100 protein-coding genes and 2 tRNA genes (2 of these 102 only partly in view) are annotated in these 115,343 nt (G+C 71.8%); 51 read left to right on the top strand and 51 right to left on the bottom strand.

Annotation, left to right across the window (positions count from 1 at the left end; genetic code table 11):
- Positions 1-519, bottom strand: the 5' portion of a protein-coding gene (gene hisD / locus M9914_01620; GenBank protein MCO5172869.1) for a histidinol dehydrogenase. The gene continues 768 nt to the left of window position 1, outside the view; only the first 519 of its 1,287 coding nucleotides appear in the window; its start codon is at positions 517-519; its stop codon lies beyond the left edge, outside the window.
- A 40-nt stretch (positions 520-559) separates the two neighbouring features.
- Between hisD and M9914_01615 the strand changes: the two genes are divergently transcribed.
- The gene (locus tag M9914_01615; protein ID MCO5172868.1) at positions 560-1,537 is read left to right on the top strand and encodes a 2-hydroxyacid dehydrogenase; all 978 of its coding nucleotides are present in this window, start codon (positions 560-562) and stop codon (positions 1,535-1,537) included.
- A gap of 72 nt (positions 1,538-1,609) precedes the next feature.
- On the opposite strand, the gene M9914_01610 is transcribed toward M9914_01615, so the two are convergent.
- From M9914_01610 to infC, 4 genes are all read right to left on the bottom strand, one after another.
- Positions 1,610-2,284: a TetR/AcrR family transcriptional regulator gene (locus M9914_01610; GenBank protein ID MCO5172867.1), complete on the bottom strand. Its 675-nt coding sequence runs from the start codon at positions 2,282-2,284 to the stop codon at positions 1,610-1,612.
- Positions 2,285-2,389: 105 nt separating this feature from the next.
- Positions 2,390-2,740, bottom strand: a complete 351-nt coding sequence (gene rplT, locus M9914_01605) for a 50S ribosomal protein L20 (protein ID MCO5172866.1) — start codon at positions 2,738-2,740, stop codon at positions 2,390-2,392.
- A gap of 11 nt (positions 2,741-2,751) precedes the next feature.
- On the bottom strand, positions 2,752-2,949 hold the full coding sequence (gene rpmI / locus M9914_01600) for a 50S ribosomal protein L35 (GenBank protein ID MCO5172865.1): 198 nt from the start codon (positions 2,947-2,949) through the stop codon (positions 2,752-2,754).
- Between the two features lie 279 nt (positions 2,950-3,228).
- Complete coding sequence (gene infC / locus M9914_01595) at positions 3,229-3,735, bottom strand: translation initiation factor IF-3 (GenBank protein MCO5172864.1); 507 nt, start codon at positions 3,733-3,735, stop codon at positions 3,229-3,231.
- A gap of 152 nt (positions 3,736-3,887) precedes the next feature.
- Between infC and M9914_01590 the strand changes: the two genes are divergently transcribed.
- The gene (locus M9914_01590) at positions 3,888-4,544 is read left to right on the top strand and encodes a GNAT family N-acetyltransferase (protein MCO5172863.1); all 657 of its coding nucleotides are present in this window, start codon (positions 3,888-3,890) and stop codon (positions 4,542-4,544) included.
- Between the two features lie 82 nt (positions 4,545-4,626).
- On the opposite strand, the gene M9914_01585 is transcribed toward M9914_01590, so the two are convergent.
- Positions 4,627-5,586: a PIG-L family deacetylase gene (locus M9914_01585; protein MCO5172862.1), complete on the bottom strand. Its 960-nt coding sequence runs from the start codon at positions 5,584-5,586 to the stop codon at positions 4,627-4,629.
- Between the two features lie 205 nt (positions 5,587-5,791).
- Between M9914_01585 and M9914_01580 the strand changes: the two genes are divergently transcribed.
- From M9914_01580 to M9914_01570, 3 genes are all read left to right on the top strand, one after another.
- A complete protein-coding gene (locus M9914_01580) occupies positions 5,792-6,226 on the top strand; it encodes a CoA-binding protein (GenBank protein ID MCO5172861.1) in 435 nt (144 codons plus the stop codon).
- On the top strand, positions 6,223-7,059 hold the full coding sequence (locus M9914_01575) for a 1,4-dihydroxy-6-naphthoate synthase (GenBank protein ID MCO5172860.1): 837 nt from the start codon (positions 6,223-6,225) through the stop codon (positions 7,057-7,059). Before M9914_01580 ends, M9914_01575 begins: the two co-directional genes overlap by 4 nt.
- A gap of 67 nt (positions 7,060-7,126) precedes the next feature.
- The gene (locus M9914_01570) at positions 7,127-7,360 is read left to right on the top strand and encodes a hypothetical protein (protein MCO5172859.1); all 234 of its coding nucleotides are present in this window, start codon (positions 7,127-7,129) and stop codon (positions 7,358-7,360) included.
- Here the strand turns inward: M9914_01570 and M9914_01565 are convergent.
- The 5 genes from M9914_01565 to gnd form a co-directional block, all read right to left on the bottom strand.
- Positions 7,323-8,060, bottom strand: a complete 738-nt coding sequence (locus M9914_01565; GenBank protein ID MCO5172858.1) for an FAD-dependent oxidoreductase — start codon at positions 8,058-8,060, stop codon at positions 7,323-7,325. The two genes, M9914_01570 and M9914_01565, sit on opposite strands and share 38 nt — an antisense overlap.
- A 14-nt stretch (positions 8,061-8,074) precedes the next feature.
- Positions 8,075-8,752 (bottom strand): hypothetical protein, encoded by a 678-nt coding sequence (locus tag M9914_01560; protein MCO5172857.1) that lies wholly within the window; start codon positions 8,750-8,752, stop codon positions 8,075-8,077.
- Positions 8,749-9,522, bottom strand: coding sequence for a bifunctional demethylmenaquinone methyltransferase/2-methoxy-6-polyprenyl-1,4-benzoquinol methylase UbiE (ubiE, locus tag M9914_01555; protein ID MCO5172856.1), 774 nt, complete (start codon positions 9,520-9,522; stop codon positions 8,749-8,751). The genes M9914_01560 and ubiE overlap by 4 nt, the downstream gene beginning before the upstream one ends.
- Positions 9,523-9,626: 104 nt before the next feature.
- Positions 9,627-9,830, bottom strand: a complete 204-nt coding sequence (locus tag M9914_01550; GenBank protein ID MCO5172855.1) for a glutaredoxin family protein — start codon at positions 9,828-9,830, stop codon at positions 9,627-9,629.
- A gap of 292 nt (positions 9,831-10,122) precedes the next feature.
- Positions 10,123-11,580, bottom strand: coding sequence for a decarboxylating NADP(+)-dependent phosphogluconate dehydrogenase (gene gnd / locus M9914_01545; GenBank protein ID MCO5172854.1), 1,458 nt, complete (start codon positions 11,578-11,580; stop codon positions 10,123-10,125).
- 305 nt (positions 11,581-11,885) lie between these two features.
- Between gnd and typA the strand changes: the two genes are divergently transcribed.
- A complete protein-coding gene (gene typA, locus M9914_01540; protein MCO5172853.1) occupies positions 11,886-13,691 on the top strand; it encodes a translational GTPase TypA in 1,806 nt (601 codons plus the stop codon).
- 5 nt (positions 13,692-13,696) lie between these two features.
- Here the strand turns inward: typA and M9914_01535 are convergent, their stop codons facing one another.
- A complete protein-coding gene (locus M9914_01535) occupies positions 13,697-14,524 on the bottom strand; it encodes a hypothetical protein (GenBank protein ID MCO5172852.1) in 828 nt (275 codons plus the stop codon).
- Positions 14,525-14,575: 51 nt separating this feature from the next.
- Here M9914_01535 and M9914_01530 point away from each other — a divergent pair, with 51 nt between their 5' ends.
- Together M9914_01530 and M9914_01525 are read left to right on the top strand one after the other, a co-directional pair.
- Positions 14,576-15,661 (top strand): quinone-dependent dihydroorotate dehydrogenase, encoded by a 1,086-nt coding sequence (locus M9914_01530; GenBank protein MCO5172851.1) that lies wholly within the window; start codon positions 14,576-14,578, stop codon positions 15,659-15,661.
- Between the two features lie 65 nt (positions 15,662-15,726).
- Complete coding sequence (locus tag M9914_01525) at positions 15,727-16,416, top strand: hypothetical protein (protein MCO5172850.1); 690 nt, start codon at positions 15,727-15,729, stop codon at positions 16,414-16,416.
- Positions 16,417-16,436: 20 nt separating this feature from the next.
- Here M9914_01525 and M9914_01520 read toward each other — a convergent pair whose 3' ends face one another.
- From M9914_01520 to M9914_01510, 3 genes are all read right to left on the bottom strand, one after another.
- Positions 16,437-17,078, bottom strand: coding sequence for a cob(I)yrinic acid a,c-diamide adenosyltransferase (locus M9914_01520; GenBank protein MCO5172849.1), 642 nt, complete (start codon positions 17,076-17,078; stop codon positions 16,437-16,439).
- A gap of 102 nt (positions 17,079-17,180) precedes the next feature.
- Complete coding sequence (gene ispG / locus M9914_01515) at positions 17,181-18,422, bottom strand: flavodoxin-dependent (E)-4-hydroxy-3-methylbut-2-enyl-diphosphate synthase (GenBank protein MCO5172848.1); 1,242 nt, start codon at positions 18,420-18,422, stop codon at positions 17,181-17,183.
- A gap of 79 nt (positions 18,423-18,501) precedes the next feature.
- Positions 18,502-19,281, bottom strand: a complete 780-nt coding sequence (locus tag M9914_01510; protein MCO5172847.1) for a histidinol phosphate phosphatase — start codon at positions 19,279-19,281, stop codon at positions 18,502-18,504.
- Here M9914_01510 and M9914_01505 point away from each other — a divergent pair.
- On the top strand, positions 19,280-20,452 hold the full coding sequence (locus tag M9914_01505) for a deoxyguanosinetriphosphate triphosphohydrolase (protein ID MCO5172846.1): 1,173 nt from the start codon (positions 19,280-19,282) through the stop codon (positions 20,450-20,452). The genes M9914_01510 and M9914_01505 overlap by 2 nt on opposite strands.
- A 91-nt stretch (positions 20,453-20,543) precedes the next feature.
- Here M9914_01505 and M9914_01500 read toward each other — a convergent pair whose 3' ends face one another.
- On the bottom strand, positions 20,544-21,620 hold the full coding sequence (locus M9914_01500) for a protease complex subunit PrcB family protein (protein MCO5172845.1): 1,077 nt from the start codon (positions 21,618-21,620) through the stop codon (positions 20,544-20,546).
- A 146-nt stretch (positions 21,621-21,766) separates the two neighbouring features.
- Here M9914_01500 and M9914_01495 point away from each other — a divergent pair, with 146 nt between their 5' ends.
- Together M9914_01495 and M9914_01490 are read left to right on the top strand one after the other, a co-directional pair.
- The gene (locus tag M9914_01495; protein MCO5172844.1) at positions 21,767-22,921 is read left to right on the top strand and encodes a glycosyltransferase; all 1,155 of its coding nucleotides are present in this window, start codon (positions 21,767-21,769) and stop codon (positions 22,919-22,921) included.
- Positions 22,922-22,944: 23 nt separating this feature from the next.
- Positions 22,945-24,723 (top strand): FAD-dependent oxidoreductase, encoded by a 1,779-nt coding sequence (locus M9914_01490; GenBank protein ID MCO5172843.1) that lies wholly within the window; start codon positions 22,945-22,947, stop codon positions 24,721-24,723.
- 44 nt (positions 24,724-24,767) lie between these two features.
- Here the strand turns inward: M9914_01490 and M9914_01485 are convergent, their stop codons facing one another.
- From M9914_01485 to M9914_01475, 3 genes are all read right to left on the bottom strand, one after another.
- On the bottom strand, positions 24,768-27,545 hold the full coding sequence (locus tag M9914_01485) for a cation-transporting P-type ATPase (GenBank protein MCO5172842.1): 2,778 nt from the start codon (positions 27,543-27,545) through the stop codon (positions 24,768-24,770).
- A 200-nt stretch (positions 27,546-27,745) separates the two neighbouring features.
- Positions 27,746-28,981, bottom strand: a complete 1,236-nt coding sequence (locus tag M9914_01480; protein MCO5172841.1) for an ATP-binding protein — start codon at positions 28,979-28,981, stop codon at positions 27,746-27,748.
- On the bottom strand, positions 28,981-29,892 hold the full coding sequence (locus M9914_01475; GenBank protein MCO5172840.1) for a patatin-like phospholipase family protein: 912 nt from the start codon (positions 29,890-29,892) through the stop codon (positions 28,981-28,983). Before M9914_01475 ends, M9914_01480 begins: the two co-directional genes overlap by 1 nt.
- Before the next feature lie 87 nt (positions 29,893-29,979).
- Between M9914_01475 and dnaX the strand changes: the two genes are divergently transcribed.
- The 8 genes from dnaX to M9914_01435 all read left to right on the top strand — a co-directional run bounded on the left by dnaX (position 29,980) and on the right by M9914_01435 (position 38,051).
- Positions 29,980-31,614, top strand: a complete 1,635-nt coding sequence (gene dnaX / locus M9914_01470) for a DNA polymerase III subunit gamma/tau (protein MCO5172839.1) — start codon at positions 29,980-29,982, stop codon at positions 31,612-31,614.
- 143 nt (positions 31,615-31,757) lie between these two features.
- Positions 31,758-32,252, top strand: a complete 495-nt coding sequence (locus M9914_01465) for a hypothetical protein (protein ID MCO5172838.1) — start codon at positions 31,758-31,760, stop codon at positions 32,250-32,252.
- Between the two features lie 58 nt (positions 32,253-32,310).
- Positions 32,311-32,622, top strand: coding sequence for a YbaB/EbfC family nucleoid-associated protein (locus M9914_01460; protein ID MCO5172837.1), 312 nt, complete (start codon positions 32,311-32,313; stop codon positions 32,620-32,622).
- A gap of 58 nt (positions 32,623-32,680) precedes the next feature.
- Positions 32,681-33,283, top strand: a complete 603-nt coding sequence (gene recR, locus M9914_01455) for a recombination mediator RecR (protein ID MCO5172836.1) — start codon at positions 32,681-32,683, stop codon at positions 33,281-33,283.
- Between the two features lie 68 nt (positions 33,284-33,351).
- Positions 33,352-36,333 (top strand): type I DNA topoisomerase, encoded by a 2,982-nt coding sequence (gene topA / locus M9914_01450; GenBank protein MCO5172835.1) that lies wholly within the window; start codon positions 33,352-33,354, stop codon positions 36,331-36,333.
- Between the two features lie 9 nt (positions 36,334-36,342).
- On the top strand, positions 36,343-36,651 hold the full coding sequence (locus M9914_01445; GenBank protein MCO5172834.1) for a hypothetical protein: 309 nt from the start codon (positions 36,343-36,345) through the stop codon (positions 36,649-36,651).
- A 9-nt stretch (positions 36,652-36,660) separates the two neighbouring features.
- Positions 36,661-37,383, top strand: coding sequence for a DNA repair protein RecO (recO, locus tag M9914_01440; protein MCO5172833.1), 723 nt, complete (start codon positions 36,661-36,663; stop codon positions 37,381-37,383).
- Entirely contained in the window at positions 37,380-38,051 is a 672-nt protein-coding gene (locus tag M9914_01435; protein MCO5172832.1) for a glycerol-3-phosphate acyltransferase, read from the top strand. The genes recO and M9914_01435 overlap by 4 nt, the downstream gene beginning before the upstream one ends.
- A gap of 63 nt (positions 38,052-38,114) precedes the next feature.
- On the opposite strand, the gene M9914_01430 is transcribed toward M9914_01435, so the two are convergent.
- Together M9914_01430 and M9914_01425 are read right to left on the bottom strand one after the other, a co-directional pair.
- Entirely contained in the window at positions 38,115-39,428 is a 1,314-nt protein-coding gene (locus tag M9914_01430; GenBank protein MCO5172831.1) for a Mur ligase family protein, read from the bottom strand.
- A complete protein-coding gene (locus M9914_01425; GenBank protein MCO5172830.1) occupies positions 39,415-40,002 on the bottom strand; it encodes an HDIG domain-containing protein in 588 nt (195 codons plus the stop codon). The genes M9914_01430 and M9914_01425 overlap by 14 nt, the downstream gene beginning before the upstream one ends.
- 88 nt (positions 40,003-40,090) lie before the next feature.
- Between M9914_01425 and M9914_01420 the strand changes: the two genes are divergently transcribed.
- Positions 40,091-41,401, top strand: coding sequence for a hypothetical protein (locus tag M9914_01420; protein MCO5172829.1), 1,311 nt, complete (start codon positions 40,091-40,093; stop codon positions 41,399-41,401).
- Positions 41,402-41,436: 35 nt separating this feature from the next.
- On the opposite strand, the gene M9914_01415 is transcribed toward M9914_01420, so the two are convergent.
- The 6 genes from M9914_01415 to M9914_01390 all read right to left on the bottom strand — a co-directional run bounded on the left by M9914_01415 (position 41,437) and on the right by M9914_01390 (position 47,685).
- On the bottom strand, positions 41,437-42,354 hold the full coding sequence (locus M9914_01415) for a hypothetical protein (protein ID MCO5172828.1): 918 nt from the start codon (positions 42,352-42,354) through the stop codon (positions 41,437-41,439).
- A gap of 31 nt (positions 42,355-42,385) precedes the next feature.
- Positions 42,386-43,399: a tryptophan--tRNA ligase gene (gene trpS / locus M9914_01410; protein ID MCO5172827.1), complete on the bottom strand. Its 1,014-nt coding sequence runs from the start codon at positions 43,397-43,399 to the stop codon at positions 42,386-42,388.
- A 122-nt stretch (positions 43,400-43,521) separates the two neighbouring features.
- Positions 43,522-45,090: an alpha-amylase family glycosyl hydrolase gene (locus tag M9914_01405; protein MCO5172826.1), complete on the bottom strand. Its 1,569-nt coding sequence runs from the start codon at positions 45,088-45,090 to the stop codon at positions 43,522-43,524.
- Complete coding sequence (locus M9914_01400; GenBank protein ID MCO5172825.1) at positions 45,087-46,265, bottom strand: M23 family metallopeptidase; 1,179 nt, start codon at positions 46,263-46,265, stop codon at positions 45,087-45,089. The genes M9914_01405 and M9914_01400 overlap by 4 nt, the downstream gene beginning before the upstream one ends.
- Positions 46,265-46,804, bottom strand: a complete 540-nt coding sequence (gene hpt / locus M9914_01395) for a hypoxanthine phosphoribosyltransferase (GenBank protein ID MCO5172824.1) — start codon at positions 46,802-46,804, stop codon at positions 46,265-46,267. Before hpt ends, M9914_01400 begins: the two co-directional genes overlap by 1 nt.
- A 182-nt stretch (positions 46,805-46,986) precedes the next feature.
- Positions 46,987-47,685 (bottom strand): pseudouridine synthase, encoded by a 699-nt coding sequence (locus M9914_01390; protein ID MCO5172823.1) that lies wholly within the window; start codon positions 47,683-47,685, stop codon positions 46,987-46,989.
- A gap of 275 nt (positions 47,686-47,960) precedes the next feature.
- On the opposite strand from M9914_01390, the gene M9914_01385 reads away from it, so the two are divergent.
- Together M9914_01385 and M9914_01380 are read left to right on the top strand one after the other, a co-directional pair.
- The gene (locus M9914_01385; protein ID MCO5172822.1) at positions 47,961-49,049 is read left to right on the top strand and encodes an aminopeptidase; all 1,089 of its coding nucleotides are present in this window, start codon (positions 47,961-47,963) and stop codon (positions 49,047-49,049) included.
- Between the two features lie 108 nt (positions 49,050-49,157).
- Positions 49,158-49,244, top strand: a tRNA-Leu gene (locus tag M9914_01380).
- A gap of 86 nt (positions 49,245-49,330) precedes the next feature.
- On the opposite strand, the gene glyS is transcribed toward M9914_01380, so the two are convergent.
- Together glyS and M9914_01370 are read right to left on the bottom strand one after the other, a co-directional pair.
- Positions 49,331-51,496, bottom strand: a complete 2,166-nt coding sequence (gene glyS, locus M9914_01375) for a glycine--tRNA ligase subunit beta (protein MCO5172821.1) — start codon at positions 51,494-51,496, stop codon at positions 49,331-49,333.
- A 3-nt stretch (positions 51,497-51,499) separates the two neighbouring features.
- A complete protein-coding gene (locus M9914_01370) occupies positions 51,500-52,384 on the bottom strand; it encodes a glycine--tRNA ligase subunit alpha (protein MCO5172820.1) in 885 nt (294 codons plus the stop codon).
- A 306-nt stretch (positions 52,385-52,690) separates the two neighbouring features.
- Here M9914_01370 and M9914_01365 point away from each other — a divergent pair, with 306 nt between their 5' ends.
- The 6 genes from M9914_01365 (at position 52,691) to M9914_01340 (ending at position 59,810) form a co-directional block, all read left to right on the top strand.
- Positions 52,691-54,895, top strand: coding sequence for an ATP-dependent Clp protease ATP-binding subunit (locus M9914_01365; protein ID MCO5172819.1), 2,205 nt, complete (start codon positions 52,691-52,693; stop codon positions 54,893-54,895).
- A 40-nt stretch (positions 54,896-54,935) separates the two neighbouring features.
- A complete protein-coding gene (gene radA / locus M9914_01360) occupies positions 54,936-56,264 on the top strand; it encodes a DNA repair protein RadA (protein ID MCO5172818.1) in 1,329 nt (442 codons plus the stop codon).
- Positions 56,261-57,385, top strand: a complete 1,125-nt coding sequence (locus M9914_01355; protein ID MCO5172817.1) for a hypothetical protein — start codon at positions 56,261-56,263, stop codon at positions 57,383-57,385. Before radA ends, M9914_01355 begins: the two co-directional genes overlap by 4 nt.
- A 64-nt stretch (positions 57,386-57,449) precedes the next feature.
- Positions 57,450-57,525, top strand: a tRNA-Ala gene (locus M9914_01350).
- A gap of 480 nt (positions 57,526-58,005) precedes the next feature.
- On the top strand, positions 58,006-59,187 hold the full coding sequence (locus tag M9914_01345) for an FAD-binding domain (protein ID MCO5172816.1): 1,182 nt from the start codon (positions 58,006-58,008) through the stop codon (positions 59,185-59,187).
- Between the two features lie 5 nt (positions 59,188-59,192).
- A complete protein-coding gene (locus M9914_01340) occupies positions 59,193-59,810 on the top strand; it encodes a TetR/AcrR family transcriptional regulator (GenBank protein MCO5172815.1) in 618 nt (205 codons plus the stop codon).
- A gap of 727 nt (positions 59,811-60,537) precedes the next feature.
- Here the strand turns inward: M9914_01340 and M9914_01335 are convergent.
- Positions 60,538-60,795, bottom strand: coding sequence for a hypothetical protein (locus tag M9914_01335; GenBank protein MCO5172814.1), 258 nt, complete (start codon positions 60,793-60,795; stop codon positions 60,538-60,540).
- Between the two features lie 57 nt (positions 60,796-60,852).
- The gene (locus tag M9914_01330; GenBank protein ID MCO5172813.1) at positions 60,853-61,713 is read right to left on the bottom strand and encodes an NAD(P)H-binding protein; all 861 of its coding nucleotides are present in this window, start codon (positions 61,711-61,713) and stop codon (positions 60,853-60,855) included.
- Positions 61,714-61,768: 55 nt separating this feature from the next.
- Between M9914_01330 and M9914_01325 the strand changes: the two genes are divergently transcribed.
- From M9914_01325 to M9914_01290, 8 genes are all read left to right on the top strand, one after another.
- The gene (locus M9914_01325) at positions 61,769-62,392 is read left to right on the top strand and encodes a TetR/AcrR family transcriptional regulator (GenBank protein MCO5172812.1); all 624 of its coding nucleotides are present in this window, start codon (positions 61,769-61,771) and stop codon (positions 62,390-62,392) included.
- A gap of 395 nt (positions 62,393-62,787) precedes the next feature.
- The gene (locus tag M9914_01320; GenBank protein ID MCO5172811.1) at positions 62,788-63,450 is read left to right on the top strand and encodes a cytochrome C; all 663 of its coding nucleotides are present in this window, start codon (positions 62,788-62,790) and stop codon (positions 63,448-63,450) included.
- A complete protein-coding gene (locus M9914_01315) occupies positions 63,447-66,431 on the top strand; it encodes a TAT-variant-translocated molybdopterin oxidoreductase (protein ID MCO5172810.1) in 2,985 nt (994 codons plus the stop codon). Before M9914_01320 ends, M9914_01315 begins: the two co-directional genes overlap by 4 nt.
- Positions 66,431-67,870 carry a polysulfide reductase NrfD gene (gene nrfD / locus M9914_01310; protein ID MCO5172809.1) on the top strand — a complete coding sequence of 480 codons (1,440 nt, stop codon included), beginning with the start codon at positions 66,431-66,433 and terminating at the stop codon, positions 67,868-67,870. Before M9914_01315 ends, nrfD begins: the two co-directional genes overlap by 1 nt.
- On the top strand, positions 67,867-68,430 hold the full coding sequence (locus M9914_01305) for a DUF3341 domain-containing protein (GenBank protein MCO5172808.1): 564 nt from the start codon (positions 67,867-67,869) through the stop codon (positions 68,428-68,430). The genes nrfD and M9914_01305 overlap by 4 nt, the downstream gene beginning before the upstream one ends.
- Positions 68,427-69,065, top strand: coding sequence for a cytochrome c (locus tag M9914_01300; GenBank protein MCO5172807.1), 639 nt, complete (start codon positions 68,427-68,429; stop codon positions 69,063-69,065). The genes M9914_01305 and M9914_01300 overlap by 4 nt, the downstream gene beginning before the upstream one ends.
- Complete coding sequence (locus tag M9914_01295) at positions 69,062-70,249, top strand: hypothetical protein (GenBank protein ID MCO5172806.1); 1,188 nt, start codon at positions 69,062-69,064, stop codon at positions 70,247-70,249. The genes M9914_01300 and M9914_01295 overlap by 4 nt, the downstream gene beginning before the upstream one ends.
- Positions 70,242-71,048, top strand: a complete 807-nt coding sequence (locus M9914_01290) for a cytochrome c (protein ID MCO5172805.1) — start codon at positions 70,242-70,244, stop codon at positions 71,046-71,048. Before M9914_01295 ends, M9914_01290 begins: the two co-directional genes overlap by 8 nt.
- Positions 71,049-71,135: 87 nt before the next feature.
- Here M9914_01290 and M9914_01285 read toward each other — a convergent pair whose 3' ends face one another.
- Both M9914_01285 and M9914_01280 read right to left on the bottom strand, forming a co-directional pair.
- Positions 71,136-73,118 carry a type IIA DNA topoisomerase subunit B gene (locus M9914_01285; protein ID MCO5172804.1) on the bottom strand — a complete coding sequence of 661 codons (1,983 nt, stop codon included), beginning with the start codon at positions 73,116-73,118 and terminating at the stop codon, positions 71,136-71,138.
- Positions 73,119-73,267: 149 nt separating this feature from the next.
- Positions 73,268-74,548, bottom strand: coding sequence for a glutamate-5-semialdehyde dehydrogenase (locus tag M9914_01280; protein MCO5172803.1), 1,281 nt, complete (start codon positions 74,546-74,548; stop codon positions 73,268-73,270).
- Positions 74,549-74,601: 53 nt separating this feature from the next.
- On the opposite strand from M9914_01280, the gene M9914_01275 reads away from it, so the two are divergent.
- On the top strand, positions 74,602-75,330 hold the full coding sequence (locus M9914_01275) for an SDR family NAD(P)-dependent oxidoreductase (protein ID MCO5172802.1): 729 nt from the start codon (positions 74,602-74,604) through the stop codon (positions 75,328-75,330).
- A 65-nt stretch (positions 75,331-75,395) separates the two neighbouring features.
- Here M9914_01275 and M9914_01270 read toward each other — a convergent pair whose 3' ends face one another.
- From M9914_01270 to M9914_01260, 3 genes are read right to left on the bottom strand one after another with little or no spacing between them, the layout of a single operon-like run.
- Entirely contained in the window at positions 75,396-76,970 is a 1,575-nt protein-coding gene (locus tag M9914_01270) for an amidohydrolase (protein MCO5172801.1), read from the bottom strand.
- Positions 76,971-77,747 (bottom strand): enoyl-CoA hydratase-related protein, encoded by a 777-nt coding sequence (locus tag M9914_01265; GenBank protein ID MCO5172800.1) that lies wholly within the window; start codon positions 77,745-77,747, stop codon positions 76,971-76,973. It abuts the gene before it with no gap.
- Between the two features lie 50 nt (positions 77,748-77,797).
- Positions 77,798-78,136: an RNHCP domain-containing protein gene (locus M9914_01260; protein ID MCO5172799.1), complete on the bottom strand. Its 339-nt coding sequence runs from the start codon at positions 78,134-78,136 to the stop codon at positions 77,798-77,800.
- Positions 78,137-78,245: 109 nt separating this feature from the next.
- On the opposite strand from M9914_01260, the gene M9914_01255 reads away from it, so the two are divergent.
- Positions 78,246-80,780, top strand: a complete 2,535-nt coding sequence (locus M9914_01255) for an ATP-binding cassette domain-containing protein (GenBank protein MCO5172798.1) — start codon at positions 78,246-78,248, stop codon at positions 80,778-80,780.
- A complete protein-coding gene (locus M9914_01250) occupies positions 80,777-82,042 on the top strand; it encodes a DUF3810 family protein (protein MCO5172797.1) in 1,266 nt (421 codons plus the stop codon). Before M9914_01255 ends, M9914_01250 begins: the two co-directional genes overlap by 4 nt.
- Positions 82,043-82,089: 47 nt before the next feature.
- On the opposite strand, the gene M9914_01245 is transcribed toward M9914_01250, so the two are convergent.
- Positions 82,090-84,126, bottom strand: a complete 2,037-nt coding sequence (locus M9914_01245; protein MCO5172796.1) for a M3 family metallopeptidase — start codon at positions 84,124-84,126, stop codon at positions 82,090-82,092.
- A 115-nt stretch (positions 84,127-84,241) separates the two neighbouring features.
- Complete coding sequence (locus M9914_01240) at positions 84,242-86,383, bottom strand: EAL domain-containing protein (protein ID MCO5172795.1); 2,142 nt, start codon at positions 86,381-86,383, stop codon at positions 84,242-84,244.
- Between the two features lie 297 nt (positions 86,384-86,680).
- Between M9914_01240 and trxB the strand changes: the two genes are divergently transcribed.
- Complete coding sequence (trxB, locus tag M9914_01235; protein ID MCO5172794.1) at positions 86,681-87,691, top strand: thioredoxin-disulfide reductase; 1,011 nt, start codon at positions 86,681-86,683, stop codon at positions 87,689-87,691.
- A gap of 37 nt (positions 87,692-87,728) precedes the next feature.
- Here trxB and M9914_01230 read toward each other — a convergent pair whose 3' ends face one another.
- From M9914_01230 to M9914_01190, 9 genes are read right to left on the bottom strand one after another with little or no spacing between them, the layout of a single operon-like run.
- Positions 87,729-89,012 carry an SPOR domain-containing protein gene (locus M9914_01230; protein ID MCO5172793.1) on the bottom strand — a complete coding sequence of 428 codons (1,284 nt, stop codon included), beginning with the start codon at positions 89,010-89,012 and terminating at the stop codon, positions 87,729-87,731.
- A gap of 26 nt (positions 89,013-89,038) precedes the next feature.
- Complete coding sequence (locus M9914_01225) at positions 89,039-89,812, bottom strand: ABC transporter permease (protein MCO5172792.1); 774 nt, start codon at positions 89,810-89,812, stop codon at positions 89,039-89,041.
- Entirely contained in the window at positions 89,812-90,774 is a 963-nt protein-coding gene (locus M9914_01220; protein ID MCO5172791.1) for an ABC transporter ATP-binding protein, read from the bottom strand. Before M9914_01220 ends, M9914_01225 begins: the two co-directional genes overlap by 1 nt.
- A gap of 58 nt (positions 90,775-90,832) precedes the next feature.
- A complete protein-coding gene (locus tag M9914_01215; protein ID MCO5172790.1) occupies positions 90,833-92,416 on the bottom strand; it encodes a hypothetical protein in 1,584 nt (527 codons plus the stop codon).
- Positions 92,413-93,051: a CoA pyrophosphatase gene (locus tag M9914_01210; protein MCO5172789.1), complete on the bottom strand. Its 639-nt coding sequence runs from the start codon at positions 93,049-93,051 to the stop codon at positions 92,413-92,415. The genes M9914_01215 and M9914_01210 overlap by 4 nt, the downstream gene beginning before the upstream one ends.
- A gap of 1 nt (position 93,052) precedes the next feature.
- Positions 93,053-93,925 carry a peptidoglycan editing factor PgeF gene (gene pgeF, locus M9914_01205; protein MCO5172788.1) on the bottom strand — a complete coding sequence of 291 codons (873 nt, stop codon included), beginning with the start codon at positions 93,923-93,925 and terminating at the stop codon, positions 93,053-93,055.
- Complete coding sequence (locus M9914_01200; GenBank protein MCO5172787.1) at positions 93,922-94,470, bottom strand: DUF1684 domain-containing protein; 549 nt, start codon at positions 94,468-94,470, stop codon at positions 93,922-93,924. Before M9914_01200 ends, pgeF begins: the two co-directional genes overlap by 4 nt.
- Position 94,471: 1 nt before the next feature.
- Complete coding sequence (locus tag M9914_01195) at positions 94,472-95,500, bottom strand: hypothetical protein (protein ID MCO5172786.1); 1,029 nt, start codon at positions 95,498-95,500, stop codon at positions 94,472-94,474.
- On the bottom strand, positions 95,500-96,327 hold the full coding sequence (locus M9914_01190; protein MCO5172785.1) for a DUF4388 domain-containing protein: 828 nt from the start codon (positions 96,325-96,327) through the stop codon (positions 95,500-95,502). The genes M9914_01195 and M9914_01190 overlap by 1 nt, the downstream gene beginning before the upstream one ends.
- A gap of 123 nt (positions 96,328-96,450) precedes the next feature.
- Here M9914_01190 and M9914_01185 point away from each other — a divergent pair, with 123 nt between their 5' ends.
- Genes M9914_01185 through M9914_01170 form a run of 4 tightly spaced genes read left to right on the top strand, consistent with a single transcriptional unit; the run spans position 96,451 to position 102,805 of the window.
- Positions 96,451-97,512 (top strand): LptF/LptG family permease, encoded by a 1,062-nt coding sequence (locus tag M9914_01185; GenBank protein ID MCO5172784.1) that lies wholly within the window; start codon positions 96,451-96,453, stop codon positions 97,510-97,512.
- Positions 97,509-98,576 (top strand): LptF/LptG family permease, encoded by a 1,068-nt coding sequence (locus M9914_01180; protein MCO5172783.1) that lies wholly within the window; start codon positions 97,509-97,511, stop codon positions 98,574-98,576. The genes M9914_01185 and M9914_01180 overlap by 4 nt, the downstream gene beginning before the upstream one ends.
- A gap of 30 nt (positions 98,577-98,606) precedes the next feature.
- Positions 98,607-101,561 carry a hypothetical protein gene (locus M9914_01175; protein MCO5172782.1) on the top strand — a complete coding sequence of 985 codons (2,955 nt, stop codon included), beginning with the start codon at positions 98,607-98,609 and terminating at the stop codon, positions 101,559-101,561.
- Complete coding sequence (locus tag M9914_01170) at positions 101,558-102,805, top strand: hypothetical protein (GenBank protein ID MCO5172781.1); 1,248 nt, start codon at positions 101,558-101,560, stop codon at positions 102,803-102,805. Before M9914_01175 ends, M9914_01170 begins: the two co-directional genes overlap by 4 nt.
- A gap of 53 nt (positions 102,806-102,858) precedes the next feature.
- Here the strand turns inward: M9914_01170 and plsX are convergent, their stop codons facing one another.
- The gene (gene plsX / locus M9914_01165) at positions 102,859-103,941 is read right to left on the bottom strand and encodes a phosphate acyltransferase PlsX (GenBank protein ID MCO5172780.1); all 1,083 of its coding nucleotides are present in this window, start codon (positions 103,939-103,941) and stop codon (positions 102,859-102,861) included.
- A 93-nt stretch (positions 103,942-104,034) separates the two neighbouring features.
- Here plsX and M9914_01160 point away from each other — a divergent pair, with 93 nt between their 5' ends.
- The 7 genes from M9914_01160 (at position 104,035) to M9914_01130 (ending at position 111,481) form a co-directional block, all read left to right on the top strand.
- The gene (locus M9914_01160; protein MCO5172779.1) at positions 104,035-104,970 is read left to right on the top strand and encodes an RluA family pseudouridine synthase; all 936 of its coding nucleotides are present in this window, start codon (positions 104,035-104,037) and stop codon (positions 104,968-104,970) included.
- A 190-nt stretch (positions 104,971-105,160) separates the two neighbouring features.
- Positions 105,161-105,940, top strand: a complete 780-nt coding sequence (locus M9914_01155; GenBank protein ID MCO5172778.1) for an SDR family oxidoreductase — start codon at positions 105,161-105,163, stop codon at positions 105,938-105,940.
- Positions 105,941-105,986: 46 nt separating this feature from the next.
- Positions 105,987-107,246, top strand: a complete 1,260-nt coding sequence (locus tag M9914_01150) for a M20 family metallopeptidase (GenBank protein MCO5172777.1) — start codon at positions 105,987-105,989, stop codon at positions 107,244-107,246.
- Positions 107,247-107,314: 68 nt separating this feature from the next.
- Positions 107,315-108,841 carry an ABC transporter substrate-binding protein gene (locus M9914_01145; protein MCO5172776.1) on the top strand — a complete coding sequence of 509 codons (1,527 nt, stop codon included), beginning with the start codon at positions 107,315-107,317 and terminating at the stop codon, positions 108,839-108,841.
- 148 nt (positions 108,842-108,989) lie between these two features.
- Positions 108,990-109,934, top strand: coding sequence for an ABC transporter permease (locus M9914_01140; GenBank protein MCO5172775.1), 945 nt, complete (start codon positions 108,990-108,992; stop codon positions 109,932-109,934).
- Positions 109,934-110,758, top strand: a complete 825-nt coding sequence (locus M9914_01135) for an ABC transporter permease (GenBank protein ID MCO5172774.1) — start codon at positions 109,934-109,936, stop codon at positions 110,756-110,758. Before M9914_01140 ends, M9914_01135 begins: the two co-directional genes overlap by 1 nt.
- 180 nt (positions 110,759-110,938) lie before the next feature.
- Positions 110,939-111,481 carry a helix-turn-helix transcriptional regulator gene (locus M9914_01130; protein MCO5172773.1) on the top strand — a complete coding sequence of 181 codons (543 nt, stop codon included), beginning with the start codon at positions 110,939-110,941 and terminating at the stop codon, positions 111,479-111,481.
- Between the two features lie 141 nt (positions 111,482-111,622).
- Here the strand turns inward: M9914_01130 and M9914_01125 are convergent, their stop codons facing one another.
- The 3 genes in view from M9914_01125 to M9914_01115 are tightly spaced (each overlapping or abutting the next) and all read right to left on the bottom strand, a layout consistent with a single transcriptional unit that may run on beyond the window.
- Positions 111,623-112,633, bottom strand: coding sequence for an arginase family protein (locus M9914_01125; GenBank protein ID MCO5172772.1), 1,011 nt, complete (start codon positions 112,631-112,633; stop codon positions 111,623-111,625).
- Positions 112,630-114,165 carry a histidine ammonia-lyase gene (hutH, locus tag M9914_01120; protein ID MCO5172771.1) on the bottom strand — a complete coding sequence of 512 codons (1,536 nt, stop codon included), beginning with the start codon at positions 114,163-114,165 and terminating at the stop codon, positions 112,630-112,632. The genes M9914_01125 and hutH overlap by 4 nt, the downstream gene beginning before the upstream one ends.
- Positions 114,162-115,343 carry the 3' end of a valine--tRNA ligase gene (locus M9914_01115; protein ID MCO5172770.1) on the bottom strand. It continues 1,488 nt past the right edge of the window, so the window shows 1,182 of its 2,670 coding nt (coding positions 1,489-2,670); its start codon lies off the right edge, out of view; it ends in the stop codon at positions 114,162-114,164. The genes hutH and M9914_01115 overlap by 4 nt, the downstream gene beginning before the upstream one ends.

Raw genomic sequence — 115,343 nt, 5'->3', positions numbered from 1 at the left:
GAGCGTCGCGGCGTACCTGACCTCGGCCGGCACGCGGCCGTCCCTTCCCGGTGGGGTCGCCACGACGATCCGCCTGACGCCGGCCACGCGGGCCGGGACGGCCGTCATGAGGACCGTCGAGAACAGGGGCGCCGTGCCGCCAGGCACGTAACAGCCGACGCTGTCGAGCGGCACGATCAGCTGCCCGAGGACGGCGCCCGCGTCGGCGTGCACGAAGCCGCCCTCCGTCTGGAGGCGGTAGTAGGCCGCCACGCGAGCCGCGGCCAGTCGGATGGCGTCGGCCAGGTCGGGCGCCAGCTCCCCCTCGGCCGCCGCCAGCTCCTCCGGCGCCACGAGCACGCTGCCGAGCTCCACGCCGTCGAAGCGGGCGGTGAGCTCCTTGAGAGCGGCGTCGCCGCGCCGCCTCACCTCGGTCACTATGTCGCTGACGGCCGCGGCGAGCGCTTCGTCGGCCGTCTCCCTGGCGAACCGCGCCTCGCACCAGGCCAGGGCGGCGGCTTTCGAGTCGATGACACGCATGGGTTCAAGGATATAAGCGCAGGCACGGTAGCATCCGGTCATGACAGGCAAGAGACTCCAGGTCCTGTGGTGCAGCCCCAAGACGGCCGGCACCGTCCGCGAGCTACCGCTGCCGGAAACCATCGAGCTGCGCTTCGCCACCGCCGACGCGAGCGAGGAGGACCGCGACTGGGCCGAGGCGCTCGTCGCCGGCTCGCCGCCCGCCCGGCTGCTCGACGGCGCCCGGCTCCGCCACGTGGTGGTGCCGTTCGCGGGGGTGGCCGCGGAGTTGCGGGCCCGCACGCTGGAACGACCGCACCTGAGCGTCCACAACTCCCACTACAACGCCGAGATGGTGGCCCAGCACGCACTGGCGCTCACCATGGCGTGCGCCGGCCGCATCGTGGCCTCGGACCGCGCCATGCGCCGCGGCGACTGGGGCGACGACACGGCGAGCACGCACTCCAGCATGTTCCTGCCCGGCAAGGTCGCCCTGCTCCTCGGCTTCGGGCACATAGGCAAGGCGCTCGTGGCGCCGCTCACCGCCTTGGGGATGGACGTGCGGGCGTGGCGGCGGCGGCCGGTGGAAGGCGGCGTGCCGACCTACGGGCCCGAGCGGCTGCGCGAGGCCCTCGCGGAGGCCGACGTGGTGATCGTCAGCCTGCCGGGCACCGCCGAGACCGACGGGCTCATCGGGGCCGACGAGCTCGCCTGCATGAAGGGCGGCGCCGTCCTCGTCAACGTCGGGCGCGGCAGCGTCATCGACGAGGAAGGGCTATACCGCACTTTGGCGGAGCGCAGGATCCGCGCCGCCGGCCTGGACGTCTGGTACCACTACCCCGAGCGCCGCGACGAGCTCGTGCGCGTGTTCCCCAGCCGCTTCCCGTTCCAGGAGTTGGACAACGTGGTGCTGAGCCCCCACCGGGGCAACGACGTCGACGAGTGGCGCGAGGTCTCCGCACGCGACGCGTTGATCACGCTCGCGGCCCTCGCGCGCGGGGAAGATCGGAACCGCGTGGACCTCGGCAACGGCTACTGACAAGGGTCCGGCGGTCGCTTGGGTCGCGGCCTCCTCGTAGATCCCGTCGGTGCCGGTGACGCCCTGAGCAGCTCAGGCGCCGGCCGCGGCCGAGCCGCCGACCAGCCCCTCCAACGCGAGCCGCAGGGCCACTGCGAACTCCTCGCGGGCGTCGCGACCATACCGGTAGGCCGCCCACTGCAACGCCGTGATGAAGTAGACGTTGGCGAGGGTGCGGGCGAGGCGCTCGGCCGAGTAGTCGGCGCGGACGCTGCCCGCGGCCTGGGCGCGCTTCAGCGCGGAGCGCAGCAGCTCGACGAGCGGGATGGCGAGGTAGGCGGCGCGCGAGCGCTCCGCGTTGGGGTCGAGGAGCTCGAAGGAGATGGGCAGGATCAGTTCTCTGTGCCCTTCGACGAAGCCGGCCAGCTCCGAGAAGAGGTAGCGGATCTCCGCCAGACCGTCGAACGGGGGCTCCCCGGGTAGCGCGTGCCGCTCACGCCGCTCGGCCACCCGCCTGGCCAGCTCGCCGAGCTGCGTGGCGAAGTAGGCGACCAGGATCGCCTCCTTGTTCGGGAAGTAGTTGAAGACGGTCCCGCGCGCCACCCCGGCGCGCTGCGCGATGAGCTCGAACGTTGCGCCCTTGAGCCCGCGCTCCTCTATCAGCGCCAGGGCGGCCTCGAGGATGGCCCGGCGACGGTCCGCCTTCTTGCGCTCACGGGCGCTCGGTTCGGCCATCTTGGCGTCCCAGACGGCATCGGTAGGGGTCACCGCGGCATCATACCGTCGGGAACGCCGCGCGAAAGAACCGGGCGCCGCGGAGACCGAGGTCTCGGCGGCGCCCAGGGGTCCGCTAGCTGATCGGCGCTTGGGCCCTCAAGCCTTGGCGGCCACCTCGACGAGCGCCTTGAAGGCAGCCGGCTCGCGCACGGCGAGGTCGGCCATGACCTTGCGGTCGAGCTGGACGCCCGCCTTGCGCAGGCCGGCGACGAAGCGCGAGTAGCTCATGCCTTCCTGACGCGCGGCGGCGTTGATGCGCGCGATCCAGAGACGGCGGAACTGGGGCTTCTTGTCGCGGCGGTCGCGGTACGAGTAGTCGGCCGCGTTGAGGAGCGTCTGCTGCGCGACACGGAAGCTCTTGGAGCGCAGGCCCCAGTAGCCCTTGGCGCGCTTGAGCACCTTCTGGTGGCGGCGGCGGCGAACGATGCCGGTCTTGGCGCGTGGCATTCCTCAACCCCTCAATCGTAGGGCAGCAGCGCCTTGATGCGCTCTGCCTCTGGCTTGGCTACGACGAGGTCGTTGCGTCCCTGGCGGATCTTGCGGCCCGACTTCTTGTAGTTCAGGTGCCGCTTGCCGGAGCGCATCGCCTTGACCTTACCTCGCCCTGTGATCTTGACACGGGCTTTGGTGCCCTTATGGGTCTTGAGTTTCGGCATGCTATCTCTCTCCTGTACTTACGCTTCGAAGCGCTTGACGCTTCGGAAGCGACCTTCGCCCCTTGGGCGAGAGCCCATAGAGGGTACACCATTCACCACGGTTCTCACCACCATGTCGGCGACCGTCGTCGGCATGGCGGTCACTGGCCAGGTTCACGGGCGGCTCACCGGCCGGGCCATCCCGTTCGAGCCTACTAGTGAGCGTGCAAGAGCCTCAGCACAGTGCGTGTCGGCGTGCGTTCGCGCGTGGAGCGTCGACGCGGCCTTCGCACGTCAGCGTCAGCTCTCCACCGCGACTCCTGCCGGGCGCAGGATCATGTTCATGTCCATCCCGGCGATCACCGGGGCGGCGTCCACCACGGCGAGCTCCGTGACGTCTGCGGCGACGCGGTTGAGGATGCCCTGGCCCAACTCCGGGTGGGTCCGCTCGCGGCCGCGGAACATGATGGTCACCTTCACCTTGTGACCGCCCTTGAGGAAACGGCGGATGTGGTTGACCTTGGTCTCGTAGTCGTGATCGTCGATCTTGACGCGGAACTTGATCGACTTCATCTCCTGCTGACGGGAGCGGCGGCGCGCTTCCTTCGTCTGCTGCTGGAGCTCGAAACGGTACTTGCCGTAGTCCATCAGCTTGGCGACGGGTGGCTGCGCGGCCTCGCCCACCATGACGAGGTCAAGGTCTTCCTCGCGGGCCATCCGGAGCGCGTCACGGGTCTCGACGATGCCGACCTGCTGGCCGTCCGAACCGATGAGGCGCACCTGGCGCACGCGGATCTGCTCGTTCACTTTCAACTCTTTCGAAATGGACTCCACCTCCTGGGTGAGTTGTGCCGGTGACGTGGCCCAGACGCATGGCGCCCACTTCCGTGAGACCACTCGCCAGCGTCACACACAGCGCTCGAGTCTAGCAGAGCATGACGGCGCGGTACAACGTAACCGTGCCGACTCGCGAACACCAGGGGGCGACCGTGCGCGTCGCGACGCGGGCGGACGAGGCGGCGGTGGCCGACGTGGCGTACCGGACCGCCTACTTCGGCGGTCCCGCTGCCGCATTCTTCCCCTGTCGCGACGCGTTCGCCGTGTTCTGGGTCCTCCCCTACCTCCGGGCCGGGCACGCCATGGTGGTCGAGACCGACGACGGGGTGGTCGGCTACTGCGTCGGCGTCGACCGGGGCGCGGACTACGTTCGGGGGCTCCTGCCCCTCCTTCCCGGGCTCCTCGGCGAGTTGCTGACGGGGCGCTGCCGCGGTTGGCGCGGGGCGCTCCGCTACGGACTCCGGGCGCTGCGCTACCCGACGCGCGGGGCGCCCGCGAACGCCTACCCGGCGCACCTGCACGTCGCGCTCACCAGCGCGGCGCGCGGGCGGGGCTCGGGGCGCGCGCTCCTCACCGCCTACCTGGCAGCCGCGGCGGAGCGCGGCGTGAGCGGCCTGCAACTCTCGACGACCGAGCGCAACGCGCAGGCCGTGAGCCTCTACTCGTCGCTCGGCTTCGAGGTGTGGACGACCCGTGTCAGCCCGCTCTGGCGTCCGTGGACTGGCCGCGACGAGACGCACCTCGTGCTCGTCAAGCGCCTGACCGGCGCCAAGGGCTGAGCGAACGGGCAACGGCTCCTGGCGGGCGGCTCCAGGCGAGCTTGGGCCCCGAAGGCCGAGCGACGGGGAGCGGCGAGCGCCTTCAAGGAGCTAGCGGAGCGTTGCTGACGAGCTCGTTGCGCCGCGCGAACGATACGAGGAACCGCCGCATCATCTCGACCTGGCTGCGGTAGGTGTCGATGGCGAGGAGCTTCGTGGCCACCCAGCGCGGCTCGAGGTCGAAACGCTCCCACGGCAGCGTCCTCGCTCGCAGCGGCGGGAAGAGGGGTTGGCTCGGGTGCACGCCCTTGGGCAGCGGCCACTCGGAGTCGCCGTGCACGATCCACCACCTGCCGATCTCCGGCTGCCCGCGTTCCTCCAGGAGCTCCATGACGAGCTGGCCGACGGCGCGGTGGTCGGAGTGCGCGTCGCGCGGCGTGGGCGCCAGGACGACCGTCGGCTCCACCTCGTCGAGGACGGCGCGCAACTCGGCCATCAGGTTCGAGCCCGTGTAGGCGAGGCCGGGCGAGCGCGCCTCCGCGTACGGCACGCTCGTGCGCAACGTGAAGCGCGAGCGGTAGAGCGCGTGCTGGTCACCGAGCACGAGCGTCCTGAGGCCGCGGTCGGGGAAGCCGAGGAAGATGAGGTGGTCCTCCGGCACGCCGAGCACCGCGGCGGCGGCATGGGCCTCCGCCATGCGCCGCTCGCCGAGCTTCACCATCGGGTCGCCGACGGCCCGAAGGCGCCGCTCCTGCACGATGGCCGCTAGCTCGAACGCGTCGCCGACCGTGACGTGGACGATCCAGACCTCCGCGCCGGCCTCGATGGCCTGCAGGAGCATGCCGGCGCAACAGAGGACCTCGTCGTCCGGGTGGGGGGAGAAGACGAGGACGCGCGCGGAGCCGCCGAGCGGCTCGGCCTCCGGCAGGCTCGCGGCGCTCAGGCCGTACTGCCGGGCGTACCACCATGCGGCGAGCACGGGGGCGTTGACGTAGAGGAACGCCCCGACCAGGATCGCGGCCAGGGTTCCGAGGGCCACGGCGCGCGCGACGCGAGTGCGCACGGAAGGGGGCGGAACCGGCCTGCGAGGGTGCACGGGCCTCCGCGCCCGCTTCGGCGCCGGCGAGCCCGGTCCTGGCGCGGCCTTGCGCTCCTCGCCCACCGTTCAAGCATGGCACGGCGAGGCGGCGGCCTGACGCGGCGCACCCGACTCCGGACCCCTCCCCTCGCTACCTCGTGCGCCACCGAACGGGGGATAGATTGGGCGCATGGACACGACAGACGAGCGCTTGCGCGAGATCCTCTACGCCACCCACACCGTCGCCGTGATCGGGGCGAGCACGAGCCCCGACAAGCCGGCCCACTTCGTGCCGCGTTACTTGGCCGAGCACGGCTACGCCGTCCTGCCGGTCAACCCCGTGGCGGCGGGCGCGGAGCTCTTCGGCGAGACGGTGAGCGCCACCCTCGTCGAGCTCGGCCGGCAGGTAGACATGGTGGACGTGTTCAGGCGCGCCACGGACATCCCGCCTCACCTGCCCGACATCCTGGCCATGCGCCCGCTGCCGAGGGTCGTCTGGTTCCAGCTCGGCATCCGCAACGACGAGGCCGCCGCGGAGCTCGAGGCGGCCGGCATCACCGTTGTGCAGGACAAGTGCCTCATGGAGGAGCACGAACGGCTCGTCGGCGGGGGCGGCCACCGTTGAGCACCCGCCTCAGCCTCGGTTACTCCCCGTGCCCGAACGACACGTTCATCTTCCACGCGCTCACCCACGGCCTGCTGCCCGAGGCGGGGACCTTCGAGTTCGACGTGGTGCTCGACGACGTGGAGGCCATGAACCGCGCGGTCGCGGCCGGCATGCTCGACGTCGCGAAGATCAGCTACCACGCGTACGGCTACGTCGCGAACGACTACGTGCTGCTGAGGAGCGGCGGCGCGCTCGGGCGCGGCGTGGGGCCGCTGGTGGTCGCCGCTGTTCCCGGCCTCGACCTGGCGGGGAGACGCGTGGCCGTCCCAGGCGGTAGCACCACCGCCAAGCTGCTGCTCGAGCTCTGGCGCCCCGCGGGTCTCGAGCTAACCGAGCTGCGCTACGACGCCATCATGCCGGCCGTGGCGCGCGGCGAGGTCGACGCCGGGCTGATCATCCACGAGAGCCGCTTCACGTACGCGTCGCACGGGCTGCACGCGCTGGTCGACCTCGGCGCTTGGTGGGAGTCGGAGGTGGGCGGCCTCGTGCCCCTCGGGGCCATCGTGGCGCGGCGCTCGCTCGGGGCCGACGCCCACGCGCACCTCACCAGGCTCATCCGGGCGAGCCTGGAACGCGCTTGGCGCGAGCCGGGTGCGTCGGCCGACTACGTCGCCGCCAACGCCCAGGAGATGGCGCCCGACGTGCGCGCCAAGCACATCGGGCTGTACGTCAACGAGTACTCGCGCGACGTCGGCGAGGAGGGCGAGCGCGCCGTGCGTAGGCTGCTGGGGCTCGCACACGCCAATGGGCTCTTCCCCGCCCCGCCCGAGCCGCTGTTCGCGGCGGGGTAGGTGGAGCGGACGGTCGCAGGGTCCAAAGCCCCTGCCTGCGCGGCCATCCCAGGGTTAGGCTTGGCGCATGGTCAGCTTCTCTGTCGGCGAGGAAGTCCTGTACAAGGGCGAACGTTACGTCATCAGCACGGCTTCGCCCCGGCCCCCGTATCAGTACCGCCTGCTGGCGACCACCCCGGAAGGCGCCAAGGTCCGGTGGGCGCTCGCGGCGGACCTTACGAAGATGGAGCGCTACACGAGGGCGCTCGACGATACCCGCTCCATCAAGAGCAGCGCGGCTGGCGCCCCGCGGAGGCGCTGAAGGCCCCGACCAACACGGAACCGAGCGCCATGCCGTCCGTGACGGCCGTCGCGTAGCCGAAGCGCCCGACGCAGGCGCCGGCCGCGTACAGGCCCTCCGACCGCCCCAGGCGGTAGGTCGCCTCGGCCCACTCGCGTCTTGCCAGGACCCGGAAGCGCACGACGTACGGCAGCGCCCCGGCGAGCCCATCGAGCGCCAGCTCCTCGTCTTGGAACTCGAACCCGCGCCCCACGAGGTCGTGGAGCAGGTCGTCGTAGGCCATCTCGCTCAGGCGCCCGGCATGCTCCTCGCTGGCGCCGACGGTGAGGCGCGCGCCGAGGAAGCTCCCCACGCACAAAGCCACGAGCGCGCCGTGCCTGGCGATCCCCTCCCAGGTGTCTACGCCCGCCACGACCCCGTTCTCGACCATCAGCCGGGAGGCCGTCGACTGCAGGAGGTGAACGCGGGGCTCGGCCTCGAGCAGGCGCTTGGCCGCCCGACGCACCTCGGGGGCGCGAACCCGGACCGCGCCGCTCCGCCCCACGCAGGCCGCCAGCAGGCTGCCGCCTGGCACCTCGAGCTCGTAAACGTCGTGGGCAAGCGCGTAGAGCGTGTCGAGGCTGGTCGTCACCAGGAGCGTGCTCAGGCCGGCGCGCGCCGTGGCGTACGCCGCCTCACAGCCCGTGATGCCGCCCCCGACGATCACGAGGTCGTGCCGCACGTAGCTACCCGCCCTCAGTGGTGGCCGGCGCCGACCATCAGGGGCCTGCGGCGCCCCGGCGCCTTGACGACCACGTGCTTGCCGGTGCTGGTGCGCTGGTAGACGACCGCGCCGCTCGTCGCGCCGACGAGGGGGACCGTCTCGGCCGCCGAGAACAGCACCCGCATGTGGAGCGGCACGACCCGGGCGAGGCGTCCGATCTCGTAGCGCTGGTCGTCGCTGACCCGGTAGCCGAGGAAGAAGTCGGGCGCCTCGTCGCTCGAGTACACGCATAGGAGCGAGCGCGCCTCCTCGGAGCGGTAGTGCGCGACCGCCTCCCAGACGATGGCAGCGGCCTCGGCCTCGCTCACGAACGACACCGTCGCCTTGCCGGTGTCGCCGTAGAAGGCCGCCTCGAAGCGCCGCGACTGGGCGTAGAAGCCGCCCGGACCGACGCGCAGGCGCATGACGTCGTTGTCGAACGTCCGGCCCCTGACGCTCCCCTTCACGTGCTCGATGGCGAGACCGAAGCGCCTGGCGTGCGCGTCCTCGCCGTCGTGAAAGCTCGAATCGAAGAGCGCCGCGTCCGTGTTGACCTCGAAGCCGGCGTCCGTGCCCAGCGGTTCCATGCCGCGAGTCGGAACGACAAGGGCCCCGGCCGGCGGGGGCGTCCTCAGGTCCGAGTCGTGACCCAGTTCGAGATCGTCCGTCATGCCGGCCTCTCCGGTGCGGCGCCCTGAACGTGCGCGACGTGCAGGGCGGAGACGCCGAGCGTCTGCAGTCGGTACTCTACCGCCCCGAAGCCCGCGGCACGCATGTGGGCCGCGAGCGTATCCGGCGTGAAGAACGCGAGCACGGACTCGGGCAGGTAGGAGTAGGCGGCGGACTCGCCGGAGACGAGCGCCCCGAGGCGCGGCAGTACCTGCGTGAAGTACCACCTGAAGAGCGTCCCGAACGCTCCCCTGGGCGGGGGCGGGAACTCGAGGACGACCAGGCGACCGGCGGGTTTGAGGACGCGGCGGAACTCGCGGAGGCCGGCGTCCGGGTCCGCGAAGTTGCGCAGCCCGTAGGCGATGGTCACGGCGTCGAAGGAGCCGGCCTCGAAAGGCAGGGCCGTGCCGTCGGCTTGGACGAGCTCCAGTTCCACCCCGCGCGCGGCGGCCTTACGGCCCGCCAGCTCGAGCATGGGGGCGGCGAAGTCCGCCCCGACGACCCGCGCGTCCGGCCGCGCGCGCTTCAGGGCCAGGGCGAGATCGCCCGTGCCCGTGGCTACGTCCAGCACGGCACCGCCGACCGGCACCCCGGCGAGGGCAGCGCGTGCTGCCTGAGCGCGCCAGCGCCTATCGGTACCGAGAGAAAGGACGCCGTTGAGGAGGTCGTAGGTCGGGGCGATGTCGGAGAACATGTCCCGGACGCGCTCGGCCTTCCGCGCGTCGCTCTGCGAGCCGTCGTGCGGATCCGGGCCGGCAGCGGTGACCATCATGGCCGGGAGGCTACCATGTGCGCCGAAGCGCAAGCGGAGCCCTTCCCGGCTCCCGGTACTGGTCCGAAGCGCGGCTTCCGAGCGCCGCTTCGGAGCGCGCCCCTTCAGAGCGTGGCCAGGCCCGCGCAAGCGAGGAACTCGTGCGCCTTGATGGGCGAGAAGCCCGAGAGGCTCGCGGCCACGCCCCCGGCCACCACGGTGGGCACGCTGCGCTTGCCAGCGTTGACCCGCATGACGAACTCGACGGCCTCCGGGTCCTCCTCGATGTTCACTTCCGTGAACGGGATGCCCTTGGCGCTCAGAAACACCTTGAGAGCTTGGCAGTCGGGGCACCAGGAGGTCGTGTAGACCGTAACTTGGGGTGGGGTGGAGTCGGATAGCGTCGCTTCCGACGGAGTCGGTTCTGGTTGAGTCGGTCCGGACACCTAGGCTCCTCGCGATGCGTAATGGGTTCGGGCAAGCATCCCGAGCCGCACCATCCGGCTAGACTACCGTCTCGTCCGCGTCAAGGCGGTAGTCGCGTTGCATATGGAGCATCGACGGTGACTACCTATGCCGAGTCGGACTCAAGCGCCTGTTCATCCGGTTCGACCGACCCTCTCAAGCGTCGTAAGTCCCCGACGTGGTCTTCCCACCGTGCCCCGTCCAGTCCGTATGGAAGTGCTCGCCGCGCGGCCGGTCCAAGCGCTCGTAGGTGTGCGCGCCGAAGAAGTCGCGCTGCGCCTGGATGAGGTTGGCGGGCAGCCGGGCCTGCCGGTAGCCGTCGAAGAACGCCAGCGCCGCCCCCATGGCCGGCATGGGCACGCCCGCCGCCACGGCGCGCGCGACGCTGCGGCGCCAACCGCCCTGCGCCCCTTCCAGCGCCCGCACGAAGAACGGCGCGACGAGCAGGTTGCTCAGGTCCGGCGCGGTCTCGTAGGCGGCCGCGATGTCGTTCAGGAAGCGTGAGCGGATGATGCAGCCGCCGCGCCAGATGCGCGCGACGGCGCGGTAGTCGAGGTGCCAACCGAACTCCGCGGCCGCCGAGCGCAGGAGCATGAAGCCTTGCGCGTACGACGCGATCTTCGCGGCGTACAGGGCCTGCTCCAGGTCGGCCTCGAGCCCACCAAGGTCGGCGGCCGGCGGCCGGCCCGACGGCCCCGCGAGCACCGCGGCGGCGGCCACCCGCTCGTCCTTGAGCGCCGAGAGGTAGCGGGCGAACACCGCCTCGCTGATGAGCGTGAGCGGCACGCCAAGGCTCAGGGCGTCCGTCGCCGTCCACTTGCCCGTGCCCTTCTGGCCGGCGGAGTCGAGGATCTTCTCGACCAGCGGCCGCCCGTCGTCGTCGACGTGCTTGAAGATCTGGGCGGTGATGTCTATCAGGTAGCTGTCGAGCACGCCCTCGTTCCAGCGGCCGAACAGGTCGCCGATGGCGCGCGCTTCCAGGCCGCCGACGTCGGACAGGAGGTGGTACGCCTCCGCGATCAGCTGCATGTCGCCGTACTCGATGCCGTTATGCACCATCTTGACGAAGTGCCCGGCGCCGTCCTCGCCCATCCACTCGCAGCAGGGCGCGCCGTCGACCTTGGCCGAGATCGCCTGCAGGATGCCTTTCACGAGCGGCCAGGCTTCCGCGTGACCGCCCGGCATGATGGACGGCCCGAAACGCGCGCCCTCCTCGCCGCCCGACACGCCAGTGCCGACGTACAGGAAGCCGGCCTCGCGCAACGCGCGCGCGCGCCTCGTGGAGTCCGTGTGGTTCGAGTTGCCGCCGTCGATGATGACGTCGCCCGGCTCGAGCAGTGGCAGCAGCTCGGCGATGACGGCGTCCACCGCCGCGCCGGCCTTGACCATGAGCATCACCTTGCGCGGGCGCTTCAGGGCCGCCACGAACGAGGCGAGGTCGGTGTGACCCGAGATGCGCGTGCCGGCGGCTGGACCGGTCATGAACTCCTGGGTGACGGAGGCGGTGCGGTTGTACACGGCCACGGTGTAGCCGTGGTCGTTCATGTTCAGCACGAGGTTCTGGCCCATGACGGCGAGGCCTACGAGCCCGATGTCGGCTTGGCGGTCGGTCATCCGCACAGCTTACCCGTAGGCCCTCGATGGGGTCCTCTCGCCCATCTTCGGTGACTGCCGTGCGAGCCACGGCCAGGTCTCGAGGCTAGGCGTGAGATACGGACGCGCTGGACCGGGCGGTACCTAGCGACGACGTGATGTCGCCTCGATCCGAGCGCCAGGAGTCGCCAACGGCATCATGCCCTGAGTCGCGTATGTCTAGGCGGCCTGGTTCCTCTCAGCAACCCTCGGGCTAGCCCTTCGTCCGCTATACTCTCCCGTTCCGCCCACGTCAACCGTCGGGCTTAGTCGGACACGGAGAGCCAATGAACCATAGGAACGTCGCCATCATCGCCCACGTCGACCACGGTAAGACCACGTTGGTCGACGGGCTTCTGCGCCAATCGAACGTCTTCCGCGCCAACCAGCAGGTCGCGGAACGCGTCATGGATTCCGGCGACATCGAACGCGAGCGCGGTATCACCATCCTCGCCAAGAACACGGCCGTCGAGTGGAAGGGCGAGAAGATCAACATCGTCGACACTCCCGGGCACGCCGACTTCGGGGGCGAGGTGGAGCGCGCCCTGACGATGGTCGACGGGGTGCTCCTCCTGGTGGACGCCGCCGAGGGTCCCATGCCGCAGACGCGCTTCGTGCTCCGCAAGGCCCTCGCGCGCGGTCTCAAGCCCATCGTCGTCATCAACAAGGTGGACAGGCGCGACGCCCGGCCGGGCGAGGTCGCCTCGCTCACTTTCGACCTGATGGTCGACCTGGGCGCCGACGACGATCAACTCGATTTCCCCATCGTCCACGCCATCGCCCGCGAGGGGCGCGCGTGGCTCGAGGGCGCGGAGCCGGGCACCGACCTGGCGCCGCTCTTCCAGGTCATCCACGACTTCGTGCCGCCCGCCAAGGCGGACGAGAACGCGCCGTTCCGCTTCCAGGTTGCCAACCTCGACTACTCCGACTACCTCGGCCGGCTGGCGCTTGGGCGCGTGCTGGAAGGCACGATCAAGCCCGGCGAGACGGTAGTGCGCGTGGCGCCCGGCAAGGAGCCGGAGAAAGCGCGCATCACGAAGGTTTACACGCACCTTGGGCTCAACCGGATCGAGACTGAGGTCGGCCTGCCAGGCGACATCGTCGTGCTCTCGGGCCTGGACGACGTGACGATCGGCGATACGCTGTGCAGCCCCGACAACGTCGTGGCCCTACCCGCCGTGCAGGTGGACGAGCCCACCGTGAGCGTCACGTTCAGCCCCAACACGTCGCCGTTCGCCGGCCGCGAGGGCACGTACGTCACCAGCCGCCATCTGGCCGACCGGCTGGAACGCGAGCTGCTCGTGAACGTCGCGCTGCGCGTCGAGGCGATCGGCAGCGAGCGCTACCGCGTGAGCGGTCGCGGCGAGCTGCACCTCTCCATCCTCGTCGAGAACATGCGCCGCGAGGGGTACGAGTTCAGCGTCTCGCGGCCCGAGGTGATCATGAAGCAGGAGGACGGCGCCACCCTCGAGCCGTTCGAGCGCGTCGTGGTCGACATCCCGAACGGCGCCATGGGCAGCGTGATGGAGTCGCTCACGGCCCGCCGCGGCGTGCTCGTGAACATGGACCCGGGCGAGGACCGCTCGCGCCTCGAGTTCCGCATCCCGAGCCGCAGCCTCTTCGGCTACCGCAACCTCTTCCTCTCCATGACGCAGGGCGAGGGCCTCCTCAACCACACGTTCGACGGCTACGAGCCGTTCGCGGGCGAGGTCGTCACCCGCAACCACGGCTCCCTCGTCTCGATGGAGGCCGGCGAGACGTTCGCGTACAGCATCTACAAGCTCGAGGACCGCGGCATCTTCTTCATCGACCCGGGCACCGAGGTGTACGTCGGCATGATCGTCGGCGCCAACGCCCGCATGGGCGACCTCGACGTGAACGTCTGCAAGAACAAGAAGCTCACGAACGTGCGCGCGGCCGGCTCGGACGACAACCTGCTCCTCACGCCGCCCAAGCGCCTGTCGCTCGAGGAGGCCCTCGAGTACCTGGACGACGACGAGCTCCTCGAGGTCACGCCGCAGTCGTTGCGGCTGCGCAAGCGCGTCCTGGACCCGAACATGCGCAAGCGGGAGCGGGGCAAGGCGCTGGCCTGAGTCCTCTAGGCCGCCGGCGCCTCGAACGGTTCGCCCAGCTGCGCGTCCTCCGCCTCGTGCTCCGTCCAGTCGTCGTCCGCCCGGGCCGACCTGCCCTCCGAGCCGGCCTGGGCCACCGCCACCACGATCGGACCGAACGGCTCGTCCTGCGAGGCGCTCACCCTGCCCTCGCGCACGAGCTCGAGCACTGCGGCCAGGCCGACCGCGCGCGTGGGCCAGTCGCGCGCGCCAAGGATGTCCCATAGGCGCCCGCTCCCCAGGCCCCGGAGGGTCTTGAGGATGAAGCGACCCATGCTGGCGAGGGTGAGGCGCTCGAGCGCCAGCTCGAAGTAGCCGCCCACGCGGTACCGCCCGGCCATCCGGGCGAGGTCGCGCGGCGTGACGCGCAGCGGTCGCTCCTTGCGGGGGTAGTCGGGGGCCGGCGCGCGCGCGGGCACCACGAGCCGTCGCTCCTCGCGGCGGCGCCTCAGGAAGAGGATCGCCTCCTCCAGCTCCTCGAGTAGCGCCACGGCCTCGAGCGCGACGGCCACGGCGTCCTCCTCTTCGTCTTCTTGAGCCTTCGGAGGCTTGGGGAGCAAGAGGCGCGTCTTGAGCTCGATGACCTGCGCCAGGCGCGGCAGCGCCTCCGTGGCCAGCTCGAGGTCGGCCTCGGCGTGGCGCTCGAAGTAGCTCAGGTAGTCGCGAACGAGTCGGTAGAGGTCTATCCGGCGCGGCTCGAGCGAGCCGGTCCGCAGGGCGTGGGCGAGCTCGCCGAGGGAGCCGGAGAAGTGCTCCTGGGCGACGAGGAACTGCTCCTCGGTGGCCCTGTCCTCGGCCGACGGGAACTCCACCACTGGCAGACGTTACCACGGTGCCCCGCGCGTCCCGTGCGACACTGGAGGGACGTGAACGCATACGACCTCGCGAAGCCGTACCTCTTCCGCCTCGATCCCGAGAAGGCGCACGACCTCGTCATCCGCGCCCTCGCGCTCGCCAGCCGCAGCGTCTTGGCGCCGCGCGTCCTCGAGCTCATCGCCCCCGCCCCCGACCCCCGGCTCGAGGTCGAGCTCTTCGGGCTCCGGTTCCCGAACCCGCTGGGCCTGGCCGCCGGCCTCGACAAGAACGGCGTGGCCTTCCCCGCCCTGGCCGCGCTCGGCTTCGGGGCCGTCGAGGTAGGCAGCGTCACTGCGCTAGCCCAACCGGGCAACCCGCGACCGCGGCTCTTCCGCCTCCTCGAGGACGAGGCGCTCATCAACCGCATGGGCTTCAACAACCTGGGAGCCGCCGCCATGGCGGAGCGGCTGGGGCGGCTCGAGCGCCGCGAGCTGCGCAGGCGGGCGGGGAGCGCGATCCTGGGCGTCAACGTCGGCAAGTCGCGCGCCGCCGACGTCGCCGCGGCCGCCGCCGACTACCGGGCGTCGCTGACGTTGGTCTGGCCGCACGCCGACTACCTCGTCGTCAACGTGTCCTCGCCGAACACGCCCGGCCTGCGCACCCTGCAACGGAGCGAACCGCTCGCCGAGCTCTTCGGCGTCGTAGCCGAGCTGCGCGCCGCCCTCGGCCACAAGCCCGTGCTCCTCAAGCTGGCGCCGGACCTGGGCGACGCCGAGCTGGTCGACCTCGTGGCCACGGCGGAAGAGGTCGGCGTGGACGGGCTGGTGGCTGCCAACACGACCCTGGCGCGCGAAGGCTTGCGCTCGCCGCATCGCGACGAGACCGGCGGCCTGTCGGGCAGGCCGCTCACCGCGCGCGCGCTCGCCGTGCTGGAGCTCTTGCGTGGCCGAACCTCCCTACCCATCGTCGCCGTCGGCGGCATCTTCGGCGCGCGCGACGCCCTGGACCGCCTCGCGGCCGGCGCCGACCTCCTGCAGGTCTACACTGGGTTCATCTACCACGGGCCGGCGCTCGTCGGCGAGGTCCTCACGGGCATCGCGCGTGAGCTCGACCGGCGCGGGGCCGGCAAGGTAACGGAGCTGAGCGGGCGGAAGTAAGCGAAGGACGACGAGGAGACCGCCCCGCGCCGTCCACCGGGACGCGGGATCAGAGGGGGCTTGCGATGTTGAGATGGCTATGCGTCCTGCTGGCATGCGCGACCGCGCATGCGGGCAGCTGGAGCTTCGAGGTCTCCACCGGCACGAGCGCCAAGGTGCCCAACACGTTGACGGTGGCGCAGGACGGCTTCGCGACGGCCGTCATCGAGCACGTGGTATGGGAGACGCGCCCCTGGCTGCCCATCCACGGCCTCGTCGACCTGGCGGAGAGCTACTACGCCTTCCGCGTCTCCTACCGGCCGCCGGCCAGCCTACTCGGCTACGAGCTCGAGTTCCTCCACGACAAGGCCTACTACGTTAGCGGCGTCGACCCCGATGGGGTGGTGCAGCACTTCGAGCTCTCCGACGGCCACAACGTGTTCTTCGGCAACGTGACCTACACGTTCGCTGTCGACGCGAGCTCCGAGCTCGTCCTGCGCGCCGGCGCGGGCCCGGCCATCACCAACCCCGCCAGCGTCATCAGGGGCGAGGAGCTCGGCACGCGCAGCGAGGTCGACCCGGGCAGCAGGTACTACCTGACGGGCGTCGGCGCCCAGCTGGGCGTGCAGGGAAGGTACTTCCTGACCGACTGGCTGGCACTGTCGCTCGAGACGCGCTACGTCTTCGCGTGGGTGCGAGTGCCCATCAACGGCGGGGACGCGACGACCACCTTCAACTCCGTCCACGTCGACTTCGGGATCACGTTCCGGCCCTGACTCGTACCGACAGGCTCACGTCAACGCCGCGGCCGCTCGGGCCTCCTGGCCTCCCAGACGACCTCCCTCACGCCCGCCCGCAGGCACGCCACGCGCGCCAGGGTGAAGAACAGGTCCGAGAGTCGGTTGAGTAGGGGCAGCACCTGCTCGCCCACGTCCTCGCTCCGCGCGAGCGTCACGGCGCCGCGTTCGGCGCGGCGGATGATCGACCTGGCCAGCTGCAGTGCCGCGGCCGCCGCCGTGCCCCCCGGCAGGATGAAGTGCGTCAGCGCGGGCAGCTCCGCCGTGTAGTGGTCGATCATCTCCTCCACCCTGGCCACGTCCTCGGCGTCGACAGCGCGCACGAACTCGCGCGTCTTCGTGCCGAGCGGCGTGGCGAGGTCCGCCCCCAGGTCGAAGAGGAGGCTCTGGAGGGCGGCAAGGTCGGCGTCGAGGGTCGCGAAGCCGGCGGCAGCGGCGATAGTGGCGTCGGTGACGGCGCCGCCGCCGGCCGCGCGACGACCGGCCGCCTCCGCCGCCAGCTCTGCCCGCGCCAACCCGAGCGCGGAGTTCGCCTCGTCGACGGTACCGTAGGCCTCGACGCGAACGTCGTCCTTGCCGACCCTCGAGCCTCCGAAGAGGGCCGTGCTGCCGTCGTCGCCCGTGCGCGTGTAGATCTTCATGCGGCTCAGGATATGCCTCCGGTCCCTGATGAGGGCTCCGACCACCGACGGGCGGTCAAGCGCGCGCACCGCGAACATCGCTTGACGGCGGAGCCCGCCGGATCAGTCCGAGGCCGCGACCCCGTACCGCCGCGCCACGTACTCGTCCAGCAGCCGGTTGAAGTCCTCGACCAGCGTCGGCCCCTGGAGGGTGGTGAGGAGCTTGCCGTCCTGGTAGACGGGCGCGCGCGGCGCCTCGCCCGTGCCCGGCAGGCTGATGCCGATGTCGGCGTGCTTCGACTCGCCGGGCCCGTTCACGACGCAGCCCATCACGGCGACGCGCAGGCTCTCCACGCCCGGGTAACGTAGCTTCCACACGGGCATGGACGCCTTGAGGTGCGCCTGGATGTCGCGGGCCAGCTCCTGGAAGAGGGTGCTCGTCGTACGCCCGCAGCCCGGGCAGGCAGTCACGCTCGGAGCGAAGCGGCGCAGGTCGAGCGCCTGCAGCACCTCGCGGGCGATCTCGACCTCCCGCTCGCGCGGTGCGCCGGGGTCTGGGGTGAGCGAGACGCGGATGGTGTCGCCGATACCCTCGGCGAGCAACGGGGCGAGGGCGGCCGTGCTGGCGACGGCGCCCTTCAAGCCCATGCCGGCCTCGGTGAGCCCAAGGTGCAGGGGGTAGTCGCATCTGGCGGCGAGGCGCCTGTACACGTCCCACAGGTCTGGGACGCTGCTCACCTTGGCGCTGATGACGATGCGGTCGTGCGGCAGGCCGTGCTCCTCGGCGACCTCGGCGGAGAGCAGGGCGGAGGCGACAAGCGCCTCGATGAGGACTTCCTGCGCGGGCGCGGGCGCCCCGCTACGGCCGTTCTCGTCCATCATGCGCGCGAGGAGCGTCTGGTCGAGAGAGCCCCAGTTGACCCCGATCCGCACGGGCTTACCGTTGTCCTTGGCCACGTCGATGATCGTCAGGAAGTTGGCGTCGTGGCGCTTACCAGGGCCGACGTTCCCTGGGTTGATGCGGTACTTCGCGAGCGCGGCTGCCATGGCCGGGTAGGCCGTGAGGAGCTGGTGGCCGTTGTAGTGGAAGTCGCCGACGAGCGGCGCGCCGATGCCGAGGAAGTCCAGGCGCGCCCGTATCTCCGGCACGGCCTCGGCCGCGGCGGCGTCGTTGACGGTGATGCGCACGATCTCACTGCCGGCGCGCCACAGGTCCTCGACCTGCGCGACCGTGGCGGCCACGTCGGAGGTGGCCGTGTTCGTCATGGACTGCACGACGACGGGGTGCCCGCTGCCCATGGGCACGGACCCGACCCACGTCGTCGGGGTCTCACGTCGCGGGTGTCTGCCTGCGCTGCTCGTCATCCAGCCGCGAGTCTACTATCCGACCGACCGCCGCCCGCGTAACGGAAGAGCGGACCGCGGGAGCCGCTGCGCGGGGCCCTCACTCCCCGCGCGCGATGAGCTCGAGCACCTCCGGCAGCAGCCGCGCCGTCGTGCTGAGGCCCTCGCCGGCGTGGATGCCCGGGTTGCCGCGCCAGTCGCCGAAGTAGCCGCCGGCCTCGGGCAGGATGACCCCGAACGGGCCGGCGTCGTACGCGTTCAGGATGGGGTCGAGCATGAGTTCGAGGCGTCCGGTGGCCACGAGGGCGTGGCCGTAGGCGTCCGACCACCCCACCCGGTGGTACGTGGCGGCCTGGACGCGCTCCCAAGCAGCCTTGCGGCCATGCCGCTCGAACGACCCGGCATCCGTGAACGCGACGAACGAGCGCGAGAGCGTCTCGGTGTCGCGCACGCGCACCGGCCGACCGTTGAGGAAGGCGCCCCTGCCCCTTGCCGCGTAGACGAGCTCGTCGAGGGCCGGGAAGTACGCCGCGCCCGCCACGATCTCGCCTTCCGCCTCGAGCCCGAGGAGCACGGCGTAGAGGGGCACGCCGCGCATGAAGCTCTTGGTGCCGTCGATCGGGTCGATGAACCACCGCAAGGGGGCGCCTTCCCTGGTGCTGCCCGTCTCCTCGCCGACGATGCCGTGGTCCGGGTAGGCGGCCTCGAGGCGGGAGCGGATGAGCTCCTCCGCCGCGCGGTCCGCGCGCGTCACGGGCGAGTCGTCCGGCTTGTACTCGGCCGCGACGTTGGCGGAGTAGTAGCCGAGGGTCAGGCGCCCGGCGTCGTAAGCCGTGGAGACGCACGTGGCGAGGTAAGCGTCGAGCTGAGTGCCTGGCATGGCTTGGTACGATAACGCCACCATGCTCATGACGCGTGAACAGCTCGAGCGGGGCGAACGTCAGACCCTCGCCCCTTACGCTGCGCTGGCGGCCGAGTCGCGCGGGCGCCTCCACCCCGAGAGCGAGAGCGCCTACCGCACGGCCTTCCAGAAGGACCGCGACCGCGTCGTCCATACGAGCGCGTTCAGGCGCCTGGAGTACAAGACGCAGGTGTTCGTCAACTACGAGGGCGACTACTACCGCACCCGCCTCACCCATACCCTCGAGGTGGCGCAGGTGGCCACCAGCATCGCGCGCGCGCTCGGCCTCAACGAGGACCTCGCCGAGACCATCGCGCTGGCGCACGACCTGGGGCACCCACCGTTCGGGCACGCGGGCGAGAAGGCCCTCAACGAGCTGGCTGCCGGCGTCGGGGGCTTCGACCACAACCGGCAGAGCCTACGCATCGTGACGAAGCTCGAGCGGCGCTACCCGGGGTTCCCGGGCCTCAACCTCACGTGGGAGACGCTCGAGGGGATCATGAAGCACGAAACGAAGTACGACGTGCCCGACCCGAGCTGGGAGCCCGACGTGCAGCCCACGCTCGAGGCCCAGGTCGTCAACGTCGCCGACGAGGTCGCGTACAACGCCCACGACCTCGACGACGGGCTGCGCTCCGGCCACCTGAAGCCGACGGACGTCGCGACGGTTCCCGTGGTGGGCGAGCTGATGACGCGCCTGGGCTTGAACCCGGAGCGCTTCGACTCGCCACAACGCTACGTGCTGATCCGCGAGCTCCTAGGCGACGTGATAACGGACGTGGTTCACGCCACGGACGCGCGCCTGACGGAGCACGGCGTGCGCACGTTGGACGACGTGCGCCGCGCCGGGAGCAAGCTCCTCGGACCGTCGGAGGCCATGGGCGAGCAGTTGGCCCAGCTCAAGGAGTTCCTCTACAAGAACTTCTACTTCCACCATCGCCTCATCCGGATGACCCACAAAGCGCACCTCGTGCTTGAGCGCATCTACCACGCCTACGTCGAGCTACCCGACATGCTCCCACCGGACGTGGTCGGCCAGGCGCAGACGCTGGGGCTTGAGCGGGCCGTCACGGACTACATCGCCGGCATGACGGACCGCTACGCGAACGAGGAGTACCGGCGCCTCTTCGAGCCGACGGTCCTAACCTGAGGCCCTTCAGAGCGTGAAGCGGCTGGGCCGGGCGCCTCCGCGCCGGCCCAGCCGCCATGAGGCGGGTCGGTCCGTAGGCGCGGCCCGGCGCTCACCGGTCCGCGCGCGCCACCCCGATCAGGTTGCCCGAGGACGGATCGCGTAGCCAGGCCGCGGCGTAGCCGCTGCGCTGGACGCGCAGGAGGAGCCAGGGGCTGGTGAGCGCCTGGGTGGTGATGGCGCCGGGCGCCGGCTCGGTGATGGCCAGGTCGACGTAGAGCTCTCCGTCCTCCTCGCTCACGTCCCTGACGTCCATCCCGTACCCACCCGTCGAGCGGCTGCCCATGAAGACGGCGATGACCGTCTCGCGGCGGAAGTCGAGGTTCGGCAGCGGCGGTACGGTCAGGCGGCTCCCGTAGGCGCGCTGCCAGAGGGAGACGAGCTCGGTCTGGCTGGTGACGAGCTGGTAGCTCGCGGCGGTGAAGCCGACGGCCTGGTCGCCACTCGCGACCACGTCCCACGTCAGGCGTTCCGGCGCGGGTCTATACGCGGCCGCGTCGGTGGCGATATCGCGCTGGACGTAGACGCCGGTGCGGCGGTGTTCGGAGAGGCCGTCGACGGCGTGCTTGGGCAGACCGGCGAGCGGCAGCGACGCGAGCGCGAACGGTCGGCCGCTCGCCGTGAGCGCGGCGGCCAGCGCGTCGGCTTCCGCGTTCGTGAGTTGACCGAGCCCGCGTAGCCCGTTGAGCCGCGGTCTAGGCACGACCGGTCGGACGGTACCGCCCTCCTCGGCCTGCAGCAGGCGGAGGAACGACTGCCCGTCGTAGTAGACGACCTCTTCGACGTCGGCCTGGACGGCCACCTGCAAGTCGGTGGTGAAGGGTATGCGGCTGACGACGATCGGCTCGACGCCGAGCGGCTGGACAGCGGCGCGTAGGAACGGCCTGCCATCGGCCAGGAGCGCGCCCTTGACCGCGTACCCGCCCGTCGGGGTGGTCGAGTCGGACGGCTCCGCGAGGGTCAGGCTCCCTCCGTCGTACAGGATCTGACCGGCCTCGCCGTAGAAGTAGGTCAGCCGAGCGTTCTCGGCTCCGTACACGTAAAGGTCGTCCATCCTAAGCGCCGAGGTAGGCACGCACCCCGCGAGAGTAACGCCGATGACGGCGAGCAGCAGCCAGATTCGTGGCATTCGGACCCTCCGCGTCGCATGCTATCACCGGCTTCTTGAGAACTTGGCAGGCGGCTCCTATGCGGGCGTTCATGCGTGCGTCGGAGACCGGCGCGGCTCACGCCCCGCTTCCCAAGCCCGCGGGTTCCCTTGCTATGCTCCGGGCCGTGACCGATCCGCCACGGGTGCTGATCCTGTCCGCTTCGGTAGGCAGCGGCCACGTGGCCGCCGGCAAGGCGCTGCACACGGCCCTCTGCGCGCAGGGCGCGCACGCGGAGCACATCGACCTGCTCGAGTACTCGTCGCTGCCGTTCAGGCGGCTATACCGGCAGGCCTACCTCGACCTCATCCGCACCATGCCTGACCTGGTCGAGTGGCTCGGGCGCCGCTTCGATCGCAACCCGAGCGAGTACAAGGGCGTGCAGGAGCGTTTGCGCGCGCGCGTCACGCGCCTCCTCTCGTACGAGGTCCCCGGCCTCATCGACCGTTACCGGCCCGACGCGCTCGTGCATACGCACTTCCTCGGCGCGGAGATCGTCTCCGGCCGCATACGCAGGCGCCGTCCGCTGCCCCAGGCCGAGGTCATCACGGACTTCTCGGCCCACGCCTTCTGGCTCCAGCCGGGGATAGCGCGCTACTTCGTCGCCAGCGACGACGTGCGCGCCCAGCTCCTGGCCGCCGGCGTCGACGACCACCGGATACGCGTGACGGGCATCCCGATCGACCCCAGGTTCGCCGCCCTACCGGACAAGGCGACCGCGCGCACGGCCCTCGGACTCGCTCAGGACAGCGACGTGCTCCTCCTGCTGGCGAACGGGCTCGGCGGGGAGACGCTGCGCGGGGTCGTCGAGCAGCTCATCGCGCTGCGTTCGCCGCTCCAGGTCGTGATCGTGTGCGGTCATAGCCAGGAGCTCCTCGAGCGCTCCAAGGACCTCGCCGCCGGGGCGTCGGCGCCGGTCAGCGTCAGGGTCCTGGGGTTCACGGACGCCATGCCGACCCTGATGGCCGCCGCCGACGTGACGATCACGAAACCGGGCGGCATGACGAGCAGCGAGGCCTTGGCGGCGGGCCTGCCCATGATCATCGCCAGCCCCTACCCGTTGCAGGAAGAGGTGAACGCCAACGTGCTTCTCGAACAAGGCGCCGCCGTGCGCGTCGCCCCCATCACGACGCTCGGACACAAGCTGAAACGCCTGCTGGCCGCTCCGGACCGCATCGCAGAGATGCGCGTGAACTGCGCCGGGCTCGCGCGCCCGGCCTCGGCCGCGGCGGTGGCGGAGTGCGTGCTGCAAGAGCTCGTGGTGAGGGGGCGCGAGCGGTGACGGCCGCCCTTCGAACGCTGGCGATGCTGACGCTGCTCCTGAGCGGCCCGGCGCCGGCCCAACGCGTCCTCGGACCTTCCTTCCCGACGGACGGCGGCATCGCGTACTTCGACGTGGTCGTCTACGGCAGCGAGCCGGAGGGCATCACGGCGGCGGTCGCGGCGGCGGAGGAGGGCGCGCGCACCCTCATGGTGACGGCGGACGCGCGTCTCGGGGGCCTGTTCGTCCTGGGCGAGCTCAACATGCTCGACATGCGCACGCAACCCTTCAACTACCAGCGCGGCCTGTTCCAGCGCTGGTGGCGCATGGTCGGCGCCATGGACGCCTTCGACGTCCCGGTCGCGGAACGCGCCTTCCAGCGCATGCTCGCCGACGCCGGCGTCGAGGTGTGGACCGAGTCTGGGCGGGTAGCGCCACGCTACGTCGACGGCGTGCTGCGGGGGATCGAGTTGACCGACCTGGGCGTGGAGGTGAACGCGCTGCAGGTCGTCGACGCGAGCGCGGACGCCGATCTCGCCGCCCAGACGGCCGCCCCCTTCGACATCGGCTGGGAACGTTTCGGCGTGTCGCAACGGCAGGCGGACACGCTCGTCCTGAACGTTGCCGGCGTGGACTGGCAAGCGCTCAGGCGCGGGGTGAGCGCGCGCGGGCGGGGCTACGCCAACATGCGTGAGACGGTGGCCTGGGGTTCGTTCGGCGGGGTGCCGACCGCCTACGTGCCGACCCGACCCGACGCGCGCCTGAGGGGCCTGAACCTCGGCCTGCAGAACGACGGCAGCGTCCTCGTCAACGCGCTCCTCCTGTACGGGCTCGACCCGCTCGATCCGGAGAGCCTCGCCGAAGGCCGCGCGCGCGGCCTCGTAGAGGGCGAGGCCATCGTCGCCTACCTGCGCGAGCACCTACCGGGGTTCGAGACCGCGCGCTTGGCCGGCGCGGCCTCCGAGCTGTACGTGCGCGAGTCGCGGCACCTCCTGGCCGACTGCGTCCTCAGCGCGGACGCCGTCCTCGACAACCTGGTCACGGCGGACGCCGTGGCGGCGGGCGGCTACCCGCTCGACGCGCAGAGCTTCACGGCGCACGACGCCGGCTTCGTCTGGGGCGCCCCCGAGATGTACGGCGGCCGGCTCTGCATGCTGACCACCGCAGCGGTCGACAACCTCTGGGTGGTGGGGCGCAGCGCCGGCTACGACCCGGTCGCGTTCGCCTCCGCCCGCGTCGTGCCGTTCGGCATGGCGATGGGCGAGGCGGCGGGCGTGGCCGCCGCGACGGCGGTGCGCCTCGCCGTGCCGACCAGCACCGTGGCCCACGACCAGGGCCTAGTCATGGGCGTGCGGCAAGCGCTGGCGGGACGCGGCGCCTACCTCCCCGAAGCCCGCGCGCGGCGGGCCGTCGGCCCCGTCGACCATCAGGCGTACGGCGCGTTCCGCACGCTGCTCGCGCGCGGGCTGGCCGTGGGCGGCTACGACAACGACCCGAAGCTCGACGCGCAGGTCTCGGCGCTGTCGTTCGCGTACCTCCTCAGCAACGTTTCCACGCGGTTCTACTTCAGGACCGACGTCGGCGGCGAGCTCGTGGAGCTGACGCTCGAGCTGGTCGCCGACGACGCCGGCGCGCCGCTCACGTCCGAGATCGCGGGCGAGGTCCTGGCCCGCGCCGCGTGCCTGCTCACGACCTGCCCTCCGAGTTCGGCGTGGGAGGACTTGCGGATCGCGGGGCTCGCGACCGGCCCGGAGCCCCAGGCCGGGCTCACCCGCGGCGACAGCTACCGTCTCGCCGCCGCCCTGGCCGGGGAGGCGCCCTAGGCCGGTTGCGTGAACTGCGGTAACGAGATCGGGCGAGCCGGTCATCACACGACCCGCCCGAGCCCGAAAGCCTTGCCGACCTGACCGACGAGCAGAGGCGCGAGGGCGGCCGCCACGGCCAGGAGCCATCCCGCCGGCGGTAGCGGCTCCACCTGCAGGACGAGGCGTAAGGGCGGCAGCGCCACGGCGAGCAGCACGAGCAGGGTGCAGCCGACCGTCGCCGCCCACACCCAGGGGTTGCGCGTGAGTTGGTTCCGCAGGGCCGGTGTGCCCGGCTCTCGCATGTTGAACACGTGCCAGACCTGACCGAGGGCCAGAGCGATGAACGCCACGGTCACCGCTTCCGGCACGGCGGCGCCGAGTAGCTCGAGGGCCACGCCGAAGGCGACGAGGGTCGCGGCGGTCAGCACGGCGCCGTAGCCGACGACGGCACGCCAATGCCGCCTGGCCAGGAGCGCCTCGGTCGCCGGGCGCGGAGGGCGCGCCAAGCCGCCCTGGTCGCCCCGCCCCGCGCCGAGGGCTAGGGCCGGGAAGACGTCGGTCACCAGGTTGATGAAGAGGATCTGGAGCGGCAGGAGCGGGAGCGGGTAGCCCAGAACGGCCGCGAGCCCGACCACCAGGACCTCGCTCAGGTTGCAGGAGAGCAGGTAAAGGACGAAGGCGCGGATGTTCTCGAACACGATCCGCCCTTCCCTGACGGCCGCGACGATCGTGCCGAAGGCGTCGTCCAGGAGGACCATGTCGGCGGCCTCGCGCGCGACGTCGGTGCCCGCGCGCCCCATCGCCACCCCGATGTCGGCCTGCCGCAGAGCGGGTGCGTCGTTGACGCCGTCGCCGGTCATGGCCACCACGTTCCCGGCCCGCTGGTGCATGGCTATCAGCTCGAGCTTCTGCTCGGGCGCCATGCGGGCGAAGACCGAGGCCGTCAGGAGCTCTGCCTCCCCCGCCGCGCCGTCGGCCAGGCGCTGCGCCATGACCCTGCCGTCCACCACGCTCTGCGGCGCCTCCAGGCCGACGGCCGCCGCGACGGCACTCGCCGTGGCCGCCTGGTCGCCCGTGGCCATGACCACGCGGATGCCCGCCGCCCTGCAACGTTCGAGGACGCCCCGCACCTCGGGGCGCGGCGGGTCGGCCAAGCCGACCAGGCCGATGAGCGCCAGGTCGTGGTGACCCTCCGCTCCCGCGGCCCCGGTCCCGATGCCCTCCGCCACGCCGCCCGTGCGCTCCGCCAACGCCAGCACGCGCAGGCCGCGCGCGGCCAGTGCGCGGTTGCGCTCCAGCCACGCCGCGCGCCCGGCGGGGTCGAGCGGCGTCGACCGACCGTCGGCCAGCGTGGCGCACGCTGCGACGACGGCGCCGGGCGCCCCCTTCACGATCTGCCACATGCGAGTGGCGCCGGGGCGCTCGTCGCCACTGCCCTCTGCAGGCGCGCCTCCCGCGCCCGGGTCGTCACCGAGCCGGTGGGTGGTCGCCATGACGCGCGTGTTGGGGTCGAACGCTTCCTGGCGCAGCTCGGGGTGGCGCGCCAAGAGCTCGCTGCGCTCGAGACCGGCCGCCCTCGCCGCGCGCAGCAGGGCCAGCTCCAGCGGGTCGCCCACCCCGCCGTCGTTCGCCCCCGGCTCCCCCGGCGCCCCCTGGGCGGAGGGCAGCTCGGCCGTGACGCAGAGCGCCGCGGCCGCGAGGGCGTGTCGTAGCTGCTCGCCAAGGCCACGCCCGCCCGCCTTGCCGACGTGCGGATCACCGAGGTCGCCGGTGCCAGCGGCAACGCCGTCGCCGTTCGGACCGCCGGCCTCGAACCCCACCTCCCCCGCGGGCAGCCAGACGCTCGCGACCGCCATGCGGTTCTCCGTCAACGTCCCCGTCTTGTCCGTGATGATCACGCTCGTGGCACCGAGCGTCTCCACGGCGGCCAGCCGGTTGACGAGGGCGTTGCGCCGCGCCATGCGCCTGACGCCCTGGGCAAGCGTCAAGGTCGCGATGATGGGCAGCCCCTCCGGCACCGTGGCCACCGCCAATGCGATGGCCGTCTCGAGGAGCACGAGCCACTCCTTGCCGCTGCCAAGGCCGGTCAGCGTGACGAGGACGGCGACGCCGAGGGTCAGCCAGACGAGGCGGTGCGCGAGGCCGTCGAGGCGCCGTTCCAGGGGCGTGCCGCCGTCCGACCCCGGAGCCCGGGTGGCCGCCGTGACGAGCCGACTGATCCGGCCGAGCTCCGTCGCCATGCCCGTCGCCACGACCACCGCCTCGCCGCCGCCTCGGGTCACGGCCGTGCCCTTGTACAGCATCGACGACCGCTCCGGCAGCGGCGCGAGGGCCGCCACCGCCGCGGGCTCCTTGGCGACGGGCACCGACTCGCCCGTAAGGCTCGACTCGTCGGCCTCGAGCCTGCTGCATTTGAGGATGCGCGCGTCCGCGCTCACCACGTCGCCGCCTTCGACGAGGAGGATGTCGCCTGGGACGAGGTCCTCCGCGGGGACGGTCTGGAGCCTGCCGGCGCGCCTGACCCGGGCGTGCGCCGTGCCCAACCGCTTCAGGGCCTCGACCGAGCGCACCGCGCGCAGCTCCGTCACGAAACCTATCAGGGCGTTCAGGACGAGCACGACGAGGACCGCGACCGCCTCCGCGACCTGGCCGAAGTACGCGGACAGACCGGCGGCCACGGCCAACAACGCGACGAGAACGGACTTGAACTGCTCGACGAGCACGGCGACCGCGGACCGCCGACCCCCTACGTCGAGGACGTTTCCGCCGAAGCGGCGCCTCGCCGCCTCGACCGCGTCCGGCCCGAGCCCGAGCGCCGGATCGACGCCGAACCGCGCCAACGCCCTCTCCGGCGCCTCGGCCCAGGGGGCGTCCGTCCGCCCTTCGGGAGGGTGCCCACCCTCGGCGGCCGACCGACGCTCCCGCTGCCGGCCTCTACCAGTCGCCTTCTCCGCTGGCGCGCCCATACCATCACGACGCTACCGCCGAGCGGCCCCGTTCCAGAAGTGACGACAGACCCGCCGGCTAGTCGAGCACGTCCTCAGCGTCCGCTGGGCAGGGTATCGACGAACTGTCTCGCGGCCCTCCCCGAGTAGCCGTTGTTCCACTCGGCGAAGCGAAGGGCCAGCTCGTCGAGCTCGGCGCCGTGCGCCGCCGCGCCCGACCGTGCCGCCAGGGCGCGCACGACCTCGAGGTAGGCGCGCTGATCGGCCGTGGGGAAAGTGATCACGAGCCCGAAGCGGTCGGCGAGCGCGAGGCGCTCGTGGTGGGTGTCCCAGGCGTGCACGTCGTCGTCCAGCGGGTCGGGCCGATCGCGCAACCGCTCGCGCACCAGGTGCCGGCGGTTCGAGGTGGCGTAGAGGGCGACGTTCCCCGGTCGCCGCGTCACGCCGCCCTCGAGCAGGCTCTTGAGCGGCCGGTACCGCCCGTCGTCCGCCTCGAAAGCGAGGTCGTCGACGAAGAGCACGAACGCGAGCGGTTGGGGCCTCAACAGCTCGACGAGCTCCGGCAGGGAGTCGAGCCGCTCGGGCTGCAGCTCCACGAGGCGCAGGCCGCGCTCGACGTAACGCCTAGCGAGGCCCCGAACGGCCGTAGACTTGCCGCTCCCCCGCGCGCCGTAGAGGAGGCAGTCGTTCGCCCGGCCGCCGGCAAGCAGCGTCTCGGTGTTCCGGGCCAGGGAGCCGAGCGGACCTTCCAGCCCCACCAGCGCCGACCAGTCGGGGAGGTCGGGGTGAAGCACCGGCTCGAGGCTACCGGAGCGCCACCGCGTCACGGGATGGAGCGCCGCCGGGCCGCTCCCGACGGTTCCGAGCAGGTCGAGGTAGGTGACGGTCGGGTCGGGCGACGCGCCGCCTGTCAACGCCGCGGCCAGCCTGGCGACGTGGGCCGCGGCCCACGGCTCGAGGCGTGCCTGGGCGAGCTCGGCGAGGTGCGGAGCGGAGGCCCGCTCGGCGCCGTGGCCCGCGTTGGCCCGCCGCACCACGTTCGCCACGTGCTCTAGCTCACGGCGCGCCAAGGCGGCCAGGCCGGCGGGAAGCGGTCGCCCGGCGTACTCGGCCAGCACGGAGCGCCCGGAGAGCAGGCCGGTGGCTACGGCGGTGGCGGGGTCGGCGTGGCCGGAGACCGCCAGCGCCACGGCCAGGTCGAGGGCGAGTTCGGCGGCGTGGCCGCCCGTGGCCGCGCCCTGGCGGCTCAGCAGCTCGAGGGGCGCCCACCACGGCGCGCTCGTCAGGTCCGGGAACAGCGAGCCGGTTGGAGGACGGACGTCTGTCGGCATCAGGGCAAGGCTACCGCGGTGGGCTCTGGGACGGGCTCCGCGAGGAGACCGCTCCCGAGCAGCTCGCGCATGGCCCTCTCTCCCGCCAGGACGGCGTCAGGCGATTTATGGAAGTCCCACCATGAGATGTGCGGCTCGACCCGTAGGAGCGTGGCGTCCGCCGGCACGCGCAAACCGCGGCTGTAGGAGCCGAGGGAGATGGTGAGCCCGCGGTAAATCTGACCGATCGGGCCGCGAGGCGTCACCCGCTCGCCGTGCGCGAGGAAGGCGCGACCGAAGGGTGTGACGTTGAAGGCGCGGATGGCCCTCACCACCTTGGAGCTGCGCACGTCGACCCCCGCGTGCACCCCGAGCTTGCGCACCCCGTCCCCGCGCCCGAGGGTCGAGAACGGCACGGGCTCGACGAAACCGCCGTCGATGAGCCACTGGTCCCGCCAAGGCACGGGGGCGAAGAGCCCGGGCAGGGCGCAGCTCGCCCGCACCGCGTCCGCCAGCGGGCCGCTGTCCACGATGACGAGCTCGCCGGTAGCGAGGTCGGTAGTGGCCACGGCCAACGGGACGTGAAGGTCCTCGAACGTGGCCCCGAAGAAGAACTTCCTGTCGAGCCAATCCCGCAAGCGCCTGCCATGCACGACGGCGCCGCGATGCAGGCCGAAGTCGATCCCCTGCCGCCAGACCTCGCCGATGTCCTGGGTGCGTACGACGCGCTCGAGCTCGTAAGCGTTGCCGCACAAAGCGTAGAGGGCGGCGATGACGGCGCCGAACGACGTGCCGCCGAGCATGGTAGGGCGCGTACCGGAGTCGTCGAGGGCCTTGAGCACCCCGACGTGCACGAGCCCGCGCGCCGTGCCGCCCCCGAGGGCGATGGCGACCCCCTCCGACCTCCCCGGCGCGCTCGATCGTCCGTGCATGCGCGAATGCTACTACCCCGGCCCCGGCCGACCACGGAACCCGGCAACGGGCTCGCGGGTGGGGCGATGGTAGATTCTTGAAGCGAGATGTCCGCCCTCTACCAGCGCGCAAGGCCCGTAACGTTCGACGAGGTCGTCGGCCAGGACCACGTCAAGGACGTGCTCACGGCCGCGATCAGGCGCCGGCGTGTCGGCCACGCGTACCTCTTCTCCGGGCCGCGCGGCGTCGGCAAGACGACGAGCGCGCGCCTGCTGGCGATGGCGGTCAACTGCGAGGCCGGCGAAGGCGAGCGTCCGTGCGGCGTATGCGAATCGTGCCGCCTCGTCCAAGCAGGCAGCCATCCGGACGTGATCGAGATGGACGCCGCCTCGAACAACTCCGTCGACGACGTGCGCGAGCTGCGGGAGCGGACCATGCTCTCCAGCATCAGGGGCGGCACGCGCGTGTGGATCCTCGACGAGGCCCACATGCTGAGCAAGGCCGCGGCGAACGCGCTGCTCAAGACGCTCGAGGAGCCGCCGCCGAGCCTGCTGTTCGTGCTCGCCACCACCGAGCCGGAGCGCCTGCCGCCCACCGTGCTGTCACGGTGCCAGCACTTCCGCTTCAGGCGCCTGACGGACGGGGAGATCGTCGGCAAGCTGGCGCGGCTCAGCGCCGCCGCCGGGGTGGCGGCGGAGACGGCGGCGCTCCAGCTGGTGGCGCGGAGCGCCGACGGCGGCATGCGCGACGCCGAGTCGCTCCTCGACAGGCTCCTCGCAGGCGGCGAGTCAATCACGCTGCAACGCGCGGAGGACGCCCTCGGTCTGCCTCCGCATGAGCGTCTGAGAGCCATGGCGGAAGCGCTCGCCGAGGGCGACCTGCAGGGGCTGCTCGAGCAGGCGTCCGGCCTTTACCGCGCCGGGTTCGCGCCACGGACGCTGGCCGAGCAGCTCGCACGCACGCTCAGGGACGCGCTGCACGCCCGCCTAGCGGGAACGCCGTGGCTCGAGCTCGCCGAGGACGACCTCCTGCGCCTGCTGCACGCGCTCGACGACGAGCAGGAGCGGTTCGTGCGCCACGACGACCTCTACTCGCTCGAGGTGGCGCTCATCAAGGCGCGTAACGCGCTGCGCGGCAACGTGCCGGCGGCCTTCGCGGCCAGGACGGCGTCGGACGAGCAACCCACCCTCTCCGGGAGGGGCGCCGTCCCGCAGGCACACGCGCCGGAGGACACCGCGGCGCGAAGCGTCGCGGCTCGGGCCGCGCGAGCGCCCGAGGAACCGGCGCCGGGCGACCAGACGTTGGACGGCCGGACGCCGGACGGCCGGACGCCGGACGGCCGGACGCCGGACGAACGCGCACCGGACGAACGCGCACCGGACGAACGTGCGCCGACCGACGACGCGCGAGCCGCGGCGCCGGCCGGGCCGAGGCGGACCGCCGAACCGACCGCCGCCGCGGACGCCAGGCCCAGGCAGCCCGAACGCACTCAGGGCGAAGCGAGCTTCTCCTGGCACGCCGTGCGCAGCAAGGCCGACGTGCGGCTGAAGGCGTTCCTGGCGCCCGCGCGGGTCGAGATCGTCGGCAGGACCATCCGCATCGCCTACCCCGACACCAACGAGTTCCACCACAAGCAGCTCCTCATGCGCCTGGAAGAGCTGAGGGCGTTGGTGACGGACGTCGCGGGCGCGGCCTTCGAGATCGAAGTCGACGGGCCGGGCGGTGGTCCAAAAAAAGTCTGACGGAGCGCGCGCCGACCGCTCCGCCGAAGCTACCGACCGATGAAGAGCCGCGCCCTCGCGCCCGCGCGCAAGGCGCCGACGAGGTAGCGACCCCGGAACCCGCGCCGCCAGAAGCGGCGCAGCCCACGGCCCCGGCGACGCCCGTGCCGCCCGCGCAGGCCGCCGCGCCGCGCGCGATCGAGGACTTCATACCCGAGGACGTCGAGTCGTCGTTCGGCGGCGCCACGGGCGACCTATGGTCGGACTCCGCCGAGCCGGCCTTCGGTCAGGACGAGGTCGCTCGGGCGAGCACCGCGGACGACCGGCCGGACACCGAGGGGCAGGCAGCCGGTGCCAAGGAAGGGCAGGGCGCGCGCCCCGAACGCCACGCCCCTCGCGAGCGGAGCGGCGGCAGGCAGCGTGGGGGCGCCGCGCGCGGCGCCCCCACGTCCCCGACCCACGTCGCCGGCGACACGGTGGAGGGCAGGGCGTTCGCCAGGCTGCAGGAGCTCTTCCCCGGGCGCGTCCTCGAAGTGAGCCCGCTCAGGCCGGTCGCCGCGACGGGCGAGCAGGCGGAGGAAGCGGCGGGAACGACCGAGGAGTACGGAGCCGGTTACGATGGCGCCGAAGAGCCGGACCCTCCCGGTAGCGACGAGTGACGGCAACGCCGACGCGCCCCGGGCGCCGTTCGCCGACAGGGCCGATCGAGGAGAACTAGTGAACATCCAGAAGCTCATGAAAGAAGCGCAGCGCGCTCAGGCGAAGGTGGCGGAAGCGCAGGAGCGTCTCGCGTCCATGACGGTGGAGGGCTCGGCAGGCGCCGGCCTCGTACGCGTCGAGGCCACGGGCGACGGGACCGTGACGAAGGTCCGCATCGACCAGAAGATCGTCGACCCGGCGGACGTCGAGATGCTCGAGGACCTCGTCACGGCGGCCGTCGGCGAGGCGCAACGCCGGGCCAAGGAGCTGCAGGAGCGCGAGATGGGGGCCGCCATGGGCGGCATGCAGGGTCTGGGAGGCATGCTCTGACCCAGCCGTCGCCCGAGCGCGCGGCGGGTCGGCGGCGCGGTCGCGCCAGGTGGGCGGCGTGAGCGTCCGCTTCCCGTCGGCGCTCCTCACCCTCATCCGGGAGCTGGGCCGACTACCGGGCATCGGACCGAAGAGCGCGCAGCGGCTCGCTTTCTACCTGTTCAACCGCCCCGAGGAGGAGGTCCGCGACCTCGCCGAGGCGCTGGTCGGCGCCAAGACCGGCCTGGCGCGCTGTCCGGTGTGCTTCAACGTCATGAGCGCCGGCCAGGAGTGCTGCGCCGTCTGCTCCGACCCGCGGCGCGACCGCGGCCTCCTCTGCGTCGTCGAGCAGCCGGCCGACCTACTCGCCATCGAGCGCTCGGGCGAGTACGCGGGCCTCTACCACGTGCTCCACGGCGCCTTGAGCCCGATGAACGGGGTGGGGCCGGAGCAGTTGACCATCGACGCGCTGAGCCGCCGCATGGCGGGCCTACGCGAGGTCGTGCTCGCCACTTCCACCACCGTCGAAGGCGAGGCCACGGCGCACTACATCGCGCGCCTGCTCGCGCCGGAGGGCGTGAGCGTGAGCCGCATCGCCTACGGTCTGCCCGTCGGCGGCGACCTGGAGTACGCCGACGAGGTCACCCTCGGACGGGCGATCAGCAACCGCCGGCCCGTCTGAAGCGCCCTTGACCTCACGAAGGGCATACGTATAATGTCGGCGCTTCGCGGGAGGTAGGGGAAGACATCTTGCCGTCCAAACACGCCACGACGCGACTCGTCATCGTCGAGTCGCCAACCAAGGCACGCACCATCAAGCGGTTCCTGCCGGCCGGCTACCAGGTAGAGGCCAGCATGGGGCACGTCCGCGACCTGCCGAGCAACGCGGCGGAGATCCCGGACCGTTACAAGAAGACCGACTGGGCCCGGCTCGGTGTGAACGTCGATGCCGGCTTCGAGCCGATCTACGTGATCTCGCCGAAGAAGCGCGCCGTCGTCAACAACCTCAAGGCCGCGCTCAAGGCGGCGGACGAGGTCTACATCGCGACGGACGAGGACCGGGAGGGCGAGTCCATCGGCTGGCACCTCGTCGAGGTCCTGCAGCCCGACGTGCCCGTCAAGCGCATGGTGTTCCACGAGATCACCGAGCGCGCGATCCTCGAGGCGCTCGGGAAGACCCGCGACATCGACACGAACCTGGTCGACGCCCAGGAGACGCGGCGCGTGCTCGACCGCCTCGTCGGCTACGCCATCAGCCCGCTGCTATGGCGCAAGATCGCGCCGAAGCTGAGCGCCGGGCGTGTGCAGAGCGTCGCCGTCAGGCTCCTCGTCATGCGCGAGCGCGAGCGCATGAGCTTCGTCAGCGCCGCCTACTGGGACATGGCCGCCAAGCTGGGGCACGGGGGCACGACGTTCGACGCGACGCTCACCCACCTCGCCGGCGTGCGCGTGGCGGGCGGGCGCGACTACGACCCGGACACGGGTCGCCTCAAGGCCGAGCTGCGGCCAGGCGTGGACACGATCGTCCTCACGGAGGCGCGCGCCCGCGAGCTCGCGTCCGCCGCCGAGACGGCCGCTTGGCAGGTCGCCGGCCTCGAGGAGCGCGAGCAGTCGCGCTCGCCCGCGGCGCCGTTCACGACCTCGACGTTGCAGCAGGAAGCCGGCCGGAAGCTCGGCCTCTCGGCCAGGGACACCATGCGCGTCGCGCAGAGCCTGTACGAGAACGGCTACATAACGTACATGCGCACCGACTCAACCTCCCTGTCGCAGGAGGCCCTGAGCGCGGCCCGGGCGGCCATCACGGGGCGCTACGGCGCCGACTACCTCAGCGCCGGTGAGCGCAAGCACAAGGGCGGGGCGCGCAACGCCCAGGAGGCCCACGAGGCGATCAGGCCGGCGGGCACCGAGATGAGGACCGCGCAGGAGCACGGCCTCAAGGGCGTCGAGGCCGCCGTCTACGACCTGGTGTGGAAGCGCACCGTCGCCTCCCAGATGGCCGACGCGCGCCTCAAGTTCGTGACGGCCCGCATCAACGCCGGCAAGGCCGGCATGGAGGAGCTGACGTTCAGGGCCACCGGCCGGACCGTCCTCTTCCCCGGCTTCTTCAGGGCGTACGTCGAGGGCTCGGACGACCCGGAAGCAGCGCTCGACGACCGCGACCAGCCGCTGCCGCTCCTCGCCACGGGCGACGGGCTCGACTGCGCCGGGGTGACGGCCGAGGGGCACGAGACCAAACCGCCCGCGCGCTTCACCGAGGCGTCCCTCGTCAAGCTCCTCGAGGCCGAGGGCATCGGCAGGCCGAGCACGTACGCGAGCATCATCGACACGATCCAGGCGCGCGGCTACGCCCGCAAACAGAGCCAGCAGCTCGTGCCGACCTTCACGGCGTTCGCCACCAACAACCTCCTGGAGCGCCAGTTCAGGCAGCTCGTCGATACCGAGTTCACGGCCCAGATGGAGCAGGTCCTTGACGACATCGCCGCGGGCGAGCGCGCCTCGGGCGCGTACCTGCGCGACTTCTACCTCGGCAGCGAGGGCATCGTGCGGCTCGTGGACGACGCGCTGGAGGCCATCGACGCGCGCCAGATCTCGACGGTCGAGAACGCCGCCTGGGACCCGTACGTCGTGCGGGTCGGACGCTACGGACCGTACGTCGAGGGCCCCCTGGACGGCGAGACGCGCACGGCCTCCTTGCCGCCGGACGCGGCGCCCGGCGACCTGACCAAGGCCGACCTCACCCGGTACCTGACCGAGGGCAACATGGGCGACGTGACGATCGCCACGGAGCCCGGCTCCGGCACGCCCGTCCTCCTGAAGCGCGGCCCGTTCGGCCCGTACCTACAGCTCGGCGAGGCCGGCTCGGACGGCGGCAAGCCCAAGCGCGTGTCGTTGCCCCCCGGCGTGGACCCCCACGAGGTCTCGAGTGACCTCGCGCTGCGGCTCATCGCCCTGCCGGCGCGCCTCGGCGACCACCCGGACGACGGCAAGGCCGTCGATGTCGGCATCGGCCGCTTCGGCCCGTACGTGAAGCACGGGAGCACCTTCGCCTCCATCCCCAAGGCCGAGTTCGTGCTCGACGTTGACCTCGAGCGGGCGCTGCAGCTCCTCGCCCAGAAGGCGCGCCGCGGCAGCGCGGCGCTCAGGGTCGTCGGGACCGACCCGCGCACGGGTGAAGCCGTAGAGCTGTACGAGGGCCGCTTCGGCCCGTACGTGAAGCGTGGCAGCGTCAACGCCTCCCTGCCGCGCGACGTGGCGCCGGAGGCGCTCGAGCTCGACGAGGCCGTAGCGCTCCTCGACGCGCGCGAAGCCGCCGGGCCCGCCAAGGGCAGGGGGCGGGGCAGGGCCAAGGCCGCCAAGCCCACTACCAAGTCCACCGCCGTCAAGGCGACGAGCAAGGCCGCCGCCAAGGGCACCAAGACGAAGGCGGCGAGCGGCGGGGGCAAGGCAGGAGCGAGGAAGGGCAAAGCCGGCGGCAAGGCGACGAGCAAGGCTGCCGCCAAGACGAAGGCGACGCCGGAGCAGCTCACGGCCTACCTAGGCGAGCTCGAACCGGCCGACGCGGCCGTGGCGGCACTCACGCTCGGAGCCGGCGGCGCGGCGCTCGACGTGCCGGCGGCAGCGGCCCGCCTCGGCATCGGCGTCGACGACGCGGAGGCGCGGAACAAGCGCGCCATGTTCAAGCTGCGCATGAGCTTCGGCAGGGACCGCGCGAAGCGCGAAAGCGGCGGCTGAGCGCTGACCATGGGCGCCGCGGGAGAGGCCCTCGGCCGCGGCCTCAACCTGGCCGCGCTCGCACGCTCGGCGGGCGGCGCGCCCATCGAGGTGCCGGGCTGGCCGGTGGAAGCGCAGAGCCTGAGCGCACCGTGCGCCGTGTCAGGGGAGCGCGCCAGATGGCTCGTGGTGTTGAGCGGCGAGGTGATCGTCGACCTGCCGTCCGGCGACTTCCGGGTCCTGAAGGCCGGCGACGGCCTCGCCTTCCCCGCCGGCCTGCGGGCTACCTTGCGCAGCGTGGCCCGCCCCGCGGTCCTGCTGTGGCATGCGGCGCGCTAGACTGGCGGGATGAGGCGCTACACCGTCACCGACGGGGTCGTCATCAAGCGGCACGCGCTCCCGTCCGGCGACCTCGTGGTCACGCTCCTAGGCCGACTGGGCAAATGGCGGGCCGTCGCGCGCAAGGGCACGCTGCCCGGAGGCAACGTCGGCCGCCTCTCCCTCTTCCACGACGTTACGGTGCAGTTCTACCGGCGTAAGGACGAGGACCTGGCGCTCCTCACGCAAGTGCAGCTCAACGGCGCCCTGCCGGGCCTGAGCGACACGAACACCTACCCGTACGCCCACCTGCTGTGCGAGCTCGCCGACGCCCTGACGGTCGACGTCCACCTGGAAGCGCGCGTCTACGACTACCTCACGTCCGGACTGCGGGGGCTCGCCTCCCACCACGACCCGGAGCTCGTCGCGCTGCTCTACGCCTGGCGCCTCCTCGGCGTGGCCGGTCTTGCCCCGCGCTTGGCGGCGTGCGTGGCCTGCGGCACGCCGGCGCCGCTCGTCGCCCTCGACGTGGCCGCCGGCGGCCTGACATGCGACCGCGACCGGAGCGGGCCTGCCCTCACGGCGGCAGAGGTCGGGGAGCTGCGACTGCTGGTGAGCGGCGGCATGGCGGAAGCGCTCGCATCCGAGATGCCGCGCCGAGACCGGCACTGGGGGCTCCTCGAGGCCTACGTGACGTACCACGTGCGGGAGCTGCGCAGCTTCGCGGCCGCCGCGCACGCGGGAGCCGCGTGATCGCGCTGCTCGCCGCGCTGGCGGGCGGCTACCTCCTCGGCGCCATCCCTACGGCCGCCCTCGTCGCGAAGGCGCGGGGGAAGGACGTCTTCGCGCTCGGCTCGGGCAACATGGGCGCCATGAACACGGCGCGCAACCTGAACGTCTGGCTCGGGGTCCTCGTTCTGGTGCTGGACGTGGCGAAGGGGGCAACGGCCACGGGCTTCGGCATGCTCGTCGCCAACCTCACCGCCATGCCGGCCCTCGATCCGGCCATGACGACGGCGCCGGCCTCGACCATCCCCCTGACGCTGGCCGCCCCCTTGGCGGCCGGGTTCGGCGCGGTCCTCGGCCACGCCTGGTCGGCTTTCGTCGGCTTCAAGGGTGGGAAGGCGTTGGCGACGACCCTCGGGGTGTCGCTACCCCTCTACCCGCAAGCCGGTCTGGCCGCGCTCGTGTTGATCGTCGCCGCATACCTCGTCACGCGCCGTTCCGGCATCGCGGCCGTCATCACCATGCTCGCCTATCCGGTCCTCACGCTCCTCGCCCTCGACAAGGCGGGGTGGGCGCGGGAGGACGCTTTCGCGGTCGTCACGTGGGTGCTGCCCATCACGGCGGTCGTACTGATCAAACATCTCACCGCCTGGCTGCGGGCGCCGCGCAAGGGTGGCGCCGCGCCGCCGGGCTGACGGCCGTCCCCTGACCGCCGCGCCGGTCGCGGTCGCGAGGCAAGCGCTACGCCGCGACCGACATCACTGGAAACGGAGGCGGTCCTCCACGGGTCCGCCCATCAGGATGTCGCGCGCCTCTCCCACGAGGAACAGGCTGCCTGCCACCAGCACGGTCTCACCCGGCCCCGCCGACGCGAGAGCCAGCGCGAGCGCGCGCTCCGGGTCCGCCGCCAGCAGTGGGGCGCCCGCTCCGGGCGGCAGCTCGGCCGCGATGGCGGCCGGGTCCATGGCCCGCGGGCTGCGCACGGCGTGCGTCAGCACGACGGTCCTGGCCAGGGGCGCGAGTTCGGCGAGGACGCCGCGCACGTCCTTGTCCGCCGACGCGCCGAACACCAGCACCGCGACCTCGCCCTCGAGCTCCCTGACGGCCGCCGCGAGCGCCGCCGCGGCCGCTGGGTTGTGCGCCCCGTCGAGCACGACCCGGCGACCCTCGCGCTCGCGCGGCTCCAACCGGCCGGGCCAGCCGGCGCCCGCCACGGCCCGCACCGCCGCTGCCGCCGCCACGCCGACGGCGCGCGCGGCCTCGAGGGCCAGGGCGAGGTTGGCGACCTGGTGCCGGCCGACGAGCGGCGAGACGACGCGCATGCCGTCGCCGTCGCCCCCGGCGGCGCGGCGCCACGTGAACGCGGTGCCTTCCCAGGTGAGCGCGGCGGCCTCCCCCCAGAAATCCCTGCCGTAGACGGCCAGCGGCGCTCCGAGCAGGGCGGCCCGCTCCGCGATCACGTCGCCGGCGGCGCCGAGGACGCCGGAGACGGCCGGTACGCCCGCTCGCAGCACCCCGGCCTTCTCGGCGGCGATCGCCTCGACGGTATCGCCCAGGACGACCGTGTGGTCGAGCGCCACGGTCGTCACGCACGCGAGCTCCGGCTCCACCGCGTTGGTGGCGTCGAGCCGCCCGCCCAGGCCGACCTCGAGCACGGCCCAGCGCACGCCGGCCTCGGCGAAGCGGACGAGCGCGGCGGCGGTCAGGACCTCGAAGAACGTCGCCCCGACCTCCTCCGCCGGGGCCCTCACGCGCGCCACGGCGGCCTCGAGTTGCGCATCGGTGCTCGGCAGCTCATCGACCCGGACGCGCTCGCCGACGTGCTGCAAGTGGGGGCTCGTGTACAGGGCCGTGCGCTCCCCCGACTCGCGGAGACAGGCCGCCAACGCGCGCGCCACGCTCCCTTTGCCGTTGGTGCCGGCCACGAGCACACAGCGCAGCGCGGCGTCGGGCGAACCGACGAGCTCGAGTAGACGCCGCATCCGCCCTAGGCCGGGGTGCATGCCGAAGCGTTGCAAGGCGAAGAGCCAGTCCAGGTTGGGCGTGGCGACCGAGGCCTCAGGTCCTGGCATCGCACTCCTCGAGAGCGGCCAGGTCGGACGCGAGACGGCCGTCGGGGTCCGGTCCCGCAGCGCGACCGGCGCCTGGCGCGACGCCGCGAGCCGGCGCCCGCCCCGCATGACGACCCGGGCCGGCGGCGGCGTGGTGGCGCGCCACGAGCTCGACCACCCGCGCCGATGAGCCGGCGCGGCGCAAGAGCTCGGCGCCGTAGTCGGCATGGTGGACGCGCGCTTGCCGAGCGCCCGCGAGTCCGGCGAGGCGCGGCTCCGGCGCCGCGTCGCTCGGCGGAAGCACGTGCGTGAGGGCGCGCACGACGGCGCCTCGGGGCGTGCCGAGCTTGCCCACGTCGTGGAGGAGCGCGGCGGCCAACAGCTCGTGGTCGTCCGGGCGCGCCTTGGCCAGGCACTTCGCGACCTCAACCCCATGCGCCCGCTCCTCGGGCGGCAACCGCTCGAAGAGGGCGTACTCGGCCGGCGCCAGGCGCCGCCGCGCCCAGGCGTCGTCCGGGTCGGCGAGCGACGGCGCCGCGGCCAGCAGGGCGCGCCGCGCGGCGTTGAGGAACCAGATGGCGGGCTTCCTAGCCATACGCTTCGCAAGTCTAGTCCGGGCGCGCGGCCGGAGACGGTATGCTGGCGCGGTTCCCGCCCGCAGTGGCGGCCCAGGAGTCGCTCAAGTGCCCATTCGCCCACACCAGACAGCTCGAGTCGCCATCGCCATCGCCCTGACGCTCTGGCTGGCCGTTCCGGCGCTCGCGCAGGCCGTGCAGGATGCCCAGCCGCCCCAACCTACCGAGCGGTCGGCTTCCCAGTCCGCCGGAGCTTCGACCGCACCCGACCCTGTGCCCGCCATGGCGGACGCCGCCGTGCAGGCGTGGCTGCAGCGGGAGCCGGTGGCCCTCGAGAGCCTGGCTACGCTGGAGCCCTCCGCCCTATGCCGCATGCTCCCGGAGCTCGTGACGAACCCGGCGCCGCCGCCAGGCACGCAGGTGCGCGTGGAGGACCGGATCGAGCGCCCGTCCGACGTGGAGGGCGAGCGGCGCTTCACCTACGCCGCGGTACGCACGGGGGGCCAGCTCGACGTGGTCGAGGTCGTCATGGCGGAGAGCCGGGGCCTGTGGAGCGCCGAGCACGTCGGCTTCCTGCAGCAGAACCAGCCCGTCGGGGTCCGCGCCTGGTTGCAGACGTCGACGGCCGCCTGGGTGTTCGCGGCGTTCTCGCTCCTCGTGCTGTTCGCGCTGACGCGCCGCGGCTCCACGTTGCGCCGGTGGCTCGCCGCGGGCCTGGCGGCCATCCGCGAGCACAGGCGCCTGGTCGTCGGCACCCTGGTCGCGCTCTACGCCCTCTTCGGGTTGGGCGCCTACGTCGGGACGACCCTGCCGCAGGAGTGCGAGCAGGCCGTGCTGGACGTGCTGAACGCCGCCATCGGCAGCGTCGGAGCCACGCAGGCCTACGGCAGCGGCAACGTCGTGCGCGCCGCGGCCACGACCTACTTCCAGAACTTCGTCGTCGTCTCGACGTCCGTGCTCTTGCCGTTGGCGGCGCTCTTCGCGCTGCCCGCCTACCTCTTCGCCGGCCTGTCGTTCTTCGCGCAAGGCATCCCGTTCGGGCTCCTCGCGAGCGGCGGCCTCGGCTACACCGTCCTGCTCGTGCTGCTGCTCGTCCTCGAGCTGACGGCCTACTTCCTGGTCGTGGCCGGCGGCGGCATGTTCCTCACCACCCTGCTCAGAGGCCGCAACGCGCGCGGGGCCGCCGACCCGAGGCGGCGCCAAGCGTCCGGCGAACCAGCGAGCGCGGGCCAGAGAGCGACCGACCGCGCAACCACCGCGAGCGCCCCACCCGGTCCCTCAGCCGGGCGGACGCCGCCGCCGGCCGGGCCCTTCGCCCGCGGCTTCCGCAAGCTGCTCCTCATGTTGCCGCTCGCCGGCCTCCTGCTCCTGGCGGGAGCCTGGTACGAGGCCCTGATCATCATCCTCGGGCTGGCGTAGCCCGGTCGCCAGGGGGGCGCCGGACCTGCGGCGCCTCAGGCCGTCCTGCCGCTCCACACGGCGCGGATCGCGGGGGCCACGTCGAGGAGCGAGGCCGCGCCCGCGAACGCTTCCGCCCGCGGACCGGAGACCAGGAGCGGGACCTCGGCGTGAGTGTGCTGGCCGGAGCCGGCGTCCTCGAGGTTGCCGTGGTCGGACGTGACCACGAGCGTCACGCCCTGCCCGACGAGCCTGGCGAGCACCTCGTCGAGCAGCGCCAGCAGGCGCGTGGCGCCGGCGAAGTCCTTGGCGTGGCCCAGCGCGTCGGTCGGCCAGACGTCGAAGAAGGTGAGGGCGGCGCCCCTCGCCAGCCCCAGGAGCGCCGCCGCCGTGCCCGCGGCGCCGTGCGGTGCGAGGCCCGGGTCCATCTCCGCGAAGCGCTCACCGCTGAGGTCGGCGGCCGCGGCGCCGCCCGCCCTATAGTCGTTCAGGTCGCGAAGGCCGAGGCCGGCCGCCATGGCGGCGAACGTCGGGGCGTTCGGACGCTGGCGTCGGCCGCCCGCCGCGCCGCTCACGGCGGCGAGGTACCCCGGCGGGTAGGCGTTGGCAAGCACGGCCCCACCGAGGCGCGCGGCCTCCGTGAACAGGGTGCCCCGCTCCTCCATCAGACGCCGCAGCGTCGGGCCGGGCCACGGCCCGTAGTGCCGGCCCATGACGGCGGCGGCGTTCACGCCCGTCAGGAGCGTCGTCTGGCCGGTGGCGGACTGCGGCAGGCCCTCCACGCCGAGCGTCGCGTCCAAGCGTCGGTAGACGAGCTCACGCCCTGTAACGGGCTCGGCGGCGGCCGTCAACTTGGCGCCGAGCAGACCCTCGATGAAGGGGGTGGCCGCGGCCGCGACCGGGTTCGTGGCGGGGTCGTCCGACCCTAGGCCGACTCCGTCCAGGAACACGAACAGGACCCTCGCGGCTGTCATGCCGCCGGTCCCGCCGGGCTGGCCCCTTCCGTCAGCCGACCCCCATCGCGGCCCGCACGCGCCGCATGGTGCCGGCCGCGATCTCCCGCGCCCGGTCGGCGCCCGAGGCCAAGAGCGCGTCCAGCCCGGCGCGATCGTCCATGTACTCCTGGTACCGGGCCTGGATGGGCTCGAGGGTGGCCATCACGGCCTCGACGAGCGCCTTCTTGAGGTGCCCGTAACCCGCTCCGTCGAACTCCCCCTCGATCTCCTGCATGCCCTTCCCCGTGAGGACCTGGTAGACGGCGAGGAGGTTGCGCACGCCGGGCGAGGCGTGCTCGAAGCGCAGCTCCCTGCCCGAGTCGGTCACGGCGGCCATGACGGTCTTCTTGACCGTCTTGGCGTCGTCGAGGAGGTTGATGGCGTGCCCCGGGCGGTGGGAAGCGATGCTCTTGGACATCTTGACGGTCGGCTCGTCCAGCCCCATGATGCGGGCCCCGAGGGTAGGGACCTGGGCCTTTGGGAGCTTGAAGACCTCCCCGAAGAGGGCGTTGAAGCGCTGGGCGATGTCGCGGGTCAGCTCGATGTGCTGCACCTGGTCGTCGCCGACGGGGACGAACTCCGTGTCGTAGAGCAGGATGTCGGACGCCATGAGCACGGGGTAATCGAGCAGGCCCGCGCCGACGCTCTCGCGCCCCTCCGACTTCGACTTGAACTGCGTCATGCGGTAGAGCCAGCCCAGGGGCGTGACGCAGTTGAGGAGCCACGTTAGCTCCGTGTGCTCCCGGACGGCCGATTGCACGAAGATGACGTTGCGCTCCGGCTCGATGCCGACGGCGAGGTAGAGCGCGGCGACGCTGCGCGTCTGCTCGCGCAGCCGCGCCGGGTCGACGTCCTCAGGCACGGTGAGGGCGTGCAGGTCGACGACGCAGAAGACGCTGTCACGCTCGTGCTGCTGTGCGACCCACTGCTGCAGGGCCCCCACGTAGTTGCCTAGGTGGAGGATGCTGGTGGGCTGGATGCCTGAGAAGACACGCGGCTTGGCCGCGCCGGTCGTTGCGTTCATGAGGAACAAGTATACGAGAGCGTCGCGCGGCGAGGCCGGTGGCGTGGAACGCCGCCGACGGCACGTGCCGAGCCGGCGCATCGACGCGGTCGGGCCGGGGTAGGGCCAGGCGACCGCAAACGTCAGCGGGTACGCAGGACGTATAGGCTCAGCGCGGGCAGCGACGGTCCACCGGCGACCCCAGCCTCGAGTTCCGCGCCGGTGACGAGGTCCGTCCCGAGGTAGCCTCCCAGCTCACCCGGTTCCAGCTCGACGGCGCGCGCCGAGAGGTTCGCCAGGACCAGGAGGGTCTCGGCCGACCCGACCCTCTCGACCGCGAGCACGGCGCGCGACGAGGTCCTCAACACGTTCCACACGCCGGAGCGCAGGGCGTCGCGCTCGTTGCGCACGGCGATGAGGCGCCGGTAGCGGTTCAGGAGCGAGCCCGGCTCGTCGACCTGCTCCGCGACGCTCACCCCCGGCAGGCCCGGCCCAGGGTCCGTCCAAGGGCTCCCCGTGGTGAACCCGAAGGCGCCGTCGGCGCCCACCGGCGCCCAGCGCATGGGCGTGCGCTTCTCGACGTCGCCCGAGCCCGGGCCGTCGGGCATGCCGAGCTCCTCGCCGTAGTAGACGAACGGCGTGCCAGGCAGCGTGAGGAGGAGCCCGGCCGCCAACGCCAGCCGGGGCTCGTCGCGCCGGGGCACGGAGAGGCGCGTGGAGTGGCGCGTCTGGTCGTGGTTCGTGAGGAACGTGCCGCGCACGGCGCCGGCCGGGTAGAGGTCGCCCTCCTGCGCGAGCGTGGCGGCGAGGTCGGCCGCGCTGCGCGACTGCAGAGCGGCGAGCACGGCCTTCCAGAGCGGGTAGTCTAACGACATGTCCAGGTCGGCGTCGCGGTGGTAGCGCGCGATGGCCGGCATCTCCGTCCACGTCTCGCCCACGAGGAACGCGTGCGGCGCCACCGCGTGCAGGTGCTCCTCGAACCCCCTCACCCAGGCGTAGGTCGCAGCCGTGTTCGAGATCTGCCCGTCCTCGCCCTCGACGAGGTGCTGGATGGCGTCAATGCGGAAGCCGTCGACGCCGAGCTCGAGCCAGAAGTCCGCCGCGCGGTACAACGCCGCCGTCGCCTCCGGGTTCGTGAGGTCCAGGTCCGGCATGCCCGGCCCGAAGAGGCCGAGGTAGTAGTCGCCTGCCGGCGTGGCGTGCCAGGCGCTGCCGCCGCGCGTGCCCCGGATGGGCGGCGGGTCGGGCTCGAAGCGGTAGTAGGCGCGGTAGTGCTCGTCGCCGCCCATGGCGGCGAGGAACCAGGGGTGCAGCCGCGAGGTGTGGTTGGGCACGAAGTCGAGGATCACGCGTAGCCCCCTGGCGTGCGCCTCGGCCACCAGCTCGCGCATGTCGTCCAGCGTGCCGTACTCGGGGGCGACAGCCTCGTAGTCGGTGACGTCGTAACCGTGGTAGCTCGGGCTCGGGTAGGTGGGCATGAGCCACAGCCCGCCGACACCGAGCTCGCTCAGGTAAGGCAGCCTGGCGACGAGGCCGCGCAGGTCGCCGATCCCGTCGCCGTCGGAGTCCTGGAACGAGCGGACGAAGACCTCGTACCACACGACCTCGTCCCAGCCCAGCCGACCGGCCGGCGCTTGTGGGCGCATGGGGGCGGACGCCGTGGCGAAGCCGAGGAGCGCGCCCAGCAAGGCGGCGGGCGCGCGCAGGCTCATGGGAAGGTCTTGCCTACCCAGGCGAGCGGGTTGCTGGCGGCCTGGCGCACCCGCATCTCCCAGTGGAGGTGCGGGCCGGTGGAGAGGCCGGTCGTGCCGACCTCGCCGATGACGTCGCCGCGCTTCACGACGTCGCCGACGGCGACGAGGATCTTCGACTGGTGGAAGTAGTAGCTGAACACGCCGTCGCCGTGGTCGATGGCCGTCCAGCCGCCCTTGATGGGGTACGGGCCGGCCACGACCACGACGCCGTCGTTCGTGGCGTGGATGGGCGTGCCCTGGGGCGCGGCCAGGTCGAGCCCGTAGTGGAACGACACGGGGCCGCCCTGCGCGTAGCGCCTGGCGTCGCCGAAGCCGCTCGACGTCACGCCTTCGATGGGCTGGACGAACGGCTCGGTCCACAAGGGGTCGGGCCTGGCGTTCTCCCAGGCCGCGGCGATGGTCTGGGCCTCGAGGTCACGGCCCTCGGGGGTGACGACCGCGAGCACGGAGGGGGCGATCTGGAGCTGCTCGACCGTGACGGGCAGGGGCTCGAGCACGACTTGGCGCCGGGCCGTGACCACGCGCCCGAACTCGTCGACGACGCTCATGTCGACGTCCAGCGTCGTCGGGTCGACGGTCATGACGGTCGCTACCGCGCCGCGGTACCCGGCCGTGCCGTCCTCCGCTTCCAGCCGGCGCAAGGGCACGGACTCACCCGCCACGGTGAGGCTCACGTCTGTGACGGTGGCGCTCGAGAGCGGGTCGGCGGCGGCGCCAGGCAGTCCGCGGACCCATATCCCGAGCGGGTCGCCGGACACCGCCCCCTTTGCCACGGAGAGCACCGGCGCGAGGGCCGGCACGCCTATCACGAGGGCGTCGTACGTCGTCTCGTTCCCGGCGCCGTCAACGGCGACCAGGTGGGCCACGTTGGCGCCGGCGGCCGCGGGGACGTCGAACGTCGTCTCCTGCTCGACGACCTGGAGGGTGCCCCCCGCGTACTCGAGGGTCAGTGTGACGGGCTCGTCGGCGCTGGCGAAGAGCGCGAGCGAGGCGCCGACGGGGAGGCGCGCCGGCGCCTCGACGTAGAGCTGCGGCGGCGTGGTGTCGCGCAGGGCGGCGTAGACGGTGAGGCTCAGGAGCACGGCCGTGAGGACGACGAGCAGCACGACCGCCCTGCGGCGGTACCGCAGCATCAGGTCGCCTGACTCGTGACGAACGGGAGGTTGCGCAGGCGGTGGTCGACGTCGAGGCCGTAACCGTACACGTAGGCGTCGGGGATCGTGAAGCCGACGTAGTCGACGGGCACCTCGACCTTGCGCCTCGAAGGCTTGCTGAGCAGGGTGGCGACCTTCACCGACCTCGGCGACCGGCCCTTGAGGTACGCGAGGAGGTACTGCATGGTCAGCCCCGTGTCGACGATGTCCTCGACCAGCACGACCTGGCGGTCCTTGAGGCTCTGGTCGAGGTCCTTCACGAGGCGCACCTCGCCGCTCGACTCCGTGCGCGAGCCGTAGGAGGACACGCTCAGGAAGTCGACGGTCAGGGGCCGGTCGATGGCGCGCACCAGGTCGGCCATGAACATGAAAGCGCCGTTCAGGACGCAGATGAGGTGCAGCTCGCCGGTCGGATGGTCCGCGGCGATCTGCGCGCCGAGCTCCTTGACGCGCTCGGCGATCTGCTCGGCGCTCACGTGCACGGGACCCGTCCCCAGATGGAAGATGCTCTCGCTCACCTAGAACTCCAGTTCCTCAAGGCGACGGCCGCCTTGCGCGCGCGGCCGGCGCCGCGCGGGACCCCACAGGGTACCGCCCTGCCGCTCGCAGCGGTACGGGATCGAGGCGTCGCGCGACCTCGGGCGGCCCCACACGTCCGCCTGGGCGGGCCTGGCCACGGCCGCGACCCGCCGGCGCGTCCTCAGGCGTCGCGCTCGGCCGGCACGTAGCCGAGGGAGCGCAGCTCCTTCTCGCCGAGCTCGCGGAACGCCCCGGAGGCGAGGTCGCCGAGCTTCACGGTCCCGACGCGCACCCTGACGAGCCGCTCGACCGGGTAGCCGAGGGCCTTGAAGAGGCGCCGCACCTCGCGCTTGCGCCCCTCCGTGAGGACCACGACGGCCCCGCCCGGCGCGGGGCGTACGCTGCGGGCAGCCGCGACGCCGTCCTCCAGCTCGATGCCGACCAGGAGCTTCTTGAGCGTGACGCCGTCGAGGCGGCCCTCCTTGGTCCACACCCGGTACTCCTTCTCCAGCTCGTAGCGCGGGTGGGTTAGGCGGAGCGTGAGGTCGCCGTCCGTCGTCAGGAGCAGCAGCCCCTCGGAGTCGCGGTCGAGGCGGCCGACGGAGTGCAGCCCTGGGGTCGGGGGGAGGAGGTCGAAGACCGTGGCGCGGCCCCGCTCGTCACGCGCGGTCGTGACGTAACCGGCCGGCTTGTTGAGAACGTACGTGACGTGCTCCTGAGGCTCGCCGACCTGCTTGCCGTCCACGCGCACGTCGTCGCCGCGCTCGGCGCGGTCGCCGAGTTGGGCCACGCGCCCGTTGATGCGCACGCGCCCCCGCCTGATCAGGTCCTCGGCCCCGCGTCGGCTGGCGATGCCGGTCCTGGCGATCAGGCGCTGCACGCGCTCTCCTGCCAGGCTCTCCTCGGGCTCTCGAGGCGCCTGCGGCCGCTTCCGCTGAGGCGGTCGGCGCTTGCGCGCGTCCGCGCTCGGTTGCTTCCTACGCTGTCTGTCGTCGCTCATCCGCCCGCATGATAGCGGCGCCGGACGCAGCGTGCGAGCGCCCACCGGCGTGGGCACGGTGGGCGCCGCGGCCACGCCCGCGGCCGTGGCGACCCGCATGCCGTGGCGGCGCCAGGACGCCGCGACGCGTGGGCCGCGGTGTTACGGTTCGCCCCATGATCCATGCCATCCTGGAACGCCACGCAGACCTGCTCGTGACCTACTGCACGAGCATCGTCCCGGGTGATCAGGTGTTCGTGCAGGTCGATGTCGCAGCGCTCGACCTCGCGCGCGCCGTCACGCGCCGCGTCCTGAGCGCCGGCGGCGAGCCGCACTTGCGCCTCGTCTACCCGGAGCAGACCGCCGACCTGCTCGAGTTGGCCGACGACGAGCTCCTCGCCTCCGAGCCGGCCACCCTCCTGGCGGAGATGGAGCGCATGGACGCCTACATCCGCGTGAACGCCCCAACGAACGCGTTCGAGCTCGAGGGGGTCGACCCGTCGAGGCAGGCGGCGCTCGGGAAGCGGCTGCGGACGGTGACCAACCGTAGGACGCGTCACACGCGCTGGGTCGGCACCTTGTACCCGACGCCGGCGGCGGCCCAGGCCGCCGGCATGAGCAGCGAGGCCTACGAGCGCTTCGTGTTCGGGTCCATGTTCTTGGACGACCCGGACCCGGCCGCGCGCTGGCGCGAGCTCGGGGCGGCGCAGCAGCGCTTGGCCGACCGCCTGGCGCTCGGCCGCGAGGTGCACATCACGGGCCCGGGCACCGACCTACGCCTGGACGTGACGGGCCGCACATGGGCCAACTCGGACGGGAAGCGCAACATGCCCTCCGGCGAGGTCTTCACGGGCCCGATCGAGTCGTCGGCCGAGGGCGTCATAACGTTCGAGATCCCGTCGAGCGTGTCCGGCACGATCGTCGAGGGCGTCACCCTGCGCTTCGCGGGCGGCAAGGTCGTCTCCGCGAGCGCGCGGCGCGGCCAGGAGCTGCTCGACGCGCGCCTGGCAGCGGACGCCGGCGCGCGCTACCTGGGCGAGCTCGGCATCGGCACGAACCCGCACATCACGGTGCCCACGCTGCAGACGTTGTTCGACGAGAAGATCCTCGGGACCGTCCACCTCGCGCTCGGCTCCTCCTACCCGGAGACGGGTGGCAAGAACGAGAGCAGCATCCACTGGGACCTCATCTGCGACCTGCGGGGCGGAGGCGGCGTCACGCTCGACGGCGAGCCCTTCCTGCGAGACGGCGAGCTCGTCGGCTGAGCTTCCACCTTCGCGCCCCTCCAGGCGCGCGACGCCACCCCTTGCGCGCCGTCTCGTGCGTGTTACTATCAGCAGCCGCGGCCTCGAAGGGCCGCGCGCTGGGCGCGAGCCGAAGTGGCGGAATCGGTAGACGCGCATGATTCAGGGTCATGTGTCCGCAAGGACGTGTGGGTTCAAGTCCCACCTTCGGCACCAACCGCTGCGCCCAGCACCTCGAACGCCATATGGCAGGCCCCGGGTTCGCGCCCGGGGCCTGCGCATGCGCTTGGACGCCGCGCGGCTCAGCCGACCGCGAGCTGCTCCAGGCTCCCGAGCTGACGCAGGATCCGCACGACCTCGCCGAGCAGGGTCAAGCGGTTGCGGCGCACGTCCAGGTCGTCCGAGAGCACGTGCACCGAGTCGAGGAACTCGTAGAGCGGCGCCTTGAGGCTCACGACCTCCTGCATGGCGCCCTCGAGGCCGCTCAGTGCGACCGGCGCGGCGTCGCGGATGTCCCAGCCCGGCAGCTGCGCCTTGGCGGCGCCTAGGAGCGCCTGCACTCCGGCGAGGGCGCCGGGCAGCGCCTCGAGCAGGCGCGGCTCCGCCTCCTCCTGGAAGAGCTCCAGCTTCACGCCCTGCCCCGGCGCGGCCGGCTGTACCGGGGTGCCCGCGGGCTCCGGAATGGCCTCGGAACGCGAGAGGTTGGCGGCGCGCTTGTAGAGGGCGAGCAGGTCGGGCATCTCCTCGCGCTGAAGCAGGGCCTCGAGGAGGAGGGCCCGCCTGGCTGCGCCCACGACGGTCACGGAGCCGAGGATGGCGGCGCGGACGACCGGTACGCTCGCGCCGCGGTCCGTGAGCAGCGAGGCGACGCGGTCCCACAGGAACTCGACGACCGCGTCCTGCACCTCGGTCGTCACGCTCACGGGGCCGTCGGCGTAAGCGGCTGCGGCGGCCTCGACCACGGTGGTGACGGGCAGCGGCCAGCCGCGCTCGGCCAGCACGCGCACGACGGCGAGGCCGTCCCGGCGGAGGGCGAAGGGGTCGGCGGAGCCGCTCGGGCGCTTGCCGAGGGCGAAGAAGCCGACGAGCTTGTCGACCTTGTCCGCCACCGAGAGGACCGCGCCCGCCGGAGTCGTCGGCACGCCGTCCTCGTGCGTCTTCGGCCTCACGCCGCCGTACAGCGCCTCGGCGGTGGCGGCGGGCAGCCCCTCGGCGAGGGCGTAGGCGCGCGCCATGACGCCTTCCAGCTCCGGGAACTCGAACACCATCTCCGTGGCCAGGTCGGAGCGGAAGACGGGCAGCGCCTGCTTGGCGGCCTCCGCCTCGGCGCCGGCGATCCCGAGCGCGTCCATGAGGAGCCTGGCGGCCACGCCGACGCGCGCGGCCTTGTCCGCCATGCTGCCGAGCTCCTTCTGGAAGGCGATGCCGGAGAGGCCCCAGGCGTGCTGCGACAGGCTCTTGCGCCTATCCGAGCGCCAGAAGAAGCGCGCGTCGTAGAGCCGGCCGGCCAGCACCTGCTCGTAACCGGAGCGCACGACGCCCTCGTCTGCGACGCGGGTGTTGGCCACGCCGACGAACGCCGGCGCGAAGGCGCCGCCCGCAGCCCTGGTCGGGAAGAACCGCTGGTGCTTGATCATCACCGTGGCGAGGACCTCCTCCGGCAGCTCGAGGAACTCGTCGCCGAACCTGCCGAGGATGGCGAACGGGCTCTCCACCAGGTCGGTGACCTCGTCGAGTAGCGCGGGCGCCTCGTCCGCCGTGAAGCCCGCCTCCCCCGCCACGGTCCTCACGGCCTGCCATGTCGCGGCCCGCCGCTCGGCCCTGTCGGCGACGACGAACCGCCGCGCCAGCTCCGCCGCGTACTCCGCCCCGCCGCCCACCTCGAACTCGCCGGGGGCGAGGAAACGATGGCCGCGCGAACGGCTCCCGGCCCGCACGCCGGCGACCTCGACGTTCAGGACCCGCCCGTCGAGGAGCGCGACCAACCACGCGATCGGCCTGATGAAGGGCGTCGGCTCGTCGCCCCAGCGCATCTTGCGGGGGGCGGGCAGGTCGCGGACCACACCGGCGAGCAGCTCGGGCAGGAGTTCGGCGGCCGGCTCGCCCCCGACGGGCACGTTGGCGTAGACGTAGCTCCCCCTGTCGTCGTCCAGCCGCACCAGGTCGGAGGCCACGACGCCGTTCTTGGCGGCGAACGCCAAGGCGGCCTTGGTGAGCTCGCCCGCGCTCGTGAACGCCACGTTCGCCGGCGGCCCGCGCCGCTCCTCGACCCGCCGCGGGGTCGACTCGGGCAAGCCCAGCACCCAGGCCGCGAGGCGGCGGGGCGTCGCGTAGACGCGGACGCTCTCGGGCGCGAGCTGGGCGGCGGCGAGCCGCGAGCTCAGCAGGTCGTTAAGCCCGGCCTCGCCGCGCGCCACGTACCAGCTCGGTAGCTCTTCCGTACCTATCTCGAACAGCAGCTCGGCCACGGCCTACGCCCCCTTCCCGGGCGCGGTCGTCTGGCCGGCCTCGCCGTCGTCGGCCGGCTGCAAGTACGTCCTGGCCGTCGTCTCGGCCATGCGCCTGACGCGCTGGACGTAGCCCTGGCGCTCCGTCTGCGACAGCACGCCGCGCGCGTCAAGGAGGTTGAAGGCGTGCGAGGAGCGCAGCACGAACTCGTAACCCGGGTAGACGAGCCCCTTGCCTAGCAGCCGGTAGGCCTCCACCTCGAACTTGTCGAAGAGCAGGCGTTGGAGCTCGGGGTCGGACTCCTCGAAGTTGTAGCGGGAGTGCTGGACCTCCATGTCGCGCCTCAGGTCGCCGAGCGTCACGCCGGGCGCGAACTCGACGTCGAACGCGTGGCGCTTGCCCTGCAAGTACATGGCGAGGCGCTCTAGCCCGTAGGTCAACTCCACGGAGACGGGCCTGCAGTCGAAGCCGGCCACCTGCTGGAAGTACGTGAACTGCGTGATCTCCATGCCGTCCATCCAGACTTCCCACCCGAGCCCCCAGGCGCCGAGGGTGGGCGACTCCCAGTTGTCCTCCACGAAGCGGATGTCGTGGGCGTTGGGGTCGATCCCGAGCGCGTAGAGCGAGTCGAGGTACAGGGTCTGGACGTCGTCGGGCGACGGCTTGAGGAGGACCTGGTACTGGTAGAAGTACTGGAAGCGGTACGGGTTGTCGCCGTAACGGCCGTCGGCGGGCCGACGGCTCGGCGCGATGCCGGCCACCCGCCACGGCTCCGGACCGAGCGCCCGGAGGAAGGTCGTCGGGTAGAAGGTGCCGGCGCCGACTTCGGTGTCCTGCGGCGGGGCGACCACACAGCCGCGGTCGGCCCAGAAGCGGTCGAGACGCGAGAGGATCTCTTGGAACAGCATGCGACTCCTAATGGCCGCACGGCGACCGTTCGCAAGCGCCGTGCCGACCTTCGGATTCTAAACGCAGGCCGGGGCACGAAGCCGCGAACGGGGCCGGTGTTCGCCTGGCCGCCGGCGAGTAGAGAGCCGCGCGCGCGCGAATCCTGACGGCTCCGTGAAGGAAAAGGTAACGAAGTCGCAGCCGCCCTGTGGCCCGTGCGGGTACTATTGCGGCATGTACACGCGGCGCAGTCCGCTTCCGACGATCCCGCTTCCAGCGACCCCGCGCCACGCGGGCTCCCCCTCGACCGCTTACCCGGTGGGTGCATGAACAGGTACGACGACCGTTCGAAGCTCGTCTTCCACTACGCGCGCGAGGAAGGCACGCGGCTCGGGCACGGCATGATCGGCCCCGAGCACCTCCTCCTCGGCCTGATGCGCGAGGGGGGCACGGCCAGCAAGATCCTCGAAGAGTTCGACGCCACCCTCGACAACTTCCGGCTCCTCGTCGAGGAGATGGTCGGCCGCGGCGACGGCCTGCCCAAGAACGAGGCGGCCATCACGCCGCGCGCCAGGCGGGTCATGGAGCTCGCCGGCTCGGAAGCGCGCAGCCTCGGCTCGAACGTCATCGCCACGGAGCACATCCTGCTCGGCATCATCCGCGAGGGCGACGGCGTCGCCTACCGGATACTGCAGAACCTCACGCGCGACGTCGACGCGGTGCGCTGGCGCATCCTCGCCGCCGCCGACCCGAAGAACCAGGCGGGCGCCGTCAACACGCCGTTCCTCGACGAGTACGCGCGCGACCTCACGCGCGAGGCGCACGACGGCAAGCTCGACCCGGTCATCGGGCGCACGGAGGAGATCCGCAGGGTCATCCAGATCCTCTCACGCCGCACGAAGAACAACCCGGTGCTCATCGGCGAGCCGGGCGTCGGCAAGACGGCCATCGTCGAGGGGCTGGCCCAGGCCATCGTCGAGGGCCGCGTCCCACCAACGCTGCTCAACGTCAGGGTCCTCTCCATCGACCTCAGCAACGTCGTTGCCGGCACGAAGTACCGGGGCGAGTTCGAGGAGCGGCTCAGGCAGATCATCGAGGAGCTCAAGAACGCCCGCGTCGTGGCCTTCATCGACGAGCTGCACACACTCGTCGGGGCGGGCGGGGCCGAGGGCACGCTCGACGCCGCCAACATCCTCAAGCCACCCCTCTCCCGCGGCGAGGTGCAGGTCATCGGCGCCACCACGACGGGCGAGTACCACCGCTACATCGAGAAGGACGCCGCTCTCGAGCGGCGCTTCCAACCCGTCATCGTCCTCGAGCCCTCCCCCGAGGAGTCGCTCGAGATCCTCGTCGGCCTGCGCAACAAGTACGAGGCCCACCACGGCGTCGTCATCCCGAAGGAGATGCTGGAGCTGGCCGTCCGCTTCGGCGAGCGCAGCCTGCCTGGCCGCAACTTCCCCGACAAGGCCATCGACCTCATCGACGAGGCTGCCGCCCGGACGCGCCTCAACAAGTCGCTCGGCTTCCCCGTCCTGGAGGAGCCGGACGGCACGCCCATCGTGAGCCGCGAGGACCTCGAGGCCGTAGTCGACTCCTGGGGCGGCATCTACGTCGACGACCAGGACAACGAGAAGCTCGCCCACATCGAGGAGCACCTCAAGCGGCACGTCGTCGGGCAGCGCAACGCCATCCGCGCCCTCGGCGCGGCGCTCAGGCGCGCGCGCGTCGGCCTCGGCGGGCGCACCCGCGTCGCGGCCTCCTTCCTGTTCGTCGGTCCGTCCGGCGTCGGCAAGACCTACCTCGCGAAGCAACTCGCCACGCTCCTCTTCGGCAGCGAGCGCTCGCTAGTGCGCCTCGACATGAGCGAGTACCAGGAGCCGCACTCGATAAGCAAGCTCATCGGCGCCCCTCCGGGCTACGTCGGCCACGAGCAGGGCGGCAGGCTCACGGAGGCAGTCAGGCGCCAGCCCTTCAGCGTCGTGCTCCTCGACGAGATCGAGAAGGCGCACCCGGACATCTACAACACGTTCCTGCAGGTCCTCGACGACGGCCGCCTGACGGACGGCCTCGGCCGCACCGTGGACCTCCGCCGCGTCATCCTGATCATGACGAGCAACACGGGCTTCAACCGCTCCGGGAGCCTCATCGGCTTCCAGGACGGCGCACAGCAGAGCACGGAGCCGCTCAAGGGCATCTTCTCCCCCGAGTTCCTCGACCGGCTCGACGAGGTCATCGCCTTCGACTCGTTCACGAAGGAAGACATCGTCATCATCACGAACCAGATGCTCGACGACATCCGCCACGAGCTCCAGGGCCGCGACGTCCACGTGACGTTCGGACCCGAGGTCGCCTCCTTCCTCGTGGAACGCCTCCCCAAGGGGGAGAGCGTGCGGCCCCTGCGCGGCGTCATCCGCGAGTTCATCGAGGACCCCCTCTCGCTCGAGCTCCTCGAGCACGGCGGCGAGGAGCCGCTGATCGTGACGATCGAGGACGGCGCCGCCGTGTTCGCGCGGCCGGTCTCGCTCGTCTAGGCGTTCGTAACGTGCCGCCGCAGGCCGGACGCCTCGCCTGATGGCGCGCTCGCTCGGCTACGTGTGTCAGGAGTGCGGCGCGCGCAGCCCCGTGAGCATGGGCAGGTGCCCGACGTGCGGCGCCTGGGGCAGTCTGGTGCTGGAGGAGCCGCCGGCGCAGCCGGCGAAGAGCGGGCGCGGGGGCTCGCACCGCGCGCTTGCCACCACGCGGCTCGGCGACGTGGCCGACGCCGCGCTGGTGCGGTTCTCGAGCGGCGACGCCGAGATGGACAGGGTCCTCGGGGGCGGCTGGGTCGTCGGCTCCGCCGCCCTGCTCGCTGGCGAGCCGGGCATAGGCAAGTCGACGCTCCTCCTCCAGCTGGCCGAGCACGCGGTGAGCGCCGGCCGCACCGTCTTGTACGTGGCCGGCGAGGAGTCGCCCGCGCAGATCCGCATGCGGGCCGATCGCATCGGCGTCGCCTCGGCCATGCAGTTGACGCGTGAGAACGACGCCGCCGTCATCGCCGCCCACCTGAGCGCCGCGGCCCCCGACCTCGTCATCGTCGACTCGATCCAGACGCTCACCGCCGAGCCCGGCGGCGTGCCAGGCACGCTGACGAGCCTGCGCGACTCGACGGCGCTCCTGGTCGAGGCCGCCAAGTCCGCCGGTTGCGTGCTAGTCCTCATCGGCCACGTGACCAAGCAGGGCTCCATCGCGGGCCCGAAGGTGATCGAACACGTGGTGGACGCCACCTTCGCCCTCGAGTCCGCCGCCGGCCTGCGCGTCGTGCGCGCCATCAAGAACCGCTTCGGACCCGCGGGCGAGGTGAGCGTCTTCGAGATGACCCGCTCCGGCATGCTCGCCGTGGCCAACCCGTCGGAGGCGTTCCTCGCCGAGCGCCCCAAGGGCGCGCCCGGCTCCGTCGTCGTGGCCGCCCTCGAGGGCCAGCGCCCCCTGCTGCTCGAAGTGCAGGCGCTCGCGTCCAAGAGCCCGTACGCGGCGCCGCGGCGCGTCGTCCAGGGTTTGGACGCGCGCAGGGTCGACGTCGTGCTCGCCGTGCTCGAGCGCCGCATCGACCTGCCGCTCGAGGCGCTCGACGTCTTCGTCAACGTCGCCGGCGGCCTGCGCATCACCGACCCGGGGGCCGACCTGGCCGTCGCCGTCGCCGTCTACTCCGCCGTCACGAACCGGGCCGCGCCCGAGGACGTCGCCTTCGTGGGCGAGATCGGCCTAGCGGGCGAACTGCGTTCCGTCAGCCAGCTCGGCAGGCGCCTCGAAGAGGCGCGCCGCGCCGGTCACCCCCGCCTCGTCGGGCCCCTGTCGGCCGACCTCACCGACGGTGTAAGGACGCTGCAAGAGGCCCTGTTGCTACTCTGGGGTCCACGATGACGACCGCCGACAAGAGCGACAGGTTACGCCTACAGGCGGATGGCGAGGGCGCCAACGGCGACGCGGGCAGCGCCGCGCTCGGCAAGGCGATCGCCAGGGGCGCGCTGACCCTGCTCGGCGGGGTGGTCGGCTACCTCGTGGGGAACTGGCTCGTCGGCCGCGGCATCCTCCTCGGCCCCAACAACCTCCTCTTCTTAACCATCCTCGGGGCGCTAACGGCGTACCTCTTCGGCGGGGGGCCCGCCGCGCGCGCCGGTAGGGCCTGGGAGTACGTGGTGGAGCGCGCCTCGCACATCCGGCCCGACGCCGCGCTCGCCGCGCTCGCCGGCGCTACCCTCGGCCTGCTCGTCACGGTGCTCATCAACAACATCCTCGCCAGCGTGCCCGGCTTCACCTGGTACTGGTCTCTGCTCGTCGCCGTGGTGCTGGTCGTCGGGCTCGGCGGCTTCTTCGTCGCCAACCGCAAGCTCCTGCCCTTCCTGCCGAGCGTGGACGGGCGCACGGCGCCGGCGCACGGTGGTGCAGCCAACGGCAAGGTCCTGGACTCCTCGGCGGTCATAGACGGCCGCCTCCTGGCGGTCATCCACGCCAACTTCCTCGAGGGGAGGCTGGTCCTCCCCCACTTCGTGCTGACGGAGCTGCAGCGCATCGCCGACTCGGACGACGAGCTCAAGCGCCAGCGCGGCAGGCGCGGGCTCGAGACGCTCGACCTCATCGCCGCCACCGACGGCATCACCATGGAGGTCACCCAGGAAGACGTCGGCAAGGGGCCGGTCGACGACCGGCTCGTGCGCCTGTGCCAGCACCTGGGGGCCGACCTGATCACCACCGACTACAACCTCACGCGCGTCGCAGCGCTGCAAGGGGTCAGGGTCCTGAACGTCCACCAACTGGCCAGCGCCGTCAAGGCGTCCTACCTGCCCGGCGAGCGGCTGGCCCTCAGCATCGTCAGGCAGGGCCGCGAGTCGGGGCAGGGGCTCGCCTACCTCGAGGACGGCACGATGGTCGTCGTCGAGGGGGCCGGCGACCGCGTCGGGACCACCATCGACGTCGTCGTCACGTCCAGCCTGCAGACGAACATGGGCCGCATGATCTTCGCGCGGCCGACCGGGCACGAGTAGCGCGGCCGGCACGGCGCGCACGCTGCCGCTCGCGCTCTGCTAACATCTACTCGCGTGGCCGCGGGGGGCCTTAGCTCAGCTGGGAGAGCACTCGCTTTGCAAGCGAGATGTCGCCGGTTCGAGTCCGGCAGGCTCCACCACGAGAAAGTGCGTCTGGGACGGTTGATCTAGTCCCAGACGCCTTCGTTTGTCTTGCGTTGTAGCGAGCTTCCGGTTCACGTCGGCGAGTCCGGCACGGATGCGGTCTTCGTGTCGTTTCGGTGTGGGTAGGTCGATGGCGTCGGCGAAGTGTGCGGCCGGCAGCTTGTCGCCTGTCCAATCGGCGGTGACGCCTGCCGGGGCGACGGTGGGAGCAGTGGCGGTGCTCATGCGGTGCTCCTTCGACCGGACGCGGCAGCCCAGACGCCTATCGGAAATCTCCGGTCGGCCGGACTGCTCCGACGGACCCAGAACGGTCAGTTGGAACACGGCACCTCGGTGCGTCGCCTGGCCTCCTGCACCTTTGCGGCAAGCCATCGGGCTCAGCTGTGGTGAAGCCGGCAACCGCGTGGTTGTGCGCGCAGCGTCGATGTGGAAGTATTAGACCGCTGGTCATACTGGCGGTCTGAGGAGGTTTGCTGGTGCGTGTTCTGATCGTGGGTGCCGGGATCGCGGGTCCCACGCTGGCGTACTGGCTGCAGCGGTTCGGGCACGAGGTCACGCTCGTAGAGCGTGCTTCGCGGTTGCGGGAGGGCGGCTACGTCGTCGACTTCTGGGGCGCTGGTTACGATGTCGCGGAGCGGATGGGGATCATTCCACGGCTGATGGACGAGGGCTACCACATCCGCGAGGCTCGTGAGGTCTCGCGCAGCGGCCGCCGCCTCGCTCACTTCGACCCCCGCCAGGTGGTCGGCCTCAGCGGGGGCCGCTACGTCACCATCGGGCGCTCCGATCTCTCCCGCGCCATCTACGAAGCTGCCGGCGGAAACGTGGAGACGGTCTTCGGAGACACCGTGGTCTCGCTGGACGACAACGGCGAGCGGGTCTGCGTCGAGTTCGAGCACGCCGCGCTGCGCGAGTTCGACATCGTCATCGGGGCCGATGGGCTGCACTCGCGGGTGCGCCAACTGGCGTTCGGTCCGGAGGAGCAGTTCGAGCGGTCCCTCGGCGTCGCCGTCGCCGCCTTCGACGTGCCCGGATACCATCCGCGCGATGAACTGGTCGCAGTGATGCATACCGAGGTGGGCCGTCAAGTGCTTCGCCTCGCCCTACGCGAGAACGTGACGATGTTCTGCATCATGTTCCGCTACGACGGGGAGATGCCGCAGGATGACGCCGGCGCGCAGCAGGACATCTTGCGGCGGTGTCTAGGCGATGTCGCCTGGGAGGTCCCGGCGATCCTGGAGCAGATGCCGCGGGCTCGGACGTTCTACATGGACCGGGCGAGCCAGATTCTGATGCCGTCATGGTCGCGCGGTCGTGTCGCGCTGATCGGTGACGCCGGGGCGGCGCCTTCGCTGCTGGCAGGACAGGGATCTGCTCTGGCGATGATCGAGGCCTACGTCCTCGCCTACGAGCTGCACGAGGCGCGCGGCGACCACGTCGCGGCGTTCGCCGGATACCAGCAGCGGCTCGCGAAGCTCGTGCGGGACAAGCAGGACGGCGCGACCGGCATGACCGGCGCCTTCGTACCTCGCAACCGCCCGCTGCTTCTCCTACGCAACGCCGTGTTCGGACTCATGACCATCCCGCCCATCGCGAAGCTGGCGATCGGGCGCAGTCTGATCGACGCCATCCGTCTCCCGCCCGTCCCCGCCAGCTGACGCGCATGCCACGGCCGCGCTTCGACACGCTTGCCCACGAACGACAGGAGGCCATCCTCGATGTCGCTCTTCAGGAGTTCTCCGCGCACGGCTTCGCCGGGGCGTCGCTGAACCGGATCATTGCCCAGGCGGGGGTCTCCAAGGGTTCGATGTACTACTACTTCGACAGTAAGGAAGACCTCTACGCCCACCTGCTTCGCGTCCAGGTGGGACAGATGATCGCCCAGGCCGGGCCCTTCCCCGTGCCCGCGGCCACCGAGCCAGACGCCTACTGGTCCACGATCGAGAACCACTGCCTACGACTGGTGGCCGCGCTCGACACGTCGCCCCAGCTGAAGAGCCTTCTACGCGACTGGATGTCGGGCACGGGCTCACGGGCCACGCAGCACGCATCCGGAGACGCTGAACAGGCCGTCCTGCCTTGGCTGGCCGAGGCTCTTGCCGCAGGACAAGCGATCGGCGCCATCCGTACCGACGTCTCCGACGACCTGCTGCTGGACATCAGCACGGCGATCGGCCGCGTGCTCGACTCAAGGGTCATCGCCAAAGCAACCGATCCTCACGACCAGGCAGCCGCTGTCCACACTGTCCTCGCCATCCTCCGACGCGCAATCCAACCGTGAGAGCGACCTTTCAGGACGCCTGCATGGCTAAAGACGCGCGTAACCGCACCGCGTGCTGGCAGGAGCCGCTGTCAGCGGTTGTCGGGGTTGATCCAGTGCAGTCCGCTCGCCCGCGCGGAACCCGGTCCAGTCATCGTGGGTGCCAGCTGCCCGCTGACATGTGGACCGGGGCCGTGGGGGCATCGAGCCGCTGCCGCTACACCAAGACCCCCTCCTGGGGTGTGGCACCGGCTGCTCGGGTGGTTGCACGCTTGATCGTGAGCCACCGAGTCAGGCAGTGGCAAGGACGAGCAGGTGATGATCATCGGCAGTAGACCGAGTGGGCTAGCGGTTGCCGCGGAGTTGCGGTTGTGCGGCCTCGATACCACTGTCCTCGAGCAGGGCAGGGCTACGGCAGCCGCGTGGGTGGGCCGCTACAGATTGTGCGCCGCGTGTGAGGCACTCGGTCAAGTATCACGAGCCCGGTCCCTGCCGAGGCAAGGAGGTCGTGGTCGTCGGGGCGGGCACCACAGGGATGGCGATCGCGTACGAGTCGGCCCGAGGCGGCACTAACCGGGTGACGTTGTGCTTCCGCGCGCCGCCCACCGTGCTGCCGCACACGTTCGGCGGGCTGCCCACGGATCTCCTCGTTCCGGTGGCGCCAGAGGTCGTTGGCCTGCACGCTGGCGGCTTCGCGGCGCGAGGGGGTAGTCGGGGTCAGTTCAACTATTGCGCCGTTGCGGGGCGATCACCGCGTCTTCACCCACACCGTGCCACGATGCACACCGAATCGGCGCGCGAGCGTGATCATGCTCACCCCTTGTGCGCGGGTTGTTCTAGTAGCGTCCACGTCGCTGTCTGTCAGGGGTGTTCTAGTTCGTCCGCTTGGCTTCGACACGGCCTTGAGGTCGTCTGCATGGGTGCTCCGCGCCGACCCGGTGATGCCGCGCTTCGCCTGAATCCACGCGAAATCAAGGCGCTCGACGGCGATGACGAGCACGTTCACATAACGGGACTCGTTTGCACTCAGCGGTCCGAAGTGCCGAGCCGGGTCGCCTCACCCCTACGGCAACGACCTCAGGTACGGTTCGAGCCGGCGCGCGCCGGTCGGTGTTCCTAAGGCGTCGACAGCGAGGGATTCCAGGAAGAAGCGGGCGAGGTTGCCGATGCGGGGCGAGCTGCGGTCCGCCGCCCACAGCAACGGGCGCGTGGCGCCGGACCCGAGGCGCAGCACGCGGGGCCGGCGGCCGGCGACGCGGAACGCGAGCTCCTCCAACTCACGGTAAGTGAAGACGTCGGGGCCGCCGACGTCCCAGCTTCCCGCCGGCCCCGCCAGGCGCTCCACGATGAACTCCGCGAGGTCGGCACCGTGGATCGGGTTGACGCGCGCTTCGCCGGAGCCGACCGTGAAACCCACCCCTTTCCTGGCCATGAGCAGGAAGTCCGTGATGTCGGAGAAGTACCCAGAGGGGTTGACGATCTGCCCAGCCACGCCGCTGCGGCGCAGCACCTCGGAGAACGCGTGCTTGGCCCGCATCGTCAGCGACGTGCCGCTGTCCGAGTGCAGCACGTTGACATAAAGGAACGACACCACCCCGTGCCGCTCGGCATCCTCGAGGAGCCGAAGGTTGCCTAGGAAGTCGATGTCCCATGGGCTCGCCTTCTGCCGGGTGACGCCAAGCGCCGACACCACGCGCGTCGCTCCTTCGCAGGCGTCCCGGAGCGTGGTGGGGTCCCGGTAGTCGACGACGCGCCACTGCGCGACATGCCCGGCGAGGCTGGGCGCACCGAACGCACCCGGCGCCTCCGCCCGCTCTCGCGAGCGGACCAGCGCGCGTACGCCGTATCCGCGCGCGTCCAGCGCAGTGACCACGTGCCGACCGAGGTACCCGGTCGCTCCCGCCACGACGATCGTCTCACTCATCCTCGGCTCCATTCGTGTACCGCCTGGTACACGAACTCAGTTTACGATGAAGGCGATGCCTCGTCCAGCCCGCCCACTCGACACGGCCGCGGCGGACCGCCTCTGCGCGGTCGCGGCGGAGGCGTTCGCCGCCCGCGGCCTGGAGGGGGCGTCCCTCAACGGCATCCTGAGCCGCGCCCGGATGGGCAAGGGCTCCTTCTACCACCGCTTCGCTGACAAGGCGGCCTTGCACGACTGGGTGACCGAACGTCTGTCCACTGCGTTACTCCGCGAGATCCGTCCACCGCAACCGCCTACCCTCACCAGGCAGAGCTTCCGGGACGAACTGGTCGGCCTCCTGGCACGCCTCGGGCACGTGGCGCTCACCCGACCGGAGTTGATGGACCTCGGCCGCATGTTCCACAACTCCGCCGACGCCCCGCCCGAGCGGGCGATCACGACGGTGCGACGAGCGGTGAACGACTGGATCGGCGGTGTGCTCGAGACCGGGCAGGCACTCGGCACGGTCCGCACCGACCTCCCCCCCGACCTCCTGACCGCGTTGGCGATCACCACCCTCACAACCATCGACCAGTGGGCACTCAACAGCAAGAACGACACCACCACCCGCAGCGCAACGGCAACCACCGCCATCGGCATCTTCTGGAACCTGATCACCAGCGACGAGGAAACCGCCTGACAGCAACGCCGGGGCCTCTCACGCCGTCTAGGCGCACGGATGCGGTTCACGGCCGAAGATCGGGTCGTGAGCGCGCTCCTCGGAACGCATCCGGGGCGGCTTCGGGCAGCCTTCCGTCGTGGGAACTTTCATCCTGACAGGCCGCGCCGGACCCGGGACAATAGTCCCGAAATGTCGGGAAACGCCTCTGTGATAGATTTGTGACAGTTTCAAGCCGTCCCGACCGGCCCGGCGAGCGTTCAGCACGGGTTCGGCGGTCCGGTGTCTTGTAGGGAGGTCGATCGGAGCATCATGAACTGCGTTTCACAACGGCCAGCGCCAGCCAGAGCGACCCGGCCACTCATAGTCGTGCAGGCGGCAGGTCAACCTGAGGCGCGCTGCTGGGCCACCGGCTGATGCCTCAGCTCTTCCCTCCCAACTCGAACTCGTTCGTCACCTGGGCCGTCTGGGCCGGCGGCATCTTCGCCGTGCTCATGATCGTCGCCCTCCCCTTCTACGCACGCGTCTCCAACAACGCCGTCGGCGTTCCGGTGGCGCAACCGATCGACTACCCGCACAACCTCCACGTCGTCCAGGTCGGCCTCGACTGCCGCTACTGCCACACCACCGTCGAGACCTCCAACACCGCGAGCGTGCCCCCTACCGAGACCTGCATGGGCTGCCACTCGCAGCTGCGCGTCGGCACCCCGCAGGTCCAGGCCGTCGTCGATTCCTGGAACTCCGGCACCCCGATCGCCTGGAACCGCGTCAACGAGCTGGCCGACTACGTGTACTTCAACCACAGCGCCCACGTGAACAACGGCGTCGGTTGCAGCACGTGCCACGGCCGCATGGACGAGATGGCGCAGGTCTGGAAGAACGAGCCTCTGACCATGGGCTGGTGCCTCGAGTGCCACCGGAACCCGGCGACGGCTCTGCGGCCCGTGAGTGAGGTCTTCAACATGGCGTACCAACCGCTCGCCGACCCCAAGGCGCAACTGGCCCTGGGCGCCACCCTCGTGGAGGCGTACCACATCGACACCGACAAGCTCACCCAGTGCTCGACGTGCCACAGATGAGCGACGTCCAGATCGACTTCAGCGACATCCGCGCCAAGTTGGCCAACCAGGAAGGCCCCGCCTACTGGCGCAGCATCGACCAGCTCGCCGAGACGGAAGAGTTCAAGCTCTTCTTGCAGCGCGAGTTCCCACGCCAGGCGGCTCCGATCGAAGGCAGCTTCGAGCGGCGTGACTTCCTCAAGCTCCTCGGAGCGAGCATGGCCCTCGCCGGGCTGAGCGCCTGCGCCAGACCGCCCCTCGCGCACGAGAAGATCGTGCCGTACGTCAAACAGCCCGAGCAGATCACGCCCGGCCGTCCCCTTTACTTCGCGACCGCCGTCACGTACGCGGGGTACGCCGAGGGGGTCCTCGCAGAGAGCCACCAGGGCCGCCCGACCAAGCTGGAAGGCAACCCCGACCACCCGGCGAGCCTCGGCGCCACCGGCGCGATCACGCAGGCGCAGGTCCTGACCCTGTACGACCCCGACCGCGCGCAGGAAGTCCTCCAGCGGGGCCAGCCCAGCACGTGGGCCGACTTCACGTCCGCCCTCGCCGACGCTCTGGCCGGCCTGCCCGGCGGCGACGGCTTCGCGCTCCTCACCGAGAACGTGACCTCGCCGACCCTGGCCTCCCAGATCTCCGACTTCCTTGGCCAGTACCCGCAGGCGCGGTGGTTCCAGTACGACCCCGTCCATCCGGACAACGTGGTCGCGGGCGCCCGCCAGGCCTTCGGCCAGGACGCCACGCCCGTCTACGACTTCCGCGCCGCGGACGTCGTCGTCGCGCTCGACGCGGACTTCATGGACTCCGGCCCCGGCAGCCTCGCGCACGCCAGGGCGTTCGCCGACGCGCGCCGCCTGAGGCGCGCCACGGACACCATGAACCGCCTCTACGCGTTCGAGACGAGCCCTACGCACGCGGCGTCGCTCGCCGACCACCGCGTGGCGCTCAAGCCGAGCGACGTGGCCGCGCTCGCCGCCGCGTTGGCCGCATCCGTGGGCGCCTCGGCCCCCGCGGCCCAGCGCCCAGCAGCCGTTAGCCAGGCGCTCTTCGACGCGCTCGTCGAGGACCTGGAGGCGAACCGCGGCAAGTCGCTCGTCGTGGTCGGCCAGGACCAACCGCCCGTCGTGCACGCCATCGGCCACGCGCTCAACGCCGCGCTCGGCAACGTCGGCACGACGGTGAGCTACCTGCAGCCGGCCGCCGCCAGGCCGGCCGTGCACCGCGAGGAGCTCGCCGAGCTCGTCGGCCTGATGAACGGCGGCTCCGTCGAGGCGCTCGTCATCATCGACGCCAACCCCGTCTACACCGCCCCGGCGAGCCTCGACTTCGCCGGCGCCCTCGCCAAGGTCCCGTTCTCGGCCAGGCTGGGCCTGTACGACGACGAGACCGCCGCGGCGGTCACGTGGAGCCTGCCGGAGTCGCACTTCCTCGAGGCGTGGGGCGACGCGCGCGCCTTCGACGGTACCGTGACGATCAGGCAGCCGCTCATCCTCCCCTTCTACGCGGGTAAGAGCGACGTCGAGCTCCTAGGCGCCCTCCTCGGCAACCCGAGCACCGCCGGTTACGACGTGGTGCGCAACTACTGGCGCGCCAACGTCACGGGCTCCTTCGACGACTTCTGGCGCGAGAGCGTCTACCGCGGCACGGTGGCGGGCAGCCGCTCGCAGCCGGCCACGGTCTCCGCCGCCCCCGTCACCGGGGCGCTCCCGACCGCGGCGAGCATCGAGCTCAAGCTCGTGCTCGACGACTCGCTGCAGGACGGCCGCTTCGCCAACAACGGCTGGCTCCAGGAGCTGCCGAAGGCCTTCAGCAACCTCACGTGGGACAACGCGGCGCTCATGGCGCCCGCCACCGCGGAAGCTCTGGGGGTCCAGACGGGCGATGTCGTCAAGCTGACGAGCGGCGGCAAGGACCTGAGCGCCCCTGTCTGGGTGCAACCCGGCCACGCCGCCGGCGCGATCACCCTGGCGCTCGGCTACGGCCGCTCCCGCGCCGGCAAGGTCGGCACGGGCGTGGGCGTCAACGCCTACCAGCTCCTCGACCACACGGCGGCCGGCGCCCAGCCGGTCACGGTCGCGAAGACGAACGACTCGCACTCGCTCGTCAGCACTCAGACGCACCACAGCCTGGAAGGCACGGGCGAGGCGCGCCACATCGTGCGCTCCGGCACACTCGCGGAGTTCCGCGCGGCGCCCGAGCACCCGCACTTCGTGCACCCGGTGGCCCACCACGAAGCCGACCTCTACCCGGACTTCGAGTACAAGGGCTACAAGTGGGGCATGGTCATCGACCAGACGGTGTGCACGGGCTGCAACGCCTGCGTGGTCGCCTGCCAGTCGGAGAACAACATCCCCATCGTCGGCAAGGCGCAGGTCGCGCGCGGCCGCGAGATGCACTGGATCCGCGTGGACAACTACTACTCGGGCAGCCTCGACGACCCGCAGTTCTTCCACCAGCCCATGCCCTGCCAGCAGTGCGAGAAGGCCCCGTGCGAGCCCGTCTGCCCCGTCGGCGCGACGGTCCACGACTCGGAGGGCCTGAACGTGATGGTCTACAACCGCTGCGTCGGCACGCGCTACTGCTCGAACAACTGCCCCTACAAGGTGCGCCGCTTCAACTGGCTGCAGTACGCCGAGCTCGCCACGGACGCCACCCCCCTGTCGCTCGCCAACAACCCCGACGTCACCGTCAGGTCGCGCGGCGTCATGGAGAAATGCACGTACTGCACCCAGCGCATCGCGACGGCCCGCATAGACGCCTCCGTCGAGGACCGCAAGATCCGCGACGGCGAGGTGGTCACGGCCTGCCAGTCGGCCTGCCCCACCCAAGCCATCGTCTTCGGCGACCTCAACGACCCGACCTCGCAGGTCGCGGCGGTGAAGGCCTCGCCGCTCAACTACTGGATGCTCGAGGAGTTGCAGACCTTCCCGCGCACCACCTACCTCGCCAAGGTCAAGAACCCCAACCCCGCGCTCGGTAGCGCGGAAGGGAGCCACTGATGGCGGTCGCTGCCGGCAAGCGCAAGACCCCCTTCAAGGAGACGAACCGCGTCATCAGGCCCGGCGAGACCTACGGCGGCATCGACGACGCCGTGCTCACGCCCGTCCTGGCGCCTCTAGGCAAGACGCCGCTGTGGTGGTGGATCGGTTTCGTCATCTCGGCAAGCGTGCTCCTCGTGTACCTGGTGTCCGTGGTCAAGCTGATCACGACGGGCATCGGCATCTTCGGCAACAACATCCCCGTCGCCTGGGGGATGCCCATCATCAACTTCGTGTGGTGGATCGGCATCGGTCACGCCGGAACGCTCATCTCCGCCGCGCTGCTCCTCTTCAGGCAGCCGTGGCGCACCACCGTCAACCGCTTCGCCGAGGCGATGACCATCTTCGCCGTGGTCTGCGCCGGCCTCTACCCCATCCTCCACCTCGGCCGTCCGTGGGTCTTCTACTGGCTCGTCCCGTACCCCAACACCTTCGGGCTCTGGCCGCAGTTCCGTAGCCCGCTCGACTGGGACTTCTTCGCGATCGGCACCTACTTCACGATCTCGCTCGTGTTCTGGTTCATCGGCCTCATCCCCGACCTCGCGACGCTGCGCGACCGCTCCAAGACGCAGTTCCAACAGCTCCTGTACGGCGTACTCGCGCTGGGCTGGAACGGCTCGACCAAGGCGTGGCAGCGCTACCAGCGGGCGTACCTGCTCCTGGCGGCCGTCAGCTTCCCGCTGGTGCTCAGCGTGCACAGCACGATCGCCATGGACTTCGCCGCGGCGCAGCTGCCGGGCTGGAACAACACGATCATGCCGCCCTACTTCGTGGCCGGCGCCGTGTTCGCCGGCTTCGCGATGGTGCTCATCCTCGCGGTGCCCCTACGCAAGGCGTTCCACCTCGAGCACCTCGTCACGTTGCGGCACCTGGACAACGCCTCGAAGCTCATGCTCGCCACGGGCATGATCGTCGTGTACGGCTACTTCATCGAGATCTTCACCGCCTGGTACTCGGGTGTCGAGTTCGAGCGCTACATGATCTGGAACCGCATGTTCGGGGACCACGCCGTCTTCTTCTGGGCGCTGATCTTCTGCAACTTCGTGGCCATCCAGCCGCTCTGGTTCCGCAAGGTCAGGCAGAGCCCGTGGGCCCTGTTCTTCATCGCCATCATCGTCAGCGTCGGCATGTGGCTCGAGCGTTTCGTGATCTTCGTCGTCTCGCTCACGAAGGACTTCCTCATCTCCTCCTGGGCCGACTACGTCTCGACCTTCTGGGACTGGTCCTTGTTCATCGGCAGCCTCGGCCTCTTCTCCACCCTCTTCTTCCTCTTCATCCGCCTGCTGCCGTCGATCGCCACGGCCGAGACGAAGGAGACGGCCTACCACGACCACCATCACGGCAGCGACGCCTTCGAGCGCGCCCGCATGGAGTACTTCCACGCTGAGGAGCCGGCATGAGCAGCGCCACCCTCGCCCACACCGCCTCGACGTCGGACCTCTACGGGCTCGTGGCCCAGTTCGACAGCGTCGAGGCCATCAGGGAGGCCTCGACGCGTGTCCGCGACGCCGGTTACACGAGGATCGACGCCTACACGCCCTTCCCGGTCGAGGGGCTCGACTTCGACCTCGGCATGAAGCCGACCCGGCTGGGCTGGGTGGTGCTCATCATGGGCATCACGGGCGGGCTCGGCGGGTTCTTCATGCAGTGGTACGCGAACACGACCCACTACCCGCTCGTCTCGGGCGGCAAGCCCCTCAACAGCTGGCCGAACTGGATCGTCATCATGTACGAGTGCACGATCCTCTTCGCGGGCCTCACGGCCGCCATCACCATGCTCGTGCGCAACGGGCTGCCCCGGCCGTACCACCCGATATTCAACACCCCGGGGTTCGACAACGCCATGCGCGACCGCTTCTTCCTCTGCATCGAGGCGCGCGACCCCAAGTTCGACCTGGGCTCCACCCGCGCGTTCCTCGAGGGGCTCTCTCCTCTCGTCATCTCGGAGGTGGAGAAGTGACGCAGGCACTCGCACCGGCCGCGCCACGAGCCCGCTCCCGGGCCGAGCGCGTGAGGCGCGGTCTCTTGGCCGCCTGCCTCCTCGGCACGCTGCTCCTCACGGGCTGCGGGCGCAACATGTACGACCAGCCCAAGGCGAAGGCCTTCGAGTCCTCCCCGTTCTTCGCGGACGGCTCGGCCATGCGCCCGCTGCCAACGGGCACCGTCTCGCGCGAGTTCGGCGCTCTCGACCCCGCCTACCTGACGGGCATGGGGCCGACGGGGTTCCTCTCCGAGCTGCCCGTCGAGCTGACCGCCGACCTCCTCCAGCGCGGCCAGGAGCGGTTCAACATCTACTGCTCGCCGTGCCACAACTTCAACGCCGACGGCCTCGGGGCGACGGTCCTAAAGGGCTTCCCCCAGCCGGCCAACTTCACGACGACCCAGCGCTTGCTCGACGCCCCCGTCGGCTACTTCTACAACGCCATGACGAACGGCTTCGGGCGCATGTACAGCTACGCCTCGCGCATCCCGGTGGCGGACCGCTGGGCCATCGCCGCGTACGTCAAGGCGCTGCAGCTCAGCCAGAACGCGAGCCTGGCCGACGTCCCGACCGACGCGACGCTCGCGCCAAGCGCACCGGAGGCCAACCGATGAGCTCGCTCAAGCTCCCACCCATCAACACGGGCAAGGCCCAGATCGGCGGCTTGGTGGTCGGGGCGGTGGCGCTGCTCGTCGCCGTCATCCTCGGCTTCGCGGGCCACGCGGAGGGCTTCTTCCAGTCCTACCTGTTCACCTACCTCTTCTGGCTCGGCATCTCGCTCGGCTCGCTCATGCTCCTGTTCGTCGTGCACCTGGCGGGCGGGTCGTGGGGCGCCCTCATCAGCCGGCCGCTCGAGGCGGCCGCCGGCGCCGTGCCGCTCTTCGCCCTGCTCTTCCTGCCGATCCTCTTCGGCATGCGGGACCTCTACCCGTGGACGGACGCCGCCTACGTCGCAGCCGAGCCGACGGTCGCGGCCAAGACGGCCTACCTCAACACCACGTTCTTCATCGTCCGCGCCGTGGTCATCTTCGCCGTGTTCACGCTCGGCGCCTTCCTGTACCGCCGCCTCGGTAAGCGCCAGGACGACGACTCCGCTACGTCGGCCCGCACGGGCTACCGCATGAAGAACCTGAGCGGTCTATGGGTGGTCGTCTACATCCTGACGATGACCTTCGCCGCCTTCGACTGGGCGATGTCCGTGACCCCGACCTGGTTCTCCGGCATCTACCCCGGCATCATCATGGCCAGCCAGGTCATCTCCGCGCTCGCCGTGGTCATCCTCGTGATGGTCAACCTGGCGCGCGTCAACCCGACGATCGACAAGCTCCTCACCCCGAAGCGTCTGCAGGACCTCGGCAACCTCCTCATGGCCGTCACGATGTTCTGGGCGTACACGCAGATCTCGCAGCTGATCATCCAGTGGTCGAACAACGTCGTCGAGACGGCGACGTGGTACACGCTCCGCCTGGGCCCCGAGTGGGTGGGCCTGAGCGCGTTCCTCCTGTTCTTCGGCTTCTTCGCCCCGTTCATGATCCTCTTCTCGCGCTGGGTGAAGCGCACGCGGCGGGCGCTCTCCATCGTCGCCGTATGGGCGCTCGTCGTGCAGTTCCTCAACTACTACTGGTTCCTCGTCCCCGCGTTCGGTCGGGCGGGCTTCCAAGTCAGGCTGCTCGACGTGCTCCTGCTCGTGGGCCTCGGCGGCATCTGGGTAGCCGTCTACGCGCGCGCGCTGGCCGCACGCAACGTGGTGCCCGCCAACGACCCGCGGCTCCTGAAGGTGGTCGAACACCATGCCTGACAACAGCCGCGGCTACTTGTTCAGCGAGAAGCAGGTCCGCTCCGCCGTCGCCCTCGGGTCGGCCGGCATGGGCGTCATCCTGCTCGCGCTGCTCTTCCTCGCCACCTCCCGACCGCAGGGAAAGTACCAGATCCTCGACGGCTCCGCGCATCAGGCCGACCTCCAGGCGGCCGTCGCGAGCATCACCGGCTACGAGGACTTGGGCGGCGGCAGGGCCCGCATCGACATCAACCGCGCCATGGAGCTCGTCGCCGAGCGCGGCGTGGTCAACCCGGGCTTCTACTCCGCCGCCCCGATGGTCGCACCGGCAGCGCCGGCAGCCGCGGCGCCCCCCACCCCCGCCACGCCGGATGCCTCCGGGGAGGCCGGCGGCGGTGCGGCGGTGCAAACGAGCGCTCCGGCCCTGCCCGACGGTGAGCCCCTGTACATGAGCACGTGCTCGGCCTGCCATCAGGCTACGGGCATGGGCATCCCCATGGCCTTCCCGCCCCTCGCCGGGCACGCCCCCGAGCTGTACGCCGCGGACCGCGACTACCCGGTCGAGGCCATCGCCTTCGGCCTCCAAGGCAGCATCAGCGTCCACAACACGACCTACAACGGCGTCATGCCGTCGCACTTGCACCTGCAGGACGCCGATATCGCCGCCATCCTCAACTACGTCATGACGGCCTGGGGCAACGAGGCCGACCTGCCGGCCGGCTTCGAGCCGTACACGGCCGCCGACGTCGAGGCGGTGCGGGGCATGATGCTCATGGCGACGGAGGTCCACGCCAACCGCGTGGCTGCCGGCCTGGACTGACCCCGCAGTCGATAGCGCCTACAGGAAGGGCCCGCGCGGATCGCCGCGCGGGCCCTCTCTTGGTAGCGCCCGGCCGTGCGCGCAAGCTCAGACGTCCAGGTGCGCGAGGTGGGCGTTCGTCTCGATGAACTCGCGGCGCGGCGGCACCTCGGTGCCCATGAGGATCTCGAAGGTCTCGCTCGCCTCAAGGACGTCGTCGATGGTGACGCGCTTGAGGATGCGCGTCTCCGGGTTCATGGTCGTCTCCCAGAGCTGCTCGGCGTTCATCTCGCCCAGACCCTTGAAGCGCTGGACCTCGAGCTTCTTGTCGCGGTTCTGCCGCTGGACCTGTGCGAGGGCCGCCTCGTCGTAGACGTACTGCATCTCCTTCTGCCGCCCGATGCGGAGGCCGTAGAGGGGCGGCTGCGCGATGTAGAGGTAGCCGGCATCGATGATGGGGCGCATGTAGCGGTAGAAGAACGTTAGGAGCAGCGTACGGATGTGCGAACCGTCCACGTCGGCGTCCGTCATGATGATGATCCGGTGGTAGCGGACGTCTTCGATGCTGAAGTGGGCGTCGTCACCCGTGCCCTCGATGCCGGCGCCGATGGCGGCGATCATCGCGCGGATCTCGGCGTTCTTCAGGATCTTGCCGAGGTTGGCCTTCTCGACGTTCAGGATCTTGCCGCGTAGTGGGAGGATGGCCTGGAAGCGGCGCTCCCTGCCCTGCTTGGCCGTGCCGCCGGCCGAGTCGCCCTCGACGATGTAGACCTCGCTGACGGACGGGTCCTGGGACTGGCAGTCGGCCAGCTTGCCCGGTAGGTCGTCGTTCTCGAGGGGGTTGGCGCGCCGCACGAGGTCGCGCGCCTTGCGGGCGGCCTCGCGGGCCCTCGCGGCCTGGGCCGCCTTGTCGATGATGGCCCTGCCGACCTTGGGGTTCTCCTCGAGGGCCTCCGTGAGCTTCTCGTAGACGACGCTGTTGACGGCCGTCTGCGCCTCGGCGTTGAGGAGCTTGACCTTGGCCTGCGACTCGAACTGCGGGTCGGGCAGCTTGACGGAGATCACGCAGGCGATGCCCTCGAGGAAGTCGTCGCCGGTGGGCGCCGCCTCCCCCTTCTTCAGCATGTTCTTCGCCTTGGCGTAGTTGTTCAGCGCGCGCGTGTAGGCGCTCTTGAAGCCCGTCAGGTGCGTGCCGCCGTCGCGGTTGGTGATCATGTTCGCGTAGGTGAGGACGGTCTGGCCGTAGCCGGCGGTATGGATGAGGCCGACGTCGACCTCGACGTCGTGAGCGCCCCCGTCAGTCGGGACCGTCGCCGTGCCCTTGATGGCGATGGCCTTGTCGTAGAGGGCCGTGCCTTCGCGTGCCAGGAACGTGGCGTAGGCGGCTACCCCGCCGACCTCGTGGAACGTCTCCGTGCGCGGGGCGGCGCCGCGGTTGTCGGTCAGCACGATGCGCACGCCACCCGTGAGGTAGGAGAGCTCGCGGAGGCGGCGGCGGACGCGGCTGTAGTCGAACCCTTCGATCTCCTTGAAGACGGAGTGGTCGGGATGGAACGTCACGGTGCTGCCGGAGACCCCCGCCGGGGCGGTGCCGATGACGTGCAGCGGCTCGGAGACCGCGCCGTTCTCGAAGCCGATGCGGTAGAGCTTGCCGTCGCGCCGCACCTCCGCGACGAACCAGTTGGAGAGGGCGTTGACGACCGAGCTACCGACCCCGTGGAGGCCGCCGGACACCTTGTAAGCGCCGGCGTCGAACTTGCCGCCCGCGTGGAGCTCGGTGAAGATGACCTCGATGGCCGGGCGCCCCTCGCGCTTCATCACGTCGACCGGTAGGCCGCGGCCGTTGTCCGTCACGGTTGCCGAGCCGTCGGCGTTCAGCGTCACCTCGACCGTGTCGGCGTAACCGGCCAGGAACTCGTCGATGGCGTTGTCGATGATCTCGGTTAGGAGCTGGTGGTAGCCGTCCACCCCCGTGCCGCCCTGCACGTACATGGCCGGGCGCTTACGTACCCCCTCGAGACCGCGTAGGACCTTGATGCTGTCGGCAGTGTAGTCGTTACCGCTGCCGTTGCCGTTCTCGTGACCGTTCAACTAGACCTCCGTGGCCCACTAACGGCCCCATTCTACCCGCAAACATGTGGGTGGGTCAAACGTTATGCGTCGTCCTGGACAGGATTTCTGCCTAGTCCATCCAGGGTGTTCGCCGTGTAGCGCGGACGACCGCGGGTCACCGCCGGCCGTCAGCCACGCACCTGCCCGTCGCCGTCGACCAGGTACTTGTAGGTGACGATCTGCTCGAGCCCGAGGGGCCCGCGCGCGTGCAGCTTCTGCGTGCTTATGCCGATCTCGGCGCCGAAACCGAACTCGAAGCCGTCCGTGAAGCGCGTGGAAGCGTTCACCATGACGACGGCGGCGTCCACCTCGCGCCTGAAACGCTCGGCGGCGTCGGCGTCGCGCGTGGCGATCGCCTCGGTGTGCTGCGTACCGAAGCGGGCGATGTGCTCCAACGCCTCGTCCAGGTCCGCGACCACGCGCACCGCAAGCTCCAGGTCGAGGAACTCCTTACCCCATTCGGCGTCACCGGCAGCGTCCATGCCGGTAACGATGGCGCGCGCCCTGGGGCAGCCGTAGAGCCTGACGCCGGCCGCCCGGAGGTCGGCGGCGGCGCGCGGCAGGAACTCGTCGGCGACCCGCTCGTGCACCAGCAGCGTCTCGATCGCGTTGCATACGCCCGGCCGCTGCACCTTGGCGTTCATGACGAGGCGCCCCGCCATGGCGAGGTCCGCGGCCGCGTCGACGTAGAGGTGGCAGTTGCCCACCCCCGTCTCGATGACCGGCACGCTGGCGGTGTCGACCACGTGCCGGATCAGACCGGCGCCACCACGCGGGATGACGAGGTCGACGCGCCCCCGTGCGCGCAGGAGCTCCGTGACGAGCTCGCGGTCGGGCGAGTCGATCAGCTGCACGGCGTCCTCAGGCAGCCCGATGCGACCGAGAGCGGCGCGCATGCTTGCCACGAGCGCCCGGTTGCTGGCTAGAGCGTTGGAGGAGCCGCGCAGCACGGCGGCGCTCCCGGCCTTCAGGGCGAGGGCGGCGGCGTCCACCGTGACGTTGGGCCGCGACTCGTAGACCATCCCGATGACCCCGAACGGCACGCTCACCCGCCGCACGCTCAGCCCGTTGGGCAACGTCCACGCCGTCGGCGCCGCGCCGAGCGGGTCGGGCAGGTCCGCGACCTGCAGGACGGCCCGTGCGATGGCGGCAAGGCGCTCGGGCGAGAGGCGGAGGCGGTCGACGAGCGCGGCGCTCGTGCCCCGCGCCTGCTCGGCCGCCACATCCGCGGCGTTGGCCTCCAGGACCGTCGGCGCACCAATCGAGAGCCCCTCCGCGATGGCCGTCAGGGCGGCCGGGCGGTCCGCGGCGGCCAGGGCACGGGAGGCGACCCTGGCCTTGGCCAGGAGGGTATCGAGGTAACCCTTGGGGCGGTGAGCGGGCACCGGCGCTGAGCGAGTCGCGGGCATGGGCGAGTATAGCCAACGCGCCCGTGCCTTCCCCGCCCGACTTACACTTCGGCATGCTCGAGACGACTTCAGACAGGCCGCGCACGGCTCTCGTGACCGGCGCGGGCGGCGACCTCGCAGCGACCGTCGTCCCGCGGCTGGTGGCCGCGGGTTGGCGGGTCGTCGCCACGGTCAGGCCGGGGAGCGAGGAGCGGGCCACGGAACGGTTCGCGGGGCTGGGCGAGGCGGTCACCGTGGCGGGGGTCGACCTGGTTGAGCCGGCGGCGGTCGCCGAGGCCGTGGCGCGGCTGGATGGCGCTTACGGCGCGCCCGAGGCGCTCGTCCACCTGGCGGGCAGGTTCGAGCCCGGACCGGGGCCCGCCGACGGCGCCTTGGGCGCGTCCGCAGTCTTGGAGCGCGCCCTTGACGGCAACCTGCGTGGCGCTGTCAACGCCTGTGCAGCGGTGCTGCCCGGCATGCTCGCAGCCGGCCGGGGTGCGCTCGTCGCCGTCGGGGCGGCGGCCGGGGCCTCCCCGGCGCCGGGCTCGGTGGCCTACGCGGCCGCCAAGGGGGCCCTCGCCGCCTACTTCCGCTCGCTGGCGGCCCAGGTGGCGAAGCGCGGCGTCAACGTCGCGCTGCTCGTGCCCAAGGGGGCGTTCGATACGCCGGGCAACCGGCGCGCCATGCCGGGCGCCGACCCGACCGCCTGGATCGCGCCCGACGCCCTGACCGACGCCGTGCTCTTCCTCCTGGACCGCCCGCCCCGCGGCCTGGTGCACGAGCTGCCGCTCAGCGTGGGCTGAGCGCCCACCACGCAGCGAGCCACGGCGAGTGACCGCCCGCGTCCGCAGGCGGAGGCCTTCCGGGCCTAGGCGGTGTAGGTGAAGGCGCCGCCCTTAATGGTAGCGAGCACCTCGAGGCCGTCGAGCGACACGAGCGGGTCGTGCGAGAGCGCGACGATGTCGGCGTCGAAGCCGGGCCTGAGCATCCCCGAGCGGTGCTCGGCCTGGATGGCGTAGGCCGCGCCCGTCGTGTAGGCCGCCAGGGCGGCGTCGGGCGACAGCGCCTCGGCCGGGTTCAGGCGTTCGCCCGTCGCGTCCGCCCTGCGGCAGGCCGCGCGTAGCCCGACGAACACGTCGGGGCTGGCCACCGGCGTGTCCGAGCCGAAGGCGAGCGGCGCGCCAGCCGCCGCGAGCGAGCGCATCGCGTACGCCCTGGTCGACCTGTCGGGCAGCAACGCGGCGATCGACGGCAGGTCGAACGTCAGATGGATGGGCTGCATGGAGGCGACGACCCCGAGCCGCCCGGCCCGCTTGACGTCGTCCGGGTGCATGTGCTGCGCGTGCTCGAGCCGTGGCCGCAGCCCGAGGGCGCGCCACTGCTCGGCCGTGGCCTCGAAAGCATCGAGGGTGGCACGGGTGGCGGCATCGCCGATGGCGTGCACGACGGGCACCAGGCCGGCGGCGAGCGCGAGCGGCATGCGGCGCAGCAGCACGTCGGGGCCGTCCATCACCATGCCGACCTCGCTCGTGCCGGCGTACGGCTCGAGCATCCATGCCGTGCGGCTGCCGAGCGCGCCGTCGGCGAAGAACTTGGCGCCGCCGACCCGGAAGTTGTCGCCCCCCTGGTTGGTGGCAAGGCCGATGGCCGCCGCCGCCTCGATCTGTTGGTGCGGGATGCACGCCCAGACGCGCAGCTCGTACGCGTCGTCGCTGGCCGTCAGGGCGAGCTCGCGCCACAGGTCGGGGCCTTCGGCGGCCATGTGGTGCACGGTCGCGATGCCGAGGGAGGCCAGGTGCTTCCCCGCCCTGGCCAGCGCGGCGCGGAGGTCCTGGCGGGTCGGCCGCGAGGCGACGTCGGAGACGGGGTCGACCGCCTCCTCCAGGAGCAGACCCGTCGGCTCGCCGCGCTCGTCGAGTACGATCCTGCCGCCCGGTCCGAGGTCGGTCGCCACCGTGAGGCCGGCGGCCGCGAGCGCCGCGCGGCTCGCCCAGGCCGAGTGATGGTCCTGGCTATGCATCAGTACCTTGCGGCCGAGCGCGGCGGCCTCGAGCGCGTCCGACTCTTCCCTGGCGACGGTCGCGAGGTTCCAGCGTTGCAGCGCGAAGCCGGTGGCGATGACCCAGCCGCCCGGCGCGCTCCGGGCCGCGCGCTCACGGATGAGCGCACAGCCGGCGCTCAAGCTCGTCACGGACGAGAGGTCGAGGTAGTCGAGCTCGATGCCGTGGCGCGTCAGGTGGACGTGCGCGTCGTGGAAGGCAGGCATCAGGCATGCCGAGCCGAAGTCGATGACCCGCGTGTCCGGCCCGGCCACCGCGTGGAGGTCGCTCGCGTCGCCCACCGCGAGGACCTTGCCGCCTGCGAGGGCGAGCCCGGCCGCCCGCGGGCGGTGCCGGTCCATGGTCAGGACGGAGCCGTAGAGGATAGTGTCGGCGACGGGCATTCAACGACCTCCGTAGCGCGGGGCGCGCTTCTCGGCGAAAGCTCGGATCCCCTCGCGCGCGTCGTCCGAGGCGCCGGCGCGCGCTTGCGCCTCCGCCTCGAAGGCGAGCTGTTCGCTCAACGTGTTGTCGAGCGCCGCGCGCACCTCGGCCTTGACGAGGGCGTAGGCGAGGGTCGGCCCGCCGGCCAGCGCCCGCGCGATCCCCATGACCTCCTCCGCGAAGTCCGGGCCGTCAAGGACGCGCTCGACCAGCCCGATGCGCAGCGCCTCGGCGGCGTCCACCCTGCGGTTGCCGAAGGCCAGCTCGAGGGTCCTGCCCGGACCGATGAGCCGCGAGAGGAAGTAGCTGGAGCCGGCGTCGAGCGCCAGGCCGATCCCGGTGAAGCCGAGCGCGAACGTGGCCGAGTTGGCCGCGATGCGCACGTCGCACGCCGCCGCGAGGCTGAGCCCGGCACCGGCGGCGACCCCGTTCACCCCCGCGACGACGGGCTTCTCGAGGGCCGCGACGGCCCTGACCACCGGGTGGTAGTACTCCTCGAGGACCATGCCGATGTCGGCGTCCATCGCCGTGGAGCCCAGGTCGGCTCCGGCGCAGAACGCCCGTCCCGTCCCCGTGAGGAGCACGGCACGCACGCGCGGTTCGGCGGCGGGGCCCGTGAGGGCATCGGCAAGCTCCGCGAGCAACTCGAGGTCGAGCGCGTTGAGGACTTCCGGGCGGTCGAGCGCGACCCGCAGGGCGCCGTCGCGCTCCGTGAGCGTCAGATGTCGGTACGTCATGGGGTGCTTGAGGCCTCCGGGGGTCAGGATACCAGCGCGCGGGCTCCGCCCTAGAGCGGCACGGCCCCGCTGGCCAAGGCGATGATGAGGTCGAAGTCGTCGGGGCACTCCGGGTCGTCAAGGGCCGCGCGGTTGCGCGAGGTGGCGCCGCACGCGCGGCAGCGGTGGACGATCACCCAGCCCTTCTTCTGGCTGTGCTCGACCGCGACGGGTTCGAGGACCCCACGACAGGGGTTGGCCCTGTCGCCAGGGTCGATGTCGACGTGCAAGGAGTGTAGGCAGTACGGGCAGTGGTTGCGGTAACCGCCCGCCGCCAAGGGGGGCACGCTGGCGCCGCACTCCAGGCATACGAACGGTTGGTTGGCTCCCGCGCCCGTGAAGCGCTTCATGCGCGCAGCATAGCCTCGCTCAGCGCGGTGGGGCGGCGGCTAAGATTGCCGGATGGAGCTTGCCGTGACCAGCTCAGCGCGGCGCCCCCCGGCGCCCGCCGGGGCCTAGGTGGAGCTGCTGCGAGCGGAAGGCGTCGCCTACGATCTGGGCGGCGCCGAGTTGCTCACGGGCATCGGCCTGCGCCTCGATGCGGGCGACCGGGTCGGGCTCGTCGGCCCCAACGGGAGCGGCAAGAGCACCCTGCTCGGCCTCCTCGCAGGCGCGTTGCAGCCCACGACCGGCCGCGTGAGGCGCGCGCCAGGCACCGAGATCGCCTACCTGCCGCAGGCCATGGCGACGGCGCCCGACGCGACGATCGGGGCCGTCGCGGCGGCGGCCGTCCGACGCGTGAAGGAGCTGGAAGCGCTGCTGCGCGCCGAGGAGGCGAGCCTCGCGACCGAGGTGGGCGCGCGCGCCGAGCCGCACGCCGACCCCTTCGCCCGGCACCGGGCGCTGCTCGGCGAGTTCGAGCGGCGGGGCGGTTACGCCGCGCAAGCGCGGGCGCGCGAGCTCTTCGCCGCCCTGGGTTTCCCGCCGCCGACGTGGGACCGCGCGGTCGCAGAGCTCTCGTCCGGCGAACGCCGCAGGCTCGCCCTGGCGGCCGCGCTCGCCGTGGCCGCCGACACGCTGCTGCTCGACGAGCCGACGAACCACCTCGACCTAGCCGCGCGGGAGTGGCTGACGCGCCGCCTGGCCGCCTACGACGGCGCCGTCGTCGTGATCAGCCACGACCGGGCGCTCCTCGACGACGCGACCAACCGCACGGCGTTCCTGGTGCCGGCAGGCGGCGCGACCACGCTGCGGCTGGAGAAGGGCGCGTACTCGACGGCCCGCAAGCGCCTCGACGCGGCCGAGCGCGCGGGCGCCAAGCGCAGGCGCGAACTGGAGAAGGAGGCCGAGCGGCTGGAGACGATGGCGGCAGAGCTCGCCACGTTCGGCCGCAAGGCGGCGGCGCGCAGGCGGGCGGCGCAGCGGGAGGGCGCGTCGCTACGTGGGCGCGCCGCCGCGCAGACCGAGGCCAGCCGGGAGGACGCGCGCTTCGTGACCGCTCGAGGCAACGAGGGGCGGGGAGGCTGGACGAGCCCGGTAGCTGCACGGGGCGGCCGCCCCCGCGGCGCCGGGAACGCCGCGCTGCTGACGGCGCGCCAACTGAGCGTGCCCGGGCTGCTCGAGGACACCACCCTCGAGGTGCGGCGGGGCCAACGCGTGGCGGTCCTCGGACCGAACGGGAGCGGGAAGACCACGCTCCTGCGCTGCCTGGCGGGCGACCTCTCGCACGCCGGCCCCGCCGCCGAGCTCGAGTACCTCCCCGGCCTGCGACTGCGGCTCGTCGACCAGGAGGCGCGCGGTCTGGCGGAAGGGGAGGACGTCCTCGGCCAGGTCGCGGCGGCGGTCGGCGCCGCGCGCGCCGCGCGGCTGCTCGCCGGCGTCGGCGTCACGGCGAGCGTATGGCGCCACGCCCCGGAGCGGCTCTCGGGCGGGGAGCGCGCCCGAGCCGGGCTCGCCCTCGCGCTCGCGCACGGCACGGACCTGTGGCTGCTCGACGAGCCGAGCAACGACCTCGACCTGCAAGCCGTAGAGGCGCTCGAGGCGCAGCTGAGCGAGGCGCTCGAAACCGGCGGGTCGGCCCTGATCCTCGTGACCCACGATCGCCGGCTCGCCGAACGCCTCACGGACGAGGCCTGGGCGCTCGAGGGCGGCCGCGTCGTGCGCTACCGCGACGTGCGCGCGTACCTGCGCGGCGAGCCGGCGCCGGCGGTCGCCGGCGAGGAGCCGCCCGAGGAGCCGCCCAAGGCCGGGGCGGTCGCGTCCGCCCCGGCAGCGACCGGCGGCGCGACGAGCTCCGCACGCAGCGAGAACGACGACCTGGCCCCCCTCGAGGAGGAGCGCGCCGCTCTGCTCGCACGCCTCGCCGACCCCGTCGACCTCACGGAGCGGGAAGCCGAGCGCGTCAGGCGCAGGCTGCGGCACCTCGAGGAGGAGCTGGTGGCCCGCTACGAGGCCGCGTCGCCGCGGCCCGCACCACGCCACCGCGTTCGTGAGGGCGGGCTGAGCGTGTTCGGGGACGTGGTCGACGGCAAGCTCGCGCTCGTACTCATGGAGGAGCGCCCGACGGGAGGCGGGGCGGGTTCGACGATCGGCGACGAGGCTGCCGGGGCGGCGCTGGCCGCGTGGCCGCTCGCGCCTGCGGCCATGACCGCGCTCGGTGTCCTGGCCGGGATGGAGGCGCACGCGTCTGACGGGGTGGCGCACCTCAAGCTGATCGAGCGGGCCGGCACCTGCCTCGTGCCGCATGCGCGGAACGCCGTGGTGGACGCCGGCGCGCGTCTCGCCTTCACGCTCCTCGGCGTCTCGGCCGTCCAGACGCACTCCCGGCTCCCCCTCGCCTCGCGCTGGCTCCGGCCCGCCGGCGAGGGTTGGCATACCGCCCGGCTGGAGGCCTTCCTCCACGCCGAGGGGTGGCGCGAGGAGCACGGGAACGCGCGCCGAGGCAGCCGAGGCAACGGACACGACGAACACCGGACCGGACGCCGCGCCGGCCCTCGGCGCGGGCCGCGGGCCGGCCGTCGCGGAAGGCGGCCCGGCGGCGGGGGCGGGCGGTGACCCGGCGCCCGTTCGTCGCCGCGGCGGCTGTCGCGGCCGCCGGCCTAGTGCTCCAGTACGCCCCGTGGCCGCAACCGTGGCTCGACGCCGGCTTCATGGGCTGGTGGTTCCCGCGGCTAACGCGCGTCACGGCGCGGCTCGCCGCCGGCGTTGGTTGGAGCCTCTCCGCAGCGCTGCTGGCGGCCTGGCTCCTGGGGCTGGCGCTCTGCGCGCTCGCAGCGCTCGTCGGCCGCCGGCGGGTCGGTCTAGGGGGAGGTTCGCGCCGGCGGAGCGGCGTAGGGACGGGCGACGTCCGACGGGGCCGGCATGGCCCGTGGCGCCCCTTCCGGCTCGCGCTCGCGTGGCCTGCGGCGCTCCTCGTGACCGCGTTCCCGCTCACGTTCGGGCTCGCCTACCGCGTCAGCGACCTGAAGAGCGCCGTCGCCGAGCGCCAGGCCGGTCGGTCCGTCGACCCGTGGGTGGCGCACGCCGGCGGCGAGAGCCTCGCGTACCGCTTGGTCGCGGTCCTGACGGCCACGGCGCCGGGCGCCGCGGAAGACCACCCGGTGGCCGGCGCGGCGTCGGAGCCGGCGACGAGCGCCACCGCGAGCTCGGTGACGGGCTCGGCGGCCGACCTGCCGCCCGCGCTCGGGGCCGCCGCCGCCCGGTGCGTGGCGCGCACCGCCGGCGCGCTACGCCGCGAGTTCCTACCCGCGACGCTGGCGCCCGGCGCGCGCCGGGCGACCGCCGCAGCGGACGCGGGTTTGCCCGCGGTGCCGGACCGCTTCAAGACCTTGCCGGCGGGCACGCTCCTACGCGGCGGCTACGCGGGCATCGTCTCGCCCTGGCTGCTCGAGCCCCACGTGGACGCCGGCCTGCCGGCGGCCGCAGGCCTGGCCGTCGCGCTGCACGAGTTCGCACACACGGCGGGCTTCGCCCGGGAGGCGGAGGCGGAGGCCGTCGGACTGGTGGCCGGCCTGACGTGCGACGACCCGGACGTACGCTACGCGGCCGCGCTCAGCCTGGCCCGCTCGCTGCTCGCCGCCGCGAGCGCCGACGAGGAGCGGGAGTACCTTGCCGCCTGGCCGGAGCGCGCCCGGCAGGACGCGCGTGCGGCGGAAGCGGCGGCGCGGCGCTACCGCACCCCGGCGTTGCAGCGCGCCACCGACGCCGTCTACGCCACCTACCTGCGCAGCCAGGGCGGCTCCGAGGGTCTTGGCGAGTACGCAGGCGGCACGGCACTGGCGCTGGCGCTCATCGGTGGCGGCCTGGCCCCTCCCTGACCCGCGACCGCGTCCCCCGCGCCGCCGCGCTGCCCGCCCCAGCGCCGCTAACCGCCGACGGCGTTCGCGCCGAGGCTGCGGCGGATGAGGGCGTCGAGGTCGGGGTCGCGGCCCATGAAGTCGCGGAAGAGCTGGTCGGCATCGTCTGCGTCGCCCCGCTCCAAGACGGTCGCGGCGAACCGCCGGCCCGTCTCCCCGTTGAAGATCCCCTCGGCGGCGAAGCGGCTGAAGGCGTCGGCGTCGAGCACCTCGCTCCACTTGTACGAGTAGTAGCCGGCCGCGTAACCGCCGGCGAAGATGTGCGTGAAGCGCGCCAGGCGCCCGCCGCGAGCGAAGTCGGGCCGCATGTGGAAGGCCCGCATCACCTTCTCGCCGAAATCGGGCGCCTCCTCGACGCCGGTCGGGTCGTAGTCGCGGTGCAGCGCCAGGTCGACGGTGCCGTACTCGAGCTGGCGCATCTGGGCGACGGCCCCCATGAAGTTGCGGCTCCGCGCCAACCGGTCGAACAGCTCTGCATGCAGCGGCGCTCCCGTCTCGAAGTGGCCGGCGAAGAGGTCGACGGCGGCCCTCTCCCACGTCCAGTTCTCCATGATCTGGCTCGGCAGCTCGATGAAGTCCCACGGCACTCCGGCGCTGGCCCTGGCCCTGACCTCCACGCGGCACATAACGTGGTGGAGTAGGTGGCCGAACTCGTGGAAGACGGTCTCGACCTCGGCGTGGGTGAGGAGCGCCGGCTTGTCATCCTCTGCGGGCGTGAAGTTCGCGGCCACGATCCCGACGTGCGGCTCGAAGCCGTTCGCCGTCGGTCCGCCCGTCTTCAGGCCGTTCATCCATGCGCCGTCGCGCTTCGACTCGCGCGGGAACCAGTCGGCGTAGAACGAGCCGAGGAACGTGCCGTCCTCGTGGTGGAGGTGGTAAACGTCGACCGCCGGGTGCCAGGTCGGCACGCCGGCCACCGGCGACACCTTCACGCCGAAGAGCTTCTCCGTGAGGTCGAAGAGGCCGGCCAGGACGCGCGGCAACGAGAAGTACGGCCTGAGCGCCTCGTCGTCGACGTCGAAACGCGCCAGCCGCAGTTTCTCGGACGCGTAGGCCAGGTCCCACGGCTCGAGGTGGGGGATGCCGAGCTCGCTCGCCGCGAAGCCCTCCAGCTCCGCCATCTCGGCCTCGAAGTACGGCCGCGTCCTGGCGACGAGCTCCTCCTCGAACTGGGCGGCCCGCAGGCCGCTCTTGATCATGCGGTCCTCGGTCTGGAGGTCGGCGTAGTCGGCGTAGCCGAGCAGCACGGCGAGCTCGCGGCGCTTGGCGAGGATCTCGCGCATGACGCCGCGGTTGTCGTACGGCTCCGCGGTGCCGACGGAGTTGTAGGCCTCGTACATCCGCTGGCGCAGCTCCCGGTCGTCCACGTACTTGATGAACGACGTGTAGGACGGCGCCTGGAGGGTGAAGCGGTAGCCGCTCCGGCCGCGCGCCTCCGCGTCGGCCCGCGCCCTGCGCCTGGGACCTTCCGGGAGGCCGGCGATCTCGCGCTCGTCGGCCACGACCAACTCGAAGGCGTTGGTGGCGTCGAGCACGTTCTCTGCGAACTTCGTCGTGAGCTGCGACAGCTCGACGCGCAAGGCCTCGGCGCGCTTGCGCTCGGCCTCGGGCAGGCTCGCGCCGGACTGCTTGAACTCCGCCAGGACCTTCTGGAGGTTCCTGCGCCGCACTCCGTCGAGCTGCCGGGCCTCGGGCGTGTCCGCGTAGCGCGCCACGGCCTGCCAGAGCTCGGGGTCGGTGCCGAGGCGCGCGAGGAAGCCGCTGACCTCGGGAAGCACCTCGTTGAACGCCTGGCGCAGTTCCGGCGTCGTGGCCACGCCGATGAGGTGGCGCGCGAGCACGTACGGCCTGACGACGCCCTCGACGATGTCGTCGAGGGCCTGGACCGTGTTCGCGTACGTCGGCTCGGCCGTGCTCGCGCGCAGCCGAGCGAGGCCGGCCTCGGCCTCGGCCAGCGCCGCGCGGAGGCCGGGCCCGACGTGCTCCGGCTGGATGTCCGGGAAGGGGATCTCGAAAGCGTTCGAGAGAAGAGGGTTGTCCGTCATCTGCGGCTCCTATGGGACGGCGCCGCGGCCCAAAGCCCCCACGCCGAAGGATCGAAAGCGACAGATTGTAACCGGCGCCCGGGTTACACGCGGTAACAGGCGGTGAGACGTACCTTCACGCCGTCGCGATCACGTACTCGGGCGGCACGGGCTGGCTGAAGAGGAAGCCCTGACCGTCGTCGCAGTGCAACGAGCGTAGGAGCGTGTTCTGCTCCTTCGTCTCGATCCCCTCCGCGGTCACCCGCAGGCGCAGGCTCTTGCCGAGGGCGATGATGGCGCGCAGCAGGTCCACGTCCTGGTTCGTCGTGCGCGAGTCGATCTTGGCGACGAACGAGCGGTCGATCTTGAGCCCGTCGAGCGGGAGCGAACGGAGCTGCGTCAGCGAGGAGTGGGCGACGCCGAAGTCGTCGAGCGCCACCTGCACGCCCATGGCGCGCACCTCCTCCAGCTTCGGGGAGCCCGTGGCCAGGGTGTCGTGGGCCGTCCGCTCGCTGATCTCCAGCTCGAGCAGGCCGGGGTGCAGGTCGTAGCGCGAGAGCACGGACTGGACGACGCCCGCGAGGTTGCAGTGCGCGAGGGCGGACGGGCTCACGTTGACGGCTACGCGCCGCGGCGTGCGTTGGCTCTGCCACCGTTTCGCCTGGCGGCAGGCGCGCTCGACCACCCACTCGAAGAGCCGCGGCCCCAACTGCGACTCCTCGACGAGCGGCACGAAATCCGCCGGCTTGAGCAGGCCGCGCACGGGGTGCACCCAGCGCACGAGCGCCTCGACCGAGTTGATGCTGCCGTCGTCGAGCTGCACGCGCGGTTGGTAGTGCAAGACGAGCTGGTCCTCGGCGATGGCGCGCTTGAGCTCACGCTCGGTGGCGATGCGTGAGCGCATGGCGAGGTCGACCTCGTCGTCGTAGAAGCGGAAGCCGCCGCGGTTCGTCTCCTTGGCCCGCACGAGCGCGGCCGTGGCGCGCTCGAGCATGTGGCTGGCGGCGCGGGCGCCGTCGTGCAGGACGTCGACGCCGACGCTAGCCGCCAGTTGCAGCACGAGGCTCCCGTCGGCGTACGGCTCGCGCACGGCGGCCAGGACCTTCTCGAGCGCGGGCAGCACGGAGCGCTGCGTCGGCAGGTCGCCGAGCAGGAGGGCGAAGGAGTCGCCGCCCAGTCGGGCGAGCGTGTCGGTCCGCCGCAAGGTGCGCCTCAGGCGCCTGCTCACCTCCATGATGAGCCGGTCGCCATGCCGCTGGCTGAACGTCTGGTTCACGAAGCGGAAGTTGTCGAGGTCGAGGATGGCGAGGGCGATCCCGGTGCCGTTGCGGCGAGCGTGCAACTGCGCCTGCTGGACGCGGTCCTCGAGGAGGTGGGCGTTCGGCAGCCCGGTGAGCGGGTCGATGTGCGCGAGGCGCCACAGGTTGGCCGTCTCGCGCCGCGCGTTGGTGATGTCCTTCACCATGCCGTAGACGGCGGTGATGCCGGCCTCGTCGCTGCGCCAGCGGCGGGAGGCGAAGTCCTCGACCCACATGACCTTCCCGCCGTAAGTGACGAGGCGGTACTGGTCAGAGCGCCGCTCCTGCTCGCGCAGGCCCTGCAGGCGCTCGTCGAGCTGCGCCCTGTCCTCGGCATGGATGAAGCGCCTGAGGCCCTGCGACCTGAGGTGCTCGACGGCGTAGCCGGTCAGCTGGTGCCAAGCGTCAGACGCCCATACGACCTCGTTGCGGCCGTCGTCGTGCAGCAGGAGCGCGTAGGTGAAGAAGCGACCGTCGCCCTCGAGCGAGCCGGAGAGCTCCAGCTGCATCGCCTGCGCGCCGCCGGCGTGTGCTTCCGACGTGACGTCGCGGAATAGCGTCAGGACGTGGGCGGCGCCGTCGTCGCCGTGGACGGGGTAGTGGCGCTGCTCGGTCCAGAGCAGGCTGCCGTCCGCCCGGTAGATGCGCACGACCGACGTGAAGGGCTCCTCGGCGGTGGCGGCGTCCGGCATGCGCCCACCGTCCTGGTCAGTATCGTTGCGCATGAGGAACCCGAGGCTGCGGCCTTGGAACTCCTCGAAGGAGTAACCCGTCAGCTCGACCAGCTTGTCGGAGGCGTGCACCACGGGGTGACCGACGGTCGCGAGGTCGGAGATGCAGTAGCTCTCCCCCTCGAACAGGCGCCTGATCGCCTCGAGCATGGCGGGTTCTGCTCCACCGGCTCGCGCGTCGGCTACCCGAGGGTCCTGCGGCGAGGCGCGTTCCCTCCCAGGATCCGGGCTCGTGCTGTTCTTGGACATGGCGTGTCAGGCGCCTCCTTAGTCGTTCAAGACCAGAAAGCCACCTGCGCTTGCGCTGAGTACCAGTTGGGGTTCCCTGCCCCACCTACGGTAACAGCTCGGGCGACTCTCCCGTCCTCTTCCGATGAGAACGCTATCACCGGCTTCACACACCGTGTATGACAAATCTCCCCCGCCACCGACGGCGAACGCGGATGTGAGGGAGACCACGAGGGCGGCAGGGCGCCGATCCGGGCGCCCTGCCAGGGTAGCGCGGCGCGAGCGGGGGGACGTCGACCGGTGCTAGATTCGACAAGCATGGATAGGCACGCACCTAGGCAAACGTTCCGTCACGACGTCGTCATCATCGGCGGAGGGCCGGCCGGCCTGACCGCCGGCGTCTACGCCGGTCGCGCCCAACTCTCCACCGTGATCCTGGAGAAGGGCCTGCCGGGCGGTCAGATCGCACAGACCGACGAGGTCGAGAACTACCCGGGCTTCCCCGACGGCATCAGCGGTCCGGAGCTCAGCGAACGGATGGTCGCCCAGGCGGCCAAGTTCGGTGCCGGCATCGCGATGGACGAGGTCACCGCCCTCGAGCGCCAGTCGGGGGGCGGCTTCCTCGTGCGCGGCTTCGCCGCCGACTACCGCGCGAACGCGGTGATCATCGCCACCGGCGCCAACCCGCGCCGTCTCGGCGTGCCTGGCGAGGACGAGCTCTACGGGCGCGGCGTCTCGACCTGCGCGACCTGCGACGGCTTCTTCTACCGCGGCAAGGAGGTCGTCGTGGTCGGGGGCGGCGACGCCGCCGTCGAGGAGGGCTACTTCCTCACGAAGTTCGCCTCGAAGGTCACGGTCGTCCATCGCCGCGACGAGCTGCGGGCCAACAAGGCCGCCCAGGAGCGCGCGTTCGCCAACCCCAAGATGACTTTCGTCTGGAACACGCTCGTCACGGAGGTGGAGGGCGCCGACGGCCAGGTGACGGGCGTGCTGACCGAGGACGCCGTCACGGGCGCCACCGGCAGGATCGCGACGGACGGCGTGTTCGTGTACATCGGCCACGAGCCGAACACCGGCTTCCTGCGTGGCACGGTCGGCCTCAGAGCGAGCGGCTACGTCGACGTGCGGGACGAGGTCTACACGAACGTACCCGGCGTCTTCGCGGCCGGTGACGTGGCCGACGAGATCTACCGTCAGCTCGGCACCTCGGTCGGCGCCGGCACGCGCGCCGCCATGGCGGTGGAGAAGTGGCTGGTGGAGCACGGCGTCGAGCCCGTCGCGCAAGCGGAACGAGCCGGAACGGCCGCCGCCGGCATGACCCCCGCCTGAGCCGGGGGCGTCCCGAGCACGGCCTGGGCCCTTGCCGTCAGCGGAGCAGGAAGTCGTAGACGAGCAGCTTGCCGGAGCGCAGGGCGAGCAGGCGACGGCCGTCCGACCAGACCGGCGTCCCCACGCCCGCGCGCCAGCTCACCGTCGCCCCCGTGGAGGCGTCGACGGCGGTGAGGCGCACGAACTCGCCGTCCGGCGAGGCGACCCAACCGTCGCCGACCACGGCTCCCGCCGCCGTGCCGGCCGCGGCCGACTCGTCGCCGGCTGCGCCATCGCCGTCCGCCCCGGCACCCGTGCCCTCGGCGCCGACGGCTGACCCCTCCGACTCGGCGGTCGCGCCCTCGACGGTCTCTAGCGTCGCTTGCTCGGCGGCGTCATCGGCAGCCTCCGCCCCCGGCTCGGCACCGGGCTCGCCCAGTGGCCAAGGCACGACGGCGAGGTCGCCGATGACGCTCCCGCTGGCCAGGTCGACGCGCGCGCCCTCCGGCAGCCCCGGCAGCCGGGTCGGGTCGATCCCGAGGTAGGCGATCGGGCCGGCCGCCGTGACGCCGCTGGCGGGCAGGCCGACCCCAAGGAGCTCCGGGGCGTCGCCGCCGGCCGGCACCCGCTCGACCACGAAGAGCCGGGGCACCTCGTCGCCCTGAGGACGGTAGCGCGCGGCGTCCACCTCGGAAGCGCGCACGCCGATGCGCTCGGCGACGAGCGCGACGAGGTTGGCGGCGAACGCCTGCCGCACCTCGGGGCTGTCCTGCTGCCACGTGTCCGGCCACAGGGGCAACTCGCGCACCCGCAACCGCTCGCCACCAGGGCCTTCCGCCAACCGCCAGGCGCGCACGCGTTCGACCTCGCCGCCCTGGATGACGACGTACTCGGCCTGCGCGAGGGGCACGCGCCACTGCAGCCTGAGCACGAGGGAGCCGTCCGGGAACGCGAGGAGGCGCGCCTCCATGCCGCTCACGTCCTCCTCGAGGAGCAGGCGCGGCGCCAGCGGGGTGATGCCGGCCGGGATGGACTCAGCCAGCGCCGGCACGGGCCTGCCCCCGCTGACCGACGGCATCGCCTCAGCGTAGTTGACCGCGGCGGGCCGGTTGACGAACGCGCCGACGCGCACGCGGAACACGTCGCCTTGCGCGGACGTTGAGCGGGTGACGTATGCGGGGTAGCCCTGGCGTTGCAGGTCGCCCATCACGCCCAAGGCGGCGTCGCGGTCCGAGAGGGCCAACACCTGCACGGTGTACGCGATGGACTGGGCCGAGGCGAGGCCGATGAGCGCGGCGCACACCACTACGAGGGGGGCGATGATGCCGGCCTGGCGCGGCACGAGGCGCCGAGCGTGGCCCTCCCGCACTAGAAGTCCTTCCGCTCGAACAGCACGACGGCCGCGGCCGCGAAGAGCGCGGAGTACAAGACGATGAGGGCGATGGCCCACGCGAGGTCCGCCGCTGGGGCCGAGTACGTCTGCAACTGGGTGGTCAACAGGAAGGGCTCCAGCCCAGGGAAGACGATGAAGAGCTGCATGACGATGAGCGCGGAGAGGGTGGCGAGCGCGCCGCCGGCCGCGTTCATGAAGGCGACCGTCAGGAACACCGCGAGCATGGCGATGGGCACGAGCGCGACGGCGGCGAGGAGGTAGCCCCGCACGAGCTCCCCCATGGCGGCGCCGGCGCCGAGGACCCCGGAGCCGAGCAGCCCGGCCTCGCCGAGCCCCGTACCGCCCACGAACTGACCGAAGCCGAACTGGGCGCCAGCGAGGAGCGAGGCGAGCAGGAAGACCGTCAGCATGATGAACGGGTAGACAGCGGCGGCCACGAGCTTGGCCGCCAGCCAGTTGGGCCGCGTGACGGGCCTGAGCAGCACGGTCGGCAGCGTGCCGTTGGCGATCTCGACGCCGAGGAGCTCCGCCGCCGTGATGGCCGTGAGGAGCGGCAGGAGGAACTGCATGGAAGAGAGCAGGCCGAGCGCGGGCACCTGGTAGGCGGACACGAGGAAGAAGCCGTACACGTCGAAGATCCCGGGGGCGTACGCCCATAGGAGCGGGAAGACAAGGAGCACGAGCAGGCCGAAGCGCACGCTGCTCAGGCGCCAGAGCTTGGCGAACTCCATGCGCAGCAGGACGCTCATCACGCCTCCCCGGGGAAGCGCGGCAGCCCGCCGTTCGTACCGGCTCCCGTGCGCCTGACGCGTTCGCTATGCACGCGCTCGCGGTAGTAGCCGCGGAGGTCGAAAACGTCGCGCTGCAGCTCCAGGACGCCGACACCGCCCTCACCCAGATGCCGCGTCACCTCCGCGAGGTCGGAGGCCGCCCGCGGGATGAAGACGATCTCCGACCCACGCGCCGCCACGTGCCGCACGAACGGTTGGCCTTCGAGCAGGCTCACGGCGTCGGCGACGGAGGTCGGTCGTAGGCGGTAGCGGTCGCGGCGGTCGTAGAGGTTCACCTCGTCGATGAGTGTGCCCTCCTCGAGGATCGCCACGCGGGTGCAGTACGCGACCACCTCGTCGAGGTGGTGGGTGGAGAGGAGCACCGCCGTGCCTTCCTCCGCCGCCTTGCGCAACACCCCGTGGACCAGGTGCAGGCTGAGCGGGTCCATGCCGCTGGCGGGCTCGTCGAGGATGAGGACCTCGGGGTGGGTGAGGACGGCGGCGGCCACGCCGAGGCGTTGGCGCATGCCGAGGCTGTAGACCCCGACCCTGCGGTCGGCGGCGTGCTTCAGCTCCATGAGGGCCAGCACCTCCTCGATCCGGGCGTCCTTCACGCCCCCGGCCAGGGCGGCGTGAAGCCGGAGGTTGGCGCGGCCCGTCAGGTACGGGTAGAACGCGGCCGGAGCCTCCACGACCGCGCCGAGCCGGCGCCTGACGGCCGGACGCTTGTGCGGGTCCTCCCCCAGGATGCTGACCGAGCCGGACGTGGGGAACGCGAGGCCGGTGACGAGCCGGATGACCGTCGTCTTGCCCGCGCCGTTGGGCCCCACGAGCGCGTACACCTCGCCGGCGTTCACGCGGAAGGTGAGGTCGTTGACCACCTGCTTCTTGCCGTATGCCTTGGTGAGACGGTCGCTGGCGATGGCGGGTGTCGACGGCATGGGTCTCCTCGGGAAGTCTAGGGGCGCGCCCCGATCACAGCGATAACATTATTCATGCTCAAGGGGATGAACCCTCGCCGGCGCGCGCGCCTGAAGCGCTAGCCGAGGGCTCGCCGGCGGCAGCGCCGGCCGCCGGGTCGACGTCCGGTCCGCCTGCGGTAGCGCCGCCGACCGTAGAAGCGGCGGGCGTGCCGCCGACCTGCTCCATGAGCATGACGTCGAGCACGTGGTCGATGCAGCGGTCGACCGCCACGTCGAAGTCGGCGGCCTCGATGACCGGGATGCCACGCAGCTCGGCCTGCTGCGTGATGTAGTCCTGGATCACGCGGATCTCCACGAAGTGGTCGAGGTACGACTGCTTGGCGCGGCGCGACTGCGTCTGGCCCTCGCGGGCGGTGAAGTGCCTGAGGTGGTCGTCCTCGTCAGCGACGGAGAGCACGAGCTGGATGAGCGTCGCGTCGCGGAGCTCGCGCGCGGGCGCGATGCCGGGCACGAGCTGCACCCCTTCCATGACGATCGACGTCGACTCGTAGACGTTGCGCTCGAGGATGGCCGTGTTGGCTGGGTTCAGTTGGTGCACCTGGGCCAGGAAGCCGCGTAGGACGCGCATCCGCTCCGGCTGCGCCGTCTCGAGCTCGCTGGGGAGGAGCTCGGAGCGCCAGGCGTCGTACGTGCTGGAGTGCAGGATGGGGCTGAGCTCCGGCCCTATGAGCGAGCGCAGGGCCTGCCTGACGGAGTCGGTCGAGACGATGCGCGGGATGCCGAGCCGGTACCCGACCTCGGAGGCGATGGCGGACTTGCCGACGCCCGGTGCGCCCCCGAACAGCACGAGGATGGGCCGCTCGCGGTTGCGCGCCTCGCGCATCACCGCGTAGCGCCGCGCGTACTCGTCGCCGGCCTCCATGGCGAGGAGCTTGACCACCTCGGCGCGCACCTGGTCCCGCCTGACCACGCTCTGGTGCAGGGCGTAGAGCGCCACCTCGACGCGCTTGGCCAGGTTGTGGGACATGTCGGGGCTCAGACCGACGGCCGTGAGCGACTGCGCGAGGATGCCGCGCGAGAAGGGCAGCGACGTGCCGGCCGGGCCCATGACGCGCACCTCGAAGCTGCTCGAGGTGGCCGCCTCGTAGCGCAGCCGCAGGTCGCGGCCGTAACGCCCCTCGATGACGACGGCCACGCGCCTCGTCAGGTCGTCGCTCTCCAGCTGCTCCAGCCCGTCGCTCCTGATGCCCTGCTCGACCTGGGAGGCGACGAAGTTGGCCTCCTTGAAGCCCAACCCGACCTTCTCGATGGCGGACGTCAGCCGACGACGGGAGAAGCGCTCGCCGACCGGCTTGGCGCCCGGGGCGCCGGTGGCGCCGTCGACCACGACGATGGGCACGAACGGCGGGGTCTGGCGCAGGAACCGCGCGGCGGCCACACCGGAGACGCGACGCCTGACGCCGTCCGCCAAGAGGCGCATGAGCTGGTTGAGCTCGACGCGCCGCGATGGGCTGTCGCGCAGCTGCGCCTCGACGTCTAGGGCGAGCACGATGGCCTCCTCCGTCGGCACGCCGGCGCTCTGGAGGGCCTCGACGAGCACGCCCGTGGAGAACGAGTAGCGCTCCTCGCCCCTGACGACCCGGAGCTCGCGCGTCTTCATGGCTCGAAGGGGTCGCCCGGCCCCACGTCCGTCGCCCCGCCCAGGGCGAGCAGCAGATCGTGAACGACGTTGCCCGTGAACCCCCAGATCTCGCGCTCGCGCCACCGGTAGGTGTAGATGCGGCGCCGGTAGCTGCGCAGCTCGCCAAGGCGGTGGGTCGGGACGCTGGCGAGCAGGTCGGCGACGGGCACGGTGAACGTCTCGGCCACCTCGGACGGGTCCGCGACGATGCGTTGGGGCCACGGCAGGAGCGCCACGAGGGGCGTCGCGACGTAGCCGGCCGGCGACGGGTGGTCGGAGAGCCGACCGATCACCTGCCCGGGGAGCACGTCGAGGCCTATCTCCTCGCGCGTCTCGCGCAGGGCCGCCGTCACGTCGTCCTCGCCCTCCTCCAGGCGGCCGCCCGGGAACGCGATCTGGCCGGCGTGAGTGCGCAGATGGCCGGCGCGCACGGTGAGGAGCAGCTCGAGGCCGGCCTTTCCCTCCAAGACGGGCACGAGCACGGCGGCACGCCTGAAGCCCGCGATCTCCATGCGCCGCGGCGCGCCGAGGGCCAGGCGCGCGACCAACTCGGCGCCCGAGACCCCGCGGGCGGCGCCGGCCGCGGCGACCGACGACCGGGAGGTGGGCGCCACGCTAACCTCGCCCCCCTCGGTGCGCGCCGGTGCTATGGAGCCCGTCCGCCCCGCCGGGCGCGGCGGCTCCGCCGGGCGCGTCCTCCGGGTCGAGGCCACCGGGGCCCCTGAGCGAGACGTAGGCCCAGTGCCTCCCCGTTAGCCCCCTGTCGCGCCGGTGGCTGTAGAACTCGGCCGGCTCGCAGTGCGTGCATCGGCCCAGGTCGCTGACGTTCCCCGGCAGGACGCCGGCCTCGGCCAGCGCGAGCGCGTTCGCGGCGGGCAGGTCGAGGAGGAAGCGGCCGGGCGCGCTCGGGTCGGGGCGCCACACGGTAGCGGGGTGACCGGCGGCGGCGAAGCGGGAGGTGACGTCTTCCCCGACCTGGTAACAGCCGCCGCGGATGCACGGGCCGAGGGCGACGCGCACGTCGGCGGGGTGGGAGCCGTGGCGCTCGGCCATGGTCAGCACGACCTTGGCCGCCAGCCTGGCGGCGGTGCCCTTCCAGCCGCAATGGGCGGCGCCAACCACGCCGGCTACCGGGTCGTGGAAGAGGAGCGGCACGCAGTCCGCGCTGCTCACCACGAGGAGGACGTCGTCACGCGCGGTGACCGCGGCGTCCGCCTCCTCGACGAACCAGCCGGGGTCGCCGGCGCTGACGCGGTCGCCGTGGACCTGGTCGAAGCAGCAGACGTCGCTCCGCGCGAAGCCGAGGTGGCCGAGGAGGGCATCGCGGTTGCCCTCGACCACCGCGCGCTCGTCGCCCGAGCTGAGGCCCAGGTTCAGTCGCGCGTAGGGGCCGACGCTCCCGCCGATGGCGTGGCCACCGGAGCGCGCGGTGAAGCCGTGAAGCGCTCCGAAGCCCGCGGCCGTGAGCACGCCGGGACCGGGCGTCACGTCGCGGCCTCCGCCGGGAGGCGCTCGCCGGCACGGACGGCGACGCTCAAGCGGTTCCCCGCAGGGGGCAGGGCGCAGGAGTAACCCTCGGCGTACGCGCAGTACGGGTGGTAGGCGTAGTTGAAGTCGAGCACGATCTCGCCTTGCGCATCGGCGGCCAGCGACAGGTCGAGGTAGCGGCCGGCCCCGTAGGTCTCGCCGCCGGAGGTGGCATCGGCGAAGGGCAGGAACAGTCGCGGGCCGTCCGGCTCGTCGACGGAGGCGAACAGCGTCAGCGTGACGTCGGTGCCGGCCAGGACGAAGCGCGCGCGGCCGAACTCGAGGTAGGCGCGCTCGTCGCCGCTGCTCGTCGCCAACCGGACCCGCTCCGGCGAGCGCGCTCGTTCCAGGGTGGCGACCACGCTGGCCGCGGGGTCGTAGGGGTAGTAGGCGAGGCCGTCGAAGCCGGCGTCCCCCCGCAGCGGCGAGCGCGGGTGATCGCGCAGGAAGGCGTCCTTCTCCGCCCGCCAGCGCTCCACCGCCGTGAGCGCTTCCCGACCCGCCATCTCAGTAGTTCCTCGCCTTCACGCTCAGGCCGCCCGCCGCGAGCAGCCACTCGGTGACGGCGTGGACGCAACCGCGCGCCGCCTGGGTGACGAGCGGGTCGCCGAACGTCTCCAGGCGCACGATGACCTCGCCGGCGCCACGTTCCTGGGCGACGACCATGAGCTGCTGCCGCAGGGTCTCCTCCTCCACGGTGGCGCGGACGAGGATGCGGCCGCGGCCATCCTCGCCGCCGAGCGAGCGCAGCGCCTCGTGCAGGATGACGTGCCCATCGGCGTAAGGGAGGACGACCTTGGTGAACGGGGGGTCGAGCGGGAGCTCGCCCCGCAGGAGCGCGTGCGGCATGGGGTCCGGCCTCTCTAGGTGCGGGTGCTCCGGCGCTTCAGACGCGTTGCGCCTGAACACGACGTAGTGAAGGGGCTTGCCCTGGTCTCGCCACTTGAGGGCGTACTTCGTCTCGAAGACCCCCGCGGGGGCCTCCGGCCGCAGCACGTCGTACAGCCCGGTGGCGGCGGCCTCCTCGAGGGCGTAACCGAGGTACTCGGGGTGGTCGGTGGCGAGCCGCACGTCGCCGCCGGGCCTCAGACGCGAGCCGGCCAAGCTCAGGAAGCGGCGGCTGAGCAGGCGGTGCTTGGCGTGCCTCTCCTTCGGCCACGGGCATGGGAAGTTGACGACGATCGCGTCGAGCGAGGCGGGCGCGAAGAGCTGCTCGAGGGCGACGTGCGCGCCGGCCTTCGCGAGGCGCACGTTCCGCGCGCCGGAGCGCTCGATGCGCTTGAGGGCGCGCTGCAGGCTCCCCGAGGAGACCTCGAGGCCGACGAAGCGCATGTCCGGCTCGGCGAGGGCGCGCGCCACCGTGAAGCGACCGTCGCCGAAGCCGACCTCGACGGTCAAGCCACGGGCGACCGGTGCCGGGGCTCGGAACACGGCGTCCCAGTCGGCCGGGAAGCTCAGCGCGCGCCAGCGGAGGAGCACGTGGGGCCGATCGCCCGACCCCCGCTGACCTCGCTCGTGCGTCGTCTCGGTGATCATCAGGCTTCCTCTACGTACGGCCTCACGAGCAGCGCCTCGTTGACGCGCAGGTCGGCCCTCACGAGGGTATCGCGACCGATCTCCAGGTAGGGGCCCGCACCCTTCACCGTGAAGGCGGAGAAGAGCTGCACGCTGCCGTCGTCGCGCCGACAGACGACCTTGTTCACCGTGTGGCCTAGGACCTTCTCCCAGGCCTCGACGATGGACGGGTCGAGGCCGACGCTGCCGGGCGCCTGGCGCTGTCCGGCGAGCCGGGTCACGAGCCGCGCGGTGCGCGCGCGCCGGTTCTGCAGCTTGAGGACGCCCGTGCGGATGAGCCTGTCGCAGATCACGAGGGCCTCCTCGGGCTCGATCCCGAGGTCGACGGCGATGCGCGTGACGGTCCGGTGACCGTCGACGTGGGCCAGCACGCGCTGCTCGTCGGCCGTGAGCGTGACCGCGCGCGGCCCGTAAGGACCGACGACGGGCAGCGCCGGCACGGCGTCGCGCGAGAGGGTCGGCATCTCCTCCCGGCCCGTCGAGCGCCGCTCCTCGTCGAGCAACCGCACGGCCTCGAGGATCAGGTTCTCCGTGCCGACGGTGATGGAGTCGCTGGGGGCCGTGAGGCCGATGCGGAACTCGAACGTGCCACGCTCGTCGGCGAAGAGGGCGTAGACGGCCCGCTCGCCCGTCAACTCGCAGAACTCGGCGTGGACGACCTTGCCGCGGTCGAAGTACACGCGCGCGAGCCCCGACGGGTGGTCCACCGTGAGCCGCCCCGTGCGCTTCGCCGCCGCCAGGAGCTGGAACAGGTCCACGAGCGAGAAGAGGCCGAGCGTACCAGTCACGGCCGCCATCCTATCGCGGGCGCGCGACGCCTTCAGTAAAGCCCCTCTCATGCCCTGGAGAGGGGAATCGCTCGCGCAGCACGCGCATATCGGTGTCACATCCGGCCTCGGTATACTCGGCGGGTGCCGAGACGCCTGCAGAGAGCGCTCCTGCGAGAGACGGCCGGTCTCTACCCGCTCGGCGTGGCGGCCATCTGCCTGCTCCTCTCCATCGACTTCCTGAGCGTCCTCGCGCGCTTCCTCGTCGAGCAGAGCGCCTCCGCGGCCGATATCGGCGCGCTCCTGCTCTACCGCACGCCCTGGTTCTTGCACCTGGCGCTGCCCGTCGGCGTCGTCTTCGCGGTGCTCCTGACGGGCGGCCGACTGGCCAAGGACAGCGAGCTCAAGGCCGCCTACGCGATGGGCGTGCCGCCCATGAGCCTCTTCCGACCGCTCGTCCTCTTCGGGGTAGCGGTCGGGGTGCTCTCGCTCGTCAACAACGGCTTCCTCGAGCCGCGCGGCGAGGCCGCCTACCAGCGCCGGATCGACGCGTTCGTCTACGCGCGCCCTCCGGCCGAGGTGCAGATCGACTCCGCCTACCGGATCGACGACGCCGTCTACTACGCCGCGCGCGTCCGCTCCCTGACCGGCGATCACACGCTCGCCAACCTCGAGGGCGTGGTCGTGCAGTTGGCGGACGGCACGTTGTACAGCGCGAGGAACGGCCAGTGGGACGCCGGCGCGAAGACGTGGCGGTTGACGGACGCCCAGGTGACGCGTGCTGGGTCCGCGCCCGTGCGCTCGGGCGACGTCAGCCTGCCGTTCGCGCTCGAGTCGAGCCCGGGCGAGACGCTCGTGCGCTCGACCAACCTGAGCCTCGACCAGGTGTGGCGCACCCTGAGGTCCGTGCAGCGCGCCGGCGGCGACACGCGCGAGCTCACGCACGACCTGCACCGGCGCCTGGCCGACGCCCTCAGCTCGGCCATCTTCGCCGCCTTCGCGGCCGCCCTGGCCCTGCGCGTCCGGGGCCGGGCGGCCGGGTTGGCCTGGACGATCGTCCTGCTCGTCGCCTTCTGGGCGACCTGGATACTCGCCGGGAACCTCTTCCAGGCCGGCGCGGTCGGCCCACTGGTCGCCGCGTGGCTGACCCCGACCCTCGCGAGCGTCGGGGCCGGGCTCCTCGCCACGCGGACGTTGCGCTCATGAGGCGCTGGGGGCGCTACCTCGTAGCCGAGACGCTGCCGCTCTTCGCGGTGGGCGTCGTGGCGCTCGTGCTCCTCCTGCTCCTCTACTTCTTCCTCGACGTGCTGGCCGACGTGCTGGCGCGGGGCGTCGGCGTCTCGTTGCTCGCGCGCTACCTCCTCTACAAGCTCCCCGCGGCCGCCGCCCCCGGCCTGCCGCTCGCGCTCCTGTTCGCGGCCCTCCTGGCGATGACCCGGTTGGGCGAGGACGGCGAGGTGAAGGCGGCCCTCCTCCTCGGGCTCTCGCCGCGAGCGTTCATCCTCCCGCTCGTCGGCCTCGGTCTGGCGGTGAGCGCGGTGGCCATCGTCAACAGCGAACTCGTCGTGCCCTGGAGCGAGCGGCGCGCGGCCGAGATCGAGAAGGACATCATGCTCGTCAGCCCCGAGACGCTCGTGAGGGCCGGGACGTTCTTCACGGACTCGCTGGGGCGGAGCATCTTCGTCGGCGCGGTCGGCCAGGGCGGCGTCTTCGAGGACGTCACCGTCATCACCCCCGGCGGCAGCAGCGGACCGCGCGAGGTGATAACGGCCGAGCGCGGCGTCCCCGACCCCGAAGCCGGCGTCTGGCGGCTCGAGGGGATCAGGATGCGCGTGCTGCGCGACGCGCGGCTCACGCTCGACACGTCCGCCGACGCCGCCACCCTGCCGGTGCGCGGCCTGGCGGCGGCCTCTACCTCCAACCCGGACCTCGTCTACCTGCCGCTCGGGCAGCTCGTCGAGCGGCTCCGCACCGGCGGCACCGACCTGGCGGCGGAGTGGACGGCGCTCCACCGCAAGCTGGCCGAGCCGCTCGCGGCCGCCGCCTTCGCGCTCTTCGCCGCGGCCGTCGGCCTCTTCACGTTCAGGCGTGGCGCCGGCCTCGGCTTCCTGGCGGTGCTCCTCCTCACGTTCGCCTACTACGCTACGTGGAGCGTGGCCAAGCTCCTCGGCGCCCAGGGCACGGTGCCGGCCTGGGTGGCCGGCTGGGCGCCCGTGTCCCTGTACCTGCTGGCCGGCGCCCTACTGCTCGTGGCCGCCAGGCGGCGCTGAGCCATGCCACCGTGCTCCCGGCTACCGTCGGTGCGAGCACCGGCCTCGAGCGCCGGCCGCCGGGCGCGCTCGGTCCTCTGCGCTCTAGGCCTCGCGCTCCTCGCCGCGTGGGCGGGCGCGGCGCGCATCAGCATCGACGCGGCCTCGGACCCCGACAGCCGCCTCGAGATCCGCACCGTCACCCTGCCGGACGGCACCGAGGTGGCCCTCTACGTGCTGACGGGAGACGACCTGATCGTGCGCATCGACTCCGACGAGCTGCGGGCGAACCACGTCGAGGTCGACCTCACGAACCGCATCGTGCGCGTCATCGGTCCGGGCACGTTCACGTCGGGCGGCCAGACCGTGACCGGCGACGACCTCGTCATCGACCTGCGCGACGAGACGTTCATCGGCGACGACGTTCTCATCGTGACCGAGGCCATCGACGTGAAGGGCGACCGCGCCAGCCGCGTGCCGGGGCTGATCAGGGTCGCTATGGGCTTCTTCAGCCCCTGCACGCGGTGCGGCCAGGAGCTGGAAGACTACGCCTTCACCGCCGACCAGGTGGAGATCTACCCGGGCGACCGACTCGTCGCGTTCGGCGCCACCGTGCTCGTGCGCGGCGTCGCCGTCATGTACCTGCCCGTGATGGTCCTACCGATCGGGCCACAGGACCGCCAGCCGCGCCTCGAGTACGCCACCGGCGACGCGACGCACCGGGCGCTCCTCGCCATCGACTGGCCGTACGCCTCCGGGGCGGACGCCTACGGCGACGTCGGGATCCGCTACTACGCCGACGTGCTGCCGGGCGGCGGCTGGTTCGGCGATGCGCTCCTCGGCGGGGGCGTCGTCGAGAGCTACCTCGGCGGCTCCCTGTACCACCGCTACTACACGGAGCGCGGCAAGGGGGCGTTCGCCGTCGACTACACCCCGGGCTTCCTCACCTACGGCGTCGGCGGAACGGCCGGACCGGTCACCGGCAGGACGGAGCCGATCTTCACCGTGCGGCTCGACTACGCGGACGAAGAAGTGCTCGGCCCGCCGCAGACGAGCTTCGCCGTGCGGCGCGACGACTCGCGCCGCCCCGGCATCTGGGAGGCGGAGGTGAGCGCGAGCGACGTCAGGAACGGCGTCGTCGGCCGCTTCACGAGCCAGGTCTACGTGGACTCCGACCCGACGGACACGGTCACGACGCCGAGCTACGCGGGCAGCACCGTTCCCCTCCAGACGCTGGCTAGGCTGCGACTGGAGCCCGAGGCCCTGCCCGACCCCGTGGCCGGTGTGCTCAAGCTCGAGCGGCTCTTCGTGGACGTGGGCGCCTTCCAGGACCGCAGCAACCCCCTGAACCGTTCAGCGGCCGTGTCCCCCATCAGCACTGGCGGTCGGGCCGTCGAGTCGCACGCCCTGTCGCTCACCCCGCTCGACCTCTGGTCCGGCGCGCGCCTGGAGGGTAGTACCGACTTCACGGGCTACTACTACGACACGGGCGAGAGGCAGGTGGACTGGGCGAGCAGCCTGACCCTGCAGCAGGCGCTCGGCGGCTTCGGCGCGCTCGGCGTCACCTACACCCGCAACGTGCGCGAGGGCGAGACGCCGTACCGCTTCGACGTCCTCCCCTACCGCAACCGCAGCGACGTGCGCGCCAGGCTGCGCCTCGACCCGGTCGCCTGGCTGCGCTTCGAGCAGAGGGCCGGCTACGTGATCGTCGACGACCGCGATCCGACGCAGGTCGGCTGGGCGCCCCTGGAGTCCACCCTCACGCTCCTCGGCAACCTCGACTGGATCAGCCTCACCGTCAAGAACGCGTACGACTTGAAGGCCGGCGATCCGGGCACGCTGGATACGACGCTCACGCTGACGAGCCGGGGGACGGTGCGGGCGAGCCTCACCGTCGAGCACTCGCAGGACCTCATGCGCACGCCCGACCGGCTCACGGGCGAGCCGCACGACACGACGGAGACCTCGGCGACGGCGAGCATCGGGGTGCAAGGCGTCGTGGAGCTCAGCGCCACCACGGCCTACCGGTACTCGCCACTGACCCCGGCCGCCGGCCAGCCCGCCGATCACTTCGACGACCTCGAGGTCAAGCTGACGCTCGGCACGCTGGCGCATACGGACGCCGTGCCGGGCCTCGCCGTCACCTACGCGCGCGACCTCGATCTGGGGCAGGTGAGCGCCTTCGGGGTCGAGGCCGCCGCCACCCTCGGCGGTCTGCAGTTCGACGCGAGCGAGCGCATCGCGCTGCCGAGCGGCCGGTTGTCCGCCAGCAAGCTGCGCCTGGTGTGGCCCGGGGTCGCCGCCGCGCAGGCCGAGGGCCTCCTCTGGCTCGACACCGCTTGGCTCGGCCTGCCGCAGCCGGAGCCGTACGCGCGCCAGCTCGCGTTCACGCTGGAAGGCGCCCCCGCCTCCGGTAGCCCCGACTGGCAAGTGCGCTACACGACGATCGCCGACCCGGCGCTCGCCCCTGCGGGACGGGCGCTGGGCTACCGGTCCTCGACGTTGACGGGGAGGGCGCTCGTCGTCGACCGCGTCGCCGGACCAGTGCGCTTCGGCGTCGACGGCTTCGTCGAGCTCCTATGGCACGACGAGCAGCAGCCCACGACGTACCTGCGGCGCGCGAACCTGACGTTCGGCGTCGACCTCTGGGACAGGGTCGGGCTCCAGGGCACGGTCGGCTACACGGGGACGTACGACTACGCGGCCGAGGCGGTCGCGACCGGGCGCCTGACGTTGCAGGAAGTGGCGCTCATGGCGCGGCCGCTGGACACCCTCTACGTCGGGATGGTCATAGACGACGTCTGGAACCTGACCGGCGGCTCGGCGACCGGCATCGACCTCAGGCCGCGCTTCGTCGCGGTCTGGAACCGTTGCTGCTGGGCGTTGTACGGCTCCTGGGACTCCAGGACCGGCGCCCTGGCCATCACGCTGACGACCCCCGGCACGACCCAGGGCCTCGGCCACGTGTTCGACACTGGCTGGGTGATACCGGAAAGGCGACCATGAACGCTCACCGCATCCGGCTGCTGGCCTGCGCCGCCGTCCTGTTCCTCGGCGCGTGCACGGGAACCTCGGAACCGCGCCCGCCGACCATGCTGATCGTCGGCATCACCGGCGCCGGCGGTCCGGAGCTGGTGCTCCTCGAGGACGCCGGCCCACAGGCCAGCCCGCGGCTCCGCTACGTGGCGGGGAGCGAGAGGGTGCTCTCGGCCAACGCCGTGGCCATCGACTTCGAGGACCGCGCGGGCGCGCGGGCGGCCGCCTGGGTGCTGTCGCGCAGCGTGGCGTCCGCCGGCGGAACGCCGCAGGTGAGCGCGTACCTGCAGCGCTTCGACGTCGAGGGGATCGACGTGGCCTCCCCGACCGCGTTCGCCGAGGACGCCGCCGCGGCCCTAACGTTGAGCGAGCCGGGCGGGGGCCTGCTCGTGAACCCGAGCATCGCCAGGCAGGCGTGCCCGACGGCGCTCCAGGTGTCGCGCCTAGGGCGGTGGGCGGTGGTGCTGGACGACCCGGCGGTGTGCGGTCTGGCGGGCTTCCCCGTCCAGTGGCTCGTAGACACGCGGGAGCGGACGGCCACGCCGCTCGGCGGCGACACCGAGGTCCTGGCCACGAGCCCGTACACGGACCAGTCGCAGGGCGGCGAGTCGGCGTACTTCCTCGTCCGCGCGACCTGGGACGCCCAGGTCTTCGCCGTCGACCTGTCGGTCGACGCCCCCGGCTCCGGCGCCTGGTACGAGAACGCGCGGATAATCACTGGCGAGTCCGGCGCCACGTTCCTCGACATGGCGGGCAGCGAGGTGGCCGGCGGCGCGCGGGTGCTGTCCGGGTTGAGCACTGCCCGCGTCGGCTCCGTCGACCTCGGCGAGCCGACGGCGACGCGCTCGCCCGTAAGCCTCGGCAACGGTGCGCAGCTCGGGTCGCGCCTGGTCGCCGACCCCTCCGGTGTGGCCTCGGAGCTCGTCGTGCTCGACCCGAGCAGGACGACCGTCCTGCGCACGCCGACGGGACCGGAGGTCGGCTCGGCTGCGTTCGCCGCCGCCGCGGCCACCACCGACCCCATCCTGAGCTTCGGGTACGTGCTCGGGCAGCGCGGCGTCTTGCTCATCGACTTCCTGAGCGGCAGGGACCTCTACGACGAGGACCTGCGCACGGCGACCGTCAGCGTCCCGGAGCTCACGCTACCGACGAGCGGCGGCAGGCCCGTCGGGGCCATAGCGTGGGTGCGCGCCAGGCTGCCTGACACGCCCTAGCGCGCCCCGACGTCACCTAACGGACCGCCGGTAAGGCCCGGCCGGCCGGTGGATCAAGGGGCCGCGTCAGCCGCCGGCTGCCGCTGGCCCTGCAGCGAAGTCATCGCGGCGGTCAGCCGCTCGACGGCCAGAGCCGCCAGCGCCTTCCGCGCGGTCACGACCGCGCTCGTCACCGCCTTGGCGTCGGCCGAGCCGTGGCCGATGAAGGCGTAGCCGTTCACGCCCAATAGCGGCTGCGCGCCGTACTCGGAAGGGTCGAGGCGCTTAGCGAGGCCACGCAGCGCGGGCCGGACGAGGAGGCCGCCGAGGCGCGCGCCGAAGCTCGAGCCGAGCGCATCCTTCACCCAGGAGAAGATGGCCTTGGCCTCCCCCTCCGCCTGCTTGAGGATCACGTTGCCCGTGAAGCCGTCGGTCACGACGACGTCGACCGCCCCGGTGAAGAGGTCCCTGCCCTCCACGTTGCCCGCGAAGCGGATCCCGCTCGTCGCGCGCAGGAGCTCGTGCGCCGCCCTCGTGAGCTCGTTGCCCTTGCCGGGCTCCTCGCCGTTGGAGATGAGCCCCACCGTCGGCTCGGCGACGTTCCAGGTCGTGCGGACGTAGGCGCTGCCCATCACGGCGAACTGCTGCAGGTACTGGGGCTTGCAGTCGACGTTGGCGCCGGCGTCGATGAGCGCGGTGGCGCCCTTGGCCGTCGGCAGCGCGGCGAGGATGGCGGCGCGGTCGACGCCCGCCACGCGGCCGAGCTCGAACGTGGCGGCCGCCATCGTCGCTCCGGAGTGGCCCATGGAGACGCACGCTGCGGCCCTGCCCTCCTTGACGAGGCGCATGGCGACCATGACGCTCGACTCCTTGCGCCGCCTGACGTCGGTCGCGTGCTCGTCCATGCCGATGACGTCCGGCGCGTGCACGACCGGCAGGTCGCCGCCGTGCCTCCTCAGTTCCTCGCGCAAGGCGGCCTCGTCGCCGACGAGCACGACCGGGTGACCGAGGCGCTGCGCGGCGAGCGCGCCGACCACGGCCGCCTCCGGCATCCGTTCCCCGCCCATGGCGTCGAGCGCCACGGGTCCGGCGAGGGGGCCCGCCGCGCTGACTTGCCTGTCGGTTCGCGTGTCCTGGACGTCGTTCGGTTGCCCCATGCGGCGTCAGTATAGCGCCGCCGACCCGCATGCGCGCCCGGGATGCTCCGGCAGGAGCCGGCGGCCGCGTGCGCGAGCGCTATGCTCTCACAAGTGGAGTTCAGGACCTTCTCGGCACCAGCCGGCGAGCGGCTCGACGTCGCCATCGCCCAGGCGCTCGAGCTCTCGCGCACTTACGCCAAGGAGCTCGTCAGCGAAGGGTACGTCACGGTCGACGGGCGTCCGGTCGGCAAGGCGAGCGCCAAGCTGACCGGCACGGAGATCGTCTCCGTCGTCCTGCCTCCGCCGCGCCCCATGCTCGTCGAGCCCGAGGACGCGGACTTCCACATCATCTACCAGGACGACGACCTCGTGGCCATCGACAAGCCGCCCGGCATGGTCGCGCACCCGACGGCGACGCTGCGCTCGGGCACGGTCGTGAACGCCCTGCTCGGGCGCATGCCGCTCTCCAAGGAGTGGCAGGACCCGAGCGACGAGGCCTACCGACCCGGCATCGTCCACCGGCTCGACAAGGACACGTCCGGCGTCATGGTGGTCGCCAAGAACGACGAGGCGCACCGCCACCTCTCGCATTCGTTCAAGAAGCGCTTCACGCAGAAGGAGTACGTCGCGATCGTGGTCGGCGAGGTCGCGGACGGCCTCATGATCGACGCGCCCATCGGCCGCCACCCCGTCAAGCGCCAGATGATGACCGTCGGCGGCGAGAACCAGAAGGCGGCGACGACGCAGTTCCGCGTCCTGGGCAGGCTCCCGGGGCACACGTTGATCAAGGCGATCCCCAGGTCGGGGCGCACGCACCAGATCCGCGTGCACCTCGCCCACGTCGGGGCGCCCATCCTGGCGGACGAGGTGTATGGCCAACCGTCCGCCGCCCTCGGGCGCCAGGCGCTGCACGCCTACCGGTTGACCGTGCCCCACCCGCGCGACGACCAGGCCGTCACGTTCATCGCGCAGGTCCCGACGGACATGGTCGAGGCCTGGCTGCGCCTCGGGGGCGCGTGGCCACCGCCCGGCGGCGCGGACCTCTGAGCCCGGCAGCACGGCGCCGGGTCCGGCCACCTCGACGACCGGGCGCCCTGGGCGCCGGCGCCACGCGGGGCTACAATCGCGACAGCCACCTGGCCAACGAGGACGCGTCCTCGTTGCAAGACCACGGGAGCGCCGTCCACCTAGACGCGCGCCTGAAGCTCTCGAACCTTGTTCGGAAGGGAAACAGCTGATGAACTACCGGGAACTGTTCGACCTCACGGGACGCGAGGTCCTCGTCATCGGTGCCGGCTCCGGCATCGGACGCGCCACCGCCAAGGGCCTGGCCGACTTCGGCGCGCTCGTCACGTGCGCCGACAGCAACGGGAGCGCCGCGCAGGCCGCCGCCGCGGAGCTGGGGGCGGCCGGCTACTCGGCCGGCGCCGCCGCGGTCGACATCACGAACGCGTCCGCCGTGAGCGAGCTGGTCGACGGCATGCGGCGGCTGGACGCCGTCGTGTGCACGCCCTCCATCAACGTCCGCAAGCAGCTCCTCGACCTGAACGGCGACGAGTTCGACCGCGTCATCAACGTGAACCTCAAGGGCAGCTTCAACGTGATGCGCGCGGCCGGCAAGCGCATGGCCGAGCAGGGCAAGGGCAGCCTCGTCTTCTTCTCGAGCATCCGCTCGCAGGTCGTTGAGCCCGGTCAGGGCGTCTACGCCGCGACCAAGGCCGGCACGCTCCAGATGATCCGGGCGTTGGCCTCCGAGCTCGGCCCGAAAGGCGTCAGGGCGAACGCGGTGGCGCCCGGCGTCGTGGAGACGCCCCTCACGCAGCAGATCAAGGACCGGCCGGAGTGGTACCGGGCCTACGCCGACAAGAGCGCGCTCGGGCGCTGGTCGCAGCCGAGCGAGCTCGTCGGCGCGGTCGTCTTCCTCGTGTCCGACGCGGCCTCGTTCGTGACCGGCTCCCTCCTCTATGTGGACGGCGGCTGGACCGCGCAGGACGGCCGCTTCACCCCGCCCCTGTGAGCACCGCGACGAGGACACCGGCCACGCGGACCGCCGGCCGCCCGCTATGAACTCCTACCCCAGCGACCTCTCGGAGCGGGCCGCCGCCGCGGTCGACCCGGCGCGCGTGGCCGAGCTAGCGCAGGGGCTCGTGCGCGTCAGGAGCGTCTACGACGCCGCCCTCGGCACGACGGAGGCGGACGCGGCCGCGTTCGTGGCCGACCAGCTGCGGGCGCTCGGCCTCGCGCCCGTGGTCGAGGAGGCGGCCCCCGGCCGCCCCAACGTCATCTGCGACTGGCACGGCACGGGCTTCGACGAGTCCAGGCACCGCACGCTCATGTTCGAGGGGCACACGGACGTCGTAACGGAGGGCGACCCGGGCAAGTGGCGGGTCCCGCCCTTCGAGGGGCGCATCGAGCGGCGCGACGGCGACGACGTGCTGCACGGGCGCGGCAGCGCCGACATGAAGGCCGGGGTGGCCGCGTGCATAGCGGCGCTCGAGGCCGTCATGCGCGTGGCGCCGGACCTAACCGGCCGCATCCGCCTCGGCATCGTGGCGGACGAGGAGGGCATGATGCTCGGCATCAAGGCCTTCATAAACAACGGTTGGGCGGACGCCGTCGACGGCTGCATCGTGGCCGAGCCCGAGGAGAACGAGCTCTGCCTCTTCCAGAAGGGCGCCATGCGCGTGAACGTGCGCGTCGTCGGCGTCATGAGCCACGGCGCCATGCCGTACGCGGGCGTGAACCCGAACCGGGGCGTCGCCGACTTCATCGTCGCCCTGCGCGAGTTCGAGCGGCGCGAGCAGGAGCGCCTCGGCTCGCACGAGCACCTCGGCCTGCCGTGGATCACGCCGACCGTGGTGCGCTCCCCCGCCTCGGGCGAGGCGCAGCTCAACGTCATGCCGGAGGAGGCGTACCTGGCGCTCGACATCCGCACGGTGCCGGGCCAGGACCACGCCGCCATCGAGGCGGAGCTGCGCCGCATCGCGGCCGGGCTCGAGGCGCTCACGGAGCGCCTGCGCTTCCACCTGGACGTGTTCGAGTCGCGCCCCTGGACCCGGACCGAGGCGGACGACCCGCTGGTGCGCGCGCTGGAGAGCGTCTACCCGGCCGTGCTCGGCACGCCGCCGCGCTACGGCGGCGTGCCGGGCGCGACGGACGGCACGTTCCTCTGGGCGTGGCGCGACATCCCGGTGGTGACGATCGGACCCGGCGACAGGACGATCCCGCACCAGGTGGACGAGTTCGTGCGCCTGAGCGAGGTCGTGACCAGCGCTCGCCTGTACGCCGCGGCTGCGGTAACTTATCTCTCGTCACACGCTTGAAGACCGGAGCCGGTGCCCTGAACCGTCAGGGACCACTCCTCGACTACCGGTCGACTGGAGGACACCTTATGGTCGCCATCCGCTTCCCGCTCGCTCGTCTCGGCGGCAAGGCGCTCGCCGCGGCGTTGCTTGCGAGCGCGCTTCTGCTCGGCAGCGCCTTCGCCCAGGACCCCGCCCCGGTCACGGGAGGCACCCTCACGGTCGCCATCACGGCCGACCCGCCCGGTTGGGACCCGACGGCCTCGACCTCGCAGGAGATCCCGCGCGTCGTGTACAACAACGTCTTCGAGGGCCTCGTCAAGTTCGACCGCACAGGCGCCATCGTGCCGGGCCTCGCCGAGTCGTACGACATCAGCAGCGACGGCCTCACCTGGACGTTCCACCTGCGCCAGGGCGTGAAGTTCCACGACGGCAGCGCCTTCACGGCGGCCGACGTCGTGGCCAAGTTCGAGCGCGCCCGCGACCCAGAGTCCGGTCACACCCACCCAGAGTACTACGCGGCCATCGCAGGCATCGCGGCGCCCGACGACCACACCGTCGTCTTCACGCTCAGCCAGCCGAGCCGCGGCCTGCTGTACAACCTCGCGCGGCCCGACTCGATCATCTACCCAGCCGCGAAGGCCGACACGCAGCGCTCGCAGCCCATCGGCACGGGCCCCTTCAAGTTCGCCTCCTACACGGAAGGCAGCGAGGTCGTGCTCGAGCGCAACGCCGACTACTACGTCGCCGGCGTGCCGTACCTCGACAAGGCCGTCTTCAAGATCATCGGCGATCCCAACACGCGCTTCGCGGCGCTGCAGGCCGGCGACATCGACCTGACCGGCGTGACCTCCGAGCAGTACCTCGTGCTGGGCGGCAACCCCGAGCTCAAGGGCACCGAGGGCACCATGACCACCGAGATCACGGTGGCCATGAACAACACCCGCGCGCCGTTCGACGACGTGCGCGTGCGGCAAGCCATCACCATGGCCATCGACAAGCAGGCCATCGTGCAGGGCGCCTTCTTCGGCCTCGGTACCGTGATCGGCTCGCACATGAGCCCGTCCGAGCCCTACTACATCGACCTCTCCGGCACGTACCCGTACGACCCGCAGCGCGCCAAGGAGCTCCTCGCCGAGGCCGGCTACGCCGACGGCTTCACCATCCACTTCGAGCTGCCCGAGCCGTACAACATCGAGCGCCGTAGCGGCGAGGTCGTGGCGCAGATGCTGCGCGAGGTCGGGATAAACGTCGAGCTCAGCGTCGTCGAGTGGGGCACCTGGATCCAGCGCATCTTCCTCGGTGGCGACTACGACATGACGATCATCGGGCACTCCGAGCCCCGCGACATCAACGTCTACGCCAACCCCGGCTACTACTACCATTACGACAACCCGCGCATCGGCGAGCTCCTCGGCGAGGCGGACGCCGCCGGCAGCACCGAGGCCGAGACGGCCGCCTACCAGGAGATCGCCAAGGTCATCGCGAACGACGCGGTGAACGTCTGGCTCTTCTCGCCGCCCGTCCTGATGGCAGCCAAGCAGAACGTCTACGGCTTCTGGACCGACCAGCCCACGCCGGCCATCGACGTGACCGAGGTGTTCAAGACGAACTGAGCCTCGGGCGTTCCTTGCAGCCGAACGCTCCCGCTAGCCCGCGCGTCGGGCGGTGCCCTCCGCGGCGCCGCCCGACCGCGCCTCTGAACCCTCGCGCCGCGCCGCGCGAGCCGCTCGACGCCCACGCCCAGGAGACCCGAGCAACCCGATGCTGGCCTTCGCCGTCAGACGCTTCCTCACCGCCATCGTCAGCGTGTGGCTGGCCAGCCTCGTCGTCTTCTCTGCGATCGTGGCCATCCCGGGCGACCCGGCCGAGATCATCCTCGGGCTCAACTCCAGCCAGGAAGCGCGCGCTGCCCTGCGCACGAAGCTCGGGCTCGACGTGCCGGCGCCCCGCCGCTACGTGGCGTGGCTCGGCGGCGTGCTCAGGGGCGACTTCGGGGAGAGCCTCAACTACCAGCAGCCCGTCGCCAAGCTGATCGGCGGTCGGCTGAAGGTGAGCGTGCCCCTGTCGTTGGGCGCGGCCCTCGTCGCCACGCTGCTCGCCATCCCGTTGGGCATCCTGGCGGCGGTGCGGCGCGGCACGTTCGTCGACCCGCTCGTCGTGGCGCTCTCGCAGCTTGGCGCAGCCATACCCGGCTTCTGGCTCGGGCTCATCTTCATCCTCTACTTCGCCGTCGAGCTGCGGCTCTTCCCGGCGGGCGGCTTCACGCCGTTCGCCACCGACCCCGCCAAGTGGTTCAAGAGCCTCGTCCTGCCCATGCTGGCGCTCGGCCTCGGCCAGGCGGCCGTCATGGTGCGCATGACGCGCGCCGCCATGCTCGAGGTCCTCAACCAGGACTTCGTGCGTACCGCCCGGGCCAAGGGGCTCGGCCGGCGCAGCGTGGTGCTCAAGCATGCGTTGCGCAACGCCATGGTCACCATCATCACGATCCTCGGCCTCTCCCTCACGAACGTCTTCATCGGCTCGATCGTCATCGAGCAGGTGTTCGCGCTGCCCGGCATGGGCCGGCTGGCGATAACGGCCATCGGCACGCGCGACTTCCCCCTGCTCCAGGGCGAGATCCTCGTGTACGCGGCCACCATCGTCTTCCTCGGCTTCCTCGTCGACCTCTCGTACGGGCTCCTCGACCCGCGCATCCGGTACTCCTGATGGCCGGGCGAGGCGCGCGTTTGGCGGGGCGCGGCAACCTGATAGTGGGAGCGGTGCTCGTAGGCGTCGTCGCTGCGGCCGCGCTCCTGAGCTTCGCCTGGCTGCCTACCGACCCGCTGAAGATGGACTTCGTGAGCCAGCTCAAGCCGCCCTCGGGCAAGTACCTCCTCGGCACCGACCACTTCGGCCGCGACCTGCTCTCGCGCGTACTCGTCGGGGCGCGCTCCACGCTCTACGTCGGCTTCATCGCCGTCGGCCTCGCCCTGAGCGTCGGGGGCTTCCTCGGCGCCGTCGCCGGCTTCCTCGGCGGCGTGCTCGACGAGGTCGTCATGCGTCTCGTCGACGTGGCGTACGCCTTCCCTGCCATCCTGATGGCGCTGCTCCTCGCCGCCGTCTACAAGCCCGGCACCCTGACAGCCATGGTCGCCATCGGCATCGCGTCGGTGCCGATCTTCGCGCGCATCGCCCGCTCGAGCGTGCTCAGCCTGAAGGAGCGCGACTACGTCGAGGCCGGCCGCGCGCTCGGCGTGCGGAGCGGCCGGCTCCTGCTGCGCCACATCCTCCCGGGCGCACTGGGGCCACTGATCGTGCAAGCGAGCCTCAGCCTCGCCGTGGCCGTTCTGGCCGAGGCGGCGCTCTCGTTCCTCGGCCTCGGGACCCCGCCGGACGTGCCGAGCTGGGGCAACATGCTGCGCGAGGCGCAAGGCTTCATGGCCATGAGCCCCTACCCCGCCCTCGTGCCCGGCCTCGCCATCGTGTGGACGGTCCTCGGTTGGAGCCTCCTAGGCGACGGGTTGAGGGACCTGTGGGACCCGCGGGCATGACGCGTTAGGCAACCGCCCAAGACAGTTAGGCGCCCCTCCTCGGGCGGCCGGCCTGCGTCCGATGACGAATCCGAGCCGCGCGCACCGAGCTTTGTCGCGCTCCGGCTGTAACGAGCGTGTTACCCGGAGGCATGAAACATGAGAGCCCCATAAGGGAAAACCAGCTCGGGAGGAAAGATCATGGCCAGCAAGCCACCCTCGGTCAACATCATCGCAGCTGACGAGAGCTACCACCGCTTGGTGCAGGAAGCTCTCGACCAGGTCACGGCGTCCCCGCCGAGGTGGCAGGCGGCCGCGGCACAGCTGGTTCTCGACTTCCCCCTGACCTGGGCCATGACGCGCATGACCGACATGAACAGCGTGGAGCGCGCCAAGACGGTGGTCGTCACCCAAGGCAGCCACCCCGCCTACCTCGACATGTTGGCGAGCCACCACGTCTCGGGCGTCGTCGAGGTCGGCGACATGCGCATGCTGGTGGCCGGCATCTACGCGGCGGCTTCCTCGCTGAAGACGTACCAGTGGCGCAGCGGCCTGACGTACATGGAGCTGCGAGTCACGAGGTTGCTCCTCCAGGGTCTCGACACCGCGGCCAGCGCCGACCACCTGCGCGTGGCGCAGAAGACCGTCAACGCGCACGTCTCGAACATCCTCAGCAAGCTCGGCCTCGAGTCGCGCACTCAGTACCTGGCGGCGCTCGTCGCCCATCACCCTGCCGTCCCATAGGGCGGGCTCCCAGAACGCCGGTCGCGGCTGGGCTGCTCCCACGGCCCGGCCGCGACCCTTTTCCGACCGGCCGAGCGTGGCTGTGTTCGGCCAACCCGCCTCGGTCGGCACTAGGAGCCGACGTCAGTGGGAACAGAGCGGCTACTTCGAGCCCCGAGTCTCCCACCACGCCGCCAACGCCTCCGCCAGCAGCCGCGCCGCGAGGAGCGCGCTCCTGCCGGTCGGGTCCAACTCGGGCGCCAGCTCCATGAGGTCCATGCCCACCACGCGGTTGCGGGCGAACGTAGCGGTCACGAGGTCGCGCAGCTCGCCGTAGGTAAGGCCCTCGGGCTCGGGGCTGCCGGTGCCGGGCAGCTCCGCGGCGTCCAGCGCGTCGACGTCGACGCTCAGGTAGACGTCGACGCCCCGCGGCAGGCCCTCGACCGCCTCCGCGAGCCCGGCGCGCACGGCGCGCGCGCCCAGGAGCTTGTGCCCGCGTGCACGAGCGGCGCGGAAGGCTTCGGCGTCGGCGCGGACCCCGCGCAGCCCGACGACCGTGATGTGCTTCAGGCCAGGCAGGGCCTCGACGGCGCGCCTGAACGGACTGGAGTTCGCGTAGCGCGTGGCGTTGCGCGCCTCCGAGTAGTCGAGGTGGGCGTCGAGCTGCACGACGTGCAGCTCGCGCACGTCGTCGAACGCCCGCAGGAGCGGATAGCTCACCGAGTGGTCGCCGCCCACGAACACGGGCAACCCGACGGCCGCGCGCAGCGCTCGCGCGGCCGCGGTGATCCTGTCGTGGCTGACCGCCGTCTCCAGCTGCGCCACGTCGACGTCGCCGGCGTCCACCAGCCGCGCGCCCGCCAGACGGAACGTGTCCGTCTCCTGGTCGTAGAAGCCCTCGGGCGGCAGCACGTACCGGCCGCTGGCGGCGCGTAAGGCGGCCGGGGCGAAGCGCGCGCCCGGCCTGAAGCCGACGGCGAAGTCGAAGGGCACACCGAGGAGGCCCACGTCGTAGCCGACCGGCGCCAGGCCCGGCCGCCCGGAGCCGGCGTCGCCGGAGCGCGCGCCTTCCGGCGCGGCCAACTCGGCCAGCTCGGCCACCGGCACGAACGGCGCCTTGAAGAACGTGGCGGGCCCAGTGAACGGCAACTCCGTGTGCCGGGCGCCGCTCACGCGAGCTCCACGCCGGCGGCGACCACCGCGGCCAGGAGGCCGCCGTCTGCCAGGGTCGAGTGGACGGCCTCCAGGTCGGGCTTGAGGTAACGGTCGTGGCCCAGGTGCGGCACGCGCTCGCGGATGTGCGCGTGGGCGGCCGCCGCGCCCCTACCGGGCACGAGGGGCGCCCTGAAGTCGAGCCCCTGCGCCGCCGCGAGCAGCTCGACGGCGATCACGTAGCGCGCGTTGCGCAACACGGACCCCAGCTTGCGGCAGGCGTGGGCGCCCATGGAGACGTGGTCCTCCTGGTTGGCGCTCGTGGGGATGGAGTCCACGGAAGCCGGGTGGGCCAGTACCTTGTTCTCGCTCACGAGGGCCGCGGCCGTGTACTGCGCCACCATCAGGCCGGAGTCGAGGCCGCCGTGCTCGGTCAGGAAGCCGGGCAGGCCGGACAGAGCCGGGTTGACGAGCTGTTCGACGCGCCGCTCCGAGATGTTGGCCAGCTCCGCGACCGCGATGGCGGCGTAGTCGGCGGCCAGCGCCAGGGGCTGACCGTGGAAGTTGCCGGCGCTGATGACGCGCTGGTGGCCGTCGTCCGTGACGATCAGGGGGTTGTCCGTCACGGAGGCGAGCTCCGTCTCGACGACCTCGCGCACGTGCGCGAGCGCCCCGCGCGTGGCCCCATGGACCTGGGGCACGGCGCGCAGGGAGTACGGGTCCTGCACGCGGTCGCAGTCGGCGTGGGAGAGGACGACCTGAGAGTCGGCCAGGATGGCGCGCATGTTGGCGCTCACGGCGAGCGCCCCCGAGTGCGGGCGCAGGCGGGTGACGGCCGGGTCGAACGGGGCGTGGCTGCCCAGGAGCGCCTCGATGGTCATCGCGGCGGCCACGTCGGCCGCCGCGGCGAGCCGCTCGGCGTCGAGCAGCGCCAGGGCGAGGAGCGCGGTCATCGCCTGCGTGCCGTTGATGAGCGCGAGCCCCTCCTTCGCCTCGAGCGTGAGCGGCTCGAGACCGACCCGCGCGAGGGCGGCGGCGCCGGGCAGGCGCTCCCCCTCGACCTCGGCCTCGCCCTCGCCGATGAGGACGAGCGCCATGTGCGCGAGCGGCGCCAGGTCGCCGGAGGCCCCGACCGAGCCTTGCGACGGCACCACCGGGTGGACACGGCGCTCGAGGAGCTGCGCGAGCAGGGCAACGACGGCGGGGCGCACGCCCGAAGCGGCGTGCGCCAAGGACTGGGCGCGCAGGAGGAGCATGGCGCGCACGACCTCGGGTGGGAACGGCTCGCCGACGCCGACGGCGTGGGAGAGGAGGAGGTTGCGCTGCAACGTCCTCACGTCGGCCGGGCCGATGCGCGTCGTCGCGAAGCGCCCGAAGCCGGTGGTCACGCCGTACGCCGTGTCGCCGCGCGCGAGCAGCGCGTCGACGAACGCGCGGTTGGACGCGAGCCGCTGCTCGACGGCGGGCGGCAACACCACGCGCCAGTCGCCGCGCGCCACGCCCTCGAGCGCCGCCAGGGTCAGCTCGGAACCGAGCTGAAAGGTCTTGGTCAAGCCTCATCGCCTCCCAACCGTGCCAACAGCGAGCGCAAACGCGCCGCCAGCTCCCCGGCCTCCGCCGCGCGGCGGCGCTCCTCTGCCACGACCTCGGCAGGCGCGTTCGCCACGAACTTCTCGTTGCCCAGCTTGCGCTCGGAGCGCAGGCGCTCCTCCTCGAGGCTCGCGAGCCGCTTCCGCTGCCGCGCGAGGTACTCGGTCACGTCGACCTGACCGGCGAGGGGCAGGCGCACCTCGAGCCCGGGCAGGGCGCTCGTGAGGCTCGGACCGGCGTCGGCGGCGCGGGGCTCGGGCCGCGCGCGCGCCACGGCCTCGAACACGGCCGCCTCGCGCTCGATCAGGGCCGCCCCCTCACCAGCCACGCTCACGACGAGCCGCGCGGTGGGCGACAGGTCGGCCTCGCTGCGCAGGCTGCGTACCGCCTGGATCGCCCCTTGCAGGCGCGCGAAGTCGTCCTCGGCCGCCTGGTCGACCAGGCTCTCGTCGCCGCGCGGCCATTCGGCGAGGGCGAGCTGGCCCTCGTGCCCCAGGGCCGCGTACAGCTCGGACGTCACGAACGGCATGAGGGGGTGCTGCATGGCGAGGACGGCCTCGAGCACCCGCCTCAGGGTGGCGCGCGTCGCCTCGTCCGCCTCCTTGAGGGCCGGCTTGGCCGCCTCGAGGTACCAGTCGCAGAACTCCGACCAGGTGAAGTCGTAGAGCGCGCGCGTGGCGGCCCCGAGGTCGAAGGCCTCGAGCGCATCCGTCACGACCCTAATCGTGCGTTGCAGGCGGCTCAAGATCCACCGGTCGGCCAGCTTGACGGGGCGCAACGCCCCCCCGTCGTCTCGCGGGCTCTCGCCTTGGAGGTTGAGGAGGGCGAACCGGGCGGCGTTCCAGAGCTTGGTGGCGTAGTTCCTGCCCATCTCCACGCGCCGGTCGTCCCAGCGCACGTCCTGCCCGCCCGTGCTCGCATACCCCATCGCGAAGCGCAGGGCGTCCGCGCCGTGCTGCTCGATGACCTGGAGCGGGTCGATGCCGTTGCCCTTCGACTTGGACATCTTCTGCCCGTTGGCGTCGAGCACGAGGCCGTGCAGCACCACCGTGTCGAACGGCTTGCGGTCCGTGAACTGGTAGGCGGCGAGCTCCATGCGCGCGACCCAGAAGAACAGGATGTCGTAGCCCGTGACGAGGAC

The organism is Trueperaceae bacterium (assembly GCA_023954415.1).
Classification (GTDB): Bacteria; Deinococcota; Deinococci; order Deinococcales; family Trueperaceae; genus JAAYYF01.
The sequence above is the reverse complement of the archived record's forward strand: the minus strand, read 5'-3'. Positions and strand labels throughout refer to the sequence as shown.

What these genes read in the sequence shown, in the direction of transcription:
- M9914_01615 (MCO5172868.1), top strand. Translation starts at nt 560, where the DNA reads ATGACAGGCAAGAGACTCCAGGTCCTGTGGTGCAGCCCCAAGACGGCC.
- rplT (MCO5172866.1), bottom strand. Translation starts at nt 2,740, where the DNA reads ATGCCACGCGCCAAGACCGGCATCGTTCGCCGCCGCCGCCACCAGAAG.
- rpmI (MCO5172865.1), bottom strand. Translation starts at nt 2,949, where the DNA reads ATGCCGAAACTCAAGACCCATAAGGGCACCAAAGCCCGTGTCAAGATC.
- M9914_01580 (MCO5172861.1), top strand. Translation starts at nt 5,792, where the DNA reads ATGGACACGACAGACGAGCGCTTGCGCGAGATCCTCTACGCCACCCAC.
- M9914_01570 (MCO5172859.1), top strand. Translation starts at nt 7,127, where the DNA reads ATGGTCAGCTTCTCTGTCGGCGAGGAAGTCCTGTACAAGGGCGAACGT.
- M9914_01560 (MCO5172857.1), bottom strand. Translation starts at nt 8,752, where the DNA reads ATGACGGACGATCTCGAACTGGGTCACGACTCGGACCTGAGGACGCCC.
- ubiE (MCO5172856.1), bottom strand. Translation starts at nt 9,522, where the DNA reads ATGATGGTCACCGCTGCCGGCCCGGATCCGCACGACGGCTCGCAGAGC.
- gnd (MCO5172854.1), bottom strand. Translation starts at nt 11,580, where the DNA reads ATGACCGACCGCCAAGCCGACATCGGGCTCGTAGGCCTCGCCGTCATG.
- typA (MCO5172853.1), top strand. Translation starts at nt 11,886, where the DNA reads ATGAACCATAGGAACGTCGCCATCATCGCCCACGTCGACCACGGTAAG.
- M9914_01525 (MCO5172850.1), top strand. Translation starts at nt 15,727, where the DNA reads ATGTTGAGATGGCTATGCGTCCTGCTGGCATGCGCGACCGCGCATGCG.
- M9914_01520 (MCO5172849.1), bottom strand. Translation starts at nt 17,078, where the DNA reads ATGAAGATCTACACGCGCACGGGCGACGACGGCAGCACGGCCCTCTTC.
- ispG (MCO5172848.1), bottom strand. Translation starts at nt 18,422, where the DNA reads ATGACGAGCAGCGCAGGCAGACACCCGCGACGTGAGACCCCGACGACG.
- M9914_01505 (MCO5172846.1), top strand. Translation starts at nt 19,280, where the DNA reads ATGGCTTGGTACGATAACGCCACCATGCTCATGACGCGTGAACAGCTC.
- M9914_01510 (MCO5172847.1), bottom strand. Translation starts at nt 19,281, where the DNA reads ATGCCAGGCACTCAGCTCGACGCTTACCTCGCCACGTGCGTCTCCACG.
- M9914_01500 (MCO5172845.1), bottom strand. Translation starts at nt 21,620, where the DNA reads ATGCCACGAATCTGGCTGCTGCTCGCCGTCATCGGCGTTACTCTCGCG.
- M9914_01490 (MCO5172843.1), top strand. Translation starts at nt 22,945, where the DNA reads ATGCTGACGCTGCTCCTGAGCGGCCCGGCGCCGGCCCAACGCGTCCTC.
- M9914_01480 (MCO5172841.1), bottom strand. Translation starts at nt 28,981, where the DNA reads ATGCCGACAGACGTCCGTCCTCCAACCGGCTCGCTGTTCCCGGACCTG.
- M9914_01475 (MCO5172840.1), bottom strand. Translation starts at nt 29,892, where the DNA reads ATGCACGGACGATCGAGCGCGCCGGGGAGGTCGGAGGGGGTCGCCATC.
- dnaX (MCO5172839.1), top strand. Translation starts at nt 29,980, where the DNA reads ATGTCCGCCCTCTACCAGCGCGCAAGGCCCGTAACGTTCGACGAGGTC.
- M9914_01445 (MCO5172834.1), top strand. Translation starts at nt 36,343, where the DNA reads ATGGGCGCCGCGGGAGAGGCCCTCGGCCGCGGCCTCAACCTGGCCGCG.
- recO (MCO5172833.1), top strand. Translation starts at nt 36,661, where the DNA reads ATGAGGCGCTACACCGTCACCGACGGGGTCGTCATCAAGCGGCACGCG.
- M9914_01430 (MCO5172831.1), bottom strand. Translation starts at nt 39,428, where the DNA reads ATGCCAGGACCTGAGGCCTCGGTCGCCACGCCCAACCTGGACTGGCTC.
- M9914_01425 (MCO5172830.1), bottom strand. Translation starts at nt 40,002, where the DNA reads ATGGCTAGGAAGCCCGCCATCTGGTTCCTCAACGCCGCGCGGCGCGCC.
- M9914_01415 (MCO5172828.1), bottom strand. Translation starts at nt 42,354, where the DNA reads ATGACAGCCGCGAGGGTCCTGTTCGTGTTCCTGGACGGAGTCGGCCTA.
- trpS (MCO5172827.1), bottom strand. Translation starts at nt 43,399, where the DNA reads ATGAACGCAACGACCGGCGCGGCCAAGCCGCGTGTCTTCTCAGGCATC.
- M9914_01405 (MCO5172826.1), bottom strand. Translation starts at nt 45,090, where the DNA reads ATGAGCCTGCGCGCGCCCGCCGCCTTGCTGGGCGCGCTCCTCGGCTTC.
- M9914_01400 (MCO5172825.1), bottom strand. Translation starts at nt 46,265, where the DNA reads ATGCTGCGGTACCGCCGCAGGGCGGTCGTGCTGCTCGTCGTCCTCACG.
- M9914_01385 (MCO5172822.1), top strand. Translation starts at nt 47,961, where the DNA reads ATGATCCATGCCATCCTGGAACGCCACGCAGACCTGCTCGTGACCTAC.
- M9914_01370 (MCO5172820.1), bottom strand. Translation starts at nt 52,384, where the DNA reads ATGCTGTTCCAAGAGATCCTCTCGCGTCTCGACCGCTTCTGGGCCGAC.
- M9914_01365 (MCO5172819.1), top strand. Translation starts at nt 52,691, where the DNA reads ATGAACAGGTACGACGACCGTTCGAAGCTCGTCTTCCACTACGCGCGC.
- radA (MCO5172818.1), top strand. Translation starts at nt 54,936, where the DNA reads ATGGCGCGCTCGCTCGGCTACGTGTGTCAGGAGTGCGGCGCGCGCAGC.
- M9914_01355 (MCO5172817.1), top strand. Translation starts at nt 56,261, where the DNA reads ATGACGACCGCCGACAAGAGCGACAGGTTACGCCTACAGGCGGATGGC.
- M9914_01340 (MCO5172815.1), top strand. Translation starts at nt 59,193, where the DNA reads ATGCCACGGCCGCGCTTCGACACGCTTGCCCACGAACGACAGGAGGCC.
- M9914_01330 (MCO5172813.1), bottom strand. Translation starts at nt 61,713, where the DNA reads ATGAGTGAGACGATCGTCGTGGCGGGAGCGACCGGGTACCTCGGTCGG.
- M9914_01325 (MCO5172812.1), top strand. Translation starts at nt 61,769, where the DNA reads ATGCCTCGTCCAGCCCGCCCACTCGACACGGCCGCGGCGGACCGCCTC.
- M9914_01320 (MCO5172811.1), top strand. Translation starts at nt 62,788, where the DNA reads ATGCCTCAGCTCTTCCCTCCCAACTCGAACTCGTTCGTCACCTGGGCC.
- M9914_01315 (MCO5172810.1), top strand. Translation starts at nt 63,447, where the DNA reads ATGAGCGACGTCCAGATCGACTTCAGCGACATCCGCGCCAAGTTGGCC.
- nrfD (MCO5172809.1), top strand. Translation starts at nt 66,431, where the DNA reads ATGGCGGTCGCTGCCGGCAAGCGCAAGACCCCCTTCAAGGAGACGAAC.
- M9914_01305 (MCO5172808.1), top strand. Translation starts at nt 67,867, where the DNA reads ATGAGCAGCGCCACCCTCGCCCACACCGCCTCGACGTCGGACCTCTAC.
- M9914_01295 (MCO5172806.1), top strand. Translation starts at nt 69,062, where the DNA reads ATGAGCTCGCTCAAGCTCCCACCCATCAACACGGGCAAGGCCCAGATC.
- M9914_01290 (MCO5172805.1), top strand. Translation starts at nt 70,242, where the DNA reads ATGCCTGACAACAGCCGCGGCTACTTGTTCAGCGAGAAGCAGGTCCGC.
- M9914_01280 (MCO5172803.1), bottom strand. Translation starts at nt 74,548, where the DNA reads ATGCCCGCGACTCGCTCAGCGCCGGTGCCCGCTCACCGCCCCAAGGGT.
- M9914_01275 (MCO5172802.1), top strand. Translation starts at nt 74,602, where the DNA reads ATGCTCGAGACGACTTCAGACAGGCCGCGCACGGCTCTCGTGACCGGC.
- M9914_01270 (MCO5172801.1), bottom strand. Translation starts at nt 76,970, where the DNA reads ATGCCCGTCGCCGACACTATCCTCTACGGCTCCGTCCTGACCATGGAC.
- M9914_01265 (MCO5172800.1), bottom strand. Translation starts at nt 77,747, where the DNA reads ATGACGTACCGACATCTGACGCTCACGGAGCGCGACGGCGCCCTGCGG.
- M9914_01260 (MCO5172799.1), bottom strand. Translation starts at nt 78,136, where the DNA reads ATGAAGCGCTTCACGGGCGCGGGAGCCAACCAACCGTTCGTATGCCTG.
- M9914_01245 (MCO5172796.1), bottom strand. Translation starts at nt 84,126, where the DNA reads ATGACGGACAACCCTCTTCTCTCGAACGCTTTCGAGATCCCCTTCCCG.
- M9914_01240 (MCO5172795.1), bottom strand. Translation starts at nt 86,383, where the DNA reads ATGTCCAAGAACAGCACGAGCCCGGATCCTGGGAGGGAACGCGCCTCG.
- trxB (MCO5172794.1), top strand. Translation starts at nt 86,681, where the DNA reads ATGGATAGGCACGCACCTAGGCAAACGTTCCGTCACGACGTCGTCATC.
- M9914_01225 (MCO5172792.1), bottom strand. Translation starts at nt 89,812, where the DNA reads ATGAGCGTCCTGCTGCGCATGGAGTTCGCCAAGCTCTGGCGCCTGAGC.
- M9914_01220 (MCO5172791.1), bottom strand. Translation starts at nt 90,774, where the DNA reads ATGCCGTCGACACCCGCCATCGCCAGCGACCGTCTCACCAAGGCATAC.
- M9914_01215 (MCO5172790.1), bottom strand. Translation starts at nt 92,416, where the DNA reads ATGAAGACGCGCGAGCTCCGGGTCGTCAGGGGCGAGGAGCGCTACTCG.
- M9914_01200 (MCO5172787.1), bottom strand. Translation starts at nt 94,470, where the DNA reads ATGGCGGGTCGGGAAGCGCTCACGGCGGTGGAGCGCTGGCGGGCGGAG.
- M9914_01195 (MCO5172786.1), bottom strand. Translation starts at nt 95,500, where the DNA reads ATGATCACCGAGACGACGCACGAGCGAGGTCAGCGGGGGTCGGGCGAT.
- M9914_01180 (MCO5172783.1), top strand. Translation starts at nt 97,509, where the DNA reads ATGAGGCGCTGGGGGCGCTACCTCGTAGCCGAGACGCTGCCGCTCTTC.
- M9914_01170 (MCO5172781.1), top strand. Translation starts at nt 101,558, where the DNA reads ATGAACGCTCACCGCATCCGGCTGCTGGCCTGCGCCGCCGTCCTGTTC.
- plsX (MCO5172780.1), bottom strand. Translation starts at nt 103,941, where the DNA reads ATGGGGCAACCGAACGACGTCCAGGACACGCGAACCGACAGGCAAGTC.
- M9914_01155 (MCO5172778.1), top strand. Translation starts at nt 105,161, where the DNA reads ATGAACTACCGGGAACTGTTCGACCTCACGGGACGCGAGGTCCTCGTC.
- M9914_01150 (MCO5172777.1), top strand. Translation starts at nt 105,987, where the DNA reads ATGAACTCCTACCCCAGCGACCTCTCGGAGCGGGCCGCCGCCGCGGTC.
- M9914_01145 (MCO5172776.1), top strand. Translation starts at nt 107,315, where the DNA reads ATGGTCGCCATCCGCTTCCCGCTCGCTCGTCTCGGCGGCAAGGCGCTC.
- M9914_01140 (MCO5172775.1), top strand. Translation starts at nt 108,990, where the DNA reads ATGCTGGCCTTCGCCGTCAGACGCTTCCTCACCGCCATCGTCAGCGTG.
- M9914_01135 (MCO5172774.1), top strand. Translation starts at nt 109,934, where the DNA reads ATGGCCGGGCGAGGCGCGCGTTTGGCGGGGCGCGGCAACCTGATAGTG.
- M9914_01130 (MCO5172773.1), top strand. Translation starts at nt 110,939, where the DNA reads ATGGCCAGCAAGCCACCCTCGGTCAACATCATCGCAGCTGACGAGAGC.